The 115,343-nt window shown below is 71.4% G+C and carries 89 protein-coding genes (2 of these 89 only partly in view); 26 read left to right on the top strand and 63 right to left on the bottom strand.

The window, feature by feature from the left end:
• Positions 1–2,540 carry the 5' portion of a DNA translocase FtsK gene (locus AB0H56_RS13305; protein WP_357161628.1) on the bottom strand. Its footprint begins 25 nt before the window's first position, so 2,540 of the gene's 2,565 nt are visible here — the first part of the coding sequence; the start codon lies at positions 2,538–2,540; the stop codon falls past the left edge of the window.
• Between the two features lie 292 nt (positions 2,541–2,832).
• Here AB0H56_RS13305 and AB0H56_RS13300 point away from each other — a divergent pair, with 292 nt between their 5' ends.
• Positions 2,833–3,222 (top strand): DUF4189 domain-containing protein, encoded by a 390-nt coding sequence (locus tag AB0H56_RS13300; RefSeq protein WP_146229183.1) that lies wholly within the window; start codon positions 2,833–2,835, stop codon positions 3,220–3,222.
• Between the two features lie 67 nt (positions 3,223–3,289).
• Positions 3,290–3,829 (top strand): hypothetical protein, encoded by a 540-nt coding sequence (locus AB0H56_RS13295; protein WP_280306719.1) that lies wholly within the window; start codon positions 3,290–3,292, stop codon positions 3,827–3,829.
• Positions 3,830–3,889: 60 nt separating this feature from the next.
• Here AB0H56_RS13295 and AB0H56_RS13290 read toward each other — a convergent pair whose 3' ends face one another.
• Positions 3,890–5,941, bottom strand: a complete 2,052-nt coding sequence (locus AB0H56_RS13290; RefSeq protein ID WP_357161624.1) for a ribonuclease J — start codon at positions 5,939–5,941, stop codon at positions 3,890–3,892.
• Complete coding sequence (dapA, locus tag AB0H56_RS13285) at positions 5,938–6,846, bottom strand: 4-hydroxy-tetrahydrodipicolinate synthase (protein WP_357161621.1); 909 nt, start codon at positions 6,844–6,846, stop codon at positions 5,938–5,940. Before dapA ends, AB0H56_RS13290 begins: the two co-directional genes overlap by 4 nt.
• A 148-nt stretch (positions 6,847–6,994) precedes the next feature.
• Here dapA and AB0H56_RS13280 point away from each other — a divergent pair, with 148 nt between their 5' ends.
• Positions 6,995–7,441 carry a toxin-antitoxin system HicB family antitoxin gene (locus tag AB0H56_RS13280; RefSeq protein WP_357161618.1) on the top strand — a complete coding sequence of 149 codons (447 nt, stop codon included), beginning with the start codon at positions 6,995–6,997 and terminating at the stop codon, positions 7,439–7,441.
• Between the two features lie 9 nt (positions 7,442–7,450).
• Here AB0H56_RS13280 and AB0H56_RS13275 read toward each other — a convergent pair whose 3' ends face one another.
• From AB0H56_RS13275 to AB0H56_RS13240, 8 genes are all read right to left on the bottom strand, one after another.
• On the bottom strand, positions 7,451–8,650 hold the full coding sequence (locus AB0H56_RS13275) for a crosslink repair DNA glycosylase YcaQ family protein (protein WP_357161615.1): 1,200 nt from the start codon (positions 8,648–8,650) through the stop codon (positions 7,451–7,453).
• A gap of 40 nt (positions 8,651–8,690) precedes the next feature.
• Positions 8,691–9,716 carry a hypothetical protein gene (locus AB0H56_RS13270; RefSeq protein WP_357161612.1) on the bottom strand — a complete coding sequence of 342 codons (1,026 nt, stop codon included), beginning with the start codon at positions 9,714–9,716 and terminating at the stop codon, positions 8,691–8,693.
• Positions 9,709–10,917 carry an ATP-binding protein gene (locus AB0H56_RS13265; RefSeq protein ID WP_357161609.1) on the bottom strand — a complete coding sequence of 403 codons (1,209 nt, stop codon included), beginning with the start codon at positions 10,915–10,917 and terminating at the stop codon, positions 9,709–9,711. Before AB0H56_RS13265 ends, AB0H56_RS13270 begins: the two co-directional genes overlap by 8 nt.
• The gene (locus AB0H56_RS13260; RefSeq protein WP_357161606.1) at positions 10,914–11,588 is read right to left on the bottom strand and encodes a response regulator transcription factor; all 675 of its coding nucleotides are present in this window, start codon (positions 11,586–11,588) and stop codon (positions 10,914–10,916) included. The genes AB0H56_RS13265 and AB0H56_RS13260 overlap by 4 nt, the downstream gene beginning before the upstream one ends.
• Positions 11,589–11,697: 109 nt before the next feature.
• Positions 11,698–12,150, bottom strand: coding sequence for a flavodoxin family protein (locus tag AB0H56_RS13255; protein ID WP_280219824.1), 453 nt, complete (start codon positions 12,148–12,150; stop codon positions 11,698–11,700).
• Positions 12,150–12,647 carry a hypothetical protein gene (locus AB0H56_RS13250; RefSeq protein ID WP_357161603.1) on the bottom strand — a complete coding sequence of 166 codons (498 nt, stop codon included), beginning with the start codon at positions 12,645–12,647 and terminating at the stop codon, positions 12,150–12,152. Before AB0H56_RS13250 ends, AB0H56_RS13255 begins: the two co-directional genes overlap by 1 nt.
• The gene (gene dapB / locus AB0H56_RS13245; RefSeq protein ID WP_357161600.1) at positions 12,644–13,390 is read right to left on the bottom strand and encodes a 4-hydroxy-tetrahydrodipicolinate reductase; all 747 of its coding nucleotides are present in this window, start codon (positions 13,388–13,390) and stop codon (positions 12,644–12,646) included. The genes AB0H56_RS13250 and dapB overlap by 4 nt, the downstream gene beginning before the upstream one ends.
• Positions 13,391–13,461: 71 nt before the next feature.
• Positions 13,462–14,568: an alcohol dehydrogenase catalytic domain-containing protein gene (locus tag AB0H56_RS13240; RefSeq protein WP_357161597.1), complete on the bottom strand. Its 1,107-nt coding sequence runs from the start codon at positions 14,566–14,568 to the stop codon at positions 13,462–13,464.
• Positions 14,569–14,703: 135 nt separating this feature from the next.
• Between AB0H56_RS13240 and AB0H56_RS13235 the strand changes: the two genes are divergently transcribed.
• A complete protein-coding gene (locus tag AB0H56_RS13235) occupies positions 14,704–15,099 on the top strand; it encodes a VOC family protein (RefSeq protein WP_357162063.1) in 396 nt (131 codons plus the stop codon).
• Here AB0H56_RS13235 and AB0H56_RS13230 read toward each other — a convergent pair.
• The gene (locus AB0H56_RS13230; protein ID WP_357162060.1) at positions 15,096–16,301 is read right to left on the bottom strand and encodes an MFS transporter; all 1,206 of its coding nucleotides are present in this window, start codon (positions 16,299–16,301) and stop codon (positions 15,096–15,098) included. The two genes, AB0H56_RS13235 and AB0H56_RS13230, sit on opposite strands and share 4 nt — an antisense overlap.
• Positions 16,302–16,393: 92 nt before the next feature.
• On the opposite strand from AB0H56_RS13230, the gene AB0H56_RS13225 reads away from it, so the two are divergent.
• Positions 16,394–16,726 (top strand): winged helix-turn-helix domain-containing protein, encoded by a 333-nt coding sequence (locus tag AB0H56_RS13225; RefSeq protein ID WP_357161594.1) that lies wholly within the window; start codon positions 16,394–16,396, stop codon positions 16,724–16,726.
• An 11-nt stretch (positions 16,727–16,737) separates the two neighbouring features.
• Here AB0H56_RS13225 and AB0H56_RS13220 read toward each other — a convergent pair whose 3' ends face one another.
• From AB0H56_RS13220 to AB0H56_RS13200, 5 genes are all read right to left on the bottom strand, one after another.
• Positions 16,738–18,069 carry a pitrilysin family protein gene (locus AB0H56_RS13220; protein WP_357162057.1) on the bottom strand — a complete coding sequence of 444 codons (1,332 nt, stop codon included), beginning with the start codon at positions 18,067–18,069 and terminating at the stop codon, positions 16,738–16,740.
• A 133-nt stretch (positions 18,070–18,202) separates the two neighbouring features.
• Positions 18,203–42,523: a non-ribosomal peptide synthase/polyketide synthase gene (locus AB0H56_RS13215; protein ID WP_357161591.1), complete on the bottom strand. Its 24,321-nt coding sequence runs from the start codon at positions 42,521–42,523 to the stop codon at positions 18,203–18,205.
• 606 nt (positions 42,524–43,129) lie between these two features.
• Entirely contained in the window at positions 43,130–45,406 is a 2,277-nt protein-coding gene (locus AB0H56_RS13210) for a polyribonucleotide nucleotidyltransferase (protein WP_357161588.1), read from the bottom strand.
• Positions 45,407–45,797: 391 nt separating this feature from the next.
• Entirely contained in the window at positions 45,798–46,067 is a 270-nt protein-coding gene (rpsO, locus tag AB0H56_RS13205; protein WP_110035787.1) for a 30S ribosomal protein S15, read from the bottom strand.
• Positions 46,068–46,195: 128 nt separating this feature from the next.
• Complete coding sequence (locus tag AB0H56_RS13200) at positions 46,196–47,164, bottom strand: bifunctional riboflavin kinase/FAD synthetase (RefSeq protein WP_357161585.1); 969 nt, start codon at positions 47,162–47,164, stop codon at positions 46,196–46,198.
• Positions 47,165–47,233: 69 nt separating this feature from the next.
• Here AB0H56_RS13200 and AB0H56_RS13195 point away from each other — a divergent pair, with 69 nt between their 5' ends.
• Positions 47,234–48,001, top strand: coding sequence for a metal-dependent transcriptional regulator (locus AB0H56_RS13195; RefSeq protein ID WP_357161581.1), 768 nt, complete (start codon positions 47,234–47,236; stop codon positions 47,999–48,001).
• Between the two features lie 6 nt (positions 48,002–48,007).
• On the opposite strand, the gene AB0H56_RS13190 is transcribed toward AB0H56_RS13195, so the two are convergent.
• From AB0H56_RS13190 to AB0H56_RS13165, 6 genes are all read right to left on the bottom strand, one after another.
• On the bottom strand, positions 48,008–48,802 hold the full coding sequence (locus AB0H56_RS13190) for a hypothetical protein (RefSeq protein ID WP_357161578.1): 795 nt from the start codon (positions 48,800–48,802) through the stop codon (positions 48,008–48,010).
• A 117-nt stretch (positions 48,803–48,919) separates the two neighbouring features.
• The gene (locus tag AB0H56_RS13185) at positions 48,920–49,342 is read right to left on the bottom strand and encodes an EF-hand domain-containing protein (RefSeq protein ID WP_357161575.1); all 423 of its coding nucleotides are present in this window, start codon (positions 49,340–49,342) and stop codon (positions 48,920–48,922) included.
• A gap of 185 nt (positions 49,343–49,527) precedes the next feature.
• The gene (gene truB / locus AB0H56_RS13180) at positions 49,528–50,454 is read right to left on the bottom strand and encodes a tRNA pseudouridine(55) synthase TruB (protein ID WP_357161572.1); all 927 of its coding nucleotides are present in this window, start codon (positions 50,452–50,454) and stop codon (positions 49,528–49,530) included.
• A complete protein-coding gene (npt, locus tag AB0H56_RS13175) occupies positions 50,454–51,125 on the bottom strand; it encodes a 4'-phosphopantetheinyl transferase Npt (RefSeq protein ID WP_357161569.1) in 672 nt (223 codons plus the stop codon). The genes truB and npt overlap by 1 nt, the downstream gene beginning before the upstream one ends.
• Before the next feature lie 150 nt (positions 51,126–51,275).
• Complete coding sequence (locus tag AB0H56_RS13170) at positions 51,276–52,232, bottom strand: metallophosphoesterase (protein ID WP_357161566.1); 957 nt, start codon at positions 52,230–52,232, stop codon at positions 51,276–51,278.
• A 59-nt stretch (positions 52,233–52,291) separates the two neighbouring features.
• Complete coding sequence (locus tag AB0H56_RS13165; RefSeq protein ID WP_357161563.1) at positions 52,292–52,588, bottom strand: helix-turn-helix domain-containing protein; 297 nt, start codon at positions 52,586–52,588, stop codon at positions 52,292–52,294.
• Between the two features lie 88 nt (positions 52,589–52,676).
• Here AB0H56_RS13165 and AB0H56_RS13160 point away from each other — a divergent pair, with 88 nt between their 5' ends.
• Positions 52,677–52,985 carry a putative quinol monooxygenase gene (locus AB0H56_RS13160; RefSeq protein WP_357161560.1) on the top strand — a complete coding sequence of 103 codons (309 nt, stop codon included), beginning with the start codon at positions 52,677–52,679 and terminating at the stop codon, positions 52,983–52,985.
• Between the two features lie 6 nt (positions 52,986–52,991).
• On the opposite strand, the gene AB0H56_RS13155 is transcribed toward AB0H56_RS13160, so the two are convergent.
• Positions 52,992–54,122, bottom strand: coding sequence for a lipase family protein (locus tag AB0H56_RS13155; protein ID WP_357161557.1), 1,131 nt, complete (start codon positions 54,120–54,122; stop codon positions 52,992–52,994).
• 102 nt (positions 54,123–54,224) lie between these two features.
• Positions 54,225–55,571 carry an MATE family efflux transporter gene (locus AB0H56_RS13150; protein WP_357161554.1) on the bottom strand — a complete coding sequence of 449 codons (1,347 nt, stop codon included), beginning with the start codon at positions 55,569–55,571 and terminating at the stop codon, positions 54,225–54,227.
• A gap of 440 nt (positions 55,572–56,011) precedes the next feature.
• Between AB0H56_RS13150 and AB0H56_RS13145 the strand changes: the two genes are divergently transcribed.
• Positions 56,012–57,346, top strand: coding sequence for an MFS transporter (locus AB0H56_RS13145; RefSeq protein ID WP_357161551.1), 1,335 nt, complete (start codon positions 56,012–56,014; stop codon positions 57,344–57,346).
• 187 nt (positions 57,347–57,533) lie between these two features.
• Here the strand turns inward: AB0H56_RS13145 and AB0H56_RS13140 are convergent, their stop codons facing one another.
• The 7 genes from AB0H56_RS13140 to rimP all read right to left on the bottom strand — a co-directional run bounded on the left by AB0H56_RS13140 (position 57,534) and on the right by rimP (position 64,541).
• Complete coding sequence (locus tag AB0H56_RS13140; protein ID WP_357161548.1) at positions 57,534–58,562, bottom strand: bifunctional oligoribonuclease/PAP phosphatase NrnA; 1,029 nt, start codon at positions 58,560–58,562, stop codon at positions 57,534–57,536.
• Positions 58,563–58,568: 6 nt separating this feature from the next.
• Entirely contained in the window at positions 58,569–59,018 is a 450-nt protein-coding gene (gene rbfA, locus AB0H56_RS13135; RefSeq protein ID WP_232999835.1) for a 30S ribosome-binding factor RbfA, read from the bottom strand.
• A gap of 17 nt (positions 59,019–59,035) precedes the next feature.
• Complete coding sequence (locus tag AB0H56_RS13130) at positions 59,036–59,329, bottom strand: DUF503 domain-containing protein (RefSeq protein ID WP_067492601.1); 294 nt, start codon at positions 59,327–59,329, stop codon at positions 59,036–59,038.
• A 92-nt stretch (positions 59,330–59,421) separates the two neighbouring features.
• Positions 59,422–62,388, bottom strand: a complete 2,967-nt coding sequence (gene infB / locus AB0H56_RS13125) for a translation initiation factor IF-2 (RefSeq protein WP_357161545.1) — start codon at positions 62,386–62,388, stop codon at positions 59,422–59,424.
• Positions 62,389–62,497: 109 nt separating this feature from the next.
• Positions 62,498–62,818 carry a YlxR family protein gene (locus tag AB0H56_RS13120; RefSeq protein WP_357161542.1) on the bottom strand — a complete coding sequence of 107 codons (321 nt, stop codon included), beginning with the start codon at positions 62,816–62,818 and terminating at the stop codon, positions 62,498–62,500.
• Between the two features lie 68 nt (positions 62,819–62,886).
• The gene (nusA, locus tag AB0H56_RS13115; RefSeq protein WP_357161539.1) at positions 62,887–63,915 is read right to left on the bottom strand and encodes a transcription termination factor NusA; all 1,029 of its coding nucleotides are present in this window, start codon (positions 63,913–63,915) and stop codon (positions 62,887–62,889) included.
• On the bottom strand, positions 63,912–64,541 hold the full coding sequence (gene rimP, locus AB0H56_RS13110; protein WP_357161536.1) for a ribosome maturation factor RimP: 630 nt from the start codon (positions 64,539–64,541) through the stop codon (positions 63,912–63,914). Before rimP ends, nusA begins: the two co-directional genes overlap by 4 nt.
• Positions 64,542–64,723: 182 nt before the next feature.
• Between rimP and AB0H56_RS13105 the strand changes: the two genes are divergently transcribed.
• Together AB0H56_RS13105 and AB0H56_RS13100 are read left to right on the top strand one after the other, a co-directional pair.
• On the top strand, positions 64,724–65,644 hold the full coding sequence (locus tag AB0H56_RS13105; RefSeq protein WP_357161534.1) for a hypothetical protein: 921 nt from the start codon (positions 64,724–64,726) through the stop codon (positions 65,642–65,644).
• Positions 65,641–66,078 carry a DUF4439 domain-containing protein gene (locus AB0H56_RS13100; RefSeq protein WP_357161531.1) on the top strand — a complete coding sequence of 146 codons (438 nt, stop codon included), beginning with the start codon at positions 65,641–65,643 and terminating at the stop codon, positions 66,076–66,078. The genes AB0H56_RS13105 and AB0H56_RS13100 overlap by 4 nt, the downstream gene beginning before the upstream one ends.
• Before the next feature lie 192 nt (positions 66,079–66,270).
• Here the strand turns inward: AB0H56_RS13100 and AB0H56_RS13095 are convergent, their stop codons facing one another.
• Together AB0H56_RS13095 and AB0H56_RS13090 are read right to left on the bottom strand one after the other, a co-directional pair.
• Complete coding sequence (locus AB0H56_RS13095) at positions 66,271–68,022, bottom strand: acyl-CoA dehydrogenase family protein (RefSeq protein ID WP_357161528.1); 1,752 nt, start codon at positions 68,020–68,022, stop codon at positions 66,271–66,273.
• Positions 68,023–68,155: 133 nt separating this feature from the next.
• Positions 68,156–69,904, bottom strand: coding sequence for a proline--tRNA ligase (locus AB0H56_RS13090; RefSeq protein WP_357161525.1), 1,749 nt, complete (start codon positions 69,902–69,904; stop codon positions 68,156–68,158).
• A gap of 257 nt (positions 69,905–70,161) precedes the next feature.
• On the opposite strand from AB0H56_RS13090, the gene ehuB reads away from it, so the two are divergent.
• The 5 genes from ehuB to yaaA all read left to right on the top strand — a co-directional run bounded on the left by ehuB (position 70,162) and on the right by yaaA (position 74,021).
• Positions 70,162–71,049 (top strand): ectoine/hydroxyectoine ABC transporter substrate-binding protein EhuB, encoded by an 888-nt coding sequence (gene ehuB / locus AB0H56_RS13085; protein WP_357161522.1) that lies wholly within the window; start codon positions 70,162–70,164, stop codon positions 71,047–71,049.
• 8 nt (positions 71,050–71,057) lie between these two features.
• A complete protein-coding gene (gene ehuC, locus AB0H56_RS13080) occupies positions 71,058–71,780 on the top strand; it encodes an ectoine/hydroxyectoine ABC transporter permease subunit EhuC (RefSeq protein ID WP_357161519.1) in 723 nt (240 codons plus the stop codon).
• Positions 71,777–72,424: an ectoine/hydroxyectoine ABC transporter permease subunit EhuD gene (gene ehuD, locus AB0H56_RS13075; RefSeq protein ID WP_357161516.1), complete on the top strand. Its 648-nt coding sequence runs from the start codon at positions 71,777–71,779 to the stop codon at positions 72,422–72,424. Before ehuC ends, ehuD begins: the two co-directional genes overlap by 4 nt.
• A 4-nt stretch (positions 72,425–72,428) precedes the next feature.
• A complete protein-coding gene (gene ehuA, locus AB0H56_RS13070) occupies positions 72,429–73,184 on the top strand; it encodes an ectoine/hydroxyectoine ABC transporter ATP-binding protein EhuA (protein WP_357161513.1) in 756 nt (251 codons plus the stop codon).
• Positions 73,185–73,277: 93 nt separating this feature from the next.
• Complete coding sequence (gene yaaA, locus AB0H56_RS13065; RefSeq protein ID WP_357161510.1) at positions 73,278–74,021, top strand: peroxide stress protein YaaA; 744 nt, start codon at positions 73,278–73,280, stop codon at positions 74,019–74,021.
• Positions 74,022–74,067: 46 nt separating this feature from the next.
• Here the strand turns inward: yaaA and AB0H56_RS13060 are convergent, their stop codons facing one another.
• The 4 genes from AB0H56_RS13060 to AB0H56_RS13045 form a co-directional block, all read right to left on the bottom strand.
• The gene (locus tag AB0H56_RS13060; protein ID WP_357161507.1) at positions 74,068–74,334 is read right to left on the bottom strand and encodes a hypothetical protein; all 267 of its coding nucleotides are present in this window, start codon (positions 74,332–74,334) and stop codon (positions 74,068–74,070) included.
• 80 nt (positions 74,335–74,414) lie between these two features.
• Positions 74,415–74,810 (bottom strand): VOC family protein, encoded by a 396-nt coding sequence (locus tag AB0H56_RS13055; RefSeq protein WP_357162054.1) that lies wholly within the window; start codon positions 74,808–74,810, stop codon positions 74,415–74,417.
• Positions 74,810–75,091 (bottom strand): helix-turn-helix domain-containing protein, encoded by a 282-nt coding sequence (locus AB0H56_RS13050; protein ID WP_232999848.1) that lies wholly within the window; start codon positions 75,089–75,091, stop codon positions 74,810–74,812. The genes AB0H56_RS13055 and AB0H56_RS13050 overlap by 1 nt, the downstream gene beginning before the upstream one ends.
• A 106-nt stretch (positions 75,092–75,197) precedes the next feature.
• Complete coding sequence (locus AB0H56_RS13045) at positions 75,198–76,130, bottom strand: LysR family transcriptional regulator (RefSeq protein WP_357161504.1); 933 nt, start codon at positions 76,128–76,130, stop codon at positions 75,198–75,200.
• A 101-nt stretch (positions 76,131–76,231) separates the two neighbouring features.
• Here AB0H56_RS13045 and AB0H56_RS13040 point away from each other — a divergent pair, with 101 nt between their 5' ends.
• Complete coding sequence (locus tag AB0H56_RS13040; protein WP_357161501.1) at positions 76,232–76,927, top strand: type 1 glutamine amidotransferase domain-containing protein; 696 nt, start codon at positions 76,232–76,234, stop codon at positions 76,925–76,927.
• A gap of 10 nt (positions 76,928–76,937) precedes the next feature.
• On the opposite strand, the gene AB0H56_RS13035 is transcribed toward AB0H56_RS13040, so the two are convergent.
• Positions 76,938–77,561, bottom strand: a complete 624-nt coding sequence (locus AB0H56_RS13035) for a metal-dependent phosphohydrolase (RefSeq protein ID WP_357161498.1) — start codon at positions 77,559–77,561, stop codon at positions 76,938–76,940.
• An 82-nt stretch (positions 77,562–77,643) separates the two neighbouring features.
• Between AB0H56_RS13035 and AB0H56_RS13030 the strand changes: the two genes are divergently transcribed.
• Positions 77,644–78,057 carry a PPOX class F420-dependent oxidoreductase gene (locus AB0H56_RS13030; protein WP_357161495.1) on the top strand — a complete coding sequence of 138 codons (414 nt, stop codon included), beginning with the start codon at positions 77,644–77,646 and terminating at the stop codon, positions 78,055–78,057.
• 18 nt (positions 78,058–78,075) lie between these two features.
• On the opposite strand, the gene AB0H56_RS13025 is transcribed toward AB0H56_RS13030, so the two are convergent.
• The 3 genes from AB0H56_RS13025 to AB0H56_RS13015 form a co-directional block, all read right to left on the bottom strand.
• Positions 78,076–79,536 carry an MFS transporter gene (locus AB0H56_RS13025; RefSeq protein WP_357162051.1) on the bottom strand — a complete coding sequence of 487 codons (1,461 nt, stop codon included), beginning with the start codon at positions 79,534–79,536 and terminating at the stop codon, positions 78,076–78,078.
• A gap of 78 nt (positions 79,537–79,614) precedes the next feature.
• A complete protein-coding gene (cobA, locus tag AB0H56_RS13020) occupies positions 79,615–80,856 on the bottom strand; it encodes a uroporphyrinogen-III C-methyltransferase (RefSeq protein ID WP_357161492.1) in 1,242 nt (413 codons plus the stop codon).
• A gap of 74 nt (positions 80,857–80,930) precedes the next feature.
• Positions 80,931–82,286, bottom strand: a complete 1,356-nt coding sequence (locus AB0H56_RS13015; protein WP_357161489.1) for a DoxX family protein — start codon at positions 82,284–82,286, stop codon at positions 80,931–80,933.
• Between the two features lie 193 nt (positions 82,287–82,479).
• Here AB0H56_RS13015 and AB0H56_RS13010 point away from each other — a divergent pair, with 193 nt between their 5' ends.
• The gene (locus tag AB0H56_RS13010; RefSeq protein WP_357161486.1) at positions 82,480–83,604 is read left to right on the top strand and encodes a phosphotransferase family protein; all 1,125 of its coding nucleotides are present in this window, start codon (positions 82,480–82,482) and stop codon (positions 83,602–83,604) included.
• A gap of 11 nt (positions 83,605–83,615) precedes the next feature.
• The gene (locus tag AB0H56_RS13005) at positions 83,616–84,725 is read left to right on the top strand and encodes a hypothetical protein (RefSeq protein ID WP_357161483.1); all 1,110 of its coding nucleotides are present in this window, start codon (positions 83,616–83,618) and stop codon (positions 84,723–84,725) included.
• Positions 84,726–84,793: 68 nt separating this feature from the next.
• Here AB0H56_RS13005 and AB0H56_RS13000 read toward each other — a convergent pair whose 3' ends face one another.
• The 7 genes from AB0H56_RS13000 to mqo form a co-directional block, all read right to left on the bottom strand.
• Positions 84,794–86,389: a TROVE domain-containing protein gene (locus AB0H56_RS13000; protein ID WP_357161480.1), complete on the bottom strand. Its 1,596-nt coding sequence runs from the start codon at positions 86,387–86,389 to the stop codon at positions 84,794–84,796.
• A 423-nt stretch (positions 86,390–86,812) separates the two neighbouring features.
• Positions 86,813–87,238: a cobalamin biosynthesis protein gene (locus AB0H56_RS12995; RefSeq protein WP_357161477.1), complete on the bottom strand. Its 426-nt coding sequence runs from the start codon at positions 87,236–87,238 to the stop codon at positions 86,813–86,815.
• A 74-nt stretch (positions 87,239–87,312) separates the two neighbouring features.
• A complete protein-coding gene (locus AB0H56_RS12990; protein WP_357162048.1) occupies positions 87,313–88,920 on the bottom strand; it encodes a cobyrinate a,c-diamide synthase in 1,608 nt (535 codons plus the stop codon).
• 154 nt (positions 88,921–89,074) lie between these two features.
• Complete coding sequence (gene cobO / locus AB0H56_RS12985; RefSeq protein WP_357161474.1) at positions 89,075–89,689, bottom strand: cob(I)yrinic acid a,c-diamide adenosyltransferase; 615 nt, start codon at positions 89,687–89,689, stop codon at positions 89,075–89,077.
• Positions 89,690–90,074: 385 nt separating this feature from the next.
• Positions 90,075–92,117 carry a VWA domain-containing protein gene (locus AB0H56_RS12980; RefSeq protein ID WP_357162045.1) on the bottom strand — a complete coding sequence of 681 codons (2,043 nt, stop codon included), beginning with the start codon at positions 92,115–92,117 and terminating at the stop codon, positions 90,075–90,077.
• A 225-nt stretch (positions 92,118–92,342) separates the two neighbouring features.
• Complete coding sequence (locus AB0H56_RS12975; protein ID WP_357162042.1) at positions 92,343–92,792, bottom strand: GNAT family N-acetyltransferase; 450 nt, start codon at positions 92,790–92,792, stop codon at positions 92,343–92,345.
• 13 nt (positions 92,793–92,805) lie between these two features.
• On the bottom strand, positions 92,806–94,278 hold the full coding sequence (mqo, locus tag AB0H56_RS12970; RefSeq protein ID WP_357161471.1) for a malate dehydrogenase (quinone): 1,473 nt from the start codon (positions 94,276–94,278) through the stop codon (positions 92,806–92,808).
• A gap of 286 nt (positions 94,279–94,564) precedes the next feature.
• Here mqo and AB0H56_RS12965 point away from each other — a divergent pair, with 286 nt between their 5' ends.
• Positions 94,565–95,608, top strand: a complete 1,044-nt coding sequence (locus tag AB0H56_RS12965) for an alpha/beta hydrolase (RefSeq protein ID WP_357161468.1) — start codon at positions 94,565–94,567, stop codon at positions 95,606–95,608.
• Positions 95,609–95,668: 60 nt separating this feature from the next.
• Here the strand turns inward: AB0H56_RS12965 and AB0H56_RS12960 are convergent, their stop codons facing one another.
• Positions 95,669–96,232: an alpha/beta hydrolase gene (locus AB0H56_RS12960; protein WP_357161465.1), complete on the bottom strand. Its 564-nt coding sequence runs from the start codon at positions 96,230–96,232 to the stop codon at positions 95,669–95,671.
• Positions 96,233–96,351: 119 nt separating this feature from the next.
• Positions 96,352–97,230: a LysR family transcriptional regulator gene (locus AB0H56_RS12955; RefSeq protein WP_357162039.1), complete on the bottom strand. Its 879-nt coding sequence runs from the start codon at positions 97,228–97,230 to the stop codon at positions 96,352–96,354.
• 50 nt (positions 97,231–97,280) lie between these two features.
• Between AB0H56_RS12955 and AB0H56_RS12950 the strand changes: the two genes are divergently transcribed.
• Entirely contained in the window at positions 97,281–98,033 is a 753-nt protein-coding gene (locus tag AB0H56_RS12950) for an SDR family oxidoreductase (protein WP_357161462.1), read from the top strand.
• 3 nt (positions 98,034–98,036) lie between these two features.
• Here the strand turns inward: AB0H56_RS12950 and AB0H56_RS12945 are convergent, their stop codons facing one another.
• From AB0H56_RS12945 to AB0H56_RS12925, 5 genes are all read right to left on the bottom strand, one after another.
• Complete coding sequence (locus tag AB0H56_RS12945; RefSeq protein WP_357162036.1) at positions 98,037–99,782, bottom strand: cobyric acid synthase; 1,746 nt, start codon at positions 99,780–99,782, stop codon at positions 98,037–98,039.
• Between the two features lie 65 nt (positions 99,783–99,847).
• Positions 99,848–100,711, bottom strand: coding sequence for a type I methionyl aminopeptidase (gene map, locus AB0H56_RS12940; protein WP_357161459.1), 864 nt, complete (start codon positions 100,709–100,711; stop codon positions 99,848–99,850).
• A 23-nt stretch (positions 100,712–100,734) separates the two neighbouring features.
• Positions 100,735–103,020: an FdhF/YdeP family oxidoreductase gene (locus AB0H56_RS12935; protein ID WP_357161456.1), complete on the bottom strand. Its 2,286-nt coding sequence runs from the start codon at positions 103,018–103,020 to the stop codon at positions 100,735–100,737.
• A 70-nt stretch (positions 103,021–103,090) separates the two neighbouring features.
• Positions 103,091–104,518 (bottom strand): MFS transporter, encoded by a 1,428-nt coding sequence (locus tag AB0H56_RS12930; RefSeq protein ID WP_357161453.1) that lies wholly within the window; start codon positions 104,516–104,518, stop codon positions 103,091–103,093.
• 47 nt (positions 104,519–104,565) lie between these two features.
• The gene (locus AB0H56_RS12925) at positions 104,566–105,042 is read right to left on the bottom strand and encodes a MarR family winged helix-turn-helix transcriptional regulator (RefSeq protein WP_357161450.1); all 477 of its coding nucleotides are present in this window, start codon (positions 105,040–105,042) and stop codon (positions 104,566–104,568) included.
• 118 nt (positions 105,043–105,160) lie between these two features.
• On the opposite strand from AB0H56_RS12925, the gene AB0H56_RS12920 reads away from it, so the two are divergent.
• Positions 105,161–106,171 carry an Atu2307/SP_0267 family LLM class monooxygenase gene (locus AB0H56_RS12920; RefSeq protein ID WP_357161447.1) on the top strand — a complete coding sequence of 337 codons (1,011 nt, stop codon included), beginning with the start codon at positions 105,161–105,163 and terminating at the stop codon, positions 106,169–106,171.
• Here AB0H56_RS12920 and AB0H56_RS12915 read toward each other — a convergent pair whose 3' ends face one another.
• Entirely contained in the window at positions 106,172–106,774 is a 603-nt protein-coding gene (locus tag AB0H56_RS12915; protein ID WP_357161444.1) for a DUF4126 domain-containing protein, read from the bottom strand.
• 143 nt (positions 106,775–106,917) lie between these two features.
• Here AB0H56_RS12915 and AB0H56_RS12910 point away from each other — a divergent pair, with 143 nt between their 5' ends.
• The 4 genes from AB0H56_RS12910 (at position 106,918) to AB0H56_RS12895 (ending at position 109,705) form a co-directional block, all read left to right on the top strand.
• Positions 106,918–107,394, top strand: coding sequence for a DUF1772 domain-containing protein (locus tag AB0H56_RS12910; protein ID WP_357161441.1), 477 nt, complete (start codon positions 106,918–106,920; stop codon positions 107,392–107,394).
• A 26-nt stretch (positions 107,395–107,420) separates the two neighbouring features.
• A complete protein-coding gene (locus tag AB0H56_RS12905) occupies positions 107,421–107,822 on the top strand; it encodes a PPOX class F420-dependent oxidoreductase (RefSeq protein WP_357161438.1) in 402 nt (133 codons plus the stop codon).
• Between the two features lie 115 nt (positions 107,823–107,937).
• Positions 107,938–108,786, top strand: coding sequence for a helix-turn-helix transcriptional regulator (locus AB0H56_RS12900; RefSeq protein ID WP_357161436.1), 849 nt, complete (start codon positions 107,938–107,940; stop codon positions 108,784–108,786).
• A 154-nt stretch (positions 108,787–108,940) separates the two neighbouring features.
• Positions 108,941–109,705: a glucose 1-dehydrogenase gene (locus AB0H56_RS12895; protein ID WP_357161433.1), complete on the top strand. Its 765-nt coding sequence runs from the start codon at positions 108,941–108,943 to the stop codon at positions 109,703–109,705.
• 210 nt (positions 109,706–109,915) lie between these two features.
• Here AB0H56_RS12895 and AB0H56_RS12890 read toward each other — a convergent pair whose 3' ends face one another.
• From AB0H56_RS12890 to AB0H56_RS12865, 6 genes are all read right to left on the bottom strand, one after another.
• A complete protein-coding gene (locus tag AB0H56_RS12890) occupies positions 109,916–110,713 on the bottom strand; it encodes an ABC transporter permease subunit (RefSeq protein ID WP_357161430.1) in 798 nt (265 codons plus the stop codon).
• A 2-nt stretch (positions 110,714–110,715) separates the two neighbouring features.
• Entirely contained in the window at positions 110,716–111,606 is an 891-nt protein-coding gene (locus AB0H56_RS12885; RefSeq protein WP_357161427.1) for a 2-aminoethylphosphonate ABC transporter permease subunit, read from the bottom strand.
• Between the two features lie 112 nt (positions 111,607–111,718).
• Entirely contained in the window at positions 111,719–112,891 is a 1,173-nt protein-coding gene (locus AB0H56_RS12880; protein ID WP_357162033.1) for an ABC transporter ATP-binding protein, read from the bottom strand.
• 49 nt (positions 112,892–112,940) lie between these two features.
• On the bottom strand, positions 112,941–113,960 hold the full coding sequence (locus tag AB0H56_RS12875; RefSeq protein WP_280221214.1) for a 2-aminoethylphosphonate ABC transporter substrate-binding protein: 1,020 nt from the start codon (positions 113,958–113,960) through the stop codon (positions 112,941–112,943).
• 118 nt (positions 113,961–114,078) lie between these two features.
• Entirely contained in the window at positions 114,079–114,762 is a 684-nt protein-coding gene (locus AB0H56_RS12870; protein ID WP_357161424.1) for a phosphonatase-like hydrolase, read from the bottom strand.
• 8 nt (positions 114,763–114,770) lie between these two features.
• Positions 114,771–115,343 carry the 3' portion of a TIGR03364 family FAD-dependent oxidoreductase gene (locus AB0H56_RS12865; protein WP_357161421.1) on the bottom strand. It continues 555 nt past the right edge of the window, so only the last 573 of its 1,128 coding nucleotides appear in the window; its start codon lies beyond the right edge, outside the window; its stop codon occupies positions 114,771–114,773.

Below are 115,343 nucleotides of genomic sequence, written 5' to 3'. Positions count from 1 at the left end.
TCGCCACCACGGATCGAGTAGAGCAACCCGTCGAGTTCGTCCGGCTTGATGAGCACGTCGCGGGCCTTGGACCCCTCGCTGGGTCCGACGACACCGCGCGTCTCCATCAGGTCCATCAACCGGCCCGCCTTGGCGAAGCCGACCCGCAGCTTGCGCTGCAGCATGGAGGTGGACCCGAACTGGGAGGTGACCACCAGTTCCACCGCCTGCAGCAGCACGTCCATGTCGTCGCCGATATCGGGATCGACGTCCTTGGCCTCGCCCGCCTTGGCGGCGGTGACACCCTCCTGGTACTCGGGTTCGGCCTGGGTCTTGCTGAACTCGACGACCGCCTGGATCTCCTCGTCGGAGATGAAGGCGCCCTGCAGACGGGTCGGCTTGCCCGCACCCATCGGCAGGAACAGGCCGTCGCCCATACCGATCAGCTTCTCCGCGCCCGGCTGGTCCAGGATGACGCGCGAGTCGGTGAGCGAGGACGTCGCGAAGGCCAGGCGGGAGGGCACATTGGTCTTGATCAGGCCGGTGACCACGTCCACCGAGGGGCGCTGGGTGGCCAGGACCAGGTGGATGCCCGCGGCACGCGCCTTCTGTGTGATCCGTACGATCGCGTCCTCGACATCGCGCGGGGCGGTCATCATCAGGTCGGCGAGCTCGTCGACGATCGCCAGGATGTACGGGTAGGGCCGGTACACGCGCTCGCTGCCCAGCGGCGCGGTGATCTGGCCCGACTTGACCTTCTTGTTGAAGTCGTCGATGTGGCGGACCTTGTTGGCCTGCATGTCCTGATAGCGCTGTTCCATCTCCTCCACCAGCCAGGCCAGCGCGGCGGCGGCCTTCTTCGGCTGGGTGATGATGGGCGTGATCAGGTGCGGAATGCCCTCGTACGGCGTGAGTTCCACCATCTTCGGGTCGATCAGGATCATCCTGACCTCCTCCGGCGTGGCCCGGTGCAGCAGCGACACCAGCATCGAGTTCACGAAGCTCGACTTACCGGAACCGGTGGAGCCCGCCACCAGCAGGTGCGGCATCTTGGCCAGGTTCGCCGAGACGAACTCGCCTTCGATGTTCTTGCCGAGGCCGATCACCAGCGGATGATGGTCGTTGCGGGTGTGCGGCGACTTGAGCACGTCGGCCAGGCGCACCAATTCGCGATCGGAGTTGGGCACCTCGATGCCGACCGCGGACTTGCCCGGGATCGGCGCGAGCAGGCGCACGTTCTCGGTCGCCACCGCGTAGGCGAGATTGCGGTGCAGCGCGGTGATCTTCTCGACCTTCACGCCGGGACCGAGCTCGACCTCGTAGCGGGTGACCGTCGGGCCACGCACGAAACCGGTGACGGCGGCGTCGATCTTGAACTGCACCAGGACCTCGGTGATCGCCTCGATCATCGATTCGTTGGCGGCCGAACGCTTCTTGGGCGGGTCGCCGTCGAGCAGCAGCGTCAGCGGGGGCAGGGTGTAGTCGCCGTCGACGACGCGGTCGGTGACGAACTCCGGCTCCGGCGGCGGGGGCGGGGTCTGGTCGACGACCTTGGCCGGGGCCGGCTTGCGGCGCGCCGGTTTGGGCGCGGGGGCGGGCGCGGGCGGCTCCTCGTCGAGGCGCAGTTGCTTGGCGTCGCGCAGCGGGGGCTCGCCGAGGGTTTCGGTGAGCGCGTCGGAGCCGCCGAATTCGTCGGGCGGGTAGTTGTCGTCGGGGGTCCGGCCACGGCGGCGGGTTCGGTTGCGGTGCACCGGGAATCCGTCGGCGTCGTAGTTGGCCGGGTCATAGGGGTCGTCGTCGGCGTGGTGCTCGCCGAGGCCGAAGTAGTCGCGCAGGGCCGATGGCACCTCGCGGACCGTGGTCCCGGTGAGCAGCAGCACGCCGAACACCATGGCCAGCAACAGGATCGGCAGGGCCAGCCACGGGGTGAGCCCCTGGCCGAGCGGACCGCCGATGGCGTAGCCGAGCGCGCCCGCCGCCCGCGAGCGACCCTGCGCGTCGGTGGGCGAGCCGGCGGCCAGATGCCAGATCCCGAGCGCGGGCAACACGACGAGCAGCCCGCCCAGGACCAGCCGCGGCCGGATCTCCGGGTGCGGCTCGGTGCGCATGAGCACCACGGCGAGGGCGACGAACAGCAGCGGCGCCAGGCCGCCCGCCGTTCCCGCGATCGCGCGCACGACGTCTTCGAGGAAACGGCCGACCGGCCCACCGGCCGACAGCCACATGGCGGCGGCGATGATCGCGCTCACCGCGATGAACGCCAGGCCGATGCCGTCGCGCCGGTGCCCGTGTTCGATCTCGCCCGCGCGGCTCAGTGTGCGGGTGGTGGCGCCGACACCGCGCGCCAGCATGGTCCAGCCGCTGCCGACGCCGCGCCCGATCACCGCCAGCGGCGCGGTGTTCGACGCGCGCCGCACGGGCCTGCGGGCGGGGGTGGCGCGTCCGCGCGGCGCCGCCGACGCTCGCGGAGTCGTCGAACGAGATCGCGCCGACGGCGTCTGCCCCCTGCTCGATCCCGCCCGCGCCCGAGAGGTCGTGGTGCTGCGGGACTTACCTGCCATGACCATCAGGCTAGCCGCTCAGGCACCGTCCGGACCATCCGCAACACTGGTCCCACCCCGGTTGCGACGTTGATCTCACCCGGACGCGCAGGTCGCGGGCCCCCGGTCAGCGCCGGGAAATCTCGCGCGGCGACCGCGTTTCGCGCCCTGTTCGCCGCGTCTCGCCAAGGGATTCCTTTCAGTTCCCTTGTGATGGGCCCGAATCCGCGCGCGAGCGCTGGCGCCGGGGACCGCCGGGTCGGTACGTTGACACTCGGTCCACCGGGTGTGGACGGAATACGAGGGGAATCACGTGAAGAAAGTTCTCACCGGCGCGGCTGTCATGACCGCGACGGTCGGTGCGTTGCTGGCCGGCCACATCGCGCCCGCGCAGGCGCAGGCCGACAACTACGGCGCGCTGGCGCTCTCGCGCAACGGCGCCTCCAGCATCACCGCGAATTACGGCAGTTACGCCGCGGCCGAGTCGGCCGCCATCGCGGGCTGCCAGCGCAGCGGCGGGGGCGCGGGCTGCGATGTGAAGGTGTCGTGGCGCAACGGCTGCGGCGCGCTCGCCGAGTCGAGCCGTTCCTACAGCTGGGCCTCGGCGCCCTCGCTGCGGGCGGCCAAGCGCAACGCGATCAACGCCAACCGCGGCGCGGCCACCATCATCAACTGGAACTGCACCTCCGGCTACGAGGTCTGAGCCGCCACCGCCCCGCCGGAGTCACCTCCGGCGTCTATCTCACTTGGGGAAATCAGTGAACAACCGCATGATCACACTGGCGGCCGCCGCGACGCTGGCCGTCGCCGCGCTCGGCCTGACCGCGTGCAGCAGCGACGAGCCGTCGAGCACCGCGGCCGCGACGACCACCGCCGCGGGCGCCGGGTTCGAGGACGGCAAGAAGGTCGAGGGCACCCAGGAGGGTGACGCCCCCATGACCACGCCGGTGCCGAACCTGCCAGCGCCGACGGTCGAGGAGCTCAACGCACGCCTGGACAAGGCGATGGCCGGTCAGCTCAGCGCCGAGGAGAAGGCCACGCTCATCGAGGACGCCGAGCGCGACCCGAACCTGGTCGACAAGTTCGTCGAGGCGGCCAAGAAGAACAACGTCACCGCCAAGATCACCAGCGTCGGCGCGCCCGCCGACGGCAAGGTGAAGGCGCCCGCCGACGTCACCATCGACGGCACCCCGGTGCAGGGCGCGACCGTGGAGTTCGTCGCGTCCGAGGGCGGCTGGCGCGTGTCGCACGTGTTCACCTGCAACATCGTGAAGTCGGCCAAGCTCGACTCCGCGGCCTGCCAGGCCTGACACCGCACAACGAGAACCGCCGGGCGAGGAGTGTCGCCCGGCGGTTCTCGTGTCTTCGGATCAGACGCCGATGACCGTCGGCACGATCATCGGGCGGCGGCGGTAGGTGTCGGCCACCCAGCGGCCGACGACCCGGCGCACGCCCTGGGCGATGCGGTGGGTGTCGGTGATGCCCTCGCCCGCCAGGCGCAGCAGCTCGGCCTCGACCAGTTCGTTCGCGCCGTTGAGCGCGGTCGGGTCGTCGGAGAAGCCGCGGCCGTTGAGTTCGGTGCTGACCGCCTTGCCGGTGGTCGCGTCGATGACGACGGTGATCGAGATGAACCCGCCCTCGCCGAGCACCAGGCGATCCGACAGCGTCGACTCACCGACGTCGCCGACCGAGAGTCCGTCGACGTAGACGTGGCCGACCGGCACCCGGCCGACGATCGAGGCGATGCCGTCGACCAGGTCGACCACCACACCGTCCTCGGCGAGCACGACCCGCTCCTCCGGCACACCGGTGGCCACCGCGAGCGCGGCGTTGGCGCGCAGGTGCCGCCATTCGCCGTGCACCGGCATCGCGTTGGTGGGCCGCACCGCGTTGTACAGGTACAGCAGCTCACCGGCCGAGGCGTGGCCGGAGACGTGCACCTTCGCGTTCTGCTGGGTGATGACCGTCGCGCCGAGCCGGGCCAGGCCGTTGACGACCGCGAACACCGAGTTCTCGTTGCCCGGGATCAGCGAGGAGGCCAGCACGATCAGGTCGTCGGCGCGGATGTTGATCTGGCGGTGGTCGCCGCGGGCCATCCGCGCCAGCGCCGAGAGCGGCTCGCCCTGGGAGCCGGTGGAGATCAGCACCAGGCGGTTGCCGGGCAGGTTCGCCGCCGCGTCGAGATCGACGACGACGTTGTCGGGCACCGTCAGGTAGCCCAGGTCCTGCGCGATCTGCATGTTGCGGACCATCGAGCGGCCGACGAAGCAGATCTTGCGGTTGTACTTCTGCGCCACGTCGACGACCTGCTGGATGCGGTGCACGTGGCTGGCGAACGAGGCGACGATGACGCGGTTGCGCGCCTTGCCGATCACATTGTCGAGCACCCCGCCGATCTCGCGCTCGGGGGTGACGAACCCGGGGACCTCGGCATTGGTCGAGTCGACAAGGAACAGGTCGACGCCTTCGTCGCCCAGGCGGGAGAACCCGGCCAGGTCGGTGAGGCGGCCGTCGAGCGGCAGCTGGTCGAGCTTGATGTCACCGGTGTGCAGCACCACGCCCGCGCCGGTGCGGATGGCGACGGCGATCGCGTCGGGGATCGAGTGGTTGACCGCGAAGTACTCGCACTCGAACGGGCCGTGCACGGTGGTCTCGCCCTCGGCGACCTCGATCAGCTTGGGCTGCAGCCGGTGCTCGCGGCACTTGGCGGCGACCAGCGCGAGGGTGAACTTGGCGCCGATCACGGGGATGTCGGGGCGGTTGCGCAGCAGGAACGGCACCGCGCCGATGTGGTCCTCGTGACCGTGGGTGAGCACGATGGCGACGATGTCGTCCATCCGGTCCTCGATGGGCCGGAAGTCGGGCAGGATCAGGTCGACGCCGGGCTGCTGGTCCTCGGGGAACAGCACACCGCAGTCCACGATCAGCAGCTTGCCGTTGTACTCGAAAACGGTCATGTTGCGGCCGATCTCGCCGATGCCGCCGAGGGCGAACACGCGCAGGCCGTTCTTGGCCAGCTTCGGCGGGGCACCGAGACGGTCCTGCGGCGCCTTCTCGCGGGGCTCGGTCGTCGGCGCGGCGCCACGACCGCGGCCGCCGCCCTGCCTGCCCCGGCCGCCGCCACGGGGCTGTTGCTGCGGCGCCTGCTCGGCGGCCGGCTTGCTCTTGGCGCGGCGCGAGCTCGTCTTCTTCGGCGCGGTGGCCTGCTCGACGGGCACGCTGATCAGATCGGTGCCGTCCTCGGCGGCCACGACGAGTTCGGCCTCGGCCGCGATCTCGGCGACCGGCTCGGGGGCGGGCTGGGTCGGCGGCACGACCTCGGCGGCCGCGGGCCGCTGCGGCGCCTCGGCGGCGGGAGCCGGCTCGGGCGCGCCCGCGGCGCGGCTGGCGGAACGACGGCGCGGCTTGCGCGGTTCGGTCATGCCGACACCCCCGCGGCCTGCAGATCCAGGGCCAGCGCGTCGAGCTGCGCCGGGGTCGGCATCAGCTGGGGCAACCGGGGTTCCCCCACATCGACACCGAGCAATCGGAGAGCTCCCTTGCACATCGCCACACCTCCCAGGCGGGTCATGGCCGCGAACAGCGGCAACAGTGTCGCGTTGATCTCCTTGGCGCGGACCACGTCACCGGCGGTGTAGGCCTGGTGGATCTCGCGCAGGCGATCGGGCACGAGGTGCCCGATCACGCTGATGAAACCGGCGGCGCCGACCGAGAGCCAGGGCAGGTTGAGCCCGTCGTCACCGGAGTAGAAGGCGAGGCCGGTGGTCGCGATGAGATCGGCACCGGAGACCAGATCGCCCTTGGCGTCCTTCACGGCGACGATGTTCGGGTGGTCGGCGAGGCGGCGGATCGTGTCGATGGCGATGGGCACCACCGACCGCGGCGGAATATCGTAGAGCGTCACCGGCAGCGAGGTGGCGTCGGCGACCGCGGTGAAGTGCGCGATCAGCCCCTCCTGCGTGGGACGCGAGTAGTACGGGGTGACGACGAGCAGGCCGTGCGCGCCCGCGTCCTCGGCGGCGCGCGCCAGCTCCAGCGAGTGCGCGGTGTCGTAGGTGCCGGCGCCCGCGATGACGGTGGCCCGGTCGCCGACGGCGTCGACGACGGCGCGCAGCAGGTCGGACTTCTCCGATTCGGTGGTGGTCGGCGACTCACCGGTGGTGCCCGAGATGGCCAGCAGATCGACGCCCCGGTCGACCAGGCGCGCGGCCAACGCCACCCCGGCGTCGACATCGACCTTGCCCGCGGCGCTGAAGGGGGTCACCATCGCGACACCTACCGTGCCGGACGCGTGCAGCTCCGTTGGCGTCGATTCACCGTTCGTCATGGTCAGAAAGGCTACCCGGTCCCCGGACGCGCCTCGACACCCTAGCGGCCGAAGCGGCTGCCGGTGCCCGCCTTTCGACACCATACGCCTGCTCGGTGACATCACGAACGTCCTTGCGTGATGTCACTTTCGACATCACACTGATGTCATGGATCTGAACGCTCATACCGCGCGGCTGCGCGAGGAACTGATCGCCGCCGCGGCTCTCGGCGACGAGAAAACGCAGGCCACCGCCGCCGCCCTGGCCGCGGCGGTGGAGAGTTCGAGCCGGCTGGTGCTGCTGTCGGCGCTGTCGGAACTGGCCACCGAGATCAGTACCGAGCTCGGCGACCGCACCGTGCACGTCCGGCTGGAAGGCACCGAGGCGGTGGCCGACGTGCGCAAGAACACGCCGTCGGGCTCCGACGAACCCCCCACCTTCGAGGAGATGACCGGCGATATCAGCCGGGTCACCCTGCGGCTGGTCGAGCAGCTCAAGTCCAAGGCCGAGGAGGCCGCGGCCCAGAACGGGCAGTCGCTGAACTCGTGGCTCTCCGGCGCGGTCAGCGGCGCGTTGCGGGACCAGATGCGCGGCGGTGGCCCCAAGGGCTGGTGAGCCGCCCGCTCACAGCAGCGGCGCCAGGTCACCGCGCTCGCCGATGACCACCTCGTCGAGCTCGAGCCAATCGGCCATCTCCCGCAGCGCGGCACGCAGCGCGTGCGCGGTCTCGCCGGTGGCGTGGCCGGGTTCGGCGAAGGCGCCGGGGACGAGCAGCCTGCCGCTGCCACGCTCGGCGCGCAGGTCGACCCGGCCGACGAGCTGCCCGTCGAGCAGGAACGGGAAGACGTAATAGCCGTGCACCCGTTTGGGTTCGGGCGTGTAGATCTCGATCCGGTAGTGGAAGTCGAAGATGCGCTGGGTGCGCGGCCGGAAGAAGATGAGCGGGTCGAACGGGCACAGCAGGGCGGCGCCGGTGACGCGGCGCGGGGTGCTCGCCTCCGGATGCAGGTAGGCGGGGGCGTCCCAGCCCGTCACCTCGACCGGGAGCAGTTCGCCCGCGTCGACGAGTTCGGCGATGGCGGGGGCGCTCTGGCGGCGGTTGAGGCGGTAGTAGTCGCGCAGATCGGTCTCGGTGCCGATGCCGAGGGCGCGGCTGGATCGGCGGATCAGCTCACGCACCGCGTCGGTCTCGGGGATCTCGCGTTCGCGGACGTCGGCGGGGACGACGCGTTCGGTGAGGTCGTAGTGGCGGGTGAAGCCCGCGCGGCGGGCGATGGACAACTCGCCCGCGGCGAAGAGCTGTTCGCAGATCATCTTCGTGTCGGACAGGTTCCACCACGTGCCCTTGGGCCGCGGCTTGTCCAATTCGAGGTGGCGTTCGATCTCGCCCGCGCTGGCCGCGCCGACCTCGGTGACGACGTCGAGGATGTCCTTGCCCAGCGTGGGATTGCGTTCGACGACCTTACGCATCCCCGACCAGCGGCCGTGCCGGTATTCGGCCATCCGCCAGCGCAGTAGCGGCCAGTCGGCGACCGGGATGAGCGCCGCCTCGTGCGCCCAGTACTCGACCAGCCCGCGCCGGGAGCGCGGACTGTCGCTCCAGGCCGCCCGCTCGAGCAGAGCGCGGTCGTAGGGGCCGATCCGGCTGAAGATCGGCGCGTAGTGCGCGCGAACCACCGCCGACACCGAATCCAGTTGCAGCAGACGGGTTCTGGCGACCACATCGAGCACGGCCCGCCGGTTCGGGTTGGCCGGTCGGCGTTTTCCGAAACCCTGTGCGGCCAGGGCGATCCGCCGCGCCGCCGCCGCATTCATCCGCTGCATGGGTCCAGCCTGGCACAGGGGTCCGACAGGTCCGCGCGACTCAGGTGGAGACCCGGATCTCGCCCGCGGTGTCGATCTCGGTGCGCCGGTCCCCCGTCGGCGCCGCCGCCAGGACCGTCGCCACCCAGCGTCGCCCGACCGGCAGCACCCGCACGGTGACGCTGCCGCCGGTCGCGGTCTCGAGTTCGCCGACCGCGGCGTCGAGCACCTGGTGACGCACCGAGCTGGGGACGGCGCGGAAGCCGCCGTCGTCGAGCAGCGTCACCTCCACGCCGCGGGCGCGGGCCGCCCGCGCGGCGGTGCTGAGGCGTTCGGTGGCCAGGTCGGGGGCCCGTAACCCGTCGCGCAGCTCGGCTTCGAGCAACCGGCACTGCTCGCGTTCGGCGGCGCTGAGCTGGGCGCCCTCGGCGATCCTGGCCAGCATCGGCCGGGCGACCCGGTCGAGCCGGGCCAGCTGCCGGTCGCGCTCGGCCGTGGCCGCGGCCAGCGCCGCCTCGGTGGCCGCGCGCTCGGTGGCCTGCTGACGCAGGGCGCGTAGCGACCGCTGGGTGGGTCGCAGGATCGCCATGAACACCGTCACCGCGCCCACCGTGGCGATCGGGGTCAGGGCGCGCACCACGGTCTCGGGGTGCCACGTGGTGAACACGCCCATGGTGATGAGTACCGTCGCGGCCGCCGCGACCCCGACCCAGGCCGCCAGGATCCGTCCGCGCAGCACCAGCATCGCCAGCAGGTACGAGGTCGGATAGGCGGTCCACAGCTGATGGGAGAACCCGGAGGGATTCTCGATCCAGGGCACCGTCAGCGCCATGGCCGCCGGCCCGGCGCACACCACGAAGACCGTGGCGGGCCAGGGCAGCGGATCGGTGGGCACGACCAGCACCACCAGCGCGGCGCCCGCCATGAACGCCAGGGCCGCGGCGGCCGGGACCGGCGGCGCGATGTCGAAGTTCACCCGCAGGTAGAGCACGATGGTGGCCTCGAAGATCAGCACGAACAGCCAGGCCATGCTGTCGCTGAGGCCGAACAGGTCGCGCATGCCGAAGGGCCGGTCCCGCTCAGCCATCACTGCCCCAGACCAGCGTCACCACGGTGCCGTTGCCCGGCGACGATTCGACGAACGCGGCGCCGCCGGCCAGGGTCCGCATGCGGCCGAGGACGCTGCCCGCGATCCCCATCCGGTCGACCGGCACGCGCGCCGGATCGAAGCCGGCGCCGTCGTCGGTGAGCACCACCCGGATACCGCCGGTGGCGATGGTGACGGCCACCGTGCGCCGCACCGGACGCCCCGGCACCCCGGCGTGGCGCAGGCTGTTGCGCACCGCCTCGCTCAACGCCGCGCCCAGCACCTGCGCCGCCTCCAGCGGCAGGCGCAGATCGGCGCCGCGCCGGGCCGCGCGCACCGGCACGTCGGGATCGACCTCGCGCACCGCCGCCCGCAGGAACTCGACCGCCGCGGTGGCGTCGAGATGGTCGAGCTCCGGCGCGCTGCGCGCCTGTTCGAGCTGGTCGAGGGTGCGCGCGGCCTGTGCGCGCAGCACCGTCGACGACTCGTGCGCACGCGAGGCCTCGAGCAGGGTGGACAGCACACCGTCGTGGATCAGGGCGGCGAAGCGGGCGCCCTCGCGTTCCCTGGCCGCGGTGGCGGCGACGGTCGCGGCCTTGCTGCGCTGGTGCACCGCTTCCCGGTCGACCCGGTCGGCGGCGGTGCGCGCGTAGACGACGCACCACAGGAACAGCGCGCCGACGCCGAGCCCCCTGGTGATGTCACCGAACAGCGCCCAAGCCGAACTGTCCGGCACCACAGCGGCATTGGACACGCTCGTGGCCACCGCGAGCACGGCGGCGAAGGCCGTCGCGGTCCGCCCCGACCAGGCCAGCCCGCCCGCCATCACGCCGAGGGCGAGCCCGCGGTAGGGCCAGGAGGCGAACGAGCCGATCGAGACGACCGAGTACACGAGCGGGGTCAGCACCGTCGCCAGGAGATAGCACCCGGCGGCCACGGCGGCGACACGGCGGATCGCGGTGACCGGCCCGAGTGCCGACACCAGGGCCAGCGGCGCGAACGGCAGGTACGCCCCGACCAGATGCACCTCGGGCCACAGGGACCGGTTCAGCGGCTGGATCAGCACGGCGGGCAGTTCCAGGGTCATCACGATCATCGCGCCGACCCCGATCACCATGCCGAGCCTGCGCAGGATCTGGTCGGTCGCCGCCCGGGAGAGTTCGGTGCCCGCGGCGGCGGGCGCCGGGACCGTGGTGGTCACGTGCGCTGCTGTCGTTCCGGCACCGGCAGCCAGCCGTCCTCGACGGCCCGCTTGTACAGGTCGGTCTTGGTGGGCGCGGGGCGGCCCGCGTCGGCGTATTTCTGCCGGATACGGCCCAGGTAGTCGTTGACGGTCTGCTCGGACAACCCGGTCAGCCGGGCCACGCGCGACGCCTTCTCCCCCGAGGCGTACAGCATGAGCACTTCCTCCTGGCGCGGGCTCAGGCCCACGTCGGACAGCTGTGGATCGCCGTCGATGGCGGCGGCCCAGTCGGTGGTGACGACCTGTTCGCCGGAGGCGGCCCTGCGCACCGCGGCGACCACCGTGGCGACGCTCTCGGACTTGCGCAGCACGCCGAGCACGCCCGCCTTGGCCGCCGAGCGCACCAGGAACGCGTTGTCGGCGCCGGTGAACACCAGCACCTCGATGCCGCGTTCGCGCAGCGCGGTGACGTTGTCCTCGGGCGTGGAGCCGTCGGGCAGGCGCAGGTCGAGCACCACCAGGTCGAGCGCGTCGGTGATCGCGAGCAGCCCGCTCACGCTGTCGGCGGTGGCGACGAGGTCGAGGTCGGGTTCGGGGCCGAGCATGGCGGCGAGCCCGATGGCGACGGATTCGTGGTCCTCGACCAGCCCGATGCGCCGCACCCGCGGAGTCTGCTCCAACTCGCTCACCGACCACTCCCCATCCTGAAACACCCATCCGCGGCCAGCCCGCGACACGTAGGAGTCGAGTTGTACCGCATCGGCCCAGCGTGTGTCAGCCCACCAGAATTCGGGGCGGCTACCCCATCAGCCCGGCGGCGACCGTCGCGCCGAGCTCCCAGCACCGTTCCAGCTCGGCCTTGCCGGGCGGCCCGGAGACGGCGACCGCGGCCGCCACCCGCTGCCAGCCCAGGCCGGTGGTGATCCGCTCGACGCTCGCCTCCGCGCCCTCGGTGCCCTCGTTGCCGTGCAGGTAGAGCGCGTAGGGGCGGCCGCGCGTGGAGTCCAGGCACGGGTAGTAGAACGTGTCGAAGGCGTGTTTGAGGGCGCCGCTCATGTAGCCGAGGTTGGCCGGGGTGCCGAGCAGGTAGCCGTCGGCCTCGAGGACGTCGACGGCGGTGACGGCCAGGGCCGCGCGGCGCACGACCTCCACGCCCTCGATCTCCGGATCGGTGGCGCCCGCGAGCACCGCCTCGAACATCGCCTGCGTGTGCGGCGACGGCGTGTGGTGGATGAGCAGCAGCCGGGCCACTACGCCTCGCGTTCCAGCTTCTCCAGCGCCACCGCGCGGCGCATGGTCTCGCGGGCACGGGTGCGGTCGCCCGCGTAGTCGTAGGCCCTGGCGAGGCGGTAGGAGGAGCGCCAGTTGTCGGGGTCGGCCTCCCACTCGGTCTTGATGCGCGCGAACAGCTCGTCGGCGGCGGCGCGTTCGATGCGGCCGGAGGGGCGGCGCGGTAGCTGCGAGGTGTCGACCTCGAGGCCCTCCTCGTCGATCCGGCGGGCCAGGCGCTGGTGGGCGAACGCGGCCTGCAGCGTCGCCCACACGATCCAGATCCCGACGATCGGCAGCAGCAGCATCCCGACGCCGAGGGCGACACCGGCGAACTCGCCGTCGGCGATGTAGGCGATGGCCAGGCTGCCGAGCCGGATGAAGTAGTAGACCAGCGCGAGAACCAGGAACGCCACCAGCGCGAGGATCTTCACGACCTGCCGGTCGGGTCGTCCCGTGGCGGGTTCGGCGGCGCTCACAGATCCAGGAACGGGTCGAGCCCGACGGTCAGCCCCGGACGGCCCGCGATCTCGCGCACGCCGAGCAGCACGCCGGGCGCGAAGGAGTTCCGGTCGATGGAGTCGTGGCGGATGGTGAGGGTCTCGCCCTGCGTGCCGAACAGCACCTCCTGGTGCGCGACGAGGCCGGCCAGGCGCACCGAGTGCACCCGCACCCCGTCGACGTCGGCACCCCGCGCGCCCTCGAGTTCGGTGCTGGTGGCATCGGGGCTCGCGCCGACACCCGCCTCGGCGCGGGCCGCGGCGATCAGGCCCGCGGTGCGGTAGGCGGTGCCCGAGGGCGCGTCGGCCTTGTTCGGGTGGTGCAGTTCGATGACCTCGACCGACTCGAAGAACCGGGCCGCCTGTTCGGCGAAGCGCATCGACAGCACCGCGCCGATGGCGAAGTTCGGCGCGATCAGCACGCCCACCTGCGGATGCAGGGCCAGCCAGCCGCGCACCTCGGCGAGGCGGACCTCGTCGAAGCCGGTGGTGCCGACCACGGCGTGGATGCCGTTCTCGATCAGGAACTTCAGGTTGCCCATCACCACGTCGGGGTGGGTGAAGTCGACGACGACCTGGGTACCGGTCTCGGTGAACGCCGTCAGCGCGTCGTCCTTGTCGACCTTGGCGACCAGGTCCAGATCGGCCGCCGCCTCCACGGCCGCGCAGATCGCCTGTCCGACCTTGCCCCGTGCTCCGAGCACTCCGACCCGAATGGTCACCCGCTTCTCCTCGCCTCGTTCTCGCTTGTGGTCAAGCCTATCGAGCAGCGGCGGGTGCCCCGGCGCCGAGGTCAGTCGAACACGATCACCTGCCGCAGCGCCGCGCCGGCGGCGAGGTCGTCCATCGCCTGGTTGACCTGGTCGAGTCCGATCCGCGCCGAGACGAGCCGCTCCAGCGGCAGGGTGCCCGCGCGCCAGCGGCGGACGTATTCGGGGATGTCGCGGTCGGGCACCGCCGAGCCCAGGTAGCTGCCGATGATGGTGCGCCCCTGCGCGACCAGCGCGAGCGGCGAGATCGTGGCGGTCGCGGTGGGGGCGGGCAGGCCGACCGTCACGGTGACGCCACCGGCCGCGGTGGCGGCGACGGCGGTCTCGAACGCGCGCACGTTCCCGGCCGCCTCGACCACCACCTCGGCCACGATGCCCTGATCGGCGACCTCGGCGGGCGTATAGGCGGCGCTCGCACCGAATTCCTCTGCCAGCCGCAGCTTTTCGGGCACCGTGTCGACGGCGATCACCTCGCCGAGCCCGAGCGAGACGGCGACGAGCACGGCGGCCATCCCCACGCCGCCGAGCCCGACGACCATGATCCGGTCGCCCCGGTTCGGCTTCGCCGCGTTGAGCAGCGCGCCGCCACCGGTGAGCACCGCGCAGCCGAGCACGGCCGCGACCTCGGGCGGTACGTCGTCGTCGACCGGGACGACCGAGCGTCGGTCCACCACGGCGTGCGTCGCGAAGCCGGACACCCCGAGGTGATGGTGCACGTCGGCGCCGTCGCGGTGCAGCCTGCGGCCGCCGCCGAGCAGTTCGCCCGCGTTGTTGGCGACACTGCCGGGCGTACAGGGGGTACGGCCGCCGCTCGCGCAGCCCGCGCACTCGCCGCAGCGCGGCAGGAAGGTCATCACGACCCGCTGCCCCACCGCGAGATCGGTGACGCCGTCGCCGACGGTCTCGACCACCCCGGCGGCCTCGTGCCCGAGCAGCATCGGCACCGGCCGCACCCGGTTGCCGTCGACGACGGACAGATCCGAATGGCACAGCCCGGCCGCTTCGATCCGCACCAGCAGCTCACCGGGGCCGGGTGCGGCCAGGTCCAGCTCGCACACGGTGATCGGTCGCGAGTCGGCGAACGGCGCCGGCGCGGCGATGGTCTCCAGGACGGCTCCACGAATCCTCATGTGCGCGACGCTACCCCGCGCCGCCGTTGCGCGATCCGGGATCCGGGCGCTAACCTCGGCCGTGGTGATGGTGCTCCTGTCGGCCGCCTCGTACCGTGCCCAGGGTCGGCGCCATCACGAACAAGGAGAAATCCACTGCCGGTTCAGTTCAATCACACCATTGTCGGATGTCGCGATAATCGGGAGACCGCCGAATTCTGGGCGGACATCCTCGGGTTGGACGTAGGAACAGAGTGGGGTCCGTTCATTCCGATCCCCGTCGCCAACGGCGTCACCTTCGATCTCGCGAAGGTGCCTCCGCATGTTTCCGAAATCCAGCCGCAGCACTACGCGTTTCTCGTCTCGGAGGCGGAATTCGATGCCGCCTATGCCAAGATCCAGCGCTACAAACTGGATCACTGGGCGGATCCGCAACAACACGGGGTCAACGAGATCAATCACAACGACGGTGGCCGCGGGGTCTATTTCCTCGACCCCAACGGCCACTTCATGGAATTGATCACCGTGCCCTACGGCGGCCGGCCCGCCTAGTCCCCGGACGCTGCTCGGGTTCCGCGGAGCCCGAGCAGCGCGGCGACGACACAGGCCACCGACACCAGCCCGATGAACCACGGGAACACCGTGGTCAGGCCCCAGGTGGTCGCGGCCCAGCCCGCGGCCAGCGTCGGCAACGCCAGGGCCGAATAGGCCAGCAGGTAGTAGGCCGACATGGTCTCGCCCCGGCGGTGCGGGGGCACGACCTCCGACAGGTGCCGCAGCGACCCACCGAAGCCGAGGCCGAAGGTGGCGCCCAGCGCCAAGCCGGCCAGCACGACCACGACGGGTTGCGCGCTGGCCAGCGCGGGAATCGTGGCCAGCAGCGCGGCGGCCATGCCGAGGTCGCCGAGGATGGCGGCGCGCCTGGCCTGGATCCGCGTCGCGAACAGTTGCGCCGCGGCGCCGGCGAGCGCGGTCCCGGCGACGACGACGCCACCGAAGACGAGGTTGTGCACGCCGGTCTTGGCCGCGGCCAGCGACGGGTACAGCGACAGCAGCACGCCGAGCACCGACCAGGCCGCCATCACGCCGATCGCCGAGAACCAGAAATCGGCCCTGATCTCCTGCGGCACCGCGGGTTTCGCGATCCGGATGCGGGTCTTCACCCGCGCCGTGTGCGGCTCGGTGACGGCCAGGATGCCGGCGCCCGCGGCCAGGCAGACCACCGCGATGACCACGTACGGCGTGCGCAGCGGCGAGGGCGCGTACTGGGCGAGCACCGCGGTCCCGAGCACCGCGATCGCGATGCCGACATTGAACGCCACCCCGCTGAGCTGCCCCGACCGCGCGCCGCGCTCGGGTCGCAGGTCGAGCAGCGCGGCCGCGCCCGCGACCACGGTCGCGCCGACCGCGGCGCCGTGCAGCGCCCTGGCCAGCAGCAGCATCGGGACCGAGTCGGCGAGCAGGAACACCACCAGGCCCAGGATCATCGTGGCGAACGCGCCGACCATCACCGGCTTGCGCCCGACGACATCGGAGATCCGGCCCGAGACCAGGACCGCGCCCAGCGCGGCCACCGCGTATACGGCGAACACCATGGTCGTGGTGAGCGGCGAGAGGTGCCATTCGGTCTGATAGATCCCGTAGAGCGGCGCGGGCGCCCCGGAGACCCCGAGCGCGACGCCGGTTGCCGCCAGCACGAGCCCGTATGCCCAGCGCTGTCCCGACTCGGCCGGAGCCATCGTTGTCGCCGCCATCGCAGCCCCCATCAGGTGAGTTTGATAACCATCGAACGGTGTCGAGCGTACGCCGAGTATGATGAGTATCAAACCCCCGAGTGAGGTAGATCATGACTCAGGCTAACGGTCTTCCCCCGGCGCCGACCGCACCGGTCGCCGGGCTGCCCGCCGTGCTGAGTGCCCTGCACGATCCGGTGCGCCTGGAGATGGTGCGCAGGCTGGCGAACGCGGGCGGCCCGGTCCGGTGTTCGGCGCTCTACGACGCGATCAACAAATCCACCGCGACCCACCACTTCAAGATCCTCCGCGAGGCGGGCCTGATCGAGCGGATGACCATCGACGGCCAGACCTGTCAGCGCTTGCGCACCGAGGAATTGACGCTGGCGCTGCCGGGCCTGCTGCCCGCCGTCGTCGGGGCGGCCAACCGGGCCGCCGCCGACTGAGCGCGAATTCCTCAGCGCTCCACGAGTTTACGGACCGAGGCGGGCAGGTCACGGGTGCGCTGGTATGGCCCGGCCACCGCGGCGCCGAAGGGGCGGGCGAGCAGCGTGCGCGCGATGGCGCTGACCTCGTCGGTGGTGACGGCGTCGATGCGGGCCAGCGTCGCCGAGACGCTGCGGTGGTTGCCGTAGCTGAGTTCGCTGCGGCCGATCCGGTTCATCCGCGAGGCGGAATCCTCGAGTCCGAGCACCAGTCCACCGCGCAACGATCCCTTGGCGCGGGCACATTCGGCGTCGGTGACCCCGTTGACCGCCACGTCGGCGAGCACGTCGCGCGCCAGGGTCGCGACCTGGGCGAGGTTCTCGGGCTGGCAGCCCAGATACACCGAGAAGGCGCCGGTGTCGGCGAAGGTGTCCACGCTCGAGTACACCGAGTACGCCAGGCCGCGCTCCTCCCGGATGCGCTGGAACAGACGGGAACTCAGGCCGCCGCCGATGATGGTGTTGAGGACCGACAGCGGCCAGCGCTGCTGTCCCTCGTGCCGTCCGAACGCGCGCACGCCGAACACCAGGTGGGTCTGCTCGCTGTCACGGTTGATGCGGATCAGGCCGGGCGCGGTCTGCGCCCGGAACGACCCCTCGCGGCGCGGCGCCGGGTCGGCCGCGGCGTCGAGATGCGCGGCGAACGCGCGATGCACCAGTTCGACGGTGCGCTCATGCCCGACATTGCCCGCCACGGCCACGACCATCCGGTCGGGCCGGTAACGACGCTGGTGGAACCCGCGCAGCTGACTCGCGCGCATGCCCTCGATGGATTCGACGGTGCCGATGACGGGCCGCCCGATCGGATGGTCGCCGAACAGGGCGGTGAGGAAGGAGTCGGCGACGAGATCCTCGGGATCGTCGTCGCGCATGGCGATCTCCTCGAGCACCACCTGGCGCTCGACGTCGACGTCGACGGCCCGGCACAGCCCGTTGAGCACCACGTCGGAGACGAGTTCGACCGCCAGCGGCAGGTCCTCGTCGATGACGTGGGCGTAGTAGCAGGTCTGTTCCTTGGCGGTGAAGGCGTTGAGTTCGCCGCCGACGGCGTCCATGGCCTGCGCGATGTCGAGGGCCGAGCGGGTGGGCGTCGCCTTGAACAGCAGGTGTTCGAGGAAGTGCGCCGCGCCGGCGACGGTCGGTCCTTCGTCGCGGGAGCCGACACCGACCCAGACGCCGATGGAGGCCGAGCGCACACCGGGCACGTGCTCGGTGACCACGCGGAGCCCACCGGGGAGTACGGTGCGCCGCACTCCACCGTCGGTGCCGACGGTGCCGGCGGATTCGGAATTCGACTCGGTCAACTGTGGCTTCGTCACCCGATCCCACCGGACGGCTGTGCTGGCATGGGTTCTCAACCTCTCGAAAACAGGTGCGGGCGACGTGCGCGGATGCCTCGGTGTCAGGCAGCAGGCACGACGGCCTGGCTCAGCGATTCTAGGCGCCCATCGCCCCCGCCCGCGCATCGGCCCTCGCGGTCCGCTGCCCGCCGTTCGCCGATTCGTCCTGGTCGCGCTGGGCGACAGCGGGTTCGGCGCCGTCGAGGACCGCCGCGATCCGCGCGAGGGCCCGCTCCCCCGCCATCGCCCAGTGCGTGGCGTCGATGCCGTGGCGGTGCACCGTGCCGGTGACGGCGGGCGTCCAGGTGGCCGCGCCGCGGGTGCCGGTGGGGTCGTCGACGGTGGCCGCGAAGTAGACCAGGTCACCGTCGAAGCGGCGCGGCCGGTAGCTGTCGACCATCGCCATGGACGCGGTGGCCGCGTCGATGATGCGGGTGAGCCGGGCGCGGTCGAGCCCGGCCAGCGGGCCGCCGAGATCGGCCGCGACGAGCTCGTCCCAGCCGATGTCGAGGTCGTCGCCCGCCAGGCCGCCGAGCAGGTCGCCGACGGTGGGCGCCGGGGTCTGGGCCGGTTCCGCGCCGAGCCAGCTGTCCATCATGGCCAGGCTCGCGACCTGCTCCCCGTCGGCTTGGAGTCCGGTGGCGACGGCGTGCGCGAGCAACCCGCCCAGCGACCAGCCGAGCAGGTGGTACGGCCCCTCTGGCTGCACCGCGCGGATGGCCTCGATGTAGCGGCGTGCCCAGTCGTCGATCGTCTCCGGCAGCGGTTCCGCGGCGGTGAGGGCCGGGGACTGCAGGCCGTAGACGGGGCGTTCGGGGTCCAGGTGGCGGGTCAGCCCGGCGAAGGACCAGGACACGCCGCCGACGGGGTGGATGCAGAACAGCGGGGCGCCGCTGCCGCCTGCGCGCAGCGGCAGCAGGACCGCGAACGCGGCGTCGGCCGTCTCGTCGGCGGCGCGCAGCCGTTCCACCACGACGCCGGGGGTCGGGTCGGTGAAGAACCACGCCACCGGCACCGCGACGCCGAGCGCTTCGCCCAGTCGCGCGGACAGCTGGACCGCGGTCAGCGAGTTGCCGCCGAGGTCGAAGAAGTTGTCGTCCATGCCGATTCGGTCCAGGTCGAGGACCCGGGCGAATACCGTCGCGACGACGCGCTCGGTCTCGGTGATCGGGCCACGGTAGGCCGCCTGCCGCAGGTGTGGGAGCGGCAGGGCGGCGCGGTCGAGCTTGCCCGAGGTGTTGACGGGGAACCCGTCGAGAACGAGCACAGTGGCCGGCACCAGGTACCCGGGCAGTTCGGCGGCCAGCGCGGCCCGCAGGCTCGCCGGATCAGGCTGTGCCCCTGCCGAATCCGCGCCGAGGACGACGTAGCCGACCAGCCGGTCGGCGCCTGCGCCGGACACCACCGCCGCCGCGGCCTGCGCCACTCCGGCCTGCCGCAGCAGCGCGGCCTCGACCTCGCCGAGTTCGACGCGCTGGCCGTTGAGTTTGACCTGGAGGTCGCCGCGCCCGACGTAGTCGAGTGCGGGCGAACCGTTCTCGCCGATCCGCAGGCGTACCAGATCGCCGGTGCGGTACATCCTGGCGCCCGGCCCGGCGTGCGGGTCGGGCACGAACCGCTCGGCGGTGAGCTCGGGCGCGCCGACATAGCCGTGCGCGAGTTGCCCGCCGCCGACGTACAGTTCGCCGACGACACCCGGCGGCACCGGCCGCAGCCGCGCGTCGAGGACGTACAGCGCGGTACCGGCGACCGGGCCGCCGATCGGGACGGTCAGCCGATCGGCGGCACCGACGACGTGCGTGCTCACCTGCACGGTGGTCTCGGTGGGGCCGTAGAGGTTGATCACCTCCGCGCCGAGAACCGCCCGCGCGCGCTGGGCCAGGGCGGCGGGCAGCGCCTCACCACCGGCGAACACCCGCCGCAGCGAGCGGGGCCGGTCGCGCGGGTCCGAGCCCGCGGGAACTCCGCCCGCGTAGCCGTTTCCGGCCGCGGCATGCTCGCGGCGATCGCTCCCGGCGATGTCACCGCTGCCGGTCCCCGCCGAGCCGAGCATCAGGGCCGTACCCGACCCGGCGCTATCCGGTTCGGGTACCCGTCCGACGGAGTGCTCGTGATCGGTGAGGAAAGCGGCCAGCAGCGTGGGCGCGAACTGCGCGGTGTCCACGCGGTGGTGCGCGATCAGGGCGGCGAGGTAGGCGGGGTCGCCGTGACCGCCGGGGCGGGCGATGACGGTGCGCGCGCCGACGCGCGGGGGCAGGAGCAGTTCCCAGATCGAGGCGTCGAAGGTGATCGGCGTCTTGTGCAGGACGGCGTCGCCGGGTGCGAAGCCGAATTCCGTCGCCATCCAGTCGAGCTGGTCGACGATGGCACGATGCGGCACGCCGACACCCTTCGGCAGGCCGGTGGACCCGGACGTGAAGATCACGTAGGCCGTGTTCTCCGGGCGCAGCGGTTGCGTCCGTTCGGCGTCGGTGAGCGGTCCGCTCGGCAGGGCCGTGAGGTCGAGGGCGTCGAGCTCGACGACGTCCAGCCAGGGCAGTCCGCCGCGACGGTCCGCGTCCAGGGCAGGCAGGTCGGCGGCGTCGCGGGTGGTGGTGAGCACGCAGATCGGCTGGGCGATCCGCAGGATCCGGGTGATCCGCTCGGCCGGATGGTCGGGGTCGATCGGCACGTAGGTGCCCCCGGCCGCCAGCACCGCGTGCACCGCGACCAGCAGGTCGGGCGAGCGGCGCGCGGCGACCGCCACCGCCGTGTCGGGGCCGACGCCCCGCCCGACGAGGTGGCGGGCGAGCCGGTTGACCCTGGCGCCGAACTCCGCGTAGGTGAGATCGACGTCGCCGTCGGTGAGGGCGACGGCGTCGGGTGTCGCGGCGACCTGGCGGTCGAACGCGGTGGGCAACACCGCCGCGGAGGCAGGACCCGTTGTGTCACACCAGGTTTCGAGCATCACTCGATCGGCCTCGGTGAGCAGGTCGACCTCGCCGATCGCCCCGTCCGGGTCGGCGGTGACGGCATCGAGCAGCCGCACGAAGCTCGCGGCGAACCGGTCCGCGGTGGCGGCGTCGAAGAGGTCCGTGGCGTAGGTGAGGCTCACGGCGCAGCCGCCCTCGGCGGTATCGGCCAGGACCAGGTCCAGGTCGAACTTGGCGACGGCGGCCGCGGTGTCCAGGCCGGTGACGGTGAGGTCGGGCAGGGTCACCTCGGCCGGTGCCGCGTCCAGGTTCTGGAACGCGAGCATCACCTGGAACAGCGGGCTGTGCCCGGTGGAGCGCACCGGTTCGAGCACGTCGACCAGGCGCTCGAACGGCACGTCGGCGTTGTCGAAGGCGTCGAGGTCGACGCGCCGGGCCTGGCCGAGCAGATCGGTGAACGACGCGGCCGGGTCGACCGCGGTGCGCAGCACGAGGGTGTTGACGAACATGCCGACCAGGTCGTCGAGCGCCGCGTCGCCGCGACCGGCGACAGGGGTGCCGATCGCGATGTCGGCGCTGCCGCTGAGCCGGGCCAGCAGCGCGGCCAGTGCCGCGTGCGCGACCATGAACGGGCTGGCCTCCGCCCGCCGGGCGAGCTGCCCGGCGCGCTGCCAGATCCGCGGCGGCACCACGGCGTCCACGCTCGCGCCGCGATGCGACGCGACCGCCGGACGCGGCCGATCGGTGGGGAGCTCGAGCAGCCCGGGCAGGCCGTCGAGTTCGGCGCGCCAGAAGCGCACCTGCCGGGCGGCGAGCGAGGCGGGATCGCGCTCGTCACCGAGCACCGCGCGCTGCCACAGCGTGTAGTCGGCGTACTGGACTTCCAAGGGCGCCCAACCCGGTTCGATCCCGGCCCGGCGGGCCAGGTAGGCGGCGGTGGTGTCGCGCAGCAGCGGTCCGGCGGAGAAGCCGTCGGCACTGATGTGGTGGATCACCACGACCAGTACCACCTCGTCGGGGGCGCACCGCAGCACGCGCACCCGCACGGGCGGGGCGGCGGTGACGTCGAAGCCGCGACCGATCTCGGCGGCCACGACGGCGGGCACCGCGATCGGGTCGACGGTCTCCACGACCGGGGTCGGCACGAACTGCCACACCGCCTGGTGGCCGATGCCGTCGACGGCGGGGTAGGCGGTGCGCAGCACCTCGTGCCGGTCGAGCACATCGGTGACGGCGGCCGCCAGCGCGTCGGCGTCGACGTCGCCGCGCAGGCGCACCGCGATCGGGATGTTGTAGGCCGCCGACTCGGGGTCGAGGCGGTTGAGCAGCCACATCCGCTGCTGGGCCGCGGACAGCGGAACCCGGTGCGGGCGCGGGCCCGCCGTCAGCGCGAGACCCGCCCCCGATCCGGCGCGGTGGGCCAGGACGGCGGCCAGATCGGCGACCGTGCTCGCCTCGAACAGGGTCCGCACCGGCACCCTGGTCGACAGGGCGGTGCCGAGGCGGGCCGCCACCCTGGTGGCGACGAGGGAGTTGCCGCCGAGCTCGAAGAAGTCGTCGTCGAGGCCGACCCGCTCGCGCCCGAGCACGGTGCCGAAGACCTCGGCGACGGCACGCTGCGCGGCGGTGACCGGCGCGCGGAACGGCCTGGCCACGAATTCCGGGGTGGGCAGGGCTTTCCGGTCGAGCTTGCCGGAGGTGTTGAGCGGGAAGGCGTCGAGCACCACGATCTCCGACGGCACCATGTACGACGGCAGCACCGCCGCCACCCCCGCCCGCAGCCGCGCCGGATCGAGCTCAGCGCCGGGCGTCGGCACGGCGTAGCCGACGAGGCGCTCGCCCGTCGGGCTCGCCGAGACCACCGCCGCGGCCTGGCTGACCGCGGGCAGCGACCGCAGGGCGGTCTCGATCTCGCCGAGCTCGATGCGCTGTCCGCGGAACTTCACCTGGAAGTCGATGCGGTCCAGGTAGATCAGCACGCCGTCGCGGGTCCAGCGCACCAGATCACCGGTGCGGTACATGCGCGCGCCCGCCGGGCCGAACGGGTCGGCGACGAAGCGGTCGGCGGACAGATCCGGGCGGCCGAGGTAGCCGCGCGCCAGCTGCTCGCCCGCGAGGTACAGCTCGCCGGCGACACCCGGCGCGACCGGGCGCAGCCGCTCGTCGAGGACGTACACGCGGGTGTTCCACGCGGGCACCCCGATCGGGACGGTCTGCCCGCTCGCCGCGTCGGCGGGCCAGGCGGTGACCGAGACCGCGGCCTCGGTCGGGCCGTACAGGTTGTGTACGGCCGCAGCGGTTTTCGCCCGCAGCGTGGTCACCGTGTCCGGCGTGAGCGCTTCACCGATGGCCAGGACCAGGCGCAGGCTCGCCAGCTGCTCGACGGTGGCGTGGGCGGCGAACACCGACAGCATCGACGGGACGGAGTCGAGGACGGTGATCCGGTGCGCCGCGACGAGATCCGCGAGATAGAGCGGGTCGCGATGGCCGTCCCGGGACGCCAGCACCAGGGCCGCACCCGCGGCGAGCGGGGCGAAGTAGCCCCAGACCGACAGGTCGAAGGTGGCGGCGGACTTCTGCAGGTACACATCGTCACTGCCGAGTTCGTACCGCTCGAGCAGCCAGGCGAGCTGGTTGCGGATGCCCGCGTGGCTCATGGCCACGCCCTTGGGCCTGCCGGTCGAGCCGGAGGTGAACAGGACGTAGGCGAGGTTCGATTCCCGCAGGGGTGCGGCGAGTTCGGCATCGGCAACGGGATGATCCGGCAGGCCGCCGAGGTCGAGGTCGTCGAGCACGACGACCCGGGGGCCGCCGCTCGCCACGACGCCTTCCGCGGACGACCCGCCGGTACCGGGTGAGCCGTCCGCCGCGGTCGGCGAGAGGACGCCGGATGCGGTGGCAGCGGTCGCGGCGCTCGGCAGCGTCCGACCGGTGGCGAGACCTGGCGCCGGTGCGCGGAACTCGTCTCGCGCGGTGGTCAGGATCCACCGCGGGCGCGCGGTGTCGAGGACCTGGGCGATGCGGTCGGCCGGGTGGTCGGGGTCGATCGGCACGTAGGCGCCGCCCGCGGTGACCACCGCGTACATCGCCACGACCAGGTCGACGGAGCGGCGGATCGCCAGTGCGACAAGGGTATCGGGGCCGACTCCGGTGGCGACGAGGTGCCGGGCGAGGCGGTTGACGCGGGAGTCCAGCTCGCCGTAGGTGAGCGTGGTGTCCTCGTCCACGAGGGCGGTCGCCGCAGGGTCGGCGAGCGCCCGCGCGCGGAACGGCGTGAGCAGCGTCGCGGCGCGGTCGACGTCGTGGGCGGTGGCGTTCCACTCGGTGAGAATCCGGGTGCGCTCCGCCGGTTCGAGCACGTCGAGGGTGTCGAGCGCGGCGTTCGGTGCCGCGGCCACCGCGCCGAGCAGGCGCTCGAGGCGGCCCGCGATCGAGGCCGCGGTCTCGGTGTCGAAGACGTCGTCGGCGTAGGTGAGGACGCCGGTGATCCCGGCGGCCGCACCGTCGGCGGTGTGCTCGTCGCCGACGATGAGGTGCAGGTCGAACTGGGACAGCGCGCTGTCGGTGTCGACCGCCGAGACGGTGATCCCGGGCAGGGCCAGCTCGGCGCGCTCGAAGTTCTGGAACGAGAACCCGACCTGGAACAGCGGATGCCGGGCGGTCGAGCGCGTCGGATCGAGCACCTCGACGAGGCGTTCGAACGGCACGTCGGCGTTGGCGAACACCGCGAGGTCGGTGCCGCGCTGCCGGGACAGCAGTTCGCCGAAGGTCTCCCCGGCCCGCAGCCGGGTGCGGAACACCAGTGTGTTGACGAACATGCCGATCAGGTCTTCCAGCGCGGCCTCGCCGCGTCCGGCGACCGGGGTGCCGACGGTGATGTCGCTGCTGCCCGAGAGCCGGCCCAGCAGCGCGGCGAACGCGGTGTGCACGACCATGAACAGCGTGGCGCCCGCCGCCTTGGCGAGGTCGTTCAGGCGGGCGTGGGTGGCGGCGTCGACCGTGATCGGCACCGTGCCGCCGGCGAGGGTGCGCACGGCGGGTCGCGGGCGGTCCAGCGGCAGGGCGAGTTCGTCGGGGAGATCGGCGAGTTCGCGGCGCCAGAAGTCGAGCTGGCGGGCGGCGACCGAGGCGGGGTCGGTCTCGTCGCCGAGGACCGCGCGCTGCCAGAGGGCGTAGTCGGCGTACTGCACCGCCAGCGGCGTCCACCGTGGCGCGGTGCCCGCGCGGCGGGCGAGGTAGGCCGTCATCAGGTCACGCACCAGCGGCGGGACCGAGGAGCCATCGGCGCTGATGTGGTGCACGACCATGGCCAGTACCGCGGTGTCGTCGCTGATCCGGTACAGCACGACCTGCCACGGCACACCGGCGGTGACATCGAAGGTGGTGGCGGCCAGCGTCGTCACCGCGTCTACCACCTCGTCGGCCGCGATCGGCTGAACACGCAGGGCGACACCGGCTTCGGCGGCGGGCAGGATGTGCTGCACCGGTCCGTCGGCGGTCTCCGGGTAGTAGGTGCGCAGCACCTCGTGCCGCTCGACGAGATCGTCGACGGCCGCGGCCAGCGCCGCGAGGTCGAGCGCGCCGGTCAACCGCACCGCGATCGGCACGTTGTATCCGGCCGATTCCGGATCGAACCGGTTCAGGAACCACATGCGCTGCTGCGCGGGTGAGAGCGGAATCAGCTCCGGCCGTTCCCCCGCCACCAGGGCGAGCCGTCCGGTCGCCTCGGCGGCGTCCAGCGCCGCGGCCAGCGCCGACACGACCGGCGCCTCGAAGATCCGCGCCACCGGCACCTGGCGATCGAGCGCGGCGCCGAGCCGCGCGGCGACCCTGGTGGCGAGGAGCGAATTGCCGCCGAGGTCGAAGAAGTCGTCGTCGGCGCCGACCCGCTCCACGCCGAGCACCTCGGCGAGTACCCCGGCCACCACGCGCTCCGAAGGTGTTGCCGGAGCACGGAACTCGCGGGCGACCAGCTGCGGTGCGGGCAGCGCCCGCCGATCGAGCTTGCCCGAGGAATTGACCGGCAGCTCCGCCAGCACCACGAAGGCACTCGGCACCATGTAGGCCGGAAGGAGTTGCCGCAGCGCGGTCCGCACGCCGTCGAGGTCGATCGCGGGGCCGAGGTCGGCAGTGTCGGTCGTTCCCGCCGACGGGGCGCCGTCGGCACGGGTGCCGGTCGCTGTCGCGCCGAGACCGGGATCCTGCTCCGCGCGATCGGCTTCCGCGATGGCGCCATCGGCTGCGCCCCTGCCGGTCTCGGCGGCGCCATCGACTGCAACGCTGCCGGTCTCGACGGCGTCGCCGACTGCAACGCTGCCGGTATCGGCGGGGACTGCGTCGGTGGCAGGGACCAGGTAGGCGGCTAGATAGTCGCCGGTGCCGTCGTCACGCACGGTGACCACGGCGCGGTCGACGGTGTCGAGGCTGGTGAGCGCGGTCTCGATCTCACCGAGTTCGATGCGCAGACCGCGCAGCTTCACCTGGAAGTCGGTGCGGCCCAGGTATTCCAGTTCGCCCGTGCGGGTGCGGACGACGAGGTCGCCGGTGCGGTACATGCGGGCGCCCGGCTCGCCGTACGGGGTGGCCACGAAGCGGTCGGCGGACAGGTCGGGACGGTTCAGGTAGCCGCGGGCCAGCTGGACACCGGCCAGGTACAGCTCGCCGGGCACGCCGATCGGCACCGGGCGCAGGCGCGCGTCGAGCACGTGCAGGGCGGTGTTGGCGACCGGCGCGCCGATCGGCACGGTGACGGTGTCGGCGTCGGTGACCTCGTGGAAGGTGACGTCGACGGCGGCCTCGGTGGGCCCGTACAGGTTGTGCACGGCCACGCCGGGGATCAGGGCGCGCAACCGCTGCGCGTCGGCGGCGGGCAGCGCCTCGCCGGAGGCGAAGACCTGGCGCAGCGAGACACACCGCGCGGCCGCCGGTTCGGCGAGGAAGGCGGCCAGCATCGACGGCACGAAGTGCGCGACGTCGACGCCGGTGCGGGTGATCACCTCGGCCAGGTAGGCGGGATCGCGGTGCCCGTCTGGCCGCGCGATCACCAGGGTGGCGCCGATCTGCAAGGGCCAGAACAGTTCCCAGACCGAGACGTCGAAGGTGATGGGCGTCTTCTGCAGCACGGTGGCCGTGGCGTCGAGCCGGTAGGTGTCCTGCATCCACCGCAGCCGGTTGACGATCGCGGTGTGGGTGACCGCGACGCCCTTCGGCATCCCCGTGGAGCCGGAGGTGAACAGCACGTAGGCCAGGTCGGCGCCGCGCAGCGGCCGCAGCCGGTCGGCGTCGGTGACCGGCGCCGCCGAGTACCCGGCCAGGTCGATCGTCGCCGGGTCCACCACGGTCACCGGCGCCGCGAAGCCCGCGTCCGCGAGCACGAGAACCGGTGCCGCCGTGACGAGGACGTGCGCGGTGCGGTCGGCCGGGTGGTCGGGGTCGAGGGGCAGGTAGGCGGCGCCAGCGGCCTGCGTCGCGTAGATCGCGACGAGCAGGTCGATGCCGCGCGGCAGGCCGACACCGACGATCGCGCCGGGTCCGACGCCCGCGTCGATCAGCCAGCGGGCGAGCCGGGCGACGCGCGCGGCGAACTCGCCGTAGCCGACGCGTTCGCCCTCGAACGCGAGAGCGACGGCATCCGGTGTGCGGCTCGCCTGCGCGGCGAACAGGGCATCGAGTGTCGCGTCGGTGTCCAGGGGCGCCGCGGTGTCGTTCCAGGCCGCCAGCTGGGCGAGCTCGGCGGGAGCGAGCAGGTCGATCTCGCCGACGGGCGCGGTGTCGTCGGCGACGACCGCCGCGAGGACGCGCACGAACCGGGCGCCGAAGGCGGTGACCGTCTCGGCGTCGAACAGGTCGGTGGCGTAGCGCAGCCAGCCGCGCAGGCCGGATTCGCCTGCCGCACCGCTGATCTCGGTGAGCGCCAGGGACAGATCGAACTGGGTGGTCACGGCGGGCAGGTCGTAGGCCTCGACCCGCAGCCCGGGCAGCTCGATGGTGGTGTCGTCGCGGTGCTCGAACGCCAGCATCACCTGCACGATCGGCGAATAGGCCGTGGAGCGCACCGGATTCAGTTCGTCGACGAGCCGCTCGAACGGCAGGTCGGCGTGGGCGAAGGCGCGCAGGTCGGCGGCGCGCACCGCGGCGAGCAGCTCGGCGAAACCCGCGTCGCCGTCGACCGTGGTCCGCAGCACCAGGGTGTTGACGAACATGCCGACGAGGTCGTCGAGCGCGGCATCGGCCCGGCCCGCGACGGGCGTACCCACCGCGATGTCCGCGCCGGCGCCCTGCCGCGACAGCAGCACCGCGAACGCCGCGTGCACGACCATGAAGGTCGACACGCCGTGCCGACGCGCCAGCTCCTCGATCCCCGCCACCACGCCGGCGGGCACGTCGAATCCGACCGCCCCACCCGCACCGGTGCGCACCGTGGGCCGCGGCCGATCGGTGGCGAGTTCCAGAACCGGTGCGAGCCCGGCCAATTCGTCGCGCCAGTGCGCCAGCTGCCGCGCCATGCGCGAGGCCGGATCGGCCGCGTCACCGAGCACCGCGTGCTGCCACAGCGCGAAGTCGGGGTACTGCACCGGCAGCGGTTCCCACCCCGGCGCGCTCCCCGCGTGCCGGGCGGCATACGCGGTGATCAGATCCCGTGCCAGCGGCGTCGTCGAGACGCCGTCGGCCGCGATGTGATGCACCGCGACCACCAGCACGTGCTCGACTTCCCGGACCGGATCGACAGGCGCGGCACCGCCGGGTGTGAAGGCGCCGACCTCGGTGCCGTTGCGCACGGCGGGCGAGCTGACGTGGGCCACCTCGGCGACGGCCGCGCCGTCGTGGCCGCCGATCGCTCCCGGCGCACTCGGCCACGCCGCAGTGGCCGTGCGCGTCGTGCGGAGCAGGACGGCGCGCAGCGGCGGCTGGGTGGTCAGGTCGTAGCCGGCGCCGACGATCGCACGGATCGCGTCGGCCAGCGCGGACTCGGGGACCTCGCGGACGGCGGCGCCCGGCAGGGCCTCCTCGACCGGGAGGACGACCTGGGTCGGTCCTTCGCCGTCCTCGGGGAAGACGGTGCGCAGCGATTCGTGCCGGGCGAGCACATCGCGCAGTGCCGCCCACAGTGCGTCGGTGTCCAGGTCGCCGGTCAGGCGCAGCGCGATCGGCAGGGTGTAGACGGCCGAGTCCGGGTCGATCCGGTTCAGCAGCCAGAGCCGGGTCTGGGCCGGTGACAACGGGATTCGGTCCGGGCGCGGTTCGACCTTCGTCAGTGGCTGTAGCTGCTCAGCACTGCCCGCGCGTTCGGCCAGGCCCGCGACGGTCGGCGCGTCGAACACATCGCGCACGTCCAGGGCGCTGCCCAGCGCCGCGTTGGCGCGGGCGACCAGGCGCATGGCGAGCAGGGAGTTGCCGCCGACGGCGAAGAAGTCGTCGTCGGCGCCGACGCGCGACTGCCCGAGCAGGTCGGCGATCACGCCGGCCAGCACAGTCTGCGGGCCCGGTCGCGGCGCCACATAGGCGGTCGTGGTGGACAGGTCGGCGGCGGGCAGGGCGGCGCGATCGAGCTTGCCCGCGGCGTTGAGCGGGACGGTGTCGAGCACCACCACGTGCGCGGGAACCATGTAGGCGGGCACCCTGGCGGCGACGTGCGCGCGCACCACGGTGACGTCGACGGCACCGGCGACGTAGGCGACCAGGCATTGCCGTCCGGCATCGTCGGTCGCCGGGACAACGGTCGCGTGGGTGACGCCGGGGGCGTCGCCGAGCGCGGCCTCGATCTCCCCCAGCTCGATCCGCAAGCCACGGATCTTGACCTGGAAGTCGTTGCGGCCCAGATACACCAGCGCGCCGTCGCGCTCGCGGCGCACGAGGTCACCGGTGCGGTACATGCGCGTGCCCGGCGCGTCCGCGACGGCGAACGGGTCGGCGACGAACCGGTCCGCGGTCAGCTCGGGCCTGCCCAGGTAGCCGCGCGCGAGCTGGTCGCCCGCCAGATACAGCTCACCCGTGACGCCGGCGGGCACCGGATGCAGCCGCTCGTCCAGGACGTAGGCGCGCACGTTCCAGTTCGGCCTGCCGATCGGCAGCTCGGTCCGCTCGACCGGCGCGGTGATCTGCTGGAACGTGCTGGTGATCGCCACCTCGGTGGGGCCGTAGGTGTTGTGTAGTTCGCCGGGCAGGGTCGCGAGCACGGTCGAGGCCAGCGCGGCGGGCAGTTCCTCGCCGCCCAGGTGCAGCATCCGCAGCCCGCGCAGGTCCTCGGCGAGCCCTTCGGCGAGCATGGCGGCCAGCACCGACGGCACGAATTCGACCACGGTGACCCGCTGTTCGCGGATCACCCCGGCCTGATAGGCCAGGTCGAGGTGACCGCCGGGCCGCAGCAGGACCAGGGTGGCGCCGAGCAACGCCGGGCACAGCAGTTCCCACAGCGAGACATCGAAGGTCAGCGGGGCGCGCTGGAGCAGCCGATCCGCCGCGGTGAGCCCGTATTCGCCACGTAGCCAGCACAATTCGTTCACCAGCGCCCGGTGCGAGACCAGCACGCCCTTGGGCAGACCGGTGGAGCCGGAGGTGAACAGCGCGTAGGCCGGGTGGGCCGGGTGCAGCGGCGCGAGCCGTTCGGCGTCGGTGACCGGCCCACCGTGCACGGGCGGCCGGGCCGGGTCCTCGAGCTGCGCGACCGTCAGCACCGGGAAGCCGGAGCGGGAGGCGGCGGCGAAATGCACGGAGGCGGTGGCGGATCGGATGCCGCTGTCGACGTGGTCGAGATCGCCCGCCCGCGCCGTGACGACCAGGCGCGGCGCGGCGGTCGCGAGGACGTGCCCGATGCGATCGGCGGGCTGAGCCGGATCGATCGGCACGTACACGCCGCCCGCGGCGAGCACACCGTGCAGCACGACCAGCAGCTCGATGCCGCGTGGCACCGCGACGGCCACGGCGGTCTCGGGCCCGACACCGCATTCGATCAGCCTGCGGGCGAAGCGGTTCGCGCGCGCGGCCAGCGCGCCGTAGGTGATCTCCGTGCCGTCGGCCACGGCGGCGACGGCGTGCGGGTCACGCGCGGCGGCGGCGTCGAGCAGCAGCGCGGCCAGCGGCGCGCGCACGCCGAGTTCGGCGAGCGGCCGGTCGAGCGGGACGGGGTCACCGTGCGGGCCCGCCAGCAGAGCGGCGCGCTCGACGCCGTCGAGCAGGGGCAGATCGCCCACGGCGGTCTCCGGCGCGGTGATCGCGGCGCGCAGCACCCGTTCGAGCATCGCGACGAGGTCGGCGACGGTGCCCGCGTCGAAGAGGTCGGTGGCGTAGCGCAGTTCGAGGTCGAGCCCGGCGGGGGTGCCGTCGGTCGCGTAGTGGTCGACGAAGGTGAAGTCGAGGTCGACAGCGATCGGCGCGTCCGGCAGCTCGACCCCCGAGAGGGTCAGGCCGGGCAGTGCGAAGTCACCGGTGCGCTGGTTCTGCAGCGCCAGCGACACCTGATACAGCGGCGAATATCCCTGCGAGCGAGCCGGATTGAGCGCGTCGACGAGGCTTTCGAACGGCACGTCGGCGTGGTCGAAGGCATCGAGATCGCTCGCCCGCACCTGGTCGAGCAGGGCCGCGAAGGGCGCCTCGGCGCGGACCTGGGCGCGCAGCACCAGCGTGTTGACGAACATGCCGACGATCTCGTCGAGTTCCCGGTGTCCGCGGCCCGCGACCGGCGTGCCGACCACGATGTCCGAGCCCGCGGACAGCCGCGCCAGCAGCACCGCGAGGGCGGCGTGCAGCACCATGAACGGGGTGGCGCGCCGGGACCTGGCCAGCTCGTCGATCCCGCGGTGCAGGTCGGCATCGAAGACGGCGGTGAAGGTGGCGCCGCGCTGGGAGGCGATCAGCGGCCTGCGGCGGTCGGCGGGCAGGGTGAGCACGTCGGGGAGACCGGCGAGCCGATCGGTCCAGTAGGCGAGCTGCCGGGCCAGCGGCGCGGCGGGGTCGTCCGCGCTGCCGAGTCCTTCGCTCTGCCACAGCGCGTAGTCGGCGTAGTGGACGCGCAGCGCGGGCAGTCGCGGGGTGGCGCCCGCGGACCTGGCGGCGTAGGCGGTGACCAGGTCACGGGTCAGCGGGGCCATCGACCAGCCGTCGGCCGCGATGTGGTGCACAACGAGGACCAGCACGTGCTCGGTCGGCGTCACCCGCAGCAGGCGAGCGCGCACCGGCACCTCGGTGGTGATGTCGAAGCCGTCGGCCAGCGCGGCGGCGACCGCGGCCGGTACCGCGTCGGCGGGGAGCTCGGTGACGGGCAGCTCGGGCACGAACGGCGCGCCGACGAGCTGGGTCGCCTGCCCGTCGAATTCGGGGTAGGTGGTGCGCAGCGTCTCGTGCCGGGCCACCAGGTCGCCCAGCGCGCCGCGCAGCGCGGTGCTGTCGAGGTCGCCGCTGAGGCGGATCGCGACCGGGATGAGGTAGGCCGCCGAGTCCGGATCGAAGCGGTGCAGGAACCACATCCGCTGCTGGGCCGGGGAGAGCGGAATCCGGTGCGGCCGTCGGCCCGCCACCGGACCGCGCCGGCTGCCGGTGCCGGACAGGGTGTCCAGCCGGGCCGCGAGGCCCTCGACCGTGCTCGCCTCGAACAGTTCACGCACCGGCACCCGCGCGTCCAGTGCGGCGCCGAGCCGGGCCGCGACCTGGGTGGCGACCAGCGAGTTGCCGCCGAGGGCGAAGAAGTCGTCGGTGCCGCCCACCCGGTCCACGCCGAGGACACCGGCGAAGGTGTCGGCCACGATCCGCTCGGTGGCGGTCACCGGTTCGCGGTACTCGCGTTCCGGCAGGTCCGGCGCGGGCAGTGCGCGCACATCGAGCTTGCCCGAGGAGTTGATGGGCAGTTCGTCGAGGAAGACGTACGCTCCCGGCACCATGTACGAGGGCAGGACGGCGGCCACTGCCGCGTCCAGGTCCGCGGCCGTCGGCGCCGGGCTCGCCGCAGCGCTGCTCGCGAGCTGAGCGGCCGTACCGCCGGCAGGACCGACCGGCGAGCCCGCGGCACCGTGTCCGTCCGCGAGCGAGCCCGCGGCACCGGCCGCCCGCGGCGGGGCGGGGTCGTGTCGCGGACCCGACGCACCTTCCGCGTCGGCGTGGACGCCCGCGCCGGCCGCGACGATGTAGGCGACCAGCTGGTCGGGCCGTCCGGCGTCCGAACGCACGAGGACGGCGGCGCGGCGCACGCCGGGGACCCCGGCGAGTGCGGCCTCGATCTCGGCGGGTTCGATGCGCAGGCCGCGCAGTTTGACCTGGAAGTCGGTGCGGCCCAGGTAGTGCAGGGCGGGTCCGTTGGCGCCGGTGCGCCAGGTGACGAGGTCGCCGGTGCGGTAGAGGCGTTCGCCGGAGCCGAAGGGGTCGGCGACGAAGCGTTCGGCGGTGAGGTCGGGGCGCGCGTGGTAGCCGTCGGCGAGCTGGGCGCCCGCCACATAGAGTTCGCCGGGGACACCGGCCGGGACCGGCCGCAACCGCGAATCCAGCACGTACACACGGGTATTGGCGACCGGGGAACCGATCGGCACGGACGCGGTCGACTCGGCGCCCACCTCGTGGGTGGTGACCTGGATGGCGGTCTCGGTCGGCCCGTACAGGTTGACGACCCGCGCTCCGGAGGCATCGCGCACCCGCCGCGCCAGGTCGGTGGTGAGCGCTTCCCCGCCCGCGAAGACCAGGCGCAGCGAATCCCGCGGCGCCGGTTCCGCGACGACGGCCGCCAGCACGGACGGCACGTACTGCACGACGGTGGCGCGGTGACGGGCGGTGGCGTCGGCCAGGTAGGCGGGGTCGCGATGGCCGTCGGCGGTGGCGAGCACCAGGCGCGCGCCGGTCTGCAACGGCCACAGCAGTTCCCACACCGAGGCGTCGAAGGTGAACGGGGTCTTCTGCAAGACGACATCGTCCGACGTGAGCGCGTATTCGGTTTGCAGCCAGAGCATGTGGTTCACCACAGCCCGGTGCGGCACGGCCACACCCTTCGGCCTGCCGGTCGAGCCGGAGGTGAACAGCACGTAGGCGAGGTGTTCGGGTCGCAGCGGGGCGAGCCGTTCGCCGTCGACGATCGGGTGGTCCGGCAGATCCGACAGGTCGAGCGCGTCGATCGCCAGCGCCGAATCACCGAGGGCAGCGGCATGTTCGGTGGCCGTCAGAACACAGACCGGTGCCGTGCGGTCGAGGACGTACGCGATGCGGTCCGCCGGATGATCGGGATCGACCGGTACGTACGCGGCGCCCGCCGCGAGCACCGCGTGCACGGCGACCAGCTGGTCGAGTCCGCGGGGCAGCGCGATCGCGACCACCGCGCCCGGACCCGCGCCGAGGCCGATCAGGTGCCGCCCCAATCGGGAGATTCGCGCGGCGAACTCGACGTAGGTCAGCATGAGGTATCCCGCTGCGTCGGAGCCGGACTCGCCACCTCCGGCGCTTTCCTCGACGCCGTGCTGTCGGCCTCGGCCCGCACGCTCGACCGCGCCGCGCTTCCCGGGCGGGAGCTGGCCGTCCGGGCCTTCGCCACGGCGATCGGCCGCCGCGTCATGGGGCTCCGTGGCGGAACCGAGCGCGTCCATCGTCTGCGACACGGTCGCGGCTGCCGACCGACCCGGGGCACCGAGCCCCGCACTCCCGGCCCGGCGCTGCGCCGGATCGGCATCGACGACCACTGCGATCGCGTGCGGCGTCTCGGCCGCGCGGGCCGCGAACAGGGCGGGCAGCGTCGCGGTCTGATCGAAGGCCGTGCCGGTGTCGTTCCACGCGGTGAGGATCTCAGCGGACTCGCTCGCGTCGAGCAGGTCGATGTCGCCGACCGGGCGGGCCGGGTCGATCAGGACGGCGTCGAGGAGCCGGTGCAAGCGGGCGGCGAAGCCGGCCACCGTGGCGGAGTCGAACAGGTCGGTCGCGTAGACGAACGCGCCGGAAATCCCCGCGGGAGCACCGGATTCGTCCCGGTGCTCGGTGAGGGTGAGTTCCAGGTCGAACTTGGCGACGCCGGTGGGGAGCTCGACACCGCTCACCGCGAGGCCCGGCAGCGAGGCGGCGCTCGGGGTGTCCTCGTTGAGGGACAGCATCACCTGGAACAGCGGATTGCGGGCGGTGGAACGGACCGGGTCGAGCACCTCGACGAGTCGTTCGAACGGCACGTCGGCGTGCTCGAAGGCGGCGAGGTCGGTCTCGCGCACCCGTGCGACCAGCTCGGTGAAGGGCAGACCGGGCGCGACGTCCGTGCGCAGCACGAGGGTGTTGACGAACATGCCGACGAGATCGTCGAGCGCCCGATCGCCACGGCCCGCCACCGGCGTGCCGATCGCGATGTCGGTGGTCGCCGACAGCCGGGCCAGCAACGCCGCGAACACCGCGTGCGCCGCCATGAACACGGTGACACCCCGCGCCCTGGCGAATTCGGCCAGCGCCCGGTGCGTTTCGGCATCGATCGCGACCGGATACGTGTCGCCGTGCCGGGAGGCCACCGCGGGCCTGGTCCGGTCGGTCGGCAGCTCCAGCTGCTCGGGCGCCCCGTCGAGGGCACGCGCCCAGAACGCCAGCTGCCGAGCCACTTCCGACGCCGGGTCGGCGGCGTCACCGAGCACCGCGTGCTGCCACACCGCGTAGTCGACGTACTGCACCGGCAGCGGCTCCCAGCCCGGGACCTGTCCCGCTGTCCGCGCACCGTAGGCGACCAGCACGTCCCGCACCAACGGCCCGAACGAGAACCCGTCCGCGGCGATGTGATGCAGCACGAGCACCAGCACGTACTCGGCGTCGTCGGCCACGTGCCCGGCGGGACTCACCGCGTCGGTCGTTCCGCCGTCCGCCCCGGCCACGGCGTCCACGCTCGCGGCCGAGGACCGCGCGGGTTCGACGACACCGAGGTCGGCCGCATCGGCCGCCCCGCCGGCCGGCTCGGTCGTTGCGCCGAGGTCCGTGCTCGGCGCAGAAGACCGCGTGGAGTTCGCGACCCGAAGACTCACGTCGGCGACTCCGTCACCCGGCTCGGTGGTGTCGGCGGCCGGGGACCGTGGGGGTTCGGCGACGCGCAGCAGCGTCACGCGCAGCGGTGCGTCGATCGTCAGGTCGAAACCGGTGGTGGCGGCCTCGCGGACCGCGTCGGGGAGCGCGTCGCGGGTGACGACGCGCGGCAGGATCTCGGGGAGGAGACCGTCGGCGGCGAGGATCTCGGCGATGGGGTGGCCGTCGCGCTCCGGATAGCGGGTGCGCAGGACCTCGTGTCGGCGCACGACGTCGACCAGGGCGTGCTGCAGCGCCGCCAGGTCGAGCCCGCCGGTGAGCCGCACGGCCAGGGGGATGTTGTCGGTGGCCGAGCCGGGGTCGAAGCGGTTGAGGAACCACATGCGCTGCTGCGCGGGCGAGAGCGGCAGCCGCTCGGGCCGCGGCCCGGCGACGAGCGCGGGACCGGAACCGGTGCCACGCAGACGATCCACGGCGGCGGCCAGGGCGCGCACCGTCGACGTGTCGAAGAGCTGGCGGACCGGAACCCGCAGGTCCAGGTCGGCGCCGAGCCGGGCCATCAGCCGGGTCGCGAGCAGCGACGTGCCGCCGAGGTCGAAGAAGTCGTCGTCGCGACCGGCCCGCACCACCCCGAGGACCTCGGCGAACGCGGCGGCGACCACCTGTTCGGCGGCGGTCTCGGGCGCGCGGTAGACCGCGGCCTCGAACACCGGCGCGGGCAACGCGGACCGATCGAGCTTGCCGACCGGGGTCAGCGGCACGCTGTCCAGGGCGACGATCGCCGCGGGCACCATGTGGGCGGGCAGATGCTCGGCGACATGCGCCACGAGCGCGCCGGTGTCGACGGTGGCGCCCGCGACCGGGACCACGTACGACACCAGCACGGTCGCCCCGGCCTCGGTGCGGTGGCCGAGTGTCGCGGCGAAGTCCACGGTGGCGTGCCGGGCGAGGACGGCGTCGATCTCGCCGAGCTCGATCCGGAAGCCGCGCACCTTCACCTGGAAGTCGTTGCGGCCCAAGTACTCCAGATCGTGCGCGCCGTCGCGCCGGACCCAGCGCACGGTGTCGCCGGTGCGGTACATCCGCTCCCCCGGCGCGCCGTGCGGGTTGGCGACGAACCGTCCCGCCGTCAACGCGGGCCTGCGGTGATAGCCGTTCGCCAGTTGCGCGCCGGCGATGTACAGCTCACCGACCACGCCCACGGGCACCGGACGCAGCCGCTCGTCGAGCACCAGCTCGGTGGTCCCCTCCACCGGCGCGCCGAGGGTGATCGGCGTTGTCGCGGTGAGGGGTTCGCTGATGTTGGTGACGATGGTCGTCTCGGTCGGGCCGTATCCGTTGCGGAAGACGAGGCCGGGGATCGCGGCGGTCCACCGCGCGACCAGCTCCGCCGGGCACGCCTCACCGCCGACGACCACCACGCGCAGCGCGTCGAGTCCGGTCGGGTCGACCGTCGCGAGCGCGGACGGCGTGATGATCACATGGGTCACCCGCTCGGCGCGCAGCAAATCGCCCAGCTCCGCCCCACCGAACACCCCGGGAGGCGCGACCACCATGGTCGCGCCCGCGCTGACGGTCAGGAGCAGTTCCGCGACCGAGATGTCGAACGACGGCGACGCCACGTGCAGCACGCGCGCGTCCGCCGCCGCAAGGTACCGCCCGGCCTGCACCGACACGTAGGTGCTCACCGCACCGTGCGGAATCACCACGCCCTTGGGCAGACCGGTGGTGCCGGAGGTGTAGATGACATACGCGGGATCGCGCGGGTCCAGAGCGCGGCCGTGCCGCAGGCCGGGAGGGCCCGAGTCGGCGGGGCGCTTCCCGGCATCCGCCACACCGGATCCGTCCACACTCGGCACCGCAGAGCCCGCCACAACGGGCGCCGAGTCGACGGGACGCGTCCCAGCAGCCGCCACACCGGATCCGTCCACACTCGGCACCGCAGAGCCCGCCACAACGGGCGCCGAGTCGACGGGACGCGCCCCAGCAGCCGCCACACCGGATCCGTCCACACTCGGCACCGCAGAGCCCGCCACAACGGGCGCCGAGTCGACGGGACGCGCCCCAGTAGCCGCCACACCGGATCCGTCCGCACTCGGCACCGCAGGGGCCGCCACAACGGGCGCCGCCTGGCCGAGGGGGTTCGCGGGGTCTGCCACGCGCTCGGCGACCTCGCCGGCGACCCCTGGGGCGCCGACGGCGGGGTCGGCCACGCGCTCGGCGACCTCGCCGCCGACTCCCGGGGTGCCGACGGCGGGGTCTGCCACGCGCTCGGCGACCTCGCCGCCGTCCCCCGGGGCGCCAACGGCGGAATCCTGGGCTGCGTCGCCGGTGTCGTCTGCTGTGCAGAGGGCGGGGTGGTCCTCGGCGGGGGCCAGGGTGAGCCAGTCGACGGTGCCGGGCAGGTTCTGGCGCAGGGTGGTGACCGTGATTCCCGCTGCCGCACCGGAATCCGACAGCATGTGGGCGATCCGGTCGGCGGGGTAGTTCGGATCGACGGGCAGGAACGCCGCACCGGATTTCACCACAGCCCAGACGGCGGTCACCGAGGCGGCGGAGCGGGGGATGCCGACGGCGACGATGTCGCCGGGGCCGATGCCACGCGCGGTCAGGCGGGCGGCGAGGCGAGTCGCGGTGGCGTCGAGTCCGCCGTAGGTCAGGGTGCGCTCGCCGTCGCGCAGGGCGATCGCGGCGGGGTCGGCGGCGGCGCGCGCCAGCAGCTCGGGGAGAAGCGGTGCGGGCGTGACGGTTCCGCCGTGCCGGGCGGTCAGGTCGGCGAGTTCGCCGTCGAGCAGCAGCGGCAGGTCCGCGACCGCGGTGGTCGGCGCGGCGGCGATCCCGGCGAGCAGGCCGGTGAAGCGGCGAGCCATGTCGGCCACGGTCGGCTCGTCGAACAGATCTGTGGCGTAGGAGAATTCGCCGGACAGACCCCGGTCCGTGTCACGCAGGGTCACCGAGAGGTCGAACTTCTCGATGTCGTAGGGCAGGTCGACGGCGGCGGCGCGCAGGCCGGGCAGTTCGAATGTGGCGGGCGGCAGGTTCAGCAGCGACAGCGCCACCTGGAACAGCGGGTGCCGCCCGGCCGATCGCGCCGGGGCGAGCACCTCCACGAGCCGCTCGAACGGCAGGGTCGTGTGCGCGAACGCCGCGACATCGTCGGCGCGGACGCGACCGAGCAGCTCGGCGAAGGATTCCGCGCCGTCCACCCGGGTCCGCAGGACCGCCGTGTTGACGAACATGCCGATCACGTCGTCGAGTTCGGCCGCGCCACGACCGGCGACCGGCGTACCGATCGCGACATCCGTGCTCCCCGACAGCCGCGCGAGGAGCACCGACAGCGCCGCGTGCAGGACCATGAACAAGGTCGCGCCCCGCTCGGCGACAAGGGAATTCAGCGCCGCGACCAGATCGGCGTCGAGGTCGAAGGCGACCCGCCCGCCACGCATCGACGCGACCGCGGGCCTGGGCCGGTCGGTCGGCAGGCTCGTCTCGTCGGGCAGCTCCGCCAACGTCGCCCGCCAGTAGGCGATCTCACGCCCCGCGCGGGACTCGGCGTCGTCCTCGGCACCGAGCAGCTCGCGCTGCCACAGCGTGTAGTCGGCGTACTGCACCGGCAGCGGCGTCCACGCCGGAGCAGCACCACCCGTGCGCGCCGCATACGCCGCCATGGTGTCGCGCACCAGCGGACCGGCCGACCACCCGTCAGCCGCGATGTGGTGCACCACCAGCACCAGCACATGATCACCGTCGACCTCGAACAACCGCACCCGCATCGGCGGCGCGACCGTCACCTCGAAGCCACGCCCGATCACAGCCGCCAGTTCCGTCGGAAGGTCGCGGGCGGCAACGTGAATCGGGGAGAGTAACCCGAGCCCCGCCGAGGTCGTACTCTCGCCGGTAGAAGCGGCCTCGATGCCGATCGCCACCCCTGCGCCGGGCCAGCCGGTCTCCACCGTGCCCTCGAGGCCGACAGCGACGCCCGATCCCGGCCACCCGCCGAGACGGTCGTCCCCGGCACCGGCGTACTCGGCTTTCCGGTACGACATACCCCGATCGGCCGCGGAATCAGCGCCGACCTCGATAGAGGCGCCGCTCGCGTCGCCCTGCGTCGTCACCCCGGTGAACGCCGCGGAGCCGCCGACTTCGGCATCACACGTGCGACTACCCGAGGTGTCCCGCGATCCCAGGAAGTCGTCGATCCGCCCCATCGAGCGCGCCTCGGCAGCCAGCGCGGCCAATGCCTCCTCCGGAGCGAGCACCCGCTGCGTACCCACCCCGTCGATCTCGGGATACACCGTGCGCAGCACCTCGTGCCGGGCGAGCAGGTCACCGACCGCCGCGCGCAACGCCGTCAGATCCAGCGCGCCGGACAGGCGCACCGCGATCGGGATGTTGTAGGCGCCCGAGTCCGGATCGAAACGGTTCAGGAACCACATCCGCTGCTGGGCGGGCGAGAGTGGCACCACCTCGGGCCGGGGCCCGGCCACCAGGGCGGGACGGTCGTCGACCTGCCCGTCGTCGATCAGCTGGGCGAGCACGGCGACGGTCGGGCTGTCGAAGAAGTCCCGGACATCCACCCGCACACCGAAACTCGTCTGCAGCCGGGCGATGGCGCGGGTCGCGACGAGCGAGTTGCCACCCAACCGGAAGAAGTCGTCGTCCGCGCCGACGGCCTCGACGCCGAGCAGCTCGGCGAACAGTTCGGCCACCGCGCGTTCGGTCTCGGTCTCCGGCGCCCGGAACTCGGCCGCCGCCGGCCGGAAATCGGGTTCCGGCAGCGCCTTCCGATCGAGCTTGCCGCTGGCATTGATCGGCATGGCGGGCAACTGGACGAACAGCGACGGCACCATGTACTCCGGCATCGACGCCTTCGCGTGCGCGGCCAGCTCGGCCTCGTCGAGCTCGGCACCGTCGACACTCACCACGTAGCCGACCAGCGCCTCCCCCGCCGCGTGCCGGTGCAGGATCACCGCGGCATTGCCGACGCGCGGATGCGCGGCCAGCACCGCCTCGATCTCCCCGAGCTCGATCCGCAACCCGCGCAGCTTCACCTGGAAGTCGGTGCGCCCCAGGTATTCCAGCTCACCGCCCAGCTCGCGCACGAGGTCACCGGTGCGGTACATGCGTTCGCCGGGCACGCCGAACGGGTTGGCCACGAACCGGTCGGCGGTGAGCCCCGGCCGCGCGACATAGCCGCGCGCCAGCTGCACGCCCGACAGATACAGCTCGCCGACCACCCCCGCGGGCACCCGGTCGAGGTTCTCGTCGAGCACCAGCAGGCCGGTGTCGTCGGCCGGGCCGCCGATCGGCACCGACACCTCGTCGGCGGCGCTCACCTCGTGCGCGGTGACATCGACCGCGGCCTCGGTGGGACCGTACAGGTTGTGCAGCGCGGCCGCCGACAGCGCGCGCAGCCGGGCGGCGGTGGCGGCGGGCAACGCCTCACCCGAGGCGAACACCAGCCGCACCGACGACAGGTCCACCGGCGACTCGGCGAGCTCACCCACGAACGCCGCCAGCATCGACGGCACGAAGTGCGTCACGCTCACCCGGCGCTCGGCGATCAGCGCGGCAAGATACGCCGGGTCACCGTGGCGGCCGGGCTCGGCCACCACCAGCTCGGCGCCGATCTGCAAGGGCCAGAACAGCTCCCACACCGACACGTCGAAGGTGTACGGCGTCTTCTGCAGCACCACGTCGGCCGCCGACAGCGGATACCGGTGCTGGCGCCAGTCCAGATTCGCCACGATCGCGCCGTGGGTGACGGCGACACCCTTGGGCCTGCCGGTGGACCCCGAGGTGAAGATGACATAGGCGGTGTTGCCCGCGACGGCGCCGCCGTCGACCACCGCGGGGGCCGCCGACCAGTCGATGTCGTCGGTGCGCAGGACCGTGCAGCCGGTCAGCTCCGGCTCGTCGCAGGCCCGCGTCACCACCACGACCGGACGCGCCACCTCGAGCACGTAGCGCAGCCGCTCCACCGGGTGATCCGGATCCAGCGGCACGTACGCGCCGCCCGCGCGCACGATCGCGTGCACGGCGACGATCAGGTCGATACCGCGCCGCATCGCCAGCCCGACCAGCGCCTCCGGGCCCACGCCGAGCTGCACCAGCCGGGCGGCCAACGCCCGCACCCTGGCATCGAATTCGGCATAGGTGAGGGCGATGTCGCCGAAGCGCACCGCGACGGCGGCCGGGGTGCGGTCCACCTGCTCGGTGAACCGGTCGACCAGTGTCGGCGCGGCCGGTGCCGTCAGACCGAGGACCGCCATCGCCTGCTCGGCGAGGTCGGCCAGCAGGGCGCCGAACGTCCCGTCGGCCGCGTCGACCACACCGGGGAACAGTTCGGCCAGCACCACCTGCACCAGGGTCTCCGGGTCCAGCGCGCCACCGGTCAGCTCGGCCATGGTCGTGAGCTGGGCGTCCAGGTCGGCGAACGACACCGACGTCGCACCGAACTCCACCGCGATCCGCGCCGGCTCCATGACCGCGACCGCCGCCACCAGCGCCGCCAACTGCTCTGTTCCCGCGCGCGCCGGAGTGGTGTTGGTCATCTGGACTGCCTTCCATCTACCGACCGCAGGGGAGGCCGCGCGGCCGCGAAACAACTCTCGAACTCCCCGGGCCCACCGGGGTAACAGAATCGGCGCGGGCGGCCAACCCCGGGCACCCTGCCCGAAATCCGCCCTCTCACACCGGCATCCCGCGCTGATCGGCTCTGACACGATCAGCACGCTCCGGCTCGCCGCCGTGGGGATACATTCCCTACAGCTATGACTCGGCTATCTCTGAAGACCTCCATCATCGACCACACCACCCGGCACCACGCCCGCAGACGACTGAAGCGTATTCGGTTCAGTAATAAACCGGACCAGATTCCACTAAAATCTCGAAGCGAGGGAAATTCGGTGACTCAGCGCGGGGACCAGCAAACCGTCCGCATACGGCTCGGCGTCGACCCGGGGCGCGCCGCTCCCGAAGCAGGCACGGCGGCCGTCCACCCAGCGGCGGACTGTGTCGGGCAACACTATGTGAAACAACGTTGCATCACCGTTGCATCGCAGTGATTCACACCACTTCGCCCAGGTACCCGCACAGCACGAAACCCCCCGCCGTCCGAGACGGCGAGGGGTTTCGCGACAGGTGGAGCTACCGGAGCCTTACTCGGCGGCGGCGTCCTCGGCCTCGGCGGCCGGGGCGTCGGCCGCGGCGGCCTCCTCCTCGACCGGGACCAGCGAGATCTTGCCGCGGTTGTCGATGTCGGCGATCTCCACGCGCAGCTTGTCGCCGACGTTGACCACGTCCTCGACCTTGGCCACGCGCTTGCCCTGACCCAGCTTGGAGATGTGCACCAGGCCGTCCCGGCCGGGCAGCAGCGAGACGAACGCGCCGAAGGCGGTGGTCTTGACGACCGTGCCCAGGAAGCGCTCGCCGACCTTCGGCAGCTGCGGGTTGGCGATCGCGTTGATCGCGTCGATCGCGGCCTGGGCCGAGGGCCCGTCGGTCGCACCGACGAACACGGTGCCGTCGTCCTCGATGGAGATGTTGGCGCCGGTGTCCTCGGTGATCTGGTTGATCATCTTGCCCTTGGGCCCGATGACCTCACCGATCTTGTCGACCGGGATCTTGATCGCGGTGACGCGCGGGGCGTACGGGCTCATCTCGTCCGGGGTGGCGATGGCCTCGGCCATCACGTCCAGGATGGTGGTGCGGGCGTCGTGCGCCTGGTTCAGCGCGCCGGCCAGCACCTGCGAGGGGATGCCGTCGAGCTTGGTGTCCAGCTGCAGGGCGGTGACGAAGTCACGGGTACCGGCAACCTTGAAGTCCATGTCGCCGAAGGCGTCCTCGGCGCCGAGGATGTCGGTCAGCGCCACGTAGCGGACCTCGTCCTCACCCTTGTCGTTGGTGACGGTGTCCGACACCAGGCCCATGGCGATACCCGCGACCGGCGCCTTCAGCGGCACACCGGCGTTGAGCAGCGACAGGGTGGAGGCACACACCGAGCCCATCGAGGTGGAGCCGTTGGAGCCAAGCGCCTCCGAGACCTGACGGATGGCGTAGGGGAACTCCTCCTGCGAGGGCAGCACCGGCATCAGCGCACGCTCGGCGAGCGCGCCGTGGCCGATCTCGCGACGCTTCGGCGAACCGACGCGGCCGGTCTCACCGGTGGAGAACGGCGGGAAGTTGTAGTGGTGCATGTAGCGCTTGGTGGTCTCCGGGCCGAGCGAGTCGACCTGCTGGGCCATCTTCACCATGTCGAGGGTGGTGACGCCCATGATCTGGGTCTCGCCACGCTCGAACAGCGCCGAACCGTGGGCGCGCGGGATCACGGCGACCTCGGCGCTCAGGGCGCGGATGTCGGCCAGACCGCGGCCGTCGATGCGGAAGCCGTCGGTGAGGATGCGCTGACGCACCAGCTTCTTGGTGACCGAGCGGAACGCGGCGCCCAGTTCCTTCTCGCGACCGGTGAAGTCCTCGCCGAGACGCGAGAGCACGTCCAGCTTGATCTCGTCGATCTTGGCCTCACGGGCCTGCTTGTCGGCGATCGACAGGGCCTCGTTCAGCTCACGCTTGGCGGTGCCCTCGACGGCCTCGAACACGTCGGCGGCGTACGGCGGGAAGAGCGGGAACTCCTCGGTGGGCTTGGCAGCCAGGGTCGCCAGGTCCGACTGCGCGCGGCACAGGCGGGCGATGAACGGCTTGGCGGCCTCGAGGCCCTCGGCCACGACGGCCTCGGTGGGCGCCTGCGCGCCGTCCTCGATCAGGGCGATGACCTTGTCGGTGGCCTCGGCCTCGACCATCATGATGGCGACGTCACCGGTCTCGGTGACGCGACCCGCGACGACCATGTCGAACACGGCGCCCTCGAGCTGCTCCACGGTCGGGAACGCGACCCACTGGCCACCGATCAGGGCGACGCGCACGCCGCCGACCGGGCCGGAGAACGGCAGGCCGGAGATCTGGGTGGACGCCGAGGCGGCGTTGATGGCCACCACGTCGTAGAGGTCCTGCGGGTCGAGGCTCAGCACGGTGACCACGACCTGGATCTCGTTGCGCAGGCCGTCGACGAACGACGGGCGCAGCGGACGGTCGATCAGGCGGCAGGTCAGGATCGCGTCGGTGGAGGGGCGGCCCTCGCGACGGAAGAACGAACCGGGGATGCGGCCCGCGGCGTACATGCGCTCTTCGACGTCGACCGTCAGCGGGAAGAAGTCGAACTGGTCCTTGGGGTGCTTACCGGCGGTGGTCGCCGACAGCAGCATGGTCTCGTCGTCCAGGTAGGCGACCACGGAGCCGGCGGCCTGCTTGGCCAGGCGGCCTGTCTCGAAGCGAATGGTGCGGGTGCCGAAGCTGCCGTTGTCGATCAGCGCGACCGACTCGAAAACACCGGGCTCGACCTCGACCGCGGTCGAAGTACGTTCAGTTGTCTGCGTCATATTTCTTCTCTCGACCTCTCGTCTCGCCGGAGCGCAGCACCATGTGGGCGCGAACCGGCTGTTCGTCAGCCGTACCGGACACGGACACGTGGGAACCCTCCTGGCTGCCACGCGCAGCACCCGGCCGTATCCCCTCGGCTGAAGACATTCCACAAGAGGGGCGTCGCGGAGGCGATCATCGATCGAAGCCCGACGGCGGCGGGAAAGATGCCTGCCGAAAGGCCACTACCGAAGACCGACGCCACGCGGACGGATGCACACGGCTGTCACATGTTGTAGTGCACGCGGAGACCCCATGGTCTCCGAATACACGAATAGCCAACGAGAAGAGTGTACGTCTTCTCGTCGGCTATCGAGTCACCGCCTCAGCGGGGAGGCGTGTCGATCCAGGTCAGCGGCGCAGGCCGAGACGCTCGATCAGCGAGCGGTAGCGCTCGATGTCCTTGGCCTGCAGGTACTTCGACAGGCGACGACGACGACCGATCAGGGCCAGCAGGCCGTGGCGGGTGTGGTGGTCGTGCTTGTGCTTCTTCAGGTGCTCGGTCAGGTCCGAGATCCGCTTCGACAGCAGCGCGATCTGCGCCTCCGGCGAACCGGTGTCCTTCTCGTGCAGGCCGTACTCGGCCAGGATGGCCGACTTCTGCTCAGTGGTCAGCGCCATGCGGGCAGACTCCTCATTTCTCAGTTCCGCGCTCGAAAGTCCGGTTACCCGGGGTGGGCGCCACCGCGGACCGCAGCAAACCCGAGGAGCCACTTTACGCCACCGGTGGCGGCGGGTTCACCCGGCCCTCAGGCGTCGGCGGCGGTGAGGACCTTGCGCGCGCTCTCCACGTCCCGGCCCATGGCCTCGACCAGGTCGTCGACGGTGTCGAACTTGCGCATCCCGCGCAGCTGCTCGACGAAGTCGACCGCCACGTGCTGGCCGTACAGGTCGGCCTCGCCGTCGAGCACGAACGCCTCCACCGTGCGCGAGCGGCCGGAGAAGGTCGGGTTGGTGCCCACCGAGATCGCGGCCATCGCGCGCTCGCCCGGGGCGACCGTGCCGATGGCCGGGCCTGGCCCGAGCACGGTGAACCAGCCCGCGTACACCCCGTCGGCGGGGATGGCGGCGTGCATGGGCGGCGCGACGTTGGCGGTCGGGAAGCCGAGGCCGCGCCCGCGGCCGTCGCCGTGCACGACCACGCCCTCGACGCGGTGCGGGCGGCCCAGCGCCTCGGCGGCGGCGGCCATGTCGCCCGCGTCGACGCAGGCGCGGATGTAGGTGGAGGAGAAGGTGACGGCGTGTTCGCCCAGCAGGGTGACGCCGTCGACCGAGAAGCCGAACCGCTCCCCGAGCTCACGCATGGTGTCGACGGTGCCTGCGGCCTTCTTGCCGAAGGTGAAGTTGTCGCCGACCACGACCTCGCTGACGTGCAACCGTTCGACCAGCAGATCGTGCACGTACCCCGAGGGGGTGAGCTTCATGAATTCCTGGGTGAACGGCATCACGCAGAACACCTCGATGCCCAGCTCCTCGGCGAGCTCGGCCCGCCGGGTGAGGGTGGTGAGCTGCGCGGGATGCGACCCCGGCCGCACCACTTCCATCGGATGCGGATCGAAGGTCATCAGAACCGAGGGGACACCGCGGCGCCGCGCCGCGGCCACCGCGCGGCTGATCAGCTGCGCGTGTCCGCGATGCACGCCGTCGAACACGCCGATCGTGAGGACGCAGCGCCCCCAGTCGGCGGGCACATCGTCGAGACTTCGCCATCTCTGCACAGAGCGAAGCCTACGCAAAGCGTTTCGGCCACGCCGTGCCGGTTCGCCGATGTGTCATTCGGGCCAGGGATGCCTAACATCAATGATGTGCCAGGTAAACGAGAGGTCGCCACCCGCCGAGCGTCGACACAGCCCGGTGAACAGGCCGAACTCGCCGCCACCGCGACACTCGCGCCCGAATTGTCCGCTGTCGCACAGGACTATCTGAAGGTCATCTGGACCGCGCAGGAGTGGTCGCAGGAGAAGGTGTCGACCAAATTGCTCGCCGAGCGGATCGGCGTGTCGGCCTCGACCGTGTCCGAGGCGGTCCGCAAGCTCTCGGATCAGGGTCTGGTCGAGCACGCGCGCTACGGCGCGATCACCCTCACCGAGCACGGCCGCCGCGCCGCCGTGGCGATGGTGCGCAGGCACCGCCTGATCGAGACCTTCCTGGTGAACGAACTCGGCTACGGCTGGGACGAGGTGCACGACGAGGCCGAGGTGCTCGAGCACGCCGTCTCGGAGCTGCTGATGTCGCGTATCGACGCGAAACTCGGCCATCCCGACCGTGATCCGCACGGCGATCCGATCCCCTCGGTCGACGGCGCCGTCCCCACTCCCCCGGCCCGCCGGCTGTCGGATTTCGCGGCGGGCGAGGCGGGGCGGGTCGCCCGGATCTCCGATTCCGATCCGGAGATGCTGCGCTACTTCGACTCGGTCGGCATCGCCCTCGACACGGCCATCGCGGTCGAGGAGCGGCGCGATTTCGCGGGCACCATCGCGGTGCGCATCGGCGCGGCCGAGGCGCCCACCGAGCTGGGAACCCTGGCCGCCGAGGCGATCTGGCTGACCGCCTGACCGGGATCAGCAGGTGAAGTAGGCGCGCAGCGCGGCCGGGACGCCGTCGGCTTCGGCGGTGCTCCAGCACACCTCGTGTGGGAAGAGCACATAGGTGGTCCAGGTGCCGCCGACGCGGTGCACGATGCGCTGGTTGTCGCCGGGGGTGTCGAAGGAGATCACCGCCCAGGTGCCGTCGCAGTAGCCGACGGTGGCGTTGTCGAGCAGGCCCAGATCGGCGGAGATGCCGTCGGGGTGGCAGGGGCCCGCCGCGTCCTGGAACCGCAGCTGCCCGTGGACGGTCTGCCCGCCCGCGGTGAGGAACGCCGCGTGCATGCCCTCCGGGACCGGATTCGTGCCCGCGGGGGCGGTCATGCCGTAGTGGTAGCAGCCGACCGGAGCCGTGAAGACGGCGCGGCCGTCGGCGTCGGTGACGGCCTCCTGGCGCTGTGTCTCGGTGGTCTCGCCGACGGGGATGTCGTGGCCGGCCGGATCGCACGGTTGCCGCAGGCCGATCCACACCGGGACGTTCGGGACGGGAGCGCCCGAGAGCGTCTCCGTGCGCAGGGCGATGGTGCCGGTCGCGGGCGTGGGCGGCGGTCCGGGTGGGGCCGGTGTGGTGACGCGGGTGGGTGTGGCCAGATCCACCGGCGCCACGGTGGGATCGGCGGTGGGCGGCGCGGCGAGCGGCACCGTCACCACCGATGTGGTCGCGGACCTGCTGGTCGAGCCCGGCGACGCCGGATCTCCGGCCGCGCATCCCACGAGCAGCGTCGTCACCCCCGCGACGATCCCGATCCAGACCCTGTGCGAAGCCACCATGGCTCACCCCTCGGAGACGACAGCCATATGCTCCAGCTATCGCCGGTCGCGGGGCCGCCGTTAGCCCTGGTCCAGCACCCCTGACAGCATCGCCGCCGGCCGGGCCGGGTGGTGACCTCAGCGGGACAGGAAGTCCAGCAGCACCCGGAATTCCGCGGGCGAGAGATAGCCGTCACCGTCCTGGTCGGCGGCGGCGAGCAGCGCACCGGCCGATTCCTCGATCAGGCCACCGCCCACATGGCGGATCAGCGAATCCAGTTCGGTCACCGAGATGCGCCCGTCGCCGTTCACGTCGAACACCCGGAACGCGGCGTCGGCATCGGTGACCTCGATCCGCCCGGCGACCACCGCGGCGTCGAATTCGGCCCGCGAGACCAGGAAGTCACCGTCGGTGTCAGCCGCCGCGACCATCCGCTCCACCGCGTCCCGATCCACCTCGATGCCCGCCGCGCGGATCCCGGCCACGATGTCGTCCACCGACACCTGCCCGTCCCCGTCCCGATCCCACAGCGCGAAGGTATCCACCGATCCCGCACCCATCTCGTTCTCCCCTTCCCCACGATCGGCGAAGTCCGCCCAACGACCGTCACCACCACTCTACGTATCCGGCCGCCCACAAGTGGTTCTTCTGTTCCCGCGCAACGCTTTCCGGGTTGGGCCGTGGCGGCCCGCTCAGACCGTCGATGCCGACCCGAAGACCGTGGCGCACAAGGACATCCGCGAGGTCAGTCGCCGATGCCCTGGGGGCGCACCACCATCACCGAGGAGGCGCGTTTGCCGCTTTCCTCGAGGAGGGCGATGGCGCGGCCCGCGGGGTCGACGGCGGCGTAGACGCCCTTGATGCCGATGGGGTCGAGCCAGCGGCCGTTGCGCAGGTCGTCGGCCTGGGTGGCGTCGATGTCGCGGCGCGGGAAGGCGGTGCGGACGGCGGTGTCGATGTCGAGGCTGAGCAAGGGCTGCTCGGCCTCGGCGGCGGCGGCGAGTTCGTCGAGGGTGCGGGCGTGTTCGAGGGTGAAGGGGCCGACCCTGGTGCGGCGCAAGGCGGTCAGGTGGCCGCCGACGCCGAGCGCGGCGCCCAGGTCGCGGGCCAGCGCGCGGATGTAGGTGCCCGAGGAACACTCGACCTCGACGTCCAGATCGACGAAGTCGTCGACATCACGACGGGCCAGCACCTCGAAGCGCGACACCGTGACCGGCCGGGATGCCAGCTGGACGTCCTCGCCGGCGCGGGCACGGGCGTAGGCGCGCTCCCCATCGATCTTGATGGCGCTGACGGTCGCGGGCACCTGGTCGATGTCGCCGGTCAGCGCCGCGACCCCGTCCGCGATCCGCGCGTCGGTGACGTGGCCCGCAGGCGTGGTCGCGACCACCTCACCCTCGGCGTCGTCGGTGATCGTGGACTGGCCGAGCCGGATGGTCGCGGTGTAGGACTTGCTGGTGAGGATCAGCTGACCGAGCAGCTTCGTCGCCCGCTCCACCCCGAGCACGAGCACCCCGGTGGCCATCGGATCCAGGGTCCCCGCGTGCCCGACCTTCTTGGTGCGCAACAGCTTCCGGCTCCGGGCCACCACGTCGTGGCTGGTCCAGCCACCGTCCTTGTCGACGATCACCAGCCCGCCCAGCTGGCCCACCGCCGAGGTGCGCGCCGCCATCAGCCGTGCGCGATCGCGGTCAGGATCAGCCCGTCGGCGATCAGCCAGCGGCCGTCGAACGACGTGAGCGGGGCGCCGCCGTCGTTCGTCGTGCCCGGCACGAGCAGTTCGGTGTGGAAGGTGCCCGAGCCGGAATCGGCGGTGCGGGTATCGATCTCGAAGGTGATGTGGGCGTCCTCGAAACCGAGCCAGCGCAGCGTCAGCGGGAACCACGCCTTGTAGGTGGCCTCCTTGGCGCAGAACAGCAGCCGGTCCAGGTGCAGGCCGTCGGCGGGCGCGCCGGCCAGCCAGTCGCGTTCGGCGGGCAGGCTCACCGAATCGAGCACACCCTCGGGGAGTTCCCCGTGCGGTTCGGCGTCGATGCCGACCGAGCGGAAGCGCAGCACGTGCGCCATCGCGGCGGCCCGGTAGCCGTCGCAGTGGGTCAGACTCCCGACGACACCGCGCGGGAACAGCGGCATCCCGCGCTCCCCCTTGCCGATCGCCACCGGCGGCTCGCCGAGCTGCTCGAGCGCGAGCCGGGCGCAGTGCCTGGCACCGATGAAATCGCGACGGCGCTTCTCGACCGACTTCGCGATGAGGTGCTCTTCGGCCGGGTGCGCCTTCAGGTCCTCGGGGTACGCCAGCAACTCGGCGGCCGCCACCCCGGACGGCAGAATGTTCTCGAGCAAGCGCGCCTCCCCGCGACTCATGGCCGGACCCGAGTGCTCGACCGGCAAGTTCGGCGGCTGGCGGTACGGAAGGCGGACAGTTTGCCCGTACCCGGTGAGTTACCCATGGTCATCACCAAATCAGTCGTCGATGCCCGAGGCAAATCGCTGTCATATGCCGCGCCTGCGGTCGGCCTTTGCCCGCATCTCCGCGGCGGCGGCCTCCATCTCCGGGGTCACCCGGAAGTGCCCGCCCCAGGAGTTGAGCTCCCCCTCGGCGTAGACCGGTTCGGGCAGGATCTGCCGCAGCAGGGGCTCGGGCATGCCGCGCCGCTTCCATTCGCGCGGATAGCCGAGGGAGACCTCCTCGAAGCGGACGCCGTCGTAGTACGTGGTGCGCGGGATGTGCAGGTGGCCGTAGACCGAGCACACCACGTTGTAGCTGGTGTGCCAGTCGGCGGTGAGATCGGTGCCGCACCACAGCGAGAACTCGGGGTAGAACAGGATCTCGGTGGGCTGACGGACCAGCGGGAAGTGGTTCACCAGCACGAGCGGGGTCTCCGGGTCCAGCGCGTCGAGGCGGCGCTGGGTGTACTGCACGCGGGCGTGGCACCAGGCGTCGCGGGTCAGGTACGGGTCGGGGGCCAGCAGGAACTCGTCGGTGGCGACCACGTTGCGCTCGCGCGCCACGGCCAGTCCCTCGGTCTTGGTCGAGGTGCCCTCGGGCAGCCACGAGTAGTCGTAGAGCAGGAACATCGGCGCGATCGTGACGCGGCCGCCGTACCGCTCGGCGCCGGAGCCGGTCCACACCGGGAACGGGTCCTCGGGGGTGACGACGTCGAGGTCGCGGCACATCGCCACGAGGTACTCGTAGCGGGCGGCGCCGTGCATCTGCACCGGGTCCTTCGGCGTGGTCCACAGCTCGTGGTTGCCCGGCACCCAGATGACCTTGGCGAATCGCTGCCGCAGCAGATCCAGCGCCCACCGGACCTCGTCGGCCTTCTCGCCCACGTCACCGGCGACGATCAGCCAATCCTCCGGCGAGTCCGGCTGGATCTGTTCCACGATCGGCTTGTTGCCCTGATGTCCCACGTGCACATCACTGACCGCCATCAACTTCGGAATCACCTGTCCACAGTGGCACACCCGCGCGCGGGGTCGCCTGGGGGCCGCCGTCGCGGGCCGTGTCACGGCCCTTCGGCGACGAGCAGGTCGAGCAGTCCGGGGAAACGCGCGTCGAGGTCGGCGCGGCGCAGGGCGACGGTGCTGCGATTGCCGTAATCGATCTGCCGGACCAGACCGGCCTGGCGCAGGACGCGGAAATGATGGGTGCGCGTCGCTTTGGTCACCGGGAGGTCGAAGGAGGAGCAGCTGCGATCGCCGTCGGCGCGGTCGAGGGCGAGCAGCGTGATCACCCGGCGGCGCAGTGGGTCGGCGAGTGCGGCCAGCACCGCGCCCAGTTCGAGTTCTTCGGCCTCCGCCATCACACCTCCATCAGGTACGAGTTGCATCGTACCTTCCGTCCGCTTACCGTCACGAAGGTACGACAACGACCATACCTAGGAGAGTCGCGTGACCGAGACCTTCGCCCTGCTGGGCTTCGCCCACCCCAAGCCCGAGCGCCGCGACGAACTCCGCGACCTGCTGCTCTCGTTCGTCGAACCCACCCGCGCCGAGGAGGGTTGCCTCGAGTACCACTTCCATGTCGACAGCGCCGACCCGTCGGTGTTCGCGTTCTACGAGTTGTGGCGCAGCCGCGCGGATCTGGACGAGCACCTCGCGCTGCCGCACATGCGCGCGTTCTGGGAGTCGCGGATGGACTATCTGCGCCGCGACCTCGACATCCGCTTCATCGACATGCTCAGCCCGTATCCGCGCTGAGGCCGATCAGGCGTCGAACAGGCCCGCGACGAACGACAGCACCCGCGGTCGCGCCTGCGCGTCGATCTCGGGATGACCGCCGGGATACTGGCCGAACTCCACCGCCGTCCCCGATGCCCGCATCTGGGCGAGCAGGGCGTAGCTCATCGGCAGCGGGACCACCGTGTCGGCGGCGCCGTGCACGATCAGGATCGGCTGCCGGTAGCCGACAGTCGGCACCACCATGTAGTCGCGCAGGGCCGCGCCGACGCCGTCGGCCTCCACCGGGCGCGCCAGCAGCGAACCGATCGACGCGCCGTCGACCACCTCGCCGAAATCCTCGACACAGCTGGTGGCGATCGCGTCGACCACCTCGCGACCGCGCGGGCTCAGCAAGCCGTTCACATCCAGATCGGGACGCGTCGCGCGCAATCCGGCGAGAATGCCCGCGAACGGGCCGACCAGTTCGTCGACGATCGGCAGGTTCGGGACACGCGGGTCGAGCCGGGACAGGATCTGCTCGAAATTGGATTCCGGCGCCAGTGCGACGGTGCCGCGGAAGTCCAGTTCCGGCGCGTAGTCCCCGGCGAGATTGCCGGTGCCGAGCGCGGCGTGCCCGCCCTGCGAACCGCCGACCACGGCCCAGGTCTTCGACAGGCCGGGCTCGGCCGCGCGCGCGGCGCGCACGAGGTCGATCGTGGCCGTCGCCTCGGTGCGGGTGTGCAGGTACGGGTGCACGGTGTCGGATCCGGCGGACAACCCGAGGTAGTCCGGCGCGACCACGGCCCAGCCCCGGTCCAGGAACGACTGCAGCAGCGGGCGCTCGTGCACCGCCTTGTTCGTCGTGATGCCGCACTGCGGGCCGAGACCGCTGGTGCCGTGATCCCACGCGACGATCGGATAGCCACCCGCGGGCGCGGGCGTGTCCGGCAGCAGCACGAGACCGGCGCCGTTGATGAGTCCGCCGGTGGGCCCCTCGGTGCGGTAGTCGACGATCGCCGCGCGCGACCAGTCACCCCACCCGGAGGGCTGTTCGAGATGCCCGAGCAGCGCGCCCGCGCCTTCCGGCGCCGCCTGCGCGGCGGGAACGCCGAGCCCGGCCGCCGCCAGCAGGACCGCGGCGCCCGTCACCAACCGCAGACCGATACCCCTGGACATCACGCCACGCACTGCTCCGCCTCCATCACCGGCTCGAAGTCGACCGTTCCGACGGTAGTGCGCCCGGGCGATCGAGGCCTCTGGTGTGACGAGTGCCACTTTTCAGGCCGCGCCGCGCGGGATGTCTGCGCCCACCCTGGCCCAGCGGCCGGAGCGGGCCCTGGCGACCACCGCGAGCAGGCGCAGCAGCATGAACGCGACCAGCCCGGACCAGATGCCCGCCACGCCCCAGTCGAACACGAGCGAGAGCCAGATCAGCGGCAGGAAACCGACCAGGGCGGCCGCGAGGGTGGCGGTGCGCAGGAAGGCGGCGTCGCCCGCGCCGAGCAGCACGCCGTCGAGGGCGAAGACCGCACCGGCCACCGGGATCATGGCGACGAAGAACCACCAGATGACGTGGGTGCGGTCGAGCACCTGGGCATCGCTGGTGAACAGCAGCGGGATCACGCCGGCACCCGCGGCGAAGGCGGCGGCCAGGACAAGAGCGAAGATCTCCGACCAGCCGGTGACCCGGCGCGCGATCCCCTTGGCGCCGCGCGCGTTGCCCGCGCCGAGCGCCGCGCCGACGAGCGTCTGCGCGGCGATGGCCAGCGAGTCCAGCGTCAGCGCGAGGAAATTCCACAGCTGCAGCACCAGCTGGTGGGCGGCCACCGAGGCCGCGCCGAAGCGGGCAGCCACCGCAGCCGCCGAGACGAAGCACACCTGGAACGAGAGGCTGCGCACGATGAGATCGCGGCCGAGCACGAGCTGCGCGCGCATCACCGAAGGGCGTGGCCGTAGCGAAACCCGTTCCCGCAGGAGCGCGTACACGAACAGGCCACCCGAGACGAGCTGACCGGCCACGTTGGCCACCGCCGAGCCTGCCAGTTCCAGGCGGGGTGCGCCGAGCAGCCCGTAGACGAGCACCGGGCACAGCAGCGCCGAGAGCACCAGCCCCGCGACCACGTACATCAGCGGACGACGGACATCCTGGACGCCGCGCATCCAGCCGTTCCCGGCCATCGAGAGCAGGATCAGCGGCACCCCGAACAGGGCGATCCGCACCCAGGTCAGCGCTTCCTCCGCGATATCGCCGCCGCCGGCGATCGCCGCGCACAGTGGCCCGGCGAACACCTGCACCACCACCAGGATCGCCAGTCCGATCGCGAGCCCCACCCAGCTCGCCTGGATGCCCTCCTCGACCGCGCCGGCCCGGTCCCCCGCGCCGTGCCTGCGTGCCGCTCGCGCCGTGGTGCCGTAGGACAGGAAGGTGAGCTGAGTGCTCACCGTGCCGACGATCACGCCGCCGACCGCGAGACCGGCCAGCGCCAACGCCCCCAGCCGGCCGACGATCGCCATGTCGAACAGCAGATACAGCGGCTCGGCCACGAGCACACCGAGCGTGGGCAGCGCGATCCCGAGAATCCGCCGCGGCCCGGCTTCGGCCTCCCGATCAACCGTGGAACTCACGCCCGTCCCTCCCGTCCCGGGCGCCTCCCGCGCCGCGTCCGCCCGATGGTCGCACACGTCGCCGACACGTGGTCACGGACGCGACCGACCGGACAATCGCGCCCGTGTCCGCCGCGAAGACGCTGCTCCGGTGCGTCGACCACGGCGAGCCGGCCGGAACTGCGCCCCTCCCCGGCGGCGGCGCGCGGGCGCGATTCCGGCACAGCAGGCGCGCGGTTCGAGCGCTCGCCGGAAGGACCGGCGCGAGTCGGGACGAAAACCGGCCGCCGGGCAGGTCCCGCCCACCTGGGCGGGTCGCGTTGCGCGTGGACCGGTGGGCCGATGCGGGAGAAGTCGTGCGCGGCGGGCGCCGGGGCGGCAATATTGGTCACCTGCCCAGCTTCGGCCGCACGGCCGCTGCCGGCCTACCGGCGTAAGCCCCGAGCACCGAGGACACCGCGATGATGAACCGATGGCGACTGATCACGGCCTTCGCCCTCGTCGGCGCGGCCACCCAGCTGGTGTGGCTCACCTACGCGCCGGTGACGACGGTCGCCGCTGAGCACTTCGACGTCTCCGAATCCGCGGTCGGCTGGCTGGCGAACATGTTCCCGCTGCTCTACGTCGCGTTGGCGGTGCCGGCGGGCATCCTGCTCGACCGGTGGTTCCGGCCCGCGCTGATCGCGGGCGCCGTGCTCACCGCGCTCGGCGCCGACCTGCGGTTGCTGCACGACAGTTTCGCCGTGGTGCTGCTCGGCCAGACCGTCGTCGCGGTGGCCCAGCCGCTCGTGCTCAACGCGATCACCGGCTTCGCCGGGCACTACCTCGACGTGAAGGACCGGGCTACCGGGATCGCGGTCGGCACCGCAAGCACTTTCGCCGGCATGGCCGCGGCCTTCGTCCTCGGCGCGGTCTTCCCCGCCGAGCACCAGCTGTGGACCCTGACCGCGCTCGGCGCCGGATTCTCCACCGTGGCAGCCGTGCTGCTGACGGTCGAACTGCTGCGCGCCGGACGACCTTTCGAGGACCGAGCCCCGGCCAGCTCCGCCGTACCGGCGCGGTCCGCCACGAGCAGCGTCTCCGGAGCGGGCTTCGACCCCGCTGACCGGGCCGAGCCCCCGGCAGGCGCCGACTCGACGACGTCCGGCCCTGATCGAGGCGCGCTCACCACCCCCGGCACGGGCGCGTTCGTCCGGGCGGCGGGCGGGGACTCCGCCCTGACGGTGCTGCGGGCAACCCTGCGCGACCGCTACGTCCGCCGGCTCTGCGCCGCGGTGTTCCTCCCCTTCGGCACCTTCGTCGCCCTCGCCACGTACGGCCAGGCACTGCTCGAACCGGCCGGGGTGAGCGCCGACGCCGCGAGTATCGCGCTGCTGATCAATGTCGTGGCGGGCGTGATCGGATGTGCGGTCGTGCCGGTGGCCGTGCTGCGGCGGGGCGTCGAACTGCCCGCGGTCATGGCCGGTCTCACGGCGAGCGCACTCGCCTGCCTGCTCGTCGCCGTAGCGCCCGGTCTCGCCACCGGCTTCCTGGCCTTCGTCCTGATCGGACTCACTCTGCTGCCGGCGCTGCCGATCGTGCTCGCCCTGGCCGAACGGCGCACGGGGGCGGCCGACGGTACCGCGGCGGGCTTGATCTGGATGTCCGGCAATCTGGGCGGCCTGGTGGTCGCCGGCGCCACCGGCCTACTGGTCGACCGACCGGCGTTCGCCTTCGGGCTGTGCGCGGCCGCGACGATCCTGGGCGTGCCACTGACGTGGCGCCTGCGCGGTGCCCGGTCACCCTCGGCTGCGTGATGCCGGCCATCGTCACCCGGTCAGCCACCGTCACGCGGTCAGCCGGCGGCCTCCGCAGCCAGCCGTCGCCCGCCGGGATCAGCCGTCACTCTGCACAGCCATCCCGCCAGGTCAGCGATGTCCTTCAGGGCCAGCTGCCGTCGATCACAGTCAGCCGTCGTCCTGCGCGAAGAGCCGTCCCCGACGGTCAACCGAGGGCGGCGATCAACGCGCGCACCACATCGCCCGCACTCCCATAGGTGGTGTAGCCCGCGGCGAAACGATGGCCGCCCCCGCCGAAGGCGCTCGCGACCGCCGCGACATCGACGCCGTCGCTGGTGCCCGGCGCCGAATCGCGGGAGCGCAGCGACACCGTCCAGCGGTCGTTCTGCCCGCGCGACTCCTTGAAGACGGCCGCGATCCCCGCCTCCGAGGTGGTGCGGACGACGTCGATCACGCTCTCCACCTCCTCCGGCCCCACCTCGTGGGTGTCGGCGGCGCGCACGAGCGCGTACACCAGACCCACCCCGGCGGCCGACGGCACGACCACGGCGGAGGCGAGCACCTTCGACAGCATCGGCAACCACGAGAACGGATGGGTGTCGAGCAGCACGCGGGTGATCTCGGTGCCGTCGATACCGGTGGCGAGCAGCCGCTCGGCCAGGCCGTGTGAACCGGGACGGGCCCACCGGAACGAACCGGTGTCGGTGACCAGTCCCGCGAACAGGCAGTGCGCGATCTCCGCGTCGATCGGCACGCCCCACGCGTCGAGCAGCCGGGTGACGAGTTCGGTGGTCGAGGCGGCGGTCTCGTCGATCAGGTCGACGGTGCCGAAGCCCTCGTTGGCACGGTGGTGGTCGATCACCAGCGTGGACGACGCACCGGGCAACCGGTCGGCGAGCGCACCGAGCCTGCTGCGCGCGCCGCAGTCGACCACGATCAGCAGATCGACCTCGCCCGGCACCTCCGCGGGCGGCACCAGGTGCTCGATGCCGGGCAGGCTGCGCAGCGAGGCGGGCAGTTCGGCGGGCTCGGCGAACGACACCGTCACCGGCACGCCCCGGCGATCCAGTGCCAGCGCCAGCGCCAGCCCGGACCCGATGGTGTCGGCATCGGGTTGCACGTGGCACAGCACCGTCACCGAACGCGCCGCCGCCAGCACGGCGACGGCCGCGTCCAGCACGGTGGCGCACCGCGCAGCCACGCCGGCCACCGGCGCCGGGCCCTGACCGTTCATGCCCGGTTACTCGTCGCCGTCGTCGTCGCGATCGGACTTGTACGGGTCGGCCTCGCCTGCGTGGGTGGCGTTGGCCGCGACCTTGGCCACCTCGTCGTCGATGGCGCGAGCCCTGGCCAGCAGTTCCTCCATCTCACGGGCCGCGTCGGGCACCGTGTCCAGCGTGAACGACAGGATCGGGGTGAACTTCACCCCGGTCCCCGCCCCCACCTTGGACCGCAGCACGCCCTTGGCCGCGTCCAGACCCGCGGCCGCGGCCGCGTAGTCGGGTTCGGTGTCGAGCGTCTCGCCCATCACCGTGTAGAACACCGTCGCCTCACGCAGGTCGCCGGTCACCTTGGCATCGGTGACCGTGACGAACCGCAGCCGCGGATCCTTGATCTCGTACTCGATCGCGGTGGCCACGATCGAGGAAATCCGCTTGGCGAGTCGGCGTGCCCTGGCTTGATCCACCATGGGTCTGTCCTCCTCTACTAGTCCTCGGGTCCGAAGATCCGGCGGCGTACTGCCAGCAACTCTATCTCCGGACGGGCGGCGACGTGCCGCTCACACTTGTCGAGCACCTCGTTCAGGTGCCCGGTTTCCGCACTGACCATGGCCACGCCGAGCAGTGCCCGGCGGTGCAGGTCCTGATCTCCGGCCTCGGCGGCGTTCACCGCGAAACGCTTCTGCAGCTCGGCCAGGATCGGGCGGATCACCGACCGCTTCTCCTTGAGCGAGTGCACGTCACCGAGCAGTAGATCGAATTCGAGCGCACCGATGTACAGCGGTGCTCACCTCCTGGTTGATGGGATTCGCCCGCATGACCGCACGCCGCACCCGAAGGTCTCGGATGCGGCGTGCGGAACGGTGTGCGATATCAGTCGCGCGGCTTCTCGCGCAGCTCGTAGGCCTCGATGATGTCGCCGTCCTTGATGTCGTTGTAGGTCACGGTCATACCGCACTCGTAACCTTCGCGCACCTCGGTGGCGTCGTCCTTCTCCCGCTTCAGCGAGGAGATGGTCATCGTCTCGGCGATCACCCGGCCGTCGCGGATCAGGCGCGCCTTGGCGTTGCGCTTGACCGAACCCGACAGCACCATGCAACCGGCGATGTTGCCGACCTTCGACGAACGGAAGATCGCGCGGATCTCCGCCCGGCCCAGCTCGACCTCTTCGTAGATCGGCTTGAGCATGCCCTTGAGGGCCTTCTCGATCTCGTCGATGGCCTGGTAGATCACCGAGTAGTACCGGATGTCGACGCCCTCGCGGTTGGCCAGCTCGGTGGCCTTGCCCTCCGCACGGACGTTGAAGCCGATGATGATCGCGTTCGAGGCCGACGCCAGGTTGACGTTGGTCTCGGTGACGCCACCGACACCGCGGTCGATGACGCGCAGACGCACCTCGTCGTCGATCTCGATGCCGAGCAGGGCCTCTTCGAGGGCCTCGACCGTACCGGAGTTGTCGCCCTTGAGGATCAGGTTGAGCTCCGAAGTCTCCTTCAGGGCGGCATCCAGATCTTCCAGGCTGATCCGCTTGCGGCTGCGCGCGGCCAGCGCGTTGCGCTTGCGCGCATTGCGGCGGTCGGCGATCTGGCGAGCGATCCGGTCCTCGTCGACGACGAGCAGGTTGTCACCGGCGCCGGGCACCGAGGTGAAACCGACGACCTGGACGGGCCGCGACGGCAGGGCCGCCTCGACGTCGTCGCCGTGCTCGTCGACCATGCGGCGCACGCGACCGTAGGCGTCGCCCGCCACGATCGAGTCGCCGACGCGCAGCGTGCCGCGCTGGATGAGCACGGTGGCCACCGGGCCACGGCCGCGGTCGAGGTGCGCCTCGATGGCGACACCCTGGGCGTCCATGTCCGGGTTGGCCCGCAGGTCGAGCGAGGCGTCGGCGGTCAGCAGGACCGCTTCCAGCAGCGCGTCGATGTTGGTGCCCTGCTTGGCGGAGATGTCGACGAACATGGTGTCGCCGCCGTACTCCTCGGTCACCAGGCCGTACTCGGTCAGCTGCTGCCGGATCTTGTCCGGGTTCGCGCCTTCCTTGTCGATCTTGTTGACCGCCACCACGATCGGCACGTCGGCCGCCTGGGCGTGGTTGATCGCCTCCACCGTCTGCGGCATGACGCCGTCGTCGGCCGCGACCACGAGGATCGCGATGTCGGTGGCCTTCGCGCCACGGGCACGCATGGCGGTGAACGCCTCGTGACCCGGGGTGTCGATGAAGGTGATCAGGCGCTCTTCGTCGTTCAGGTTCGTCAGCACCTGGTAGGCGCCGATGTGCTGGGTGATGCCACCGGCCTCGCCCTCGCGGACGTTGGCCTTGCGGATCGTGTCCAGCAGTCGGGTCTTACCGTGGTCGACGTGACCCATGACGGTCACGACCGGCGGACGCTGCTCGAGGTCGTCCTCGCCGCCGGCGTCCTCGCCGTAGGTGAGGTCGAACGATTCCAGCAGCTCGCGGTCTTCGTCCTCGGGGCTGACGACGTGCACGACGTAGTTCATCTCGCTGCCGAGCAGCTCGAGGGTCTCGTCGTTCACCGACTGGGTCGCGGTGACCATCTCGCCGAGGTTGAACAGCGCCTGCACGAGAGCGGCCGGGTTCGCGTCGATCTTCTCGGCGAAGTCCGACAGCGACGCGCCGCGGGCGAGACGGATGATCTCGCCGTTGCCGCGGGGCAGCCGCACGCCACCGACGGCGGGCGCCTGCATGTTCTCGTATTCGGCGCGCTTCGCCCGCTTCGACTTACGGCCACGACGCGGAGCGCCACCGGGACGACCGAACGCACCGGCCGCGCCACCACGGCCACCGGGACCGCCCGGACGACCGCCTCCGCCACCGGGACGACCACGGAAACCACCGGCCGCGGGCGCACCGGCACCCTGACCGGCACCGGGGGCACCGCCACCGCCACCGCGGTAGCCGCCACCGCCGCCACCGGGACGACCGGCGCCACCGGGCGCACCGCCCGGACGACCCGGACGGCCACCGGCCGCCGGACCCGGACGCGCGGAGCGCTGGGGCATGGCACCGGGGTTCGGCCGCGGGGGCATCGAACCCGGGGTGGGACGCGGACCACCGGGACGCGGGGCACCGCCCTGCGCGGCGGCCGGACGCGGGCCACCCTGACCCTGACCGGGGCGGGGACCGCCCTGACCGGGCGTGGGACGGGGGCCGCCCTGACCCGGAGCCGGGCGGGGACCGCCCTGACCCGGCGTCGGACGCGGGCCGCCCTGCGGGGCCGGACGCGGCGCGGGACGCTCGCGATCGGGCGCGGAGCTGAACGGGTTGTTGCCGACGCGCGGGGTCTTCGGACCCGGCTTGGGGCCGGGACCGGCGGGACGCGGCGCCTGGGCGCCCGGCGCGGGCTGACCCGGACGCGGCTGACCCGGGCGCGGGGCGCCGGGGGCGGGACGCGGGCCGGGGGTGCCGGGCTTGGCGGCCGGAGCCGACTGCTGCGCGGCGGCCGGGGTGGGCCTGGCGGCCGGAGCCGGCTTCGGCTCGGCCGGAGCCGATTCGGCGGGCGCCGGGGTGGCCGGTGCCGCGGGGGTCGCCGCCGCGGCCGGAGCCGGGGTGGGACGCGGGCCCGGACGCGGACCGCCCGGGGTGGGCTTGGCGCCCGGACGGGCCGCCTGGGACGGTCCGGGGCGGGCCGCCGGCTTCGCGTCGGCCGCCGGGGCGGACTTCGACGCGAGCGATTCGCGCAGACGACGTGCGACGGGTGCTTCCACCGTCGAGGACGCCGACTTCACGAACTCGCCTTGCTCCTTGAGCTTCGCGAGTAGTTCCTTGCTCGTGACACCGAGTTCTTTGGCCAACTCGTGCACGCGGGCCTTGCCTGCCACTGCTCTCCTCACTGAGAGGCCGAGCAGCGCCACCGTGTAAGGGGACGGCGGCCCGCACGACCTCGGGTTATCTCCGATGGACGTTCATCGTTGGTGCTTCACGGTGTGCTCATGAGTGCTCGTGCCTGTTCTCGAGGTACTGCTCCAGGGCTGAGATATCCAGATTTCCGGACACTCGTAGGGCTCTGCCGAATGCTCGGCGCCGCTCTGCGGTGCGCAGACAAGCTGAAACGGGGTGCAGCCAGGCACCCCGTCCGGGAAGTCTGCGCCGCGGGTCGGGAACGATCGCGACCCCGGCCGAGCCGGTGTCCCGATGCCGCGCCACGATCCGCAACAGGTCGGCAGACGGCTCGCGCTGACGGCATCCGATACAGGTTCGCACGGATTGCGCGGGCCGGTCTTCCACCCACTCTACCGGTGACCCGGTCATAACGACGAACCCCTCCCCTCTCGAAGTTACGAACATGTCATCCGGGGGTCGAGATTCCCGCGTTTTCGTCAACTACGGTGCGCCTCCGGCCGCATGGTGCCGCCCTGCTCGGGGGCGGCGTCGCTGCGGATATCGATGCGCCAGCCCGTCAGACGGGCGGCCAGGCGGGCATTCTGGCCCTCCTTGCCGATCGCCAGCGACAGCTGGAAGTCGGGCACGATCACCCTGGCCGCCCTGGCCTCGGGATCGACGACGGTGACCGAAACCACCTTCGACGGCGAGAGCGCGTTGCCGACGAAGGTCGCCGGGTCCTCGGCGTAGTCGATGATATCGATCTTCTCCCCCGCCAGCTCGCTCATCACGTTGCGCACGCGCTGACCCATCGGGCCGATGCACGCGCCCTTGGCGTTCACCCCGGGCACGGTGGAGCGCACCGCGATCTTGGAGCGGTGCCCGGACTCGCGCGCCACCGCGACGATCTCCACCGACCCGTCGGCGATCTCGGGCACCTCGAGCGAGAACAGCCTGCGCACCAGGTTCGGGTGGGTCCGCGAGAGCTGGATCTGCGGCCCGCGCGGGCCGCGCGAGACGCCGTAGACGTAGCACTTGATCCGGTCGCCGTGCTCGTAGGTCTCGCCGGGCACCTGCTCGGCGGGCGGGATCAGGCCCTCGGCGCCGTTGGCCTCGCTGCCGATGCGGACCACCACGATGCCGCGGGCGTTCGCCCTGGCGTCGCGCTGGACGACGCCGCCCACGATGTCGCCCTCGTGGGTGGAGAACTCGCCGAAGGACTTCTCGTTCTCGGCGTCGCGCAGCCGCTGCAGGACCACCTGACGGGCGGTGGTCGCCGCGATGCGGCCGAAACCCTCAGGCGTGTCGTCCCATTCGGAGACCAGGTTGCCGTCGGCGTCGAGTTCCCGCGCCATCACCCGGACCACGCCGGTCTTCTGGTTGATGTCGATGTAGGCGTTGGGCTGATGACCCTCGGTGTGCCGGTAGGCGGTCAGCAGCGCCGACTCGATCGCCGAGATCACGGTCTCGATCGGGATGCCCTTGTCGGCGACGATCGCCCGCAGAGCTTCGATTTCGATGTTCATTCCGCAACCCCTTCGGTGGGAGAGTCACTGTGATGGCCTGCAGCGGCGAGGTCGGCGGGCTCTTCGCCCGGCACGGGGCGGCCCGCGGCGATGCCACCGGCCAGTTCGAGTTCGGCGGCGCCGGGTGGGTTGAACTCCACCTGCACGACGCCGGTGGCGATGTCGGCGAGCGGCACGTGCACGCGGTGCGGCTTGTTCTTGCCGCCGAGCACGAGCGCGATGGTCCCGTCCTCGGCGAGCACCCCGGCGCGCGCCTCGAAGCGGGACTTGCCCTCGACCGGTTCGGCGCCCTCGCGCAGCGTCACCTTCACCTTGCGGCCCTGGGCCCGGCGCCAGTGCCGCTCGGCGGTCAGCGGCCGGTCGACCCCGGGCGTGGTGACTTCGAGCAGATAGGCGGCGTCGCCGGAGTCGGCGGCCTCGTCGAGCAGCGCCGACATCTCCCGGCTGAGCTCGGCGATGGCGTCCAGATCGGCCGGACCGTCGCTGTCGACGGTGACCTTCAACCGAACCGGCGCCAATTCGTCTTTGCCCGCGGACGTGATCGCGACGCCCTCGAGGTCGAATCCCCGGCGTGCGACGAGCTCAGCGACGAGCTGGCTCACCCTTTCCTCGGTGGGCATCGGCATATGGGCGGCTCCTGGTTCAGTTGTGACGCGATCGGAAATTTTCTACGCCGAAGGTCTAGCGTAACGCGCTCCGAGAGTGTAAAGGACCAGCGGACGAGGGTCGCGCACCGGTCCTGGTCGGCGTGCCCGTCGTGTCGTGACACCGGCGAGCGCGCCGCCGCCGATCTGGCACGATGGTGGACGTGCCCTTCCGCCATACCGCCCCGCCGAGCGCCGGGCGACCTTCCGGCATGCGCTCCGACCGGCACGAATCCCGCCCGATGACGAGCGAGTCGTCGTGCCTGGTCGCCGAGCAGCACCCCGGGTCAGCTCTCCCCACCGCACCGGCGACGACCGGATCCACGGCCGGGCCCGCGGACAGCGGCGCGACCACCGCCGTGGCACTGCGGCCATCCTCCGTGCCGGCGCGCTCGGCCCTTGTCGGTCGGCGCCCGGCGGGCCAGCCGCCGACCGAGCCGTCCGGACCCGGACACGCTGCGGCCCACCGGGTTTCGGCCGCGAGTACCGGCATCGACGGGACGCCCACCGACCCGGCGGCGAGCAGCGCCACGACGCTCACGCCGCCGACGCGACCGGGGGAATGGCGGCGGCGTTCGCTCCTGCGCATCGTCGGCGCGAGCGCACTCGGCGTGCCCGCGGTGGCGGTGCTGGCGGCCTGCGCCGAGGACGACACCGTGCACGCCCCGGATCCGCTTGCCGCGCAAGCGGTTCTGGCCCGCGCTGACGCGGCCGCCGCACAGGCCGCGATCGCGCTGGCGCCGCAATCGCAGGCCGTGCTGACCACGATCGCCACCGAGCGCGGTGCGCACGCCGATGCCCTGCGCACCGAGATCGACCGGGTGATCGGCGTCTACGGCGACGGCACCACGCCCGTGCACCGCACCGGCGAGGTGATGGTGCCCGGCCCCGACGGGCGCTCGGTGCCCGCCTCGGTCGCCGCGACACCCACCCAGCCGCTCACGCTCGCCCAGTTGCGCGATCAGCTCGTCCGCTCGCAGCAGTCGGCGGCCACGGCGGCGCGCACCCAATCCGGTTACCGCGCGGGGCTGCTGGCCTCGATCAGCGCGGCCTGCGCCACCCAGGCGGGAGTTCTGCTGACATGACCGAGCAACGCCAGGCGCTCCAAGCCGCGCTGGACCGCGAGTACGCGGCGGTGTACTCCTACGGCGTCATCGCGGCCTACGCCAATGCCGACCGGGCCCGCCTGGTCGCGGAGTTCAGTGCCGCGCACCGGGTCCGCCGCGACGCCACCATCGAACTGCTCGAGGCGAGCGGTACCGCGCCGGCCGCGCCCGCCGCCGCCTACAACCCGCCGTTCCCCGTCGACGACCCGATCCCGGCGGCGCACCTGGCCGTGGCGGTCGAAACCGATTGCGCCGCAGCGTGGTACACGGTGGTCGAACGAGCCGCCGACGAGACGGTGCGCGCCGCCGCGACCGAAGCGCTCACCGAAGCCGCGGTGCGCCGGGCGCGCTGGCAGGCCATCCTGGGTGCGTCCCCGGTGACGACAACGTTCCCCGGCCGCGCAGCGGTGTAGTCGGCGTCAGCGTGCGGTGCGGAGTGCCGGGGCCGCGCGCTCCGGAAGCCCCGCACCGAGCGTCGGCGGCCCCACACGAGCGGTCAGGCGCCCACGTGGGGCCGAGCCGCGAACCGACGGTGGCCCGCCGCCCGGCGCCGCTCGCCGGATCGGTGGGTCGCGACGCCGGCCGCGGCGCCGCGACCCGGCCGACTACGGGCGCATCGCGTACGCGCCGTCGTAGGACTTCACCTGCTGCCACACGCGGTCGAACCGCTCGGCGTCGGCGACCGGGCTGCGCAGGGCGCCGACGGCCCACGCGCGCTGGTCCTCGGTGACCGACGGCTTGCCCAGCAGGGCGGTCGCATGGGTGTTGAAGTCGCGGATCTGGAAGTCGAAGATCTGGTCGACGACATCGCGATCCAGGCCGGTGAGCTCGGCCTGCTCGAGGATCAGCTGGCCGTAGACCACCGTCGAGAACAGGTGGCCGATGGTCAGCATGAAGTCCAGGTCCTTCTGCTGGGCGGCGTCGGGCGCGGCGGTGAGCAGCAGGGTGCGCAGCGCCTGGGCCTGCTCGTAGAACCGGGCCACGTTGGGCACCTGCGCGGCCTGCTCGTAGGCCGGGGTCCAGTCGGCGAACTGCACCTTGCCCGCGCCGCGCGCCGGGCCCTGCTGCCAGAAGAACTCCTGGTCGCCCGGCGCCAGGTCGGTGCCGATCGCCGGGTACTCCTTCGGATTGAGCAGGTAGTTCGGCATGAACTTCAGGATCTGGCCCACGTTCACGTGCACCGTGCCCTCGAGCCGGGGCAGGTGATTGATGTAGCGCGAGGCCTGCGCGAAGTAGGTGGCCTTCTCGAAACCCTTGGCCGCCAGCACATCCAGCAGCAGGGTCATCGCGACCTCGCCCTCGGAGGTCACCTTCGACTTGGTCATCGGGTTGAACAGCAGGTAGCGGCGGTCCTCGAGCGAGGCGCTGCGGAAGTAGTCGACCGCGCGGTCGCTGAACAGCTTCATCGCGATCAGCCGGGCGTAGGCCTCGACGAAATTGCCGCGCACGTGGGCGAAGTCGGTGACCGGGTTGCCGTAGAGGATGCGGTTGTTGGCGTGGGTGATGGCCTCGAAGAACGAGTGCTCGACCATGCCGATGCCGCCGTGGCAGAGGTTGAACTTGCCCACGTTGACGGTGTTGAGCGCGGCCGAGAACGCCTCGGGCCCCTCGTGCAGCACGTCGGCGGCGGTCACCGGGTAGTTCTCCAGCCGGAAGTGGCTGACATACATCTGTCCGTGGATGACGCTGTCGATCAGGTGGTAGTTCTCGTGGCGGCTGTCGGCCGCGAACCAGACGTAGCCCTCGGCGCCTTCGACGTCGGCGCGGCGGGAGAAGACCGAGACCATCGAGGCCACGTTGCCGTTGCCGATGTAGTACTTCTCACCGCTGGCGCGGAACAGGATGCCCGCCTCGGCGTCGGCGCTGCCCGGCTCGCTCGGGGTGAGGATCAGGTCGGTGTTGTAGATGTCGGCGCCGTGCTCACGCTCGGACAGCGCGAAGGCCATGACCTGACCCTCGTCGAGGTCGGCGGCGGCCTTGCGCTTGGCGATCTCGTTGTCGCTCTGCCAGATCGGGCCGAGGCCGAGAATGGTGACCTGCTCGGCGTACCAGTACGCCAGGCCGTAGAAGCCGAAGATCTCCGAGAGCGCCGCGTTGCGGGCGGCGTCCCAGCGCTTGTTCGGGTCGCCGTCGGCGTAGGCGGCCGGGGTCAGGAAGGTCGCGAACAGCTTCTCCTTCGCGACGAAGTCGAGGAATTCCTGGACCCACACCGCGGCCCGGTCCTCGGCCAGCAGCTGCGCCTTCCCCTTGGATTCGAACCACTCGATGGTGGCTCGCAGCAGCCGCCGGGTCTCGGCATCGAAATGCTGAGGGTCGTAGGTGGCGGGGTTGAACAGCAGGCTCGGCGAACTTGTCATGCCGGTAACTTAGCAGCGCCGCCGTGCCACCACACCCGCCCTACCTGCATGTTTCCCCTACGTAAGCGTAAGTTCGCCGGAGACAGCGAACGCGCCGCCCCAGGCGGGGACGGCGCGTTCACGAGGTCGAGGCTCAGCCGCGGATCTTCGCGGTGACCGCGGCCACGGCGTCCTCGGCCGGGATCTCCTCGGCCTCGCCGGTCATCCGGTTGCGCAGCTCGACCTTGCCGTCGGCCCAGCCGCGGCCGATCACCAGGATCCAGGGCATGCCGAGCAGTTCGGCGTCCTTGAACTTGACGCCGGGCGAGGCGGTGCGGTCGTCGAAGAGGACCTCGAGGCCCTGCTTGTCCAGACCGGCCACGACCTGCTCGGCGCCCTCGCGGGCGGCGGCGTCCTTGTTGGCGATCACCACGTGCACGTCGAACGGGGCCACCTCGGCGGGCCAGCGCAGGCCCTTCTCGTCGTGCTGCTGCTCGGCGATGACCGCGACCAGGCGCGAGACACCCACGCCGTAGGAGCCCATGGTGAGCCGGACCGGCTTGCCGTTCTCGCCGAGCACGTCGACGTCGAACGCGTCGGTGTACTTGCGGCCGAGCTGGAAGATGTGGGCGATCTCGATGCCGCGCGCGGCCACCAGCGGACCCGCGCCGTCCGGTGAGGGATCGCCGTCGCGGACCTCAGCGGCCTCGATGGTGCCGTCCGGGGTGAAGTCGCGGCCGACGACGAGCCCGACGACGTGCTTGCCGGACACATCCGCGCCGGTGATCCACGCGGTGCCCTCGACAACGCGCGGGTCGACCAGGTAGCGAACCCCGTTGGCCTGCAGCGACTTCGGGCCGATGTAGCCCTTCACCAGGAAGGGGTTGGCGGCGAAATCGGCCTCGGTGAGCAGCTCCACCTCGGCGGGCTCGACGGCGGCTTCGAGGCGCTTGTCGTCGACCTCGCGGTCACCGGGGATGCCGATGCCGAGGATTTCGGTCTTGCCGTCGGGGTGGCGCAGCTTGACCATCACGTTCTTCAACGTGTCGGCGGCGGTGACGGTGCGGTCGAGCACCTTCGCCTCGTTGGCCCAGTTGACCAGCGTCGCGATGGTGGGCGTGTTCGGGGTGTCGTATTCGACCGCGGCGGGCTGACCTTCGATGGGCAGCGGCGCGGGCGCCGGGGTGACCACGGCTTCGACGTTGGCGGCGTAGCCGGACTCGACGCAGCGCACGTAGGTGTCCTCACCCACGGGGCTCTCGGCGAGGAACTCCTCGGACGCGCTGCCGCCCATGGCGCCGGAGGTGGCCGCCACGATCACGTACTTGACGCCGAGTCGTTCGAAGATGCGCTGGTAGGCGGCGCGGTGGGTGGCGTAGCTGGTGGCGAGGCCGTCGTCGTCGAGGTCGAAGGAGTAGGAGTCCTTCATCACGAACTCGCGGCCGCGCAGGATGCCGGCGCGGGGCCGTTCCTCGTCGCGGTACTTGTTCTGGATCTGGTAAAGCGTGACCGGCAGATCCTTGTAGGAGTTGTACTCACCCTTGACGGTGAGCGCGAACAGTTCCTCGTGGGTGGGGCCGAGCAGGTAGTCGCCGCCCTTGCGGTCCTGCAGCCGGAACAGGGCGTCGCCGTATTCGGTCCACCGGTTGGTGGTCTCGTAGGGCTCGCGCGGCAGCAGGGCGGGCAGCGAGATCTCCTGGGCGCCGGTGGCGTCCATCTCCTGGCGCACCACGTCCTCGATGCGACGCAGTGTGCGCAGGCCCAGCGGCAGCCACGAGTACACGCCCGGCGCGATCCGGCGCACGTAGCCGGCGCGGACGAGCAGTTTGTGGCTTGGCACCTCGGCGTCGGCGGGATCGTCTCGCAGGGTGCGCAGGAACAGTCGGGAGAGGCGGGTGATCACGGCTCCACAGCGTAGTCCCTGGTCCGGCGACGCTCACAGCGGATTACCGCCAGTCGGCCACCACCGGCCCACGCGCCGTGCGGTAGATCAGAATACCCAATTTTCCAAGCAGCCAATCAGCAGATAACAAAGCTATAACGTAGCCCGCTCGATTGGATATTCGACGACTAGATTCCTTTCTGTGTGAATTCACATTTCATAAATGAAAACGGTAGCTGACCAGCACGGTTGAGGCTACCCTTGCGGGGAGGTCCGATATGGCCGAGAACAAGCCACTGCGCCGACGCTGTACAGCGGTGTTCGCAGGCGCCGCGCTCGTGGCGGCGGCGCTTGCCGGGTGCACGAAGACCGAGACCACCGAGAGCGGTCAGCTACTCCAGTCCCTGCGCGACAAGGGCGCGATCACCGTGGGTTTCGCCGGCGAGGCGCCCTACTCGTTCGATCAGAACGGCCAGCTGACCGGCGCCACCGTCGCCCTGCACCGGGCGATCTTCGCCAACCTCGGCATCAAGACCGTCGACGGTGTGCAGACCGAATTCGGCGCCCTCATTCCCGGCCTGCAGGCGAATCGATTCGATGCCGTCAGCGCCGGAATGTCGATCTTGCCGAAACGCTGTGAACAGGCCGCATTCAGCGAACCGGAATTCATGTACACCACCGCGCTGATGGTGAAATCCGGTAATCCGATGAATTTGTCGGATATGCAATCGATCAAGGCGAGCGGCGCGAAGATGGCCGCGATGACCGGCGCCATCGAGTCCGACTACGCCGCCTCGCTCGGCATCGACGCCACTCAGGTCGCCACCCCGCAGGACGGGATGGACGCCGTCACCTCGGGGCGCGCGGACGTGTTCGCGCTCACCGCGATCTCGCTCAACTGGCTCAAGAGCCACACGCCGAACGCGGCCGTCGACGTGACGCCGTCGTTCGTGGCCGTCATCGACGGCAAGCCGCAGATCGGCGCGGGCGGCACGGTGTTCCGCACCACCGATCCCGACCTGCTCGCGGCCTACAACACCGAGCTGGCCAAGATCACCTCGGACAAGGACAAGTACCTGTCCATCGTGGGTGAGTTCGGGTTCACCGAGCGTGAGCTGCCCGACCCGAAGTACACGACGGCCAAGCTCTGCAAGGGCGAGATCTGACCCGACCGATGCACAATCTCGACGCGTTGCGTGCTGCCCTCCCGGCGATCTGGGAGGGCATCATGGTCACGCTGGAGCTCACCGTCGGCGGCGCGCTGCTCGCGTTCGTCCTGTCCCTGGTCCTCGGTATCGCCGCCCGATTCCGCAATCTCGCGATCCGTGGCAGCGCGAGGGTCCTGATCGAGTTCTTTCGCGGCACCTCGCTGCTGGTGCAGATCTTCTGGCTGTTCTATGTGCTGCCGCTGCTGGGCTACAAGCTGGACCCGGTGTTCTGCGGCATCCTGGCGCTGGGTCTGAACTACGGCGCGTACGGCGCCGAGGTGGTGCGCGGCGCGCTGAACGCGGTGCCGCGCGCGCAGTTCGAGGCGGCGGTGGCGCTGAACTTCAGTCCGTGGCAGCGGATGCGGCGGGTGCTGTTCCCGCAGGCCTGGGCGCTGATGCTGCCGTCGCTGACCAACCTGCTGGTGCACCTGCTCAAGGGCACGGCCCTGGCGTCCTACATCACCCTGCACGACCTCACCTACGAGATCGGCACCCTGCGCAAGACCACCGGTGACACCCTGTTCTCGTTCGGGATCGGCCTGCTGATCTACTTCGTCCTCGCCTATCTGCTCACGCTCGGCATGAACATGCTCGAGACGCGGGCCAAGCGGAAGCTGGGCCGGGGCGCCACGCTCAAGGACGTGCTGAGCCTGGCGCCCGACGACGCGCACGCGAAGGTGGCGCCATGACCGCGCAATGGAGTTGGGAGCGCGCCCGCGAGGCGCTGCCGGTGCTCTGGGACGGTTTCCAGATCACCCTGCTGGCCACGCTGCTCGGGTTCGCGCTGGCCGCGGTGCTCGGCCTGCTGATCGCGATCATCCGGCAGTCGACGCCGCGCTGGATCGCCGCGCCGGTGCACGCGGTGAGCGAGTTCGTCCGGCTCACACCGCTGGTGGTGCAGCTGCTGTTCGCCTACACGCTGCTCACCCAGTTCTCGGCGCTGCAGATCGGCATCACGGTGCTGGGCATCCACTATTCGAGCTACCTGGCCGAGGTGTACCGAGCCGGGATCGAGGCGGTACCGAAGGGGCAGTGGGAGGCGGCGCGGGCCCTGTCGCTGCCGCCGCTGCGCACCTGGCGGGCGGTGGTGCTGCCGCAGGCGATCCGGGCCAGCCTGCCCGCGCTGGGCACCAACGCCGTGTCGATGTTCAAGGACACCCCGTTCCTGTTCGCCATCTCGGTGGTCGAATTGGTCACCGCCGCACAGCAGTTCGGAGCGCGCAACTTCGCCTACCTGGAGGCGATCACCCTGGCGGGCGTGTTCTTCCTCGTCGCCAGCTACCCGACCTCCGTGCTGATCAGAAGACTGGAGAAGCGCCTTGCCTACTACTGACGAGATGATCCGATTCGATCGGGTGGTGAAGCGCTTCGGCGACCTCGTCGTGCTCGACGAACTGGATTTCAGTGTGCGGCGCGGCGAGAAGGTGACGCTGATCGGTCCGTCCGGGTCGGGCAAGACCACCATCCTGCGCCTGCTGATGACGCTGGAGACGATCACCGACGGGGTGATCTGGGTCGACGGCGAACCGCTCACACACACCGAGCGCGGCGGAAAGCTGGTGCCCGCCAAGGAGAAACACCTGCGCGCGGTGCGCACCAAGATCGGCATGGTCTTCCAGCAGTTCAACCTGTTCCCGAACATGACGGTGCTGGAGAACATCACCGAGGCGCCGGTGCACGTGCTCGGCAAGTCGAAGACGGAGGCCAGGGAGCGGGCGATGCGGCTGCTCGAGGTGGTCGGCCTGGCCGACAAGGCGCGCGCGCATCCTTCGCAGCTCTCGGGTGGGCAGCAGCAGCGGGTGGCGATCGCGCGCTGCTGCGCGATGGACCCGAAGGTGATGCTGCTCGACGAGGTGACCTCGGCGCTGGACCCCGAACTGGTCGGCGACGTGCTCGACGTCCTGCGCACCATCGCCGAGACCACCGACATCACCATGCTGATCGTCACCCACGAGATGCGGTTCGCGCGCGAGGTGTCCGACCGGGTACTGATGTTCGACTCCGGCCGCATCGTGGAGCAGGGACCGCCCGAGCAGATCTTCGAGGCGCCCACCAACGAGCGCACCCGCAAGTTCCTGGAAGCGGTCCGGTGAGCATCGCCGGTCCGGTGCCCGCGCGCTGATCGAGACCACCGGACACGGGGCGGGCCGCGATCGGTCGGGGCGCGGCGATTACCGTGGACGCTCGTGCTGGTGCTGCTACCCCCCTCCGAAACCAAATCCGACGGCGGATCGGGCGCGCCGCTGGATCTCACCGACCTGGCGATGCCGCAGCTGAGCGCGGTGCGCGACAAGCTGGTCACCGAAGTCGTGCAGCTGGCCGCCGACCCGGCCCGGTCGACGGAGGTGCTCGGCCTCGGCAAGGGCGCCGACGCCGAAATCGCCCGCAACGCGAGCCTGCGCACGTCGGCGACACGGCCCGCGCTCGAGCGCTACACCGGTGTGCTCTACGACGCGCTGGCGGCGACATCGTTCACGAAGGCGCAGCGGGCCAAGGCGTACGCGCGCCTCGGCATCGGCTCGGCGCTGTTCGGCGCGGTGCGCGCCGGCGATCCGATCCCGGCCTACCGCCTCTCCGGCGGCACCAAACTGCCCGGGCTGCCGACCCTGTCGGCGCTGTGGCGCGACGTGCTGCCCGACGCCCTCTACGCCGAGGCGGCGGGGGAACTCGTGATCGACCTGCGTTCGGGGACCTACCAGCAGCTGGGCCGGGTCCCCGACGCGATCACCGCCAACGTGCTCACCGAGCACCCCGACGGCTCACGCACCGTCGTGAGTCACTTCAACAAGCATCACAAGGGCCTGCTGGCCCGCGCGCTGGTACTCACCCGCGCCGAGCCGACCGATATCCGGGCGGTGGCGCGTGTGGCGACCAAGGCGGGGCTGCGCACCGAGATCGCCTCCCCCACCGAACTTCTCATCATCACCTGACAGGCGGCGAGGCAGGCAGCCCGCGGTCGGCCCGCCTCGCCTGTCCTCAGCCCGCCGACCCGAACCAGATCGGTTCGCAACCCGCGATATCGCACCCGATCCGCGGATCGAAGATCGCCCGGCCCAGTTCGGCCGAGCCGGTCACGCTCAGCACCGAATACAGCAGTTGCCCGAACGAATTCGCGCTGCCGGAATCGACGACCACCGCCGCCGACCGTGCCGGCGCCTGCGCTGTCGCGGGCCCGGCCACGGCCGCACCGAGCAGGGTGAGGGCGGCACCGGCCACCAGTCCTCGCGTCATCGCGTCTTTCATCTGTCTCCTCCGATCGCACCGACCCGGTGGAGAACACTGCCGTTCCTCGTTTTCCGGCGCCAGCCCGGAAAACCAGGGGCCTACGCGGTGGCCGGGGCGCCCATGAGCTGGATGAGGTTGCCGCAGGTGTCGTCGAAGACGGCGGTGGTGACGGCGCCCATGGGCTGGGGCGGCTGGGTGAACAGGACGCCGCGGTCGGTCAGGCGGCGGTATTCGGCCTCGAGATCGTCGACGGTGAAGACCATGCACGGGATGCCGTCGGCGGTGAGCGCGGTCTTGTAGTTCTGCGCGATGGGGTTCTGGTCGGGTTCGAGCAGCAGCTGGGTGCCGTCGACGTCGGCGGGTGAGACCAGCGTGAGCCAGTCGTACTCGCCGAGCGAGACCCGGTCCTTGACCTGGAAGCCGAGCACGTCGGTGTAGAACTTCTCGGCCTTGTCCTGATCGTCGACGAAGATGCTGGTCACTCCGATGCGGATCATGTGTCCTCCTGGGGGATGGGCCATCGCCGCGACACCGCGCGCAGCGGCGCGAAATCAGCGTGATGGAACTTGTATCTGCCGGCACGACGGGTGGTGACCAGTCCCACGGCCTCGAGCATCCCCAGGTGCTGGGTGATCGCCTGCCGCGAGGAACTGATCCCGTGCTTGGTGGCGAGCTTGGCGCAGAGTTCGAACAGAGTCTGCCCGTCCCGATCCGCCAGTTCGTCCAGGAGCGCGCGGCGTGTCGAGTCCGCGAGCGCGGTGAAGATGTCGGTCACGATGCGTGCGCCTCCCGTCGTCTCCCCCGGAACAATAGGCAAGCCCCCACTTGCATGTCAAGCATCGGCGCAGGTGGCCTGCCCACGAACCGGGCGGCCCCGGCTACTACCCCCGCCAGGAGCGCGCGGCGGCCGTCAACCGCGCGCGCACCAGATCCACGTGCGGCCGGGGCGGTGCTCCGACGCGACGGGCCAGGAATCCGGTGTTGATCGGCGGGTCATCCGGATCGAGCAGCGCCACCAACCGGGCCGCGGCGAGCTCGCGCGCGCACAGGTAGCGCGGCAGCACGCTGATACCGGCCCCGGCGAGCACCGCGGCCAGGACCGCGCGCAGATCGGCGACGACCAGCGCCGGTTCGGCCTCGAGCCGGGTCTCGAAGACATGCCGCCAGTAGCGGCGCAGGATCGGCAGATCCGCGGCGTAGCTCAGCAGCGGCAGCCCGGCCAGCGCGCCGGGGCCCTCGGCACGCAGCCGGTCGAGGTCGATCCGCGCGGCGACCCCGGGCGCGGCGACGAGCACGAATTCCTCGTCGACGAGCGGCTCGGCGAGCACGGTCCGGCCACGCGGCCGGGACGTGGCGATCACCAGATCCAGTGTTCCCGAGCGCAATTCGGCCAGCAGGTCGTCGGTCAGGCCCGGCCGGACGACGACGCGCACCCCGTCGGCGAGCAACGACGCGAGCGCGGGCACGACCTGCACCGCGATCATCTCCGCCGGACCGCCGAGCAACACCGGCGGATCGGGCGGCGCGGCGCGCTCGGTGACCGTGCCGCTGACCACCGCCTCCAGTTCCTCGAGCGGCGCGCTAACCCGCGCCGCCAGCTCGTGCCCGGCGGCGGTGGCGGCCACCCCGCGCGGCAGCCGCTCGAACAGCGGCCTGCCCAGGTGCCGCTCGAGCGCCTGGAGCTGCGCGGTGACCGTGGGCTGGGACAGGCCGACCTGGGCGGCGCCCGCCGTCAGCGATCCGGTGCGGTACACGGCGAGGAATGTCCGCAGCTGCACCAGATCCATCGAGCCATCGGCTTGCCTATGTCTCATATCGGTCATCCTATTGGTCAACGGATTCCCCCGGACCTAGCGTGGATTTCGGCGGTCGGCGACCCGGCCGCCGACCCCCTGTCGAATGGAGTAGGAATCCGATGGCACACATCCTGTTCGTCCTGACCGGTGCCGACCACTGGACCCTGGCCGACGGCACCGCGCACCCCACCGGGTACTGGGCCGAGGAGTTCGCCGCACCCTACGAGGCGTTCACCCGCGCCGGTCACACCGTCACCGTCGCCACCCCCGGGGGCGTCGTCCCGACCGTCGACAAGGCGAGCCTGGCCCCCGACGTGAACGGCGGCCCCGACGGCGCGGCCGCGGTCGCCGACGCCCTGTCGGCCGCCGAACCCGCACTGCGCCACCCCGTTTCAATCGACGAGATCACCCTGTCCGACTACGACGCGGTCTTCTACCCCGGCGGCCACGGCCCGATGGAAGACCTCGCCGTCGACCCGGCCTCCGGTGCGCTGCTGTCCGCCGCGCTGGTCTCGGGCAAGCCGCTCGGCGTCGTCTGCCACGGACCGGCCGCGCTGCTCGCCACCGCCGATCCCGCGGGCCACTCCCCCTTCGCCGGCTACCGGCTGACCGGTTTCAGCAATGCCGAGGAGACCCAGGCGGGCCTGGCCGACAAGGCGAAGTGGCTGCTCCAGGACCGCCTCGTCGCGCTCGGCGTCGACTACCGCGAGGGCGAGCCGTGGGCGCCGCACATCGAGATCGATCGCAACCTCTACACCGGCCAGAACCCGGCGTCCTCGGCCGAACTCGCCGCGAAGATGCTCGCCGCGCTGTGAGCGCCGGAGCTCATGCGGTGAGCTGAGCCAGTTCGGCGGCGAGATTGACCCGCGCCCGCTCCTCGTAGCGGGCGCGGGCGGTCGGGGTGCGATACAGCACCGGCTGGTTCGCCAGCGCGCGCAGCACGCCGGCCCGGCCCGCGCGGAACAGGTCGTCGGGGACGTGGGCGTATTCGGTGCGCACGGCCGTGGCATAGGCGGCGTAGCTCGCGGCGTCGCCGCCGAGCACGACCAGGTCGGCGTCGCAGAGCACGGCGCCGTTGGCATCGCCCGCTTCGGAGTCGTGGCCGCGGGTGAGCAGCACCAGCCGCACCACCTCGTCGACGAGTTCCGGTGCGGCGTCGAGGGATTCGAGGACGTCGCGGGCCAGATCGGCGCTGCGTTCCTCGTTGTCGGCGCGATCGACGGCGTAGATGGCGTCGTGGAAGAAAGCCGCGTACCTGACCGCGTCGATATCCGTTGCGTGCTCGGCCAATTCGTCGATGGCGGTCAGCATCGCGCGCAGATGGTCCAGGGTGTGGTATTGCCGGTGGGGTTCGGCGTAGCGGGCGATGATCCCCGCGCCGAGCGCGGTGGAGTCCACTCCGGCCAGCGCGGTCCAACGGTCGAGCAGATCCAGCGACGGCGACGACATCACTCCAGTGTCGGCGGACCGGCACGAGCCGACAACCCCGTTCACCGGAATGGCCGGGAACCGAAAAGCGTTCGTCTGGAATGTGACTGATACCGCAGTGCTGTCCGAGGACCTGAAGACGTATCTGGACGAGGAGAAGGTGTACGCGACCGTCGCCACGGTCGGCGCCAACGGGCACCCCCATCTGACCGTGGTCTGGATCAAACGCGAGGGCGACGAGCTGGTGTTCTCCACCACCGTCGACCGCCAGCAGGCCAAGAACCTGGCCCGCGATCCGCGCATCACGGTGATGGTGAACCCGCCCGAGCACCCGTTCCTCTACGCCGAGATCCGCGGCACCGCGACCACGGCCTCCGACCCCGAGCGCGCGCTGCCCGACGAGATGTCGCTGAAGTACACCGGCAAGCCCTACCGCGAGTTCAACCCGGCCTCGGTACACGACGGCGACCGGGTGATCGTGCGCGTCACCCCGCGCCGGGTCGCGGGCCGCTTCTGACCGCGGGGCCCGGCGCACTCAGCTGCGCTGGGCCTCCTCCTGGGCGTGCTGGGCCTGCACCAGCTGCGCGGGCGTGTAGCGCAAGGTCAGTGCGACGAGTCCGGCCAGCACCGCGAGCCCGGCACACACCAGCAGCACCAGCGTGTAGCCGCTGTTGAGCGCGTCGATCTCGGTGGGGTTCATCTGCGCCGCCAGCCCGTCGCGGCCACCCAGTGACAGCGTGCGCGAGGCCGCGATCGGGCTGAGCAGGCCGATGGCGATCGGGGTCGCCAGGTTCATGAACATCTGGCCGACCGCCGAGAGCGGGCCGATGTTCGAGGGCGGCACCCCGACCAGCACACACAGCGGCGCCAGCACCATGGCCACGCCGACGCCGAAGCCGATCACCAGCAGCAGCGTGAGCAGCGTCGGCAGGTACTGCACGTGCCGGTCCAGGGTCGAGCCGAAGAACAGGCCGCAGGCCAGCACGGTGGCCGCCGCCGCGAGCAGCCAGCGCGGCGCGATCACCAGCGCCGCCTTGGAGGCCACCGCGCCGCCGACGCCGATGCCGATGGTGAACGGGATCGAGGCGAGACCGGCCTGCAGCGGGCTGTAGCCGAGCACGTTCTGCAGCAGCTGGGCGACGAAGAACGTCATCGCGCCGAGCACCGCGCCCGCCAGGAAGATCAGGGCGAAGGTGGCGACCCGGTCGCGGCTGTCGAACAGCGACCAGGGCAGCAGCGGATCGGCCTCGCGGCGTTCGGTGAGCACGAAGATCACCAGCAGCGCGAACCCGCCGATCAGCGAGCCGAGGATGATCGGGCTGGTCCAGCCCATCGCCGGGCCCTCGGTGGCGCCGAAGACGATGGTCGCGCAGGCGAGGGTGCCCAGGATCGCGCCCTTGATGTCGAGCGGGGTGCGCTGGTGCACGGTGTCGGTGAGCTTGTAGACGGCGCCGAGCACGATCAGCGCGCCGATCGGCACGTTGATCAGGAAGATCCAGCGCCACGAGAACTCGGTGAGCGCGCCGCCGACGACCAGGCCGCCGACCGAGCCGATACCGGCCATCGACCCGACGATCGCGATCGCCTGGTTCCGGGCGGGCCCGGGTGCGAAGGTGGTCGCGACCAGCGCGAACGCGGTCGGCGCCGCGATCGCGGCGCCCGCACCCTGGAAGGCGCGCGAGATCAGCAGCATCGCCTCGCCGGTGGCCAGGCCACAGGCCAGCGAAGCGGCGGTGAACAGGCCGACACCGTAGATGAGCATCCGCTTGCGGCCGAAAGCGTCGCCGAGCCTGCCGCCGAGCAGCATCAGACCCGCAAAGGTCAGGCCGTAGGAGGTCACCGTCCACGCGCTGCCGGAGCTGGACAGCCCCATCTCCTCCTGCAGTCGCGGCAGGGCGAAGATCACGACGGTGCCGTCGAGCACCACCATGAGCTGCAGGCCGCTCAGTGCGAGGATGGCGAGGCCGAAGGCCCGCTTCGTCACCGGATACTGCATCGTCGCAGCGGGTTTATCGAGCACAACGAGGCAGTGTAATTGGCACCGCGGCAACGCACGGGTGCGCGGGCCGCGAAGCTAGTCCAGCCCGAAACCGGCGGTCGGCCCGATGACGATGATCGCGGGCGGCCGGATCCCCTCGGACTTGACCTTCTCCGCGACCGTCGCCAGGTCGGCGCGCACCACCCGCTGGGTGCGCAGCGTGCCCTCCTGGATGACCGCGGCCGGGGTGTCGGCCGCGCGGCCGCCGTCGAGCAGGGCCGCGGCGAACTTGTCGATCCGCTCGACCGCCATCATCAGCACGAGGGTGCCGCGCAGCTTCGCCAGCGCCGCCCAGTCGACGAGCGAGTCGGGGTGATCGGGCGCCACGTGTCCGCTCACGACGACGAATTCGTGGGTCACGCCGCGATGGGTCACCGGGATGCCCGCGGCGCCGGGGACCGAGATCGGGCTGGTGATGCCGGGCACGACCGTCACCGGGATGCCCGCCTCGGCGCAGGCCTCGAGTTCCTCGTAGCCGCGGCCGAACACGTACGGGTCGCCGCCCTTGAGCCGGACGACGAACTTGCCAGCCTTCGCGCCCTCGACGAGGGCGAGATTGATCGCCTCCTGCGCCATCGAGCGGCCGTAGGGGATCTTCGCGGCGTCGATCACCTCGACGTGCGGGCCGAGTTCGGCGAGCAGTTCCGGCGGGGCCAGCCGGTCGGCCACGACCAGGTCGGCGCGGGCGAGCAGGCGGCGGCCGCGCACGGTGATCAGGTCGGGGTCGCCGGGTCCGCCGCCGACGAGGGCGACGCCGGGGGTCACCGGTTCCGAATCGTCGGTCACCACGCCGGATTGCAGCGCTTCGAGCAGGCCGTTGCGCACGGCGGCCGAGCGGCGGTGCGCGCCACCGGCGAGCACGCCGAGGGTCAGGCCGTCGTAGCGGGCGGTGGCCGGGGTGACGGCGGTGCCGTCGCGGGCGATGTCGGCGCGGACGCAGAAGATCCGCTTCGCGGTGGCCTCGGCGACGACCGCCGCGTTGGTCTCGGGTTCGTCGGTGCAGGCCATCGCGTACCAGGCGTCGTCGAGATCGCCGTCGGCGTAGGCGCGCAGGGTGACGGTGAGTTGCCCGGCGGTCGCCATGCCCTCGACCGCGGGCGTGACCGCCCTGCTGATCACGTGGACGTCGGCACCGGAGGCCACGAGCAGACCGAGCCTGCGCTGGGCGACCGTTCCGCCGCCGACCACGACGACCCTGCGCCCGCGCAGATCGAGCCCGACCAGGTAGTTCGGGTCCCCGGCGGGCTGGTTCGCTGCGGCGTCTGACGTGTTCGGCACAGTGGACGAGCCTAGTTCGTGGCACCGACGGCGCCGAATTCGGCCGCCGACACACCCGGGTGCTCCCGCGGCGCTCAGCCCACGTGGGGGTTGTTCTGGACCCAGCGGAACTCGGTGGCGCGGAGCGGGAAGCCGTCGAGGTCGGTGCGGGTCAGGGTGACCGTCGTCGCCTTGCCGTCGACGTCGCCGCGCAGGACGAGCCGGTCGTCGGCGGGCCGCTCGACGGTGAGGGTGGCGTACGGCGCCGGCGCCGAATCCGGTTGCCCGGCGGGCAGACTCAGGGTCAGCGTGGACGCGGCGGGATCGGTGTCCGCCACGGCGGGGACTAGGGTGTCGTCCATCCGCTGGTAGGCGGCGCCGCCGGTATCGATGATCAGGCGTTGCCAGCGCGTCTCGTCGGTGCGCAGCGCGGGCACTCGATCACCGTCGACGGTGTACTCGGCGACCTCCCAGATGCCGTACAGCTCCGGTTTCGGTGCGCCGCCGCCGTACTCACGCCAGGACTCCATGCCGAGGTACACACAGCCGGCCACGATCCACAGTCCGAGCGCGACCTGTGCCAGGCTCGCCCACCGATTCGCGCGGGCGGACCCGAACAGCGGCGGCTGGGTCGCCGGCCCCGAATCACGTTCCAGCACGAGCACATTCGCCAGCCGACGCGCCTGCGGGGCGAGCAGCACCAGGCTCATCAGCAGCAGGTGCCCGGACAGCATCTTCACCGGCACGTCGAAGGTGAGGTTGAGCAGGAACACCTGCGCCATGCTCACCACGCCGAGCAGGGCGCCCAGGGTCGCGGTGCGCGGCCAGAACAGCAGCAGGCCCGCGAGCACCTCGGCGAGTCCGAGGGCCATCTCGTAGACCGGCGAGGAGCCGACCTGGGTCCACAGCATCGTCATCGGGGTCAGGTCGCCGACGCGGGTGAGCAGCGTGGTGAGCGCGGGCTCTGGCATCTGGGTGGGGATCAGCTTGGCGAACCCGTAGAACAGCATCTGGCCGCCCACGCACAGCCGCAGCGCGGTCATGAACCAGCTGAGCAATCGCGGATAGGCCTCGCGACGGCGGTCGAGCACCGACCACACGACCGTGACCAGCAAGGCGGCCAGCAGGACCAGACCGCACTGGATCCAGATCGCCGCCTGGTCGCCGCTGCCGTTCATCGTCAACTCGGCCTCGACCCCGAACACGTTCTCACCGATCCAGCGGCTCACCGGCGCGAGCGACATCATCTGCCAGGCGATCGCGTCCTCGGGCAGGTGCCGGGCGAGGACGCCGAGGAAGACGAAGGTGATCTGCGCCATCCACAGGCAGAACAGCCCCAGGTAGGCGACGGTGAACCGGAACGCGATCCGGGTGATCGGATGCCAGGCGGGCGGGGGCGCGGCGGGGCTCACGTCGTCGCTGGTCACGCGCTCTGTCGTCGCTGTGGTCACCCACGCCTCCTCGTCGAGTTATCTTGTTACTCAAGCTAATCGGCGAGCTCGGTCCGGCGCTTCCGGGGAAACCCTGATCTTTGCGGCTGTCAACCCCGAGTCTCGGCCACTGATGCGGCCCTTACATTCCGGTAGCGTGTCCGGTACCCAGAAGTGACACACGTTACAGTTCAGCGACAGGGGTACCGCACACATGTCCGAAGATCAGGACCCGGCCGCGCGGGTGTCGCTCACCGTCAGCGCGCGCGATCTGGACGAGTTGTCCGGGCAGTTGGCGCACTGGCTGGCAGGCCGGGTCGGCGCGCCCGTGACGGTGGAGAACCTGAGCAAGCCGTCGGCGGGCGGCATGTCGAGCACCACGATTCTCTTCGACGCGCGATGGCAGACCGGGGAAAAGGCCGAGAGCGGATCGTTCGTGCTGCGGATGGCGCCCGAGGACGGCTCGTTCCCCGTCTTCGAGTCCTACGACCTGCCGATGCAGTACCAGGTGATGTCCGGCGTCGCCGCGGCCTCGGCGGTCGCCGTGCCGCCGCTGCGCTGGCTCGAGACCGACGAGTCCGTGTTCGGCTCCCCGTTTCTCGTGATGGAGAAGGTCGAGGGCAGGGCGCCCTCGGACAATCCGCCGTACGTGTTCTTCGGCTGGCTGTTCGACGCCACCGTCGAGGAGCGGGCCCGCATCGCCGACGCGACGGTCGAGGTGATCACCCAGGTCCACGCCATCGACGACCCCGCCCGGCGCTTTCCGCTGCTCGACGGCGAGGGTTCGGCGCTGCGCAGGCATTTCCAGGCCCAGCGCGCCTGGTACGCGTGGGCGCTGACCGACCACGGGGTCCGGGTGCCGCTCATCGAGCGCGGCTTCGACTGGCTCGACGCCCACTGGCCCGCCGACCCCGGCCCCGAGGTGCTGAACTGGGGTGACGCGCGGCCGGGAAACATCCTGTTCGACGGATTCACCCCCGCCGCGGTGCTCGACTGGGAGATGGCCACGCTCGGCCCACGCGAGCTGGACCTGGGCTGGATCATCTTCATCCACCGCTTCTTCCAGGACATCGCCACCCGCTTCGACCAGCCGGGCCTGCCCGACTTCCTGCGCCGCGACGCGGTGGTCGCGAAATACGAGGAGCTGTCCGGACATTCGGTCCGTGACCTGGATTTCCACATCGTCTACGCGGCGCTGCGGCACGCGATCGTGATGGCCAGGATCAAGTGCCGGATGATCCACTTCGGCGAGGACACCGTGCCCGACGACCCGGACGACTACGTGATGCACCGGCTCAGCCTCGAGGCCTTGCTCGACGGCACCTACGAGTGGGACTGACTGGAGAGACGATGACCGCGATCATGCCCGTCCCGCTGGACGAATACCCCGTCCATCAGACCCCGCTGTCGCTGGCGAGGGTGGCCACCAGCGACCGCAACTTCTACGACCGCTACTACTTCAACGCCTTCGACCCGGCGGGTGACGCCATGCTCGTCACCGGATTCGGCGTGTACCCGAACCTGGGCGTGGTCGACGCCTTCGCCACGGTGCGCCACGGCTCCAGCCAGCGAGCCGTCCGCTTCTCCGACGCGCTCGTCGAGCGCGACCTGACTACCGCCGTCGGCGGCTACCGGATCGAGGTGCTCGAGCCGCTGCGGAAGCTGCGGGTGATCTGCGAGCATCCCGATCTCGGCTTCGACCTCACCTGGACCGGCGCGCATCCGGCCGTGCAGGAGCAGCCGCACCTGATCCTGTCGGGGACACGCCCGATCATCGAGGCCTCCCGCTTCGCCCAGCTGGGGTCGTGGGCGGGCACGCTCGCCGTCGACGGCACCGACTACACGGTCGACCCGGCGTCGTGGACGGGCAGCCGGGACCGCTCCTGGGGCATCCGCCCCTCCGGCGAACCCGAACCGCCCGGGCGCGCCGCGTCCGAGGGCGCGGGCGGGTTCTGGTGGCTGTACGCCCCGCTGCGCTTCGAGGAGTTCGCGATCGTGGTGATCGTGCAGGAGGAGCCGGACGGCACGCGCACGCTCAACAACGCCGTGCGCATCTGGCACGACGGCCGCAAGGAGCAGTTGGGCTGGCCCCGTATGCATTTCGTGTACGAATCGGGCACCCGGCATCCGGTGTCGGTGCGCTTGGACATGACCACACCCGACGGCAAGCCGCTGGAGGTGTTCGTGGAATCGCGCCCCGGCATCGCCCTGCACGTCGGCTGCGGGTACGGGCCCGACCCGGACTGGACCCACGGCCGCTGGATGGGCCGGGACTGGTCGCTGTCGAGCGCCTACGACCTCACCGACCCGGCGATCCTCGCCCGCACCCCCTACGGCGTGATCGACCACATCGGCTACGCCCGCTGCGGCGACGCCGAGGGCTGGGGCCTGTTCGAGCACGCCTCGATGGGCCGCCACGACCCCACCGGTTTCGCCGATTGGTCCTCGGTCGCGCCCTGAGCGCCGGGACCTCTCGCGCGAGAGGAGAGGCGCCGCCGCGACAACGAGGTCGCGGCGGCTCCGATTTCCTAGGCGGCCGTGGCGAAGTCGGCCAGCAGCGACGGGACGGCCGCGTCGAAACCGGCCACGTCGAGCATGCCCGCGTCGGCCGGGTCGGCGATGCTGAACCGCGTCGCCGTCATGCCGACGACCACCAGCTTGGCCCGCGGGTTCACCTCGCGCCGGTACCTGGCCAGCGCCTGGTGCGGGTGCACCGAGCCCGCCCACGTCTCGTTGTCGGTGTACACCGAGAACACGTCGACCTCGATGCCCTGGTCCAGCGCGTGCAGGATCGGCAGCGAGCAGTCCGTCCCGCCGAACGGCAGGCCCGACACCGCGCGCACCGCGTCATCGAGCCGCTGCCGCGGCGAGATCGACAGCGGGGACAGCCGAGACTCGCCCTGCCAACCGCTCGCCGAGGTGAACCCGACGATCTCGTGCCGCGGCTCGGTCCGCGCGCTGACCAGGGCCAGCGCCGCCGACGCCTCCCGCGCCGAGAGCGGCAGGCCCGCGATCGAGCCCGTCATGGAGCCGGACACGTCGAGGGCCAGCAGGTGCCGCAGGCCCGTCGGCCGCACGGTCTCGAACGCCGCGTAGAACGCGGCGTCGAGCGCGTCGACCACCGGCGCGGACGGCGTCCACTCGCCCGCGCCGCGTACCGATCGGCCCGCGGCGTAGGTGCGCAGCGCGATCAGCACCGACACCGGGTGCACGCGCGCCTTGCGCAGCCGCGCCGGGTCGGCGAGCTGCGCGCAGATCGCCGACGTGCGGGCACCGAGCGGATCGAGCAGGCCGAGCCGGGTCAGGCGCGGCAACTGACGCAGCAGCGCCGTCTGCGGAATGCCGTTGTCCAGCAGCGCCTCCCACACCGCGGGCGTGTTCAGCGCCGCGTCGGGCAGCATCTCCCAGCTGAGGCGGTACTCGCGCACCAGCTCCGGCACCCGCGCGACCGGTGCGGTCTGGGCGCGCTGGAAGCCGTCGACCAGGGCCAGGCCGTCGAGATCCGGGGTGCGCCCACAGATCCAGTCGAACAGCCTGCGCCGGGCGTCGTCGGTCGCGGCCGGGTGCGCCAGGCGCAGCAGGTCGCGGTGCGTCCAGCCTTCCCGCTGGCGGTACTTGACCACCTGGTAGGCCAGGTCGTCGACCGGCTTGTCCAGGTACCAGTTCGCCACGGCGCGCGACAGGCCGCGACCCCAGCCGCGGAACTGCTCGGCGTAGCCGGCGAACAGGAACAGGTGGGTGCCGGTGCGGGCGACCAGCGGCAGTGCCGCGAGCGCGGCCCGGCGGCCCTCGACGTCACCGAGCGCGGCGGCCGCGGCGAGCGCGAACAGCGCCGGGTTCGGGCGCGGTGCCCGGCCCGCGGTGGAGATCTCCACGATCTCGCGCACCAGCTCGGCGGTGTGCTCGGCGGCGTATTCGGCGATGAACCCGGCATTGTCGGCGGTGAGTGCCTCCGCGCGGACGTAGTAGGTCCCGCCTTCGGTGCCCAGGGTCAGAAAACGCCGGACGCGCGCGGCCGGGGTGATCTCGAAGACGTAGCCGCCCGCGTTGTTGACGACCTGACCGCGATCGGCGGGCTCGTTCTGCGGCGTGGCGCGACGAGAAAAGCGCGACAGAATGTCCATGGTTCCCCCTCCGATACTCGTATCGGCGTTGCTGTTTCGGCCCCGGGACCCACCGGGGCGTGGTGGACGTGGGGAGCGGGCGGACGTGTGGTGACGGCCGGGAAACGGAAATCGCTTTCCGCCACGGGACTCGAACCCGCTGGACCCGCAGGTCGTGCCAGATAACCGACCGAATCCGGTCCGCCCTGCTCCTCTACGTCTCCTCTACGTCGCAGTCGCTCGGCGGGCGTGTGTGTTCGACCGACGTGTAGTGCTCTACCAGGCTGAGCTACCGGCCCTCGTGGGCCGGGCGGGATTCGAACCCGCGACATCTCCATTGGAAGTGGTAACCGACCGAATCCGGTCCGCCGTGCGACTGCTGGACATGAGATTAACGGTCACGGACGATCTTGCCCATCGAATTAATTCGCGACCGTCGGCGCTTCAATCCGCGCCGGGAGTGCGGAGGTACGCCGCCGCCGCCACGACCCCGCCGACGACCGTTCGCGCACACGCGAGTTCCCCCGCACCGGCCAGCAAGGCGGCCGCCTCGGCGACACTCGGCGTACCCACCGCCGCGGCGGTCCGTTCAGACCGGTGGCCGACCTCAGCGCCAGCGAGTTCTGCGGCGGCGAAACCGCGCACACGAACTCCGAGTTCCTCTGCGGCAGCGAGTATCCCGGGATCTTCAGCGCGCCGGTCGATCGTCGCCAGGCACCCGACAACGGCCGTGCCTGCGACGGCACGCACTGCGGCCAGAATCGACTCCGCCGCGGCTCGCGGTCGCGCCCCGACACCGACAGCCACCCGAACCGGGCCACCGTTCGCGCGCGAACCGCCTGCTTCGGCGGCAGGGTCAACCGTGCGCATCGCGGTTCCACCCGGTCGGGCCGCGCGGCTCGCCACCTCGGGTCGCCTGGAGGGGGCGGCCGGACCGGCCGTCGTCATGTTCGACCGAATCGGCTTGCGGCGGTGACGAATCGGGTGATCGCTTCGGGGTTTCCGGCGGGGTGGGTGTGCAGGTAGGAGGCGTGGACCTGGCCGGTGACGGCGCCCTCGGTCGTGGATTCGGTGAGGCGCCAGCCCCAGGCCGCGGGGGTGGTGGGGGCGCTGACGAGGCGGGTGCGGTGGAATTCGTGGCCGCGGACCCGGGTGCCCGCGCGCCAGAGGACCGAATCGTGCAGGGCGACGGCGTCGCGGTAGCCGAGGGTCAGGCGGGGGCCGAATTCGGCGTCGGCGTCGAGGACGCCCGCCATCGGGTGACCGTCGAGGGAGCGGGTCAGGTACAGCAGGCCCGCGCATTCGGCGTGGATCGGTAGGCCGTGGCGCGCGCCCTCGGCGATCGCCGCCCGGAGGACGGCATTGGCGGACAGCTCCGCCGCGTGCTCCTCCGGGAACCCGCCCGGCAACACGACGCCGGCTGTCCCCTCGGGCAATTCGTCGATCAGCGGATCGAAGACCACCACCCGCGCGCCCGCCGCCGTCAGCACCTCACGGTGCTCGGCGTACCCGAACGTGAAGGCCGGTCCGCCTGCCATCGCGATGATCGGCCCCTGGTCCTCGGCCGTGCCGCCCGGCAGCCCTGCGCGATCCCACCCACGGTGCTCGGTGGTGGAATCAGACGGTACTGCCGTGCGCGGCCCGCTACGGCCACGCGAACCAGCGAGAGCATCGGCGACCGAGCCGGTCGTCGGCGCGGCGCTGCCGCTCGTCGATGCCGAGCCGACCTGCCCGACCGTGGCGGGTACGTCGGTCGAACTCGACGGGCTCGCGGAAACGGCCGAAACCGTTGCCGTGTCGAGGAATTCGGCGACCTCGGCGGCTGGGTCCCAGGCGGGGCCCGCGGTGGTTCCGGCGGCGAGGGCTACCACGGCACGCAGGTCGATGTGGGCGGCGACGAGGTCGGTCATCGCGGCCACGGCGGAAGTCGCCGCCGAGCCGTGTTCGACCGCGGGGATGAGGCCCAGATGCCGTGAGGGGACCTCCAATTCGGCCAGGCGTGGGAGGGCGCCGAGGACCGGGAGGCCGACCTGGTCGCACGCGGCGCGCAGGACCTGCTCGTGCCGTTCGCTGCCGACGCGGTTGAGGATGACCCCACCCAGGCGCACCGAGGAGTCGTAGGTCGCGAAGCCGTGCAGGAGCGCGGCCAGGCTCTGGGAGTGACCCCGAGCGTCGACCACCAGCACCACGGGCGCGCCGAGCAGGCTCGCGACCTGCGCCGTCGACCCCTCCGCCACGGCATCGGCGCGGTTCTCGTCGATGCGCCCGTCGAACAGGCCCATCACGCCTTCGACGACGGCGATGTCGCACCCGTGCGCGCCGTGCCGGTACAGCGGCACCACGCGCTCCTCGCCCACCAGCACGGGATCCAGATTGCGGCCGGGCCGACCGGCCGCCAGGCCGTGATAGCCGGGATCGATGTAGTCGGGGCCCACCTTGAACGGCGCCACCCGATGTCCGGCCCGCCGCAGCGCGCCGATGAGTCCCGTAGCCAGCGTGGTCTTGCCGCTGCCGGACGCGGGCGCGGCGATGACGACAGCAGGTGCGCTCAGCACGAGAGCGCACCGACGTCGGGCCGCCCGATCGCGGAAACCCTGGGACAACGCGACCCGGCGACCTCCGTCGTCGCGCTCCGGGCACGATCGGTCCTCCTGGTCCGCACGGTAGGGGCGACAGCGTCGCTCACCCGGTGCGCCGCCACGGACCTCACCACTCGATGCCGCGCTGGCCCTTGCGGCCCGCGTCCATCGGGTGCTTCACCTTGGTCATCTCGGTGACCAGGTCGGCCGCGTCCATCAGCGCCTGCGGTGCATCGCGGCCGGTGATCACCACGTGCTGGTTGCCGGGCCGGTGGGTCAGCGTCTCGACGACCTCGTCGATGTCGACCCAGCCCCACTTCAGGGGGTAGGTGAATTCGTCGAGCACGTAGAAGCGGTGCTGTTCGGCGGCCAGGCGGCGCGCGATCTCCTGCCAGCCCGCGAGGGCGGCGGCCGCGTGGTCCTCCTCGGTGCCGTGCTTGCGGGTCCACGACCAGCCCTCGCCCATCTTGTGCCACTCGACCGCGCCACCGGCGCCGGTCTGCTCGTGCAGGGTGCCGAGCGTACGGAAGGCGGCCTCCTCCCCCACCTTCCACTTGGCGCTCTTCACGAACTGGAAGACGGCGATGTCGAAGCCCTGGTTCCAGGCGCGCAACGCCATCCCGAACGCGGCCGTGGACTTCCCCTTACCCGGCCCGGTGTGCACGGCCAGCACCGGCTGATTGCGGCGCTGACGCGTCGTCAGACCGTCTTCCGGCACCACCTCGGGAACACCCTTGGGCACGACATCTCCTCCGTTCGGTGTCCCGGCACCCATCGGCCGAGCCTGCTCACTGTTCTATCAGGGCCCACCGGACCCGCCGTGCCCGCCTGATCGTCCCGGCGCCGGCGTGACCCACGAGTGAGCCGTCGACGCCGCGCTCGTTCGCCACGCCTCGGCATGACGGAGCCGCGAGCGACCGCAGTCGCGCACCGTCGCCGGACCACAGACGTTCCGGCGTTCGAGGCGGCCGGCATCGGACAGATCCGACGAGAGCGCCGGGCATTCCCGCCGCGCCGCGTCGTCAGGCAGCGGGACCGACCGGGAAGCGGCCCCGGACCCTTCCCGGTCACGTCGTCACGCGGCCGACCGACCGGGGCGCGACCCCGGGACCCTTCCTGCCGCGTCGTCAGGCCGCGCGACCGACCGGGGCGCGGCCCCGGACCGCCTCCGCGACGGTGTCACCGGTGAGCTCCTCCAGACGCAGGTAGCGAGCGCGCAGGTCGCGGGAGAGTTCGGCCGCGAGACCGAGGCGGACCATGCCGCGCTCGCAGTCGATCACCATGGCGGTGTGGCCCTCGCCCGCCAGCAGCCGGGCGGCGGCGCGGGCGCGTGGCAGCGGGTCGGCGCCGCCGGTGGCGCGGCCGTCGGTGAGCAGCACCAGCATCGGGCGGCGGCGCGGGTCGCGCACGTGTTCGCGGGCGATCACCTCGCGCGCCTTCAGGAGTCCGGCCGCCAGCGGCGTCTTGCCCCCGGTGCGCAGGCCGGCCAGCCTGCGCACGGCGATGTCGACCGAGGAGGTCGGCGGCAGCACGAGATCGGCCTCGCTGCCGCGCACGCTGATCACCGCCACCTTGTCGCGCCGCTGGTAGGCGTCGCGCAGCAGGGTGACGACGGCGCCGGTGACGGCGGTGAGCCGGTCGCGGGCGGCCATCGACCCGGAGGTGTCGACCACGAAGACGACCAGATTCCCTTCGCGCCCCTCGCGATACGCGCCGCGCAGATCCTCGGCAGTAAGTGCCAGGGGTCCGCTGAGCCTGCCGCGCTCGAATTGCCGCGGGGCCGCGGCGAACACGGTGCCGAGCAGGTGCAGACCGGTCGAGGTGTCGGTGTCGGGTCGCACTGTCCGGCCCGAGCGGGTCTGTGCGCGGGAGCGGCGGCCCGGCGCGCCCTCGCCGATGCCGGGGACCTCCCAGCGGGGTGCGGGCTTCGCCGCCGAAGCCGGTGCGCCGGAGACACCTTCGGCCATCGGCCGGCCACCGCGCCCGTTCGGGCCGCCGCCGGGGCCGCCGCCGTCGGGGTCGTCGTCGGGCCCGCCCGTCGGTCCACCGCTCGGATCGGTATCACCCGCAGGATCGCTGTCGTCGCCGTCGGGTCCACGGTCCCGCGCGTTCCCGCCGGGGCTCTCGGCACCTCGGCCGTTGTCCCGGTCCGCGCCGCGTTCGCCGGAGGGCCGGTCATCCTGCGGCAGATCCTGGTGCGACCGCGCCCCGTCGTCCGGCGTCGAGTCGCCGAGCGATTCCTCGTCGAATCCCTCACTCTCCGACGCCTTCTCGACCTCGTCGGCCGCCTGCCGCATGGCATCGTCGAGCTGTTCCTCGCTGATGCCGGGCTCGTCGAACGGATCGCGCCTGCGCCGATGCGGCAGCGCGAGTTCGGCGGCGACGCGCACATCGTCCTCGGTCACCCGGTCGGCGCCGCGCCACGCCGCGTGCGCGGCCGCGGTGCGGGCGACGACCAGATCGGCGCGCATCCCGTCGACGTCGAATGTCGCGCACAGTGCCGCGATCCGGCGCAGCTCGGTGTCGTCCAGCGCCACCTCCGGCAGCCGGTCGCGCGCGTTCAGAATCCGTTCGGCGACACGCTGATCCGCGTCCAGATAGCGGGCCGCGAACCCGGCCGGGTCGGCCTCGTAGTCCAGGCGCCTGCGCACCACGGCCATGCGCACGTCGACATCGCGGGAGGCGGCCACGTCGACGGTGAGCCCGAAGCGGTCGAGCAGCTGCGGACGCAGTTCGCCTTCCTCCGGGTTCATCGTGCCGACGAGCACGAACCGCGCCGGATGCGAATGCGAGACGCCGTCGCGCTCGACGTGGACCCGGCCCATCGCGGCCGCGTCGAGCAGCACGTCGACGAGATGGTCGTGGAGCAGGTTCACCTCGTCGACGTAGAGCACGCCGTGATGGGCCGCGGCCAGCAGACCGGGCCGGAACGCCTGCTCACCGTCACGCAGCACCCGTTCGAGGTCCAGCGAGCCGACCACGCGGTCCTCGGTGGCGCCGACCGGCAGTTCCACCAGCCGCGCGGGCCGCGCGCCGCTCTCGTCGACGACCGGCGGCAGCAACTGCGCCAGCGCGCGCACCACGGTGGACTTGGCCGTCCCCTTCTCACCGCGCACGAGCACCCCGCCGATGCCGGGGTGCACGGCGGACAAGATCAACGCCAGCTGCAGCCGTTCCTGCCCGACGACCGCCGAGAACGGGAAACCCGCCTCGCCCGCCGAACGGGCGGCAGTGTGCGGACCAGCGGCGACATCAGCAAAACCAGGCACGGACCCCACTGTATTCGCGGCCTGGGCACGACCGACGCGCGGGCGTCGTCCGCACTCTCGCCGCCTGCGCCCTGACCACGGCTGGTCGGGTGGCACCGGGCTCGGATGTGCGGCGCCCGACCGGTCCTACCCGCGCCGCATCGGCACGTGCGGAATCCCGTCGTCGAGAAACTCCGGGCCGTCGATGCCGAAACCGAACTTGCCGTACATGTCCACCAGGTGCGCCTGCGCGTTCAGCCGGACCGTGGCCGAGCCGGTCTCGGCCAGGGCCGCCTGCAGCAACCGGGTGCTGTAGCCGCGCCCGCGGGCGGTCTTCGCCGCGCACACCCGGCCGATGCGGAAGCCGTGCTCCCCGTCGACGCGCTCCTCGAGCAAGCGCAGAGTGGCGACGATCGCGCCCTCGTCCTCGAGCCACAGGTGCCTGGTCTCGGCCAGCAGGTCGAGACCGTCCAGCTCGGGATAGGCGCACTCCTGCTCCACGACGAACACCTCGACGCGCAGCCGCAGCAGCTCGTACAGGGTGGCGGCGTCCAGATCCGCCGCCCATGCCCGCTTCAGCACGACCGTCGACATCAGCGCGGCTCGCCGATCAGACCTGCGCGTAGTGCTCGGCACCCGCGGGCGCCGGGGCGGCCGCCCGATCCAGCTTCAGCGACTTGGACGTCCAGTCCCACACTTCCTGGAACAGCGCCTGGTTCTCCGACAGCTTCACACCCAGCGAGGGGATCATCTGCTCGAGCTGCGGCGTCCAGTCCGCGTACTCGCGCGGGAAGCAGCGCTGCATGACGTCGAGCATGGCGGTGACGCAGGTGGAGGCGCCCGGCGAGGCGCCGAGCAGACCGGCGATGGTGCCGTCCTCGGCGGAGATCACCGCGGTGCCGAACTCGAGCACGCCGCCCGCGCCCTTGCGCCGGATGACCTGCACGCGCTGACCGGCCGTGATCAGCTCCCAGTCGCGGCCCTCGGCACGCGGCATGAACTCCTCGAGCACGCCGACCTTGCCGGTCTGCGACTTGAGCAGCTCACTGATCAGGTACTTGGTGAGACCCATCTCGGTCAGGCCGACGCCGACGAGCGAACCGATGTTGTTCGGCTTGATCGACTTGAACAGGTCGGCGTTGGAGCCGTCCTTGAGGAACTTCGGGGTCCAGCCGGCGTAGGGGCCGAACAGCAGGCCCTGGGTGCCGTTGATGACGCGGGTGTCCAGGTGCGGCACCGACATCGGCGGCGCGCCGACGGCGGCCTTGCCGTACACCTTGGCCTCGTGCTGCTCGATCAGCGCGGTGTTGGTGCAGCGCAGGAACTGGCCCGAGATCGGGAAGCCACCGAAGCCCTTGGCCTCCTTGATGCCCGACTTCTGCAGCAGCGGCAGCGCACCGCCACCCGCGCCGACGAAGACGAACTTCGCGTTGAGCGTGCGGGACCGGAAGGTGCGCAGGTTGCGGACGGTGACGTTCCAGGAGCCGTCGGACTGCTTGGCGAGGTCGCGGACCTCGGTGCCGAAGGCGATCTCGCCGCCGGAGTAGCCGATGTAGGCCAGCAGTTGCTTGGTGAGCGCGCCGAAGTCGATGTCGGTGCCGCCGTCGGTCCAGTTCAGCGCGATCGGGTCGCTGAAGTCGCGGCCCTTGGCCATCAGTGGCAGGCGCGCGCTGAACTCGTCAGGGTTGTCGATGTACTCCATGCCGCGGAACAGCGGGTGCGGTGCCAGCGCCTCGTAGCGCTTGCGCAGGTAGTCGACATTGTCGGCGCCGTGCACGAAGCTGACGTGCGGGATGGGGTTGATGAAGCGGCTCGGGTCGCCCAGGACGCCGTTGTCGACGGCCGAGGCCCAGAACTGACGCGAGACCTGGAAGCGCTCGTTGATGTCGACGGCCTTGCTCACGTCGACCGAGCCGTCGGCGTTCTGCGGGCTGTAGTTGAGCTCACACAGCGCCGAGTGCCCGGTGCCCGCGTTGTTCCACGGGTCGCTGCTCTCCGCGGCGGCGGCGTCGAGCCGCTCGAACACCGAGATCGTCCACTCCGGCTGCAGCTGCCGCAGCAGCGCGCCCAGCGTGGCACTCATGATGCCAGCGCCGATGAGAACTACATCGGTCTTTTCAGTCTTCGCAGCGTTCGGCACGGGTAGATCGACTTCCTTGTCCTTCTCAGCCACCCACCGGCAGTGGGATCGCTTGGCGCGGGCGCTTGGTGTTCGGGGCGACTCGCGGTGAACCGCCGGGGGTAGGTTACCCGTCGTTCACCTGAAGCCAATTGTGCACCTCAGGCGTTCGGAGTTCTGCAACCGACCTACCGAATGTGATGTAAACCAACACTGCACGTCGCGATGACCGCGCGATAGATTGAGCGGTGTGACGAACGAAACCTCACTCGATCCCGTCGGCGGCCCCGCGCGGACCGATGAGCAGTGGCAACCCGATGTCCTCGGCACCGACTACCAACAGCGCACGCTGCCACTCGGCACCGATCCCGACGGTGAGGGCGAGGTGGTGGCCACACTCGTGCGCTACCTGCCCGATGCCGACGCGCCGTCCACCGAACCCACCGTGCTGTACCTGCACGGCTTCACCGACTACTTCTTCCAGGAGCACCTGGCCCAGCACTTCGCGGCCCGCGGACACCGTTTCTACGCGCTGGACCTGCGCAAATGCGGCCGTTCGCGACGCGAGGGGCAGAGCGCGCACTTCGTCAGCGATCTGGCGCTCTACGACGTCGAGCTGAACGAGGCGCTGCGGATCGCGCGCGCCGAGACCGGCAACGACGTGCTGGTCGTCGGGCACTCGACCGGCGGGCTGGTGGCCGCGCTGTGGCTGGACCGGCTCGAGGCCGCGGGCGGCAGCGCCGCGGCGGGCGTCGCGGGCGTCGTGCTCAACAGCCCCTGGTTCGATCTGCAGGGTCCGTCGTTCTACCGCACCGTCGGCACCCCGATCATCAACGCCGTCGGCCGCGTGCGGGCCTTCGCCCAGCTGCCCGGCATGGGCGTGAGCACCGCCTACGGCGACAGCCTGCACCACACCCGCGCGGGCGAGTGGGACTACAACCTGGACTGGAAGCCGCTCACCGGTGAGCCGGTGCGGCTGGGCTGGCTGCGCGCCATCCGGCAGGGCCAGGCGCGGCTGCACCAGGGTCTGGCGATCGGCGTGCCCGCGCTGATCCTGCGCTCGCGGCTGACCAAGTTCGCCCGCGAGCACAGCGCCGCGGTCGACGTGGCCGACGCCGTCCTCGACGTCAAGCAGATCCAGCGCTGGGCGGGTTGCCTGGGCGAGCGCACCACGATCGTCCCGATCGACGGCGCCCGCCACGACGTGTTCCTGTCCTCGGAGGCGGTGCGCGCCAACGCTTTCCAGGAGACCGACAACTGGCTCGACTGGCTGGTGACCTACCGCAAGTCGTAGCCGCACGACCGAGCGCCGGGCGCCGAGGGGATTCGCTCCTCGGCGCCCGGCGTGTTTCGGCTACCAGAGGCTGGTGCGCAGCACGATCTCGGTGGCCAGCTCGTGGGCGCCCTCGGTGGCGATGTTGTCGACCTCGAGCGGGACCACCCGGAACTCGCCGTAGACGAAGCGGCCCGACGCGTCGGCGGTCGCGCGGGGCAGGCCCTTGGTGACGAGCATGGTGACCGGCAACTCCAGCGGCGGACAGGCCGCGTCGGGCGCGTTGCCCTCGGCGTCGGGCACCGCCGGATGGCCGTGATCGGCCACCACCAGGCTCATGAACCGGCCGAACCGGCCCGCGCACAACCGCCAGGCGAGCTCCGCGCCCGCCCCGCGACCCGCGACGTTGACATAGGGCAGTCCGAGCTCGTCGAGGATGGCGTGGATCGCCGCCGGGTCGAGCCCCTCGACCGACTCCGGGACCACCGTCTGCAGGTCGGATTCGTGCAGCCGCGCGCACACCTGATCGAACACGTCGGCGGGGTCGTCCGCGTCGGGCAGCAGCAGCACATTGTGCCGTGACTGGGGGCCGTCGACCCGCACCGTCCAAGCTCGGTCACCGACCGTGATCCGCCGAGATTTCATGCCGGTGTACGGTACACGGCTCGCCTGAACGCGGCAGCTCGTTCCGCGTCCCGCGGCCCGTCGGTTTCCCCGCGTGTCCTGCGGTTTCCCCGCTCCTCACGGCGAAATTGCCGACCCTGTCACAGCCCGGGCGAGCGGGTGGGGCGCCGCACGGTCAGCAGGTCGCGGATCGGCGAGACGGTGTGCGGCAGCCAGAGCGCCTGGGTGGGCGCCAGCGGCGGGTCGACCAGGTCGACGACGGTGACGCGACCGCCGAGCGCCGGACCGGCGGGCGCGGTGACGAAGGCGATGTGGTCGTTGTCGGCGACGGCGGTGACCGGCGGGGTGCCCTGCACGCGGTTGACGACGAAGGTGGGCTCGAAACCCGCTCTGCGACAAGTGCTCAGCAGAAAGTCGGTGTAGAACGAGCTGCCCGGCGGCGCCCAGACGATGATCGACTCCGCACGCAGGTCGTCGATCCGCACCCGCTCCCGGTCGGCGAGGCGATGGCTCGCGGCCACCGCGATCCGCACCGGGTCGTAGGCGATGACGGCCGAGGCCAGGTCCGGCGGCATCGCCATCCCGCGCCGCAGTGCGAGGTCGAGCTCGCCGTCGTAGAGGGCCTTGACCAGGGCGTCCGGAAACACCTCGCGCGCCGTCACCGAGACCTCGGGCAGTTGCGCCCGCACCGGCTCGAGCAGCAGGTACACCTCCTCGGCGGTGACGGCCGGGGTGTGCCCGACGACGAACGGCCGCGGCGCCGCCGTCCCCGCCTCGTGGGTGCGCTCGGCCAGGTTCGCGGCCGCGGCGAGCAGGACCCGGGCGCCCTCGCGCAGCACCGCGCCCGCCTCGGTCGTGCGCAGCTTGCGGCCGCTCCGGTCGAACAGACCGACCCCCAGCTGCCGTTCGAGCTGACCGATCGCGGCGCTGACGGCCTGCTGCGTCAGGTGCAGTTCCGCTGCGGCACTGGTGAATCCGGCATGGTCGGCGACGGCGAGGAACTGCTGCAGGCGGTACAGGTCCGGTGCCTAGCGTCGAGAACACAGACACCGACGAGAGGATTCGACCGATGACAGGCGTGCTGACCGGAAATGTCGCCGTGGTGGCCGCGGGCGCGAAGAACCTGGGTGGGCTCATCAGCACCACCCTCGCCGAGGACGGCGCGAACATCCTGGTCCACTACAACAGCGACGCCAGCGCCGACGAGGCCGACAAGACGGTGGCGGCGGCGCGGGCCGCCGGCGTGGAGGCGGTGAAGTTCCAGGCCGACCTGACCGATCCCGCGAACGTGGCGCGCATGTTCGACACCGCGTTCGACGCGTTCGGCCGCGTCGACATCGCCGTGAACACGGTGGGCAAGGTGCTGCGCAAGCCGATCCTGGACACCACCGAAGCCGAATACGACGCGATGTTCGACATCAACGCCAAGGCCGCGTTCTTCTTCCTGCGGGAAGCGGGCAGGCGCCTGAACGAGGGCGGCCGCATCGTCACCATCGTGACCTCGCTGCTCGCGGCGTTCACCGACGGCTACGCCACCTACGCGGGCGCCAAGAGCCCGGTGGAACACTTCACCCGCGCAGCGGCCAAGGAATTCGCGGACCGGGGCATCACGGTCAACAGCGTGGCTCCCGGCCCGATGGACACCCCGTTCTTCTACCCGCAGGAGACCCCGGAACGCGTGGAATTCCACAAGTCCCAGGCCCTCGGCGGCAGGCTGACCAGAATCGACGACATCGCGCCGCTGGTCGAATTCCTGGTGTCCGAGGGTGGTTGGATCACCGGCCAGACGATCTTCGCCAACGGCGGCTACACGACCCGCTGAGGCTCAGCCGGGGACGACGCCCACCGATTCGGTCCGGATCACCGGCAGGTCGGTGGGCGCGCCGCGCGCGATCAGCGCGTCGAGAGCGTCGAGGTCGACGTGCTGTTCGATCAGGTCGGCCAGGAGGTCGAGTTGCGCGGCGCGGACGGCGGCCACGGAGGTGTCGGGGGCCGGGCGGAAGCCGGTGCGGCCCGCCCGCGCGGCCACCTCGGCGAGCCAGGCGCGACGGAATTCGTCGGACTCGAGCAGCCCGTGCACGTGCGTGCCCCAGATCGCTTCGCGGACACTGCCTTCGGGCGCTCCGTCGATGGTCAGCCAAGGCGTGTCACCGTTGTGCTCGACCCGGCCGTGATGGATTTCGTAGCCACCCACCGGCATCGGGCCGGCGTGACCGGTGACCTGCCGGGCGATCTTGGGATCGGCGAACTCGATCTCCAGGTCGAGCAGGCCGAGACCGTGGGCGATCCACGGCACGCCTGTTCCCGAGCCGACCTCGGAAACAGGGGATCGAGTCGCGACGTCGACACCGCGGGCCGGCTCCGTGGCTGCGAGCGTTTCCGTTACAGCGTCCGCCACGGGGTCCTCGCCGCCGGCGGGTACCAGCGCGACTCGTTGATCGGGGACGGCGTCTACCCCTGGCTCGTCGCGCGCGACAGGGTCCGGTTCCACAGAATCGCCCGGTGGCCGGTACTCGATCCCGTCGACGATGCGACGGCCGAGCATCTGGTAGCCGCCGCAGATACCCAGAATCGGACGGCCGGCAGCCAATCGCGCGCGCAGAGCGGCGTCGATTCCCTTGGCGCGCAACCACTCCAGATCGGAGACGGTGGATTTGGAGCCGGGCACGATGACCAGGTCGGCGGTGGCCAGCTGGTCGGGGCTGTCCGCCCAGCGCACGGCCACGCCGGGCTCACAGGCCAGGGCCTCGATGTCGGTGGAGTTGGAGATGCGCGGCAGGCGGATGGCGGCGACGGTGAGCCATTCGGCGCCGTGCGGCGGGCCGGGACGGCCGACGGGGGTGCCGGCGACGGTACCGAGTGAATCCTCCGCATCGAGCCACAGGTCTTCGGCGAACGGCAGCACGCCCAGTGTCGGGCGCCCGGTCAGTGTGGTCAGCTGGTCGAGGCCGGGCTGGAGCAGTGACACATCGCCACGGAACTTGTTGACGAGGAAGCCCGAGATGAGCCGCTGGTCTTCGGGCTCCAGCACCGCGACGGTGCCGAACAGGTGCGCGAGCACTCCCCCTCGGTCGATGTCGCCGACGACGAGCACCGGCAGCTCCGCCGCGCGGGCCAGCCCCATGTTCGCCAGATCGGTGGCACGCAGATTGATCTCGGCGGGCGACCCGGCGCCCTCACAGATCACCACATCGAATTCAGTACGCAGCGAAGCGAGTTCATGCGCGACGACCTCGCGCAACTGCTGCCGACGGGTGAAATAGTCCCGCGCACCGACTGTTCCGATCGCCTTGCCCCGCACCACCAGCTGCGAGCGCCGGTCACTGCCCGGCTTGAGCAGCACCGGGTTGAACCGCACGCTCGGCTCCAGCCCACACGCCCGTGCCTGGAGCGCCTGCGCGCGCCCGATCTCACCGCCGTCGAGGGTGACGACGGAGTTGTTGGACATGTTCTGCGCCTTGAACGGCGCGACCCGCACACCCCGCCGCGCCAGCATTCGGCAGATGCCCGCCACCACCACGCTTTTCCCCGCGTCGGAGGTCGTGCCCGCGATCAGCAGGGCACCGCGCAACGGGCTCGCGGCAAGGTCGGGGTTTCCGTGCTCACCCGGCGACGTGCGCTTCGATCCCGCCGCGTTCACGGCAAGGTGAGGATTTCCGCACCGGTTTCCGTGACCACCAGGGTGTGCTCGAATTGCGCGGTCCAGGAGCGATCCTTGGTGACCACGGTCCAGCCGTCGTCCCAGATGTCGTAGTCGATACCGCCGAGGTTGATCATCGGCTCGATGGTGAAGGTCATGCCGGGCTCGATGACGGTGTCGATGTTGGGCTGGTCGTAGTGCAGCACCACCAGGCCGTTGTGGAAGGTGGGGCCGACGCCGTGGCCGGTGAAGTCGCGGACGACGCCGTAGCCGAAGCGGTTGGCGTAGGCCTCGATGACGCGGCCGATCACGTTGAGCGCGCGGCCCGGCTTGACCGCCTTGATCGCGCGGTTGGTGGCCTCCTCGGTGCGCTCGACCAGCAGGCGCACCTCCTCGTCGACGTCACCGGAGAGGAAGGTGCGGTTGGTGTCGCCGTGCACGCCGTGGATGTAGGCGGTGACGTCGATGTTGACGATGTCGCCGTCCTCGATCACGGTCGAGTCGGGGATGCCGTGGCAGATGACCTCGTTGAGCGAGGTGCAGCACGACTTGGGGAAGCCTTTGTACTCGAGCGTCGACGGGTAGGCGCCGTGGTCGCACATGTACTCGTGCGCGATGCGGTCCAGTTCGTCGGTCGTGACGCCCGGCGCGACCGCCTTGCCCGCCTCGGCGAGGGCCTGGGCGGCGATCTTGCTCGCGATCCGCATCTTCTCGATGGTCTCGGCCGTCTGCACCCAGGGCTCGTTGCCCTCCACGGCGGTCTTCTTCCCCACGTACTCGGGACGCTCGATGGAACGCGGGACGTCCCGGATCGGCGTCTGGATGCCGGGAACGAGGGGCTGACGGGTGCGCACGGACATAGCAGCGAGTGTATCCATGTCCGTCAGGCGCGCGCTGTCACCCGCTCCAGCCGGACGACGATCCCCTTCGAGGTGGGGGTGTTGCTGATGTCGGCCACGCTGTCGAGCGGCACGAGCACATTGGTCTCCGGGTAGTACGCGGCGGCCGATCCGCGACTGGCCGGGTACGCCACGACGACGAAGTTCTCCGCCCGCCGCTCGACGCCGTCGTGCCAGACGCTGATCAGGTCGACGGTGTCGCGGTCGGCCAGGCCGAGCTCGGCCAGATCGGCCGGGTTGACCATGACCACCCGGCGCGCGTGGTGGATGCCGCGATAGCGGTCGTTGGCGGCGTAGGGGATGGTGTTCCACTGGTCGTGCGAGCGCAGCGACTGCAACAGCAGATGCCCGGGCGGCACGTCGAGCGAGGTCAGCTCGTTGCAGGTGAACTCGGCCTTGCCGCTCGCCGTCCGGTACACCCCGGTGTTGACCGGGTTGACCAGGCGCAGTCCGCCCGGCCGGGTGACCCGTTCGGTGAAGTTCTCGAAGCCCGGCACCACGCGGGAGATCCGGTCGCGGATGGTGTCGTAGTCGTTCTCGAACTCCGCCCACGGGATCGCCGGGTTCTCCCCCAGCGTGCGCCGCGCCAGGCGGGCGAGGATCGCCACCTCGCTGAGCAGGTGCGGCGAGGCCGGATCCAGGCGCCCGCGTGAGGCATGGACCTCACTCATCGAATCCTCCACGGTGACGAACTGCTCGACGCCGTCCTGGATGTCGCGATCGCTGCGGCCCAGGGTCGGCAGGATCAGCGCCGTCTCCCCGCAGACGGTGTGCGAGCGATTGAGTTTGGTGGAGATCTGCACGGTGAGCGCGCAGCGCCGCAGCGCCGCCTCGGTGACCGCGCTGTCGGGGGTGGCGCGCACGAAATTGCCCGCCACCCCGAAGAACACCTTCGCCCGGCCGTCGCGCATGGCGCGGATCGCGCCCACCGAGTCCAGACCGTGCTCGGTGGGTGGGGTGAAGGCGAATTCGGCGCCGAGCGCGTCGAGGAACGACTGCGGCATCCGCTCCCAGATGCCCATCGTCCGGTCGCCCTGGACATTGCTGTGGCCGCGGACCGGGCACACCCCGGCGCCGGGACGGCCGAGATTGCCGCGCAGCAGCAGGAAGTCGACGATCTCGCGGATGGTCGGCACGCCGTGCTTGTGCTGGGTGAGACCCATCGCCCAGCACACGATGATCTTCTTCGCCCCGAGCACCCGCCGGTGCGCCTGCTCGATCTCGGCGCGGGTGAGGCCGGTGGCCGCGAGCGCCTCGTCCCAGGTGATCGCGCGCGCGTGCGCCGCGAAGGCGTCGAAGCCGTTGGTCTGCGTGCGGAGGAATTCGTGGTCGAGGACGGTGCCCGGCGCCGCGTCCTCGGCGTCGAGCAGCAGCCGGTTGAGCATCCGGAACAGCGCGAGATCACCGCCGGGCCGGATCTGCAGGAACTGATCGGCGATCTCGGTGCCTCGGCCGATCACCCCGCGCGGGACCTGCGGATTCTTGAACCGGATCAGCCCGGCCTCGGGCAGCGGGTTGACCGCGATCACCGCGCCGCCGTTGCGTTTGGTCTGTTCGAGCGCGGTGAGCATGCGCGGGTGGTTGGTGCCGGGATTCTGGCCGACGACGAAGATCAGGTCGGCCTGGTGGATGTCGTCGAGCGAGACCGTGCCCTTGCCGACCCCGAGCGTCTGGTTGAGCGCCGAACCGCTCGACTCGTGGCACATGTTCGAGCAGTCGGGCAGGTTGTTCGTGCCGAACGCGCGCGCGAACAGTTGCAGCAGGAACGCGGCCTCGTTGCTGACCCGGCCCGAGGTGTAGAACAGCGCCTCGTCGGGCGAGTCGAGGCCGCGCAGCGTGGTGGCCATCAGGTCGAACGCCTCGTCCCAGCCGATCGGCGCGTAGTGCGTGGCGCCGGGGCGCTTCACCATCGGCTCGGTGAGCCTGCCCTGCTGATTGAGCCAGTAGTCGGACTTGCCGTCGAGCTCGGCCACGCTGTGTTCGGCGAAGAAGTCCGCGGTGACGCGGCGGGTGGTCGCCTCGTCGGCGATGTGCTTGGCGCCGTTCTCGCAGTACTCGTTCTTGTGCCGGTGTTTCGGCTCGGGCCAGGCGCAGCCGGGGCAGTCGAAACCCTTGGTCTGGTTGATGTTCAGCAGGGTGAGCGCGGTGCGCGCCGGCGAGGTCTGCGCCAGGGCGTACTCGAGCGCGTGCGCGACACCGGGGACCCCCGCCGCCCAGGTCTTGGGCGGGGTCACCGTCAGGTCGTCGTGGGGGTCGTCGATCGAGGTCATGGTCGCCTCTTCCGTGGTGCGGTGCGCGTCGTCACCACCAGCTTGCCGCGCGCACCGCCGATGTCCAAGCTCAGGCCACGACCGCCGCCGCGGGCACCGGTGCCGCGGCGTCCGCCGGGCGGCGCAGCACGGTGAGACTCACCAGCAGCGCGGCCGCGAGCAGTCCGGCCGCCACGGTGAACGCCAGCCGGTATCCGCTGGTCAGCGCCGCCGCCTCGGACGCGCCCGCCGCGAGTTCGGCGGTGGTCCGCGACGCGGCGAGGGTGGACAGCACCGCCACCCCGACCGCCATCCCGACCTGCTGGGTGGTGTTGAACAGTCCCGAGGCCAGACCGGCGTCGTCGGCGGCGGCGCCCGACATGCCCAGGCCGGTGAGCGCGGGCAGGACCAGCCCGCCACCGGCGATCGCGACCATCATCGGCAGCACGTCGACGACGTAGTCGGCCCGCACGGGAAGCCGGGTGAGCCAGAGCATTCCGGCCAGCAGCGACACCAGCCCGGCGATCAGCACGGCGCGGCCGCCGAACCGGGTGATGAGCCGGTCGGAGACGAACAGCGACACCGCGCCGATCGCGACGGCGGCGGGCAGCATGGCCAGCCCGGTCCGGGAAGCGTTGTAGCCCAGCACCTTCTGCAGGTGGAGCGCGACGATGATCTGGAAAGCGAACATCGCGGCCAGGGTCAGCATCTGCACCACATTGGCGCCGGACACGGTGCGGGAGCCGAAGATGCGCAGCGGCAACAGCGGATTGCGCGCGCTCGCCTGCCGGGCGACGAAGGCGGCGAGCAGCGCGACGGCCACGGCGCCGAGCCCCAGGGTGTGCGCGGAGAGCCAGCCGTAGCGTTCGACTTCGACCACGGTGTAGATGCCGAGCATCAAGCCGGCGGTGACCAGCACCGCCCCGAGCACATCGGCGCCCGCCGCCCAGCCGAGACCCGTGTCGTCGGGCAGTGCCTTGACCGCCACCAGGATGGTCAGCACCCCGATCGGCCCGTTGATCAGGAAGATCCAGTGCCAGTTCAGCGCGTCGGTGAGCACCCCGCCGAGCACCTGCCCGATCGAGGCGCCCGCCGCGCCGGTGAAGCTGAAAACGCCGATGGCCGTGGCACGTTCGCGCGGGCCGGGAAACATCGTCACCAGGATCCCGAGGACGACCGCGGTGGCGATCGCGCTGCCGACGCCCTGCAGGAAGCGCGCGGCGACCAGCACGGCCGGACTCGTCGCCGCTCCGGCCAGCAGCGAGGCGAGGGTGAAAACGACTGTGCCGGTGAGGAACATCTTCTTGCGGCCGATGAGGTCACCCAGGCGGCCCGCGAGCAGGAGCAGACCGCCGAAGGCGATCAGGTAGGCGTTCACGGTCCAGCTCAGACCGGCGGGCGTGAAGCCGAGGTCGTCCTGGATCGCGGGCATGGCGACGGTGACGATGCTGCCGTCGAGGATGGTCATCAATGTCGCGGCGGACAGGACCGCGAGCGCGACACGTTGCGTACTGGTCATAGAAATGACCGTACTAGATAGTTTCGTTGCAGACAATCTATAACGGACTATTGGCGGGCGCGACGTGCGGGCGCGGCCTCCACCGCCGTCGCCAGATGCCCCTCGACCAGGTGATTCAGCGCGCGCAGCAAGGTCTCACGCTCCGTCTTCGGCAGCGAGTCCAGGGCCGCGCGATGCACGCCGTCGACGATCTCGGCGCTGCGTGCGGCCAGCTCGGCACCCGCCGGCGTCACCGCGATGATGCGAGCCCGCCGATCCACGCTCGACGGTTTGCGCTCGGCGAGGCCCGCCTTCTCCAGCGCGTCGACGGTGACGACCATCGTCGTCTTGTCCATGTCGCCGAGCTCGGCGAGCTGCGCCTGCGTGCGCTCCGCCTCCAGCGCGTGCACGAGTACGCAGTGCATACGCGCTGTCAGTCCGATCTCGGCGAGCGCCGCGGCCATCTGCGTGCGCAGGACGTGACTGGTGCGATCGAGCAGGAAGGACAGATCGGGTTCGGTGCGCGCGGGGGACAAGGCGGTCATACCGGCCACTATAGTTTTGTCATAGATAATCCGCATCCACCCCTATTTCCGTCGGGGAATCATTGCGGACCACGGTCCGTTTAATCCGGTAGCCGACCGCGACCCGAAAGAGGTTCACATGGAACTGGGGCTGACCACCTTCGCCGAGCTGTACCCCACCGGCGACCGGCCCGCGCCGACCGCCGCCGAACGCCTGCGGCAGGTGGTGGACGAGGCGGTCGCGACCGAGGCCGCGGGCTTGGACGTCTACGGCGTCGGCGAACACCACCGCGAGGATTTCGCGGCCTCCGCACCCGCCGTCGTCCTGGCGGCCGCGGCGGCGCGCACCGAGCGCATCCAGCTGACCAGCGCGGTGACCGTGCTGAGTTCCGCCGACCCGGTGCGGGTGTATCAGGACTTCGCGACGCTGGACGGCCTGTCCAACGGACGCGCCGAATTGATGGTCGGACGCGGTTCCTTCACCGAGTCGTTCCCGCTGTTCGGCTACGACCTCGCCGACTACGACGCCCTGTTCGAGGAGAAGCTCGCCCTGCTGCTGCGGCTGCGCGCGGACGACCCGGTGACCTGGTCGGGCCGCTTCCGCCCGGCCCTGCGCGAAGCCACCGTGTATCCACGCACCGAGGACCGTCCCCTGCCGGTGTGGATCGCCGTCGGCGGCAGCCCGGAGTCGGTGATCCGCGCGGGTCTGCTGGGACTTCCGCTCGCCCTCGCGATCATCGGCGGCCAGCCCGCCCGGTTCAAGCCACTGGTCGAGCTGTACCACCGGGCGCTCGCCGAGGGCGGGCACGACAAGCAGCCGGTCGCGGTGCACGCCCACGGCTATGTGGCCGATACCGACGAGCAGGCGGTCGCCGACTTCTACGCGCCGTACGCGCTGGCGATGTCGACGATCGGTCGCGAGCGCGGCTGGGGCCCGATGACCCGCGAGCAGTTCGACGCCCTGCGCTCACAGAGCGGTTCGCTGTTCGTCGGGACGCCCGATTACGTGGGCGGCAAGATCGCCGACATCCGCGACACCCTCGGCCTCGACCGATTCATGCTGCACACCAGCGTCGGCACGCTGCCGCCCGAGCAGGTCCTGCACTCGATCGATCTGCTCGGCACGAAGATCGCGCCGCACCTGAGCTGACTATTCGAGCGCCGGTTCGCCCCGCCGGGCGGCCCGGCGCTCACGTCTGCGGCGCAGGTAGCGCCGAATCCTGCTGGCGCACAGGTAGACCACCCACAATCCGATCGCCAGCAGGATCGCGGCGATCGCCGCCGCCAGGACCGGGAAGAACATCGCGAGCGTGAGAACGCCGCCGACGCCCAGGTCCTCGGCGGTGCTGACGACGATATTGGAGGCAGGCTCCGGCGAGGTGTTGATCGCCATCCTGGTCCCCGCCTTGACGATGTGACTGGCCAGCGCCGTGGTGCCGCCGACGGCCGCGGCGAACAGCGTGGGCAGTGAATCGTCCTGCCCGGCGATCAAGGCCGAGACCACCGCGCCCGAGGCGGGCCGCACCACCGTGTGCACGGCGTCCCAGAACGAGTCGAGGTACGGGATCTTGTCCGCGACCGCCTCGATCAGGAACAACACCCCCGCCGCGACCAGGACGTCGGTGCGTTCGAGCCCCGGCGGCACATCATCGGTCCACCCGATCCGGCCGAACAATCCGAGCAGGAACACCACGGCATACGCGTTGATCCCGCTGGCCCAGCCCGCGGTGAAGATCAGAGGCAGTACCGACACGCGCTCAGCCTAAGCCCGCGGGCCGACATCGCACCGCAGCCGCCACCGTCGCCGAAATCTAGCAACGCTAGACATGGCCCCGAACGCGATGCTACCGTTGCTCCAGTTTCTAGCGATGCTAGAACACAGGAGAGGAAGCTCGCATGCTCGTCATCACCGGCCAGGTCATCGCCGCCGTCGCCGTTCTCGCCAATGCCGTCGTCTACGGCACCGACATCAGCTGCGCGCTGATCACCCGATCCGTCTACCGCAAACTCGACGACGCGACGGTGACCCTGAGCGCGGGGTGGGGGCACTACTACGGCGACCGCCGGATGCCGGTGTTCGGCGCCGGCGGTGTCGTCACCGCGGTGCTCACCCTGCTGATCGCGCTGGGGGCCGGGCAGTTCGGGGCCGCCGTCGCGGCCGCGATCACGGTCGCGGCCCTGGCGATCTGGCTCGGCCTCTATGTCCGGGTCGCCAAACCGATCAACACCAGGCAGACCGCCGCCGCGCGCAGCGGCGTCATCCCGGCGGATGCCCGTGCGCTGCAGGACAAGTGGGACAGCATCCTGAAGTACCGGGTCACCCTGCAGGCCATCGCCCTGGCCGGCCTGTGCGCCGCGCTCATCCTGTTCTGAGATCGACACCACCGAGGAGTACCGACATGACCTTCACCAGCAACGAACAGCAGTTCCTCCGCGAGGCCGGGATCGGCCGCCTGGCCACGGTGGCCCCCGACGGCGTCGTCCAGAACAACCCCACCGGCTACCGGGTGAACCCCGACGGCACCGTCGACATCGGCGGCATGCGCATGCGCACCAGCCGCAAGTACCGCAATGTCGCGGCGGGCAGCCGCGTCTCCTTCGTCATCGACGAACAGGTCTCCCTGGACCCCTACGTGATCCGCGGCGTCGAAATCCGCGGCACCGCCGAAACCCTCGACGACGTCGACCCGCCCTTCCCCCACCAGGAACGCGCCCTCATCCGCATCCACCCCGACCGCATCATCTCCTGGGGCATCGACGGAGACTCCTTCGACTTCACCAGCCGCACCACCGGCCGATGATTCGCTTGCCCCGGAGTCCTCGTCCGCACCGACCGGATCGGCCACGACCAGATGCGCCGGACTCCGAGCGCGATCAGCGGAGGGCGTGGTGACCGGCGTTGTTACCGTTGAGGGCATGGTCAGTGCGGCATCGGCTCGGCGGCGCGCGGAACTGCGCGATTTCCTGCGGTCGCGGCGCGAGCGGATCGGGCCTGCGGAGGTGGGGCTGCCCGTAGCGGGGCGGCGGCGGACGCCCGGGCTGCGGCGGGAGGAAGTCGCGATGCTGGCCGGGGTGGGGGTGTCCTGGTACACGTGGCTGGAGCAGGGGCGCGACATCACCGTGTCGGGGGACGTGCTCGACGCGGTGGCGCGGGTGTTGCGATTGACCGATCCGGAGCGGGGGCATCTGTATCTGCTGGCCGGGCTCAATCCGCCGCCCGCGAGCGGGACGATCGGGGCGGAGGTGACCGCGGAGATCCGGCAGCTGATCGACGGATGGGAGCGGGGGCCGGCCGTGGTGCGGGATCGGTACTGGAACATCTTGGCGTTCAACGCCTCGGCGGGACGCGTCTTCGGGTGTGCGGACGGGGAACCGCACAACTGCCTGGTCACCTTCTTCACCAGCCCCCGCTATCGGGAGCTGCCCGAATTGTGGGAGGCCGCGGCGCCCGGTGTCGTGGCCGCGTATCGCGCCGACGCGGCGCTCGCCCCGCACGATGACGAATTCCAGCGGGTGGCACGGGAACTCGCCGCTGTCGATCCGGAGTTCGCCGCGCTGTGGGACCGCCACGAGGTCGACGTCCCGGTCCAGGCGGTCAACGCCCTGCGCCATCCCGAGCTGGGCGAGCTGTCCTTCGACGCGACCACGCTGATCGTCGCCGACAACCCGAATTGGTCGCTGGTGCTGTACAACCCGAGGCCGGGCACCGACACGGCCGAACGGCTCACCGGCGGCCCGCGTCTGCACCTGAGCGAGTCGGCCTGACGGGTGGCGAACCCCGCTCGTGGTCCGCGATGGACCGGACACGCGGCAGACGGCGGGCGCTGCCGAGAAGGCGATCATCGCGGCAGCCTGGTGGTGACACACCCCTGATAACTGCGCACTCCCGCCGGCTTCCGGCGCGGTTCACGCTGGAGCCATGTCACACAACAGTTCTCGATTCGACGGCAAGACGGCACTCATCACCGGCGGCAGCAGCGGAATGGGCCTGGCCACCGCACGGCGGCTGCTCGCGGAGGGCGCGCGGGTCGTCGTCACCGGTCGCGACAAGGAGCGCCTCGACCGGGCACTGGCCGAACTCGGCGGCGACGTGCACGGCGTCGCGGGCGATGTCACCGACCTCGCCGCCGTGGACGACCTCGTCGCCGCCGTGGACGAAAGGTTCGAGCGGCTGGACGTCCTGTTCGCGAACGCGGGGATCGGCTCGTTCCAGCCGATCGAGCAGGTGACGGGCACACTGTTCGACGAGGTGATCGGCGCCAATGTGAAGGCCGCGTTCTTCACCGTCCAGAAGGCGTTGCCGATCATGCCCGACCACGCGGCGATCGTCATCAACGCCTCGTTCGGCCTGCACCGTGGGGTGCCCGGCGCGGCGCTGTATTCGGCGAGCAAGGCCGCCGTCCACAACCTGACCCGCACGCTCGCCGCGGAATTGGCGACGCGCCGCATCCGGGTCAACTCGGTGAGCCCCGGCTACATCGATACCCCGGCCTTCCGGGCCGAACTCTCCGAAGCCGCCCAGCAGGGTGTGGCGGGCCTGTCCCCCGCCGGTCGCGTCGGTACCGCCGACGATGTCGCCGCCGCGGTCGCCTTCCTGGCCTCCGCCGACGCCGCCTATGTCAACGGCCATGACCTCCGCGTCGACGGTGGCCTCACCGCCGTCGACGCGGCAGCGATGCTGTGACCGAAGGCGATCGCCGACACCGAAGACGGTCGCCCGGGCTGGGCCGGCCACCGGGGATCAGACGTCCTCCGCCGCCGGCGACCTGACCACCACCGGCTCGCCCCGACTACCGCCCCGGCCGACCGACCCACCGCCCCGGCCGACCGACCCACCGCCCCGGCCGACCGACGTGCCGGCCGTTCGGCACTCCCTGCGGACTGGCAGCTCCGCTCAGCGCAGTGCCGCGCGTCCGCGGATCCGGCCGAGCACGACCAGTACCACCAGCGTCACCGCGACGAGCACCGTCGTCCCCGCCGCCGCGTCGAACACCTCGCCGCGGTCGGTCTGCGCGAAGATGCTGACCGGCAAGGTCTTCCAGGTGGCCGGGTAGACCATGATGGTGGCCCCGAGTTCGCCCATCGACAGGGCCACGGCCAGGCCGGCGGCGGCGCCGAGGGCGGGCAGGAGCAGCGGCAGGGTGATCTGGCACAGCACGCGCACCGGGCCGGCGCCGAGGGATTCGGCGGCCTGGCGGTAGGCGGGGTCGAGGCGGTCCAGCGCCGCCGACACCGCGCTGAACGCGTAGGCGAGCACCAGCACGGTGTGCGCGAGAATCACGATCCACTTCGTGCCGCCGAGCAGCAGCGGTTGTTCGTTGAACGCGATGAGCACGCCGAGGCCCACGGCGACCGACGGCACCGCGACCGGCAGGTGGAACACCGCGTCGGTGATCTTGCGCAGCCAGCCCGGCGCCTCCCGCGACGCCAGCGCCGCCCAGGTGCCGACGACCAGTGACACCGCGCTCGCCAGCAGCGCCGTCTGCAGGCTGACCGACAGGCTCGCGGCCTGCTCACCACTGAGCGCGTTGCCCAGGTTGGTGAAGCCGAGGTCCGAGGGCAGCGGACCGGTCCAGCTGCCCGCCAGGGCGGCGGCGACCACGGTGGCGATCGGCGCGACGAACACCACGGTCACCACCAGCGCGAACACGGCGAGCACGAGGGCTCTGCCCCGGGGAGTCCAGAGGAGCACGATCAATCCCCCTTCGAGCGGGTGCGGGTGAACCGGGCGAAGACGAACCGGTAGGTCAGGTACAGCGTCAGCGAGAGCAGCACCTGCACCGAGGCCAGCACGGCGGCGCCGGGCAGGTCGAAGGTGACGATGCCGCGGGTGTAGATGAGCGCAGGCAGGGTGATCACGCCCTTGGCGCCGGTGAAGAGCACGATGCCGAACTCGTTGAGCGTCAACAGCAATACCAGGCTGCCGCCCGCGGCCAGCGCGGGCCACGCCTCGGGCAGCACCACCTGCCGCAGCACCCGCCACGGCGAGGCACCGAGACTGGCCGCGACATCGAGCTGTTCGCGCGGCAGCTGCGCGAACGCGGCCAGCACCGGACGCACCACGAAGGGGGTGAAGTAGGTGATCTCGGCCAGGATCACCCCGAGCGGCGTGGTGAGGAAGTCGATCACCGGTGTGGTGGCGCCGGTGAATTCGGCGAGGAGGGCGTTGATCGCGCCCGCCGTGCCGTAGAGGAAGGTGAAGGCGAGGGTGATCAGGAACGACGGCAACGTCAGGATCGTGTCGATCAACCGGCCGACCACCCCCGATCCGGGGAAGGGCACGAACGCCAGCACGATGGCCAGGAACGTGCCGAGCACCAGGCAGCCCACGGTGGAACAGACCGCGATGGACACCGTGCGCCACAACGCGTCTCGGAACGCCGCCGACCCGAGCACCTCCGACCACACCGCGGTGCCACGACCGGTGGCCGTCTGCGTCGACTCGGTGAGCACCCGCACGATCGGGTAGCCGGCGATCCCGAGGACTACCAGGACCGGCGGCAGCGTCCACAGGATCGGCAGCCAGGATCGTCGCGGTGCGCGATGGTCCGGTTGCACCGGCGGTGCGGTGGCGATCGCGGTCATCGCAACGCCTCCGTCGCCATGCGGCGGCCGGTCACCGGGCACGACCGCCTCGTGGCGTCGCCGACGACTCGACGCGCCCCGACCAAGACGACCACGTGCGGCACAGCGTGATTCATGACGCCGCCCCGCCCTGCCCCGCCGCCCCGACGGGATTCGGGATGAGCACGCCCGCCGAATCCGGCAGCCGCACGCCGACGACCCGGCCGACCTCGGCCTCGAAGTGCCCTGGCACATCGGCGGCCAGCTCCTCGGTCAGCCCGTCGACCGCGAGGACGACCCGGGTCGACGCGCCCCGCCACACCACACTGGACACGGTGGCGCGCAGTGCATCCCGCTCCCCCACCGCACCGACCACCACGGTGTGCGGCCGGATGCACAGCAACGCGGGATCGTCGGGCGCCCACTCGGCGCGCCCGACGCCGGGCCGGGGCGCCTCCGCGCGCAGGGTGCTGGTGCCCGCGGTGACCAGGGCGGCGGTACCGGTGATGTGATTCACCGTGCAGGGCACCAGATTCGCGCCACCGAGGAACGCGGCGGTGAAGTCGGTAGGCGGGCGCTGCCACAGGTTCTCGGCGGTGTCGATGTCGACCAGCCGGGAATCGCGCATCACCGCGATCCGGTCGGCCAGCGCCAGCGCCTCGGCTTGGTCATGGGTGACGTACAGCATCGCCGTGTCCGGCAACGCCTTACGCAGCTGCTGCAGTTCACCGAGCATCGAGTGGCGCAGCTGCGCGTCGAGGGCGGCGAGAGGTTCGTCGAGCAGCAGCACCTTGGGCCGGATGGCCAGCGCGCGGGCGATCGCCACGCGCTGCTGCTGTCCCCCGGACAGCTCGCGGGGCAGACGTTTCGCGTATCCGCCCATCCCGACCATGTCCAGCGCCTCGGTGACCCGCGCGTCGATCTCGCCGCGCGGAACCCGATGCGACTTCAGCCCGAACGCGACATTGCTGTGCACGCTCATGTGCGGGAACAGCGCGTAGGACTGCACGACGACACCGATCCCCCGCTTGGCGGGCGACAGATCGGTGACATCGCGGCCGCCCAGCCGGACCGCGCCCGAGGTGGGCCGGACGAAGCCGGCCAGCGCCTTGAGCGCGGTCGACTTGCCCGACCCACTCGGGCCGAGGAGCGCGACGGTCTCGCCGACGGCGACGCGCAGCGTGAAATCGGCCAGCGCGACCGACGCCTTGCGGCCCCTGCCATAGCTGACCCCGACCCGGTCGAACACGATCGCGGGCTCGTTCGTCGTGGCCGTCCCGGTCTGGGCGGCGGTAGCGGACTTCATGCGGATCTCGCCGTCGGACATCGTCAACTCCCTTGTCGCAGCGCCGGTATCAGCTGCCGGTGGCCTTCTGGTACGCCGCCAGATCGGCGTCCAGCTCGCTCAGCACCTTGTTCCAGTCGACCGGAACGACCTCGACACCCTTGATCGTGGCGGCCGGGCCGCCCTCGGCGGGCGCGGCGACATCGGTGCGCGCCGACACCGCGAAGGCCTCGGGGCCGAGCTTGCTCTGCGCGTCCGGGGCGAGCAGGAAGCTCATCAGCTTCGCGGCGTCGTCCTTGTGCGGCGCGCCCTTGGCCAGGCCCATCATGTACGGCACCGACACGGTGGCGCGCTTGCCGTCGGCGGCCGGGAAGAACACCGAGAACTTCGAGCCCTTCTCCTTGACCGTGGTCAGGTTCATCTGCACGTCGCCGTTGGCGATGAGCAGCTCACCCTTGTCGACCTTGGCCTGCAGCTTGCCGGTGGACGAGGACGGGCCGACATTGTTGGCCTGCAACGCGGTCAGGTAGTCCAGCGCGCCCTGCTTGCCGCGCAGCTGCTGCAGCAGCACCAGCACCGCGGTGCCGTCGCCCGCCTGACCGGGGGTGGAGTACTGCAGCTTGCCCTTGTACTCGGGCTTCAGCAGGTCGTCCCAGGTCAGCGCCGAGGCGTCGACCGCGGGATTGGCGATGAAGCACAGGTAGTTGTTGGCCATCGTCACGTAGGTGCCGTCGGCGTCCTTGTCGGTGGCCGGGACGGCGGCGGTGTCGATGCCGCTGGGCTGCAGCAGGCCCGACTGCTTGGCCTTCTGGATGAACGGCGGCAGGGTCACCACCACGTCGGCCTGCGGGTTGGACTGCTCCTTGTCGACCCGGTTGACCACCTCGCCCGAGCCGGCCTCGACCAGGTTGACCGCGATGCCGGTCTCCTTGGTGAACTCGTCGAAGCGGTTCTTGTACCAGCCGCCGACACCGTCGGCGGAGTAGACGGTGACGGTCTTGCCGTCCGCGGATTCGGTGCCGGTGCCACCACAGGCCGCGGTGAACGCGACGGCGGTGACGCCGGCCAGCAGCAGCGCGGCCCTGGACAGGCGGCGCGCGGTGAAGGAAGTACGCACGATTACAGCAACTTTCGTCTCGTTGTCGAGGGGAATCGCAGGGACGGTGGATCGCAGGGGTGACGCCGCGGCGGGGTACCGCGACGCGAGTTCAGTGGGCCAGGACCAGCGCGGGGAAATCGGCGACCGAGGCGACGACGTGCGTCGCGCCCGCCCCGCGCAACTGCTCCTCGGTGTGCGCGCCGGTGAGCGTGCCCGCGACGATGCCCGCGCCCGCGGCGAGGCCGGTCGCGATGTCGCTGGTGGTGTCGCCGAGCACGGCGATCCGGTCGACGGCGTCGACGCCGAGACGCAGCGCCGCGGTGAGCACCATGTCCGGGAACGGGCGGCCACGACCGGCGTCCGACGGCGCGAGGGTGAGGTCGACCAGGTCGGCCCAGCCGAGCGCGGCGAGCAGTTTGTCCTGGGTGGTGCGGCTGAAACCGGTGGTCAGCGCCACCCGCACCCCCGCGTCGCGCAGCGCCGTGATCGCCTGGACCGCACCGGGAATCGGCGCGATGTCGGCATCGTCGACGAGGGCGTCGTAGGCCGCTTCGAACGCCAGGTTGGCCGCCTCGGCGGCGTCCTCGTCGCCGAGCAGCGCCCGGAAGACCGCGATCTTGGACTGGCCCATCGTGTCGACGACGTAGCGGCGAGCCGCCTCGCGCCGCGGGCCCTCGGTCTCGATCCCGGCGGCCGTCGCCGCCTCCTCGAAGGCGCGCAGGACCAGGCCGCCGTCGGCGACGGTGGTCCCGGCCATATCGAGCGCGGCGAGCTGAATCGTGGTGTCCGGCATGGTCTTCCTCACAGTCCGAGCTGGTCGGCGGTTTGTTCGCCGATGGCGGGTCCGAGCGTCATGCCGCGCCCGCCGGGGCCGGTGACGACCCAGACGTTGGCGTCGGCGCGCACCCGGGTGACGATGGCGTCGGGATCGACGCTCTGGCTGTAGACGCCTGCCCAGCGCCGCACGATCGGCGGCAGCTTGCGGCCGAGCAACTCCTCGGTCACCTCGGTGAGGTGCTCGTACGGCGCTTCGTCGACGTCGAAGGCGAACGGCTCGGTGTACTCGTGCGTGTCGCCGATGGTCAGGCCGCCGTGCAGGCGCTGCACGCACAGCAGCTGCATCTTGTGCTCGGCAGCGGTGGCGGTCTGGGACTGTTCGGCGGCGAGCGAATCCACCTCGGCGCCCGCGAAACCCGGGTAGTAGCGGAAGCTGTCGCCGTCGGCGATCGCGGTGGTCAGCGGCTCGCCCAGCGGGGCGGTCTGCATCATCTGCAGGCGCACCCGGCGCACCGGCAGGTCACCGGCGAGTTCCCGGGTGAGCCCCGAGTGCGCGGCACCGGGGCAGTGCACGACGAGGTCGGCCTCGTGCCTACG

This window comes from Nocardia sp. NPDC050717 (assembly GCF_040654275.1).
Classification (GTDB): Bacteria; Actinomycetota; Actinomycetes; order Mycobacteriales; family Mycobacteriaceae; genus Nocardia.
The sequence above is the reverse complement of the archived record's forward strand: the minus strand, read 5'-3'. Positions and strand labels throughout refer to the sequence as shown.

What these genes read in the sequence shown, in the direction of transcription:
- AB0H56_RS13270 (WP_357161612.1), bottom strand. Translation starts at nt 9,716, where the DNA reads ATGGCTGAGCGGGACCGGCCCTTCGGCATGCGCGACCTGTTCGGCCTC.
- AB0H56_RS13215 (WP_357161591.1), bottom strand. Translation starts at nt 42,523, where the DNA reads ATGACCAACACCACTCCGGCGCGCGCGGGAACAGAGCAGTTGGCGGCG.
- AB0H56_RS13280 (WP_357161618.1), top strand. Translation starts at nt 6,995, where the DNA reads ATGGATCTGAACGCTCATACCGCGCGGCTGCGCGAGGAACTGATCGCC.
- nusA (WP_357161539.1), bottom strand. Translation starts at nt 63,915, where the DNA reads ATGAACATCGAAATCGAAGCTCTGCGGGCGATCGTCGCCGACAAGGGC.
- AB0H56_RS13210 (WP_357161588.1), bottom strand. Translation starts at nt 45,406, where the DNA reads ATGACGCAGACAACTGAACGTACTTCGACCGCGGTCGAGGTCGAGCCC.
- AB0H56_RS12900 (WP_357161436.1), top strand. Translation starts at nt 107,938, where the DNA reads ATGGTCAGTGCGGCATCGGCTCGGCGGCGCGCGGAACTGCGCGATTTC.
- AB0H56_RS12935 (WP_357161456.1), bottom strand. Translation starts at nt 103,020, where the DNA reads ATGACCTCGATCGACGACCCCCACGACGACCTGACGGTGACCCCGCCC.
- ehuA (WP_357161513.1), top strand. Translation starts at nt 72,429, where the DNA reads ATGATCCGATTCGATCGGGTGGTGAAGCGCTTCGGCGACCTCGTCGTG.
- AB0H56_RS12930 (WP_357161453.1), bottom strand. Translation starts at nt 104,518, where the DNA reads ATGACCAGTACGCAACGTGTCGCGCTCGCGGTCCTGTCCGCCGCGACA.
- AB0H56_RS12925 (WP_357161450.1), bottom strand. Translation starts at nt 105,042, where the DNA reads ATGACCGCCTTGTCCCCCGCGCGCACCGAACCCGATCTGTCCTTCCTG.
- AB0H56_RS13225 (WP_357161594.1), top strand. Translation starts at nt 16,394, where the DNA reads ATGACTCAGGCTAACGGTCTTCCCCCGGCGCCGACCGCACCGGTCGCC.
- rimP (WP_357161536.1), bottom strand. Translation starts at nt 64,541, where the DNA reads ATGCCGATGCCCACCGAGGAAAGGGTGAGCCAGCTCGTCGCTGAGCTC.
- AB0H56_RS13035 (WP_357161498.1), bottom strand. Translation starts at nt 77,561, where the DNA reads ATGTCGTCGCCGTCGCTGGATCTGCTCGACCGTTGGACCGCGCTGGCC.
- ehuB (WP_357161522.1), top strand. Translation starts at nt 70,162, where the DNA reads ATGGCCGAGAACAAGCCACTGCGCCGACGCTGTACAGCGGTGTTCGCA.
- AB0H56_RS13165 (WP_357161563.1), bottom strand. Translation starts at nt 52,588, where the DNA reads ATGGCGGAGGCCGAAGAACTCGAACTGGGCGCGGTGCTGGCCGCACTC.
- AB0H56_RS12960 (WP_357161465.1), bottom strand. Translation starts at nt 96,232, where the DNA reads ATGAAATCTCGGCGGATCACGGTCGGTGACCGAGCTTGGACGGTGCGG.
- map (WP_357161459.1), bottom strand. Translation starts at nt 100,711, where the DNA reads ATGTCCGTGCGCACCCGTCAGCCCCTCGTTCCCGGCATCCAGACGCCG.
- truB (WP_357161572.1), bottom strand. Translation starts at nt 50,454, where the DNA reads ATGGCGGCGCGCACCTCGGCGGTGGGCCAGCTGGGCGGGCTGGTGATC.
- AB0H56_RS13010 (WP_357161486.1), top strand. Translation starts at nt 82,480, where the DNA reads ATGTCCGAAGATCAGGACCCGGCCGCGCGGGTGTCGCTCACCGTCAGC.
- AB0H56_RS13295 (WP_280306719.1), top strand. Translation starts at nt 3,290, where the DNA reads ATGATCACACTGGCGGCCGCCGCGACGCTGGCCGTCGCCGCGCTCGGC.
- AB0H56_RS12895 (WP_357161433.1), top strand. Translation starts at nt 108,941, where the DNA reads ATGTCACACAACAGTTCTCGATTCGACGGCAAGACGGCACTCATCACC.
- dapA (WP_357161621.1), bottom strand. Translation starts at nt 6,846, where the DNA reads ATGACGAACGGTGAATCGACGCCAACGGAGCTGCACGCGTCCGGCACG.
- AB0H56_RS13230 (WP_357162060.1), bottom strand. Translation starts at nt 16,301, where the DNA reads ATGGCGGCGACAACGATGGCTCCGGCCGAGTCGGGACAGCGCTGGGCA.
- rpsO (WP_110035787.1), bottom strand. Translation starts at nt 46,067, where the DNA reads ATGGCGCTGACCACTGAGCAGAAGTCGGCCATCCTGGCCGAGTACGGC.
- AB0H56_RS12870 (WP_357161424.1), bottom strand. Translation starts at nt 114,762, where the DNA reads ATGCCGGACACCACGATTCAGCTCGCCGCGCTCGATATGGCCGGGACC.
- AB0H56_RS13155 (WP_357161557.1), bottom strand. Translation starts at nt 54,122, where the DNA reads ATGTCCAGGGGTATCGGTCTGCGGTTGGTGACGGGCGCCGCGGTCCTG.
- mqo (WP_357161471.1), bottom strand. Translation starts at nt 94,278, where the DNA reads ATGAGTGCCACGCTGGGCGCGCTGCTGCGGCAGCTGCAGCCGGAGTGG.
- AB0H56_RS13045 (WP_357161504.1), bottom strand. Translation starts at nt 76,130, where the DNA reads ATGAGACATAGGCAAGCCGATGGCTCGATGGATCTGGTGCAGCTGCGG.
- AB0H56_RS12880 (WP_357162033.1), bottom strand. Translation starts at nt 112,891, where the DNA reads ATGAAGTCCGCTACCGCCGCCCAGACCGGGACGGCCACGACGAACGAG.
- AB0H56_RS13145 (WP_357161551.1), top strand. Translation starts at nt 56,012, where the DNA reads ATGATGAACCGATGGCGACTGATCACGGCCTTCGCCCTCGTCGGCGCG.
- AB0H56_RS12995 (WP_357161477.1), bottom strand. Translation starts at nt 87,238, where the DNA reads ATGCGCACGGTTGACCCTGCCGCCGAAGCAGGCGGTTCGCGCGCGAAC.
- AB0H56_RS13240 (WP_357161597.1), bottom strand. Translation starts at nt 14,568, where the DNA reads ATGAGGATTCGTGGAGCCGTCCTGGAGACCATCGCCGCGCCGGCGCCG.
- AB0H56_RS12920 (WP_357161447.1), top strand. Translation starts at nt 105,161, where the DNA reads ATGGAACTGGGGCTGACCACCTTCGCCGAGCTGTACCCCACCGGCGAC.
- AB0H56_RS12950 (WP_357161462.1), top strand. Translation starts at nt 97,281, where the DNA reads ATGACAGGCGTGCTGACCGGAAATGTCGCCGTGGTGGCCGCGGGCGCG.
- AB0H56_RS13100 (WP_357161531.1), top strand. Translation starts at nt 65,641, where the DNA reads ATGACCGAGCAACGCCAGGCGCTCCAAGCCGCGCTGGACCGCGAGTAC.
- AB0H56_RS13060 (WP_357161507.1), bottom strand. Translation starts at nt 74,334, where the DNA reads ATGAAAGACGCGATGACGCGAGGACTGGTGGCCGGTGCCGCCCTCACC.
- AB0H56_RS13005 (WP_357161483.1), top strand. Translation starts at nt 83,616, where the DNA reads ATGACCGCGATCATGCCCGTCCCGCTGGACGAATACCCCGTCCATCAG.
- ehuD (WP_357161516.1), top strand. Translation starts at nt 71,777, where the DNA reads ATGACCGCGCAATGGAGTTGGGAGCGCGCCCGCGAGGCGCTGCCGGTG.
- AB0H56_RS12885 (WP_357161427.1), bottom strand. Translation starts at nt 111,606, where the DNA reads ATGACCGCGATCGCCACCGCACCGCCGGTGCAACCGGACCATCGCGCA.
- AB0H56_RS13025 (WP_357162051.1), bottom strand. Translation starts at nt 79,536, where the DNA reads ATGCAGTATCCGGTGACGAAGCGGGCCTTCGGCCTCGCCATCCTCGCA.
- AB0H56_RS13000 (WP_357161480.1), bottom strand. Translation starts at nt 86,389, where the DNA reads ATGGACATTCTGTCGCGCTTTTCTCGTCGCGCCACGCCGCAGAACGAG.
- AB0H56_RS13040 (WP_357161501.1), top strand. Translation starts at nt 76,232, where the DNA reads ATGGCACACATCCTGTTCGTCCTGACCGGTGCCGACCACTGGACCCTG.
- AB0H56_RS13140 (WP_357161548.1), bottom strand. Translation starts at nt 58,562, where the DNA reads ATGAACGGTCAGGGCCCGGCGCCGGTGGCCGGCGTGGCTGCGCGGTGC.
- AB0H56_RS12910 (WP_357161441.1), top strand. Translation starts at nt 106,918, where the DNA reads ATGCTCGTCATCACCGGCCAGGTCATCGCCGCCGTCGCCGTTCTCGCC.
- AB0H56_RS13195 (WP_357161581.1), top strand. Translation starts at nt 47,234, where the DNA reads ATGCCTAACATCAATGATGTGCCAGGTAAACGAGAGGTCGCCACCCGC.
- AB0H56_RS13275 (WP_357161615.1), bottom strand. Translation starts at nt 8,650, where the DNA reads ATGCAGCGGATGAATGCGGCGGCGGCGCGGCGGATCGCCCTGGCCGCA.
- AB0H56_RS13185 (WP_357161575.1), bottom strand. Translation starts at nt 49,342, where the DNA reads ATGGGTGCGGGATCGGTGGATACCTTCGCGCTGTGGGATCGGGACGGG.
- AB0H56_RS13190 (WP_357161578.1), bottom strand. Translation starts at nt 48,802, where the DNA reads ATGGTGGCTTCGCACAGGGTCTGGATCGGGATCGTCGCGGGGGTGACG.
- AB0H56_RS13290 (WP_357161624.1), bottom strand. Translation starts at nt 5,941, where the DNA reads ATGACCGAACCGCGCAAGCCGCGCCGTCGTTCCGCCAGCCGCGCCGCG.
- rbfA (WP_232999835.1), bottom strand. Translation starts at nt 59,018, where the DNA reads ATGGTGGATCAAGCCAGGGCACGCCGACTCGCCAAGCGGATTTCCTCG.
- ehuC (WP_357161519.1), top strand. Translation starts at nt 71,058, where the DNA reads ATGCACAATCTCGACGCGTTGCGTGCTGCCCTCCCGGCGATCTGGGAG.
- AB0H56_RS12905 (WP_357161438.1), top strand. Translation starts at nt 107,421, where the DNA reads ATGACCTTCACCAGCAACGAACAGCAGTTCCTCCGCGAGGCCGGGATC.
- AB0H56_RS13120 (WP_357161542.1), bottom strand. Translation starts at nt 62,818, where the DNA reads ATGACCGGGTCACCGGTAGAGTGGGTGGAAGACCGGCCCGCGCAATCC.
- AB0H56_RS13095 (WP_357161528.1), bottom strand. Translation starts at nt 68,022, where the DNA reads ATGACAAGTTCGCCGAGCCTGCTGTTCAACCCCGCCACCTACGACCCT.